The 112,307-nt window shown below is 68.4% G+C and carries 109 protein-coding genes, 3 tRNA genes and 1 pseudogene (2 of these 113 running past the window's edge); 49 read left to right on the top strand and 64 right to left on the bottom strand.

Annotation, left to right across the window (positions count from 1 at the left end):
* Positions 1-1,372, bottom strand: partial view of a 3-hydroxyacyl-CoA dehydrogenase gene (locus tag OHB13_RS18915; protein ID WP_328377884.1) — the 5' portion only. It extends 161 nt beyond the left edge of the window; the window shows 1,372 of its 1,533 coding nt (coding positions 1-1,372); the start codon lies at positions 1,370-1,372; its stop codon lies beyond the left edge, outside the window.
* A 122-nt stretch (positions 1,373-1,494) separates the two neighbouring features.
* On the opposite strand from OHB13_RS18915, the gene paaN reads away from it, so the two are divergent.
* Positions 1,495-3,168, top strand: a complete 1,674-nt coding sequence (gene paaN / locus OHB13_RS18910) for a phenylacetic acid degradation protein PaaN (RefSeq protein ID WP_328377883.1) — start codon at positions 1,495-1,497, stop codon at positions 3,166-3,168.
* 303 nt (positions 3,169-3,471) lie between these two features.
* Here the strand turns inward: paaN and OHB13_RS18905 are convergent, their stop codons facing one another.
* The 3 genes from OHB13_RS18905 to OHB13_RS18895 form a co-directional block, all read right to left on the bottom strand.
* Positions 3,472-4,152: a TrmH family RNA methyltransferase gene (locus OHB13_RS18905; protein WP_266855181.1), complete on the bottom strand. Its 681-nt coding sequence runs from the start codon at positions 4,150-4,152 to the stop codon at positions 3,472-3,474.
* A 74-nt stretch (positions 4,153-4,226) separates the two neighbouring features.
* Complete coding sequence (locus OHB13_RS18900) at positions 4,227-5,429, bottom strand: HTTM domain-containing protein (protein ID WP_328380334.1); 1,203 nt, start codon at positions 5,427-5,429, stop codon at positions 4,227-4,229.
* A 101-nt stretch (positions 5,430-5,530) separates the two neighbouring features.
* Positions 5,531-6,136, bottom strand: coding sequence for a DUF5819 family protein (locus tag OHB13_RS18895; protein WP_443062956.1), 606 nt, complete (start codon positions 6,134-6,136; stop codon positions 5,531-5,533).
* Between the two features lie 357 nt (positions 6,137-6,493).
* On the opposite strand from OHB13_RS18895, the gene paaA reads away from it, so the two are divergent.
* The 6 genes from paaA to OHB13_RS18865 all read left to right on the top strand — a co-directional run bounded on the left by paaA (position 6,494) and on the right by OHB13_RS18865 (position 11,438).
* Positions 6,494-7,543, top strand: a complete 1,050-nt coding sequence (gene paaA, locus OHB13_RS18890) for a 1,2-phenylacetyl-CoA epoxidase subunit PaaA (protein ID WP_405753107.1) — start codon at positions 6,494-6,496, stop codon at positions 7,541-7,543.
* Complete coding sequence (gene paaB, locus OHB13_RS18885; protein WP_266855183.1) at positions 7,540-7,851, top strand: 1,2-phenylacetyl-CoA epoxidase subunit PaaB; 312 nt, start codon at positions 7,540-7,542, stop codon at positions 7,849-7,851. The genes paaA and paaB overlap by 4 nt, the downstream gene beginning before the upstream one ends.
* Positions 7,848-8,549 carry a 1,2-phenylacetyl-CoA epoxidase subunit PaaC gene (gene paaC, locus OHB13_RS18880; RefSeq protein ID WP_328377881.1) on the top strand — a complete coding sequence of 234 codons (702 nt, stop codon included), beginning with the start codon at positions 7,848-7,850 and terminating at the stop codon, positions 8,547-8,549. Before paaB ends, paaC begins: the two co-directional genes overlap by 4 nt.
* Positions 8,543-9,028 (top strand): 1,2-phenylacetyl-CoA epoxidase subunit PaaD, encoded by a 486-nt coding sequence (gene paaD, locus OHB13_RS18875; protein WP_328377880.1) that lies wholly within the window; start codon positions 8,543-8,545, stop codon positions 9,026-9,028. The genes paaC and paaD overlap by 7 nt, the downstream gene beginning before the upstream one ends.
* Positions 9,029-10,105 carry a 2Fe-2S iron-sulfur cluster-binding protein gene (locus OHB13_RS18870; RefSeq protein ID WP_328377879.1) on the top strand — a complete coding sequence of 359 codons (1,077 nt, stop codon included), beginning with the start codon at positions 9,029-9,031 and terminating at the stop codon, positions 10,103-10,105.
* Positions 10,106-10,220: 115 nt separating this feature from the next.
* Entirely contained in the window at positions 10,221-11,438 is a 1,218-nt protein-coding gene (locus tag OHB13_RS18865; RefSeq protein ID WP_328377878.1) for an acyl-CoA dehydrogenase family protein, read from the top strand.
* Between the two features lie 124 nt (positions 11,439-11,562).
* Here the strand turns inward: OHB13_RS18865 and OHB13_RS18860 are convergent, their stop codons facing one another.
* The 4 genes from OHB13_RS18860 to OHB13_RS18845 all read right to left on the bottom strand — a co-directional run bounded on the left by OHB13_RS18860 (position 11,563) and on the right by OHB13_RS18845 (position 15,665).
* Positions 11,563-11,907, bottom strand: a complete 345-nt coding sequence (locus OHB13_RS18860; protein WP_328377877.1) for a rhodanese-like domain-containing protein — start codon at positions 11,905-11,907, stop codon at positions 11,563-11,565.
* Positions 11,908-11,954: 47 nt separating this feature from the next.
* A complete protein-coding gene (locus OHB13_RS18855; RefSeq protein ID WP_405753100.1) occupies positions 11,955-12,800 on the bottom strand; it encodes a hypothetical protein in 846 nt (281 codons plus the stop codon).
* Positions 12,801-12,834: 34 nt separating this feature from the next.
* On the bottom strand, positions 12,835-14,262 hold the full coding sequence (locus tag OHB13_RS18850) for a DUF2252 domain-containing protein (protein WP_328377876.1): 1,428 nt from the start codon (positions 14,260-14,262) through the stop codon (positions 12,835-12,837).
* Positions 14,263-14,507: 245 nt separating this feature from the next.
* Positions 14,508-15,665, bottom strand: a complete 1,158-nt coding sequence (locus OHB13_RS18845; RefSeq protein WP_328377875.1) for a hypothetical protein — start codon at positions 15,663-15,665, stop codon at positions 14,508-14,510.
* A gap of 92 nt (positions 15,666-15,757) precedes the next feature.
* Between OHB13_RS18845 and OHB13_RS18840 the strand changes: the two genes are divergently transcribed.
* Entirely contained in the window at positions 15,758-16,201 is a 444-nt protein-coding gene (locus tag OHB13_RS18840; protein WP_328377874.1) for a MarR family winged helix-turn-helix transcriptional regulator, read from the top strand.
* Positions 16,202-16,314: 113 nt separating this feature from the next.
* Here OHB13_RS18840 and OHB13_RS18835 read toward each other — a convergent pair whose 3' ends face one another.
* Positions 16,315-16,662 (bottom strand): winged helix-turn-helix transcriptional regulator, encoded by a 348-nt coding sequence (locus tag OHB13_RS18835; protein WP_328377873.1) that lies wholly within the window; start codon positions 16,660-16,662, stop codon positions 16,315-16,317.
* A 130-nt stretch (positions 16,663-16,792) separates the two neighbouring features.
* Between OHB13_RS18835 and OHB13_RS18830 the strand changes: the two genes are divergently transcribed.
* Complete coding sequence (locus tag OHB13_RS18830) at positions 16,793-17,407, top strand: FMN-dependent NADH-azoreductase (protein ID WP_266855194.1); 615 nt, start codon at positions 16,793-16,795, stop codon at positions 17,405-17,407.
* 215 nt (positions 17,408-17,622) lie between these two features.
* Here OHB13_RS18830 and tatA read toward each other — a convergent pair whose 3' ends face one another.
* Positions 17,623-17,955, bottom strand: a complete 333-nt coding sequence (tatA, locus tag OHB13_RS18825) for a Sec-independent protein translocase subunit TatA (RefSeq protein ID WP_328377872.1) — start codon at positions 17,953-17,955, stop codon at positions 17,623-17,625.
* A 145-nt stretch (positions 17,956-18,100) separates the two neighbouring features.
* On the opposite strand from tatA, the gene OHB13_RS18820 reads away from it, so the two are divergent.
* Positions 18,101-19,819: an LCP family protein gene (locus OHB13_RS18820; RefSeq protein WP_443062955.1), complete on the top strand. Its 1,719-nt coding sequence runs from the start codon at positions 18,101-18,103 to the stop codon at positions 19,817-19,819.
* Between the two features lie 108 nt (positions 19,820-19,927).
* Here OHB13_RS18820 and OHB13_RS18815 read toward each other — a convergent pair whose 3' ends face one another.
* Both OHB13_RS18815 and OHB13_RS18810 read right to left on the bottom strand, forming a co-directional pair.
* On the bottom strand, positions 19,928-22,789 hold the full coding sequence (locus tag OHB13_RS18815) for an HAD-IC family P-type ATPase (RefSeq protein ID WP_443062954.1): 2,862 nt from the start codon (positions 22,787-22,789) through the stop codon (positions 19,928-19,930).
* Complete coding sequence (locus OHB13_RS18810) at positions 22,773-23,135, bottom strand: ArsR/SmtB family transcription factor (protein WP_266860874.1); 363 nt, start codon at positions 23,133-23,135, stop codon at positions 22,773-22,775. Before OHB13_RS18810 ends, OHB13_RS18815 begins: the two co-directional genes overlap by 17 nt.
* Before the next feature lie 145 nt (positions 23,136-23,280).
* Here OHB13_RS18810 and OHB13_RS18805 point away from each other — a divergent pair, with 145 nt between their 5' ends.
* Together OHB13_RS18805 and OHB13_RS18800 are read left to right on the top strand one after the other, a co-directional pair.
* A complete protein-coding gene (locus tag OHB13_RS18805; protein WP_328377871.1) occupies positions 23,281-23,907 on the top strand; it encodes a TetR/AcrR family transcriptional regulator in 627 nt (208 codons plus the stop codon).
* A complete protein-coding gene (locus tag OHB13_RS18800; RefSeq protein WP_328377870.1) occupies positions 23,904-26,261 on the top strand; it encodes a DHA2 family efflux MFS transporter permease subunit in 2,358 nt (785 codons plus the stop codon). Before OHB13_RS18805 ends, OHB13_RS18800 begins: the two co-directional genes overlap by 4 nt.
* 157 nt (positions 26,262-26,418) lie before the next feature.
* On the opposite strand, the gene OHB13_RS18795 is transcribed toward OHB13_RS18800, so the two are convergent.
* Positions 26,419-26,504 (bottom strand) — tRNA-Leu (locus tag OHB13_RS18795).
* Positions 26,505-26,822: 318 nt separating this feature from the next.
* Between OHB13_RS18795 and OHB13_RS18790 the strand changes: the two genes are divergently transcribed.
* The 6 genes from OHB13_RS18790 (at position 26,823) to pknB (ending at position 34,897) form a co-directional block, all read left to right on the top strand.
* A complete protein-coding gene (locus OHB13_RS18790) occupies positions 26,823-27,650 on the top strand; it encodes an FhaA domain-containing protein (RefSeq protein ID WP_266855198.1) in 828 nt (275 codons plus the stop codon).
* A gap of 10 nt (positions 27,651-27,660) precedes the next feature.
* Positions 27,661-28,179: an FHA domain-containing protein FhaB/FipA gene (locus OHB13_RS18785; RefSeq protein WP_266855199.1), complete on the top strand. Its 519-nt coding sequence runs from the start codon at positions 27,661-27,663 to the stop codon at positions 28,177-28,179.
* Positions 28,180-28,309: 130 nt separating this feature from the next.
* Positions 28,310-29,821 (top strand): PP2C family protein-serine/threonine phosphatase, encoded by a 1,512-nt coding sequence (locus OHB13_RS18780; RefSeq protein WP_328377869.1) that lies wholly within the window; start codon positions 28,310-28,312, stop codon positions 29,819-29,821.
* A gap of 24 nt (positions 29,822-29,845) precedes the next feature.
* Complete coding sequence (locus tag OHB13_RS18775) at positions 29,846-31,255, top strand: FtsW/RodA/SpoVE family cell cycle protein (protein ID WP_266855201.1); 1,410 nt, start codon at positions 29,846-29,848, stop codon at positions 31,253-31,255.
* Positions 31,252-32,715 (top strand): peptidoglycan D,D-transpeptidase FtsI family protein, encoded by a 1,464-nt coding sequence (locus OHB13_RS18770; protein WP_328377868.1) that lies wholly within the window; start codon positions 31,252-31,254, stop codon positions 32,713-32,715. Before OHB13_RS18775 ends, OHB13_RS18770 begins: the two co-directional genes overlap by 4 nt.
* Positions 32,716-32,878: 163 nt before the next feature.
* A complete protein-coding gene (pknB, locus tag OHB13_RS18765; protein ID WP_328377867.1) occupies positions 32,879-34,897 on the top strand; it encodes a Stk1 family PASTA domain-containing Ser/Thr kinase in 2,019 nt (672 codons plus the stop codon).
* A gap of 142 nt (positions 34,898-35,039) precedes the next feature.
* Here the strand turns inward: pknB and OHB13_RS18760 are convergent, their stop codons facing one another.
* The 6 genes from OHB13_RS18760 to OHB13_RS18735 are packed head-to-tail and all read right to left on the bottom strand — an operon-like array spanning position 35,040 to position 39,534.
* Positions 35,040-35,771 (bottom strand): class E sortase, encoded by a 732-nt coding sequence (locus tag OHB13_RS18760; RefSeq protein WP_328377866.1) that lies wholly within the window; start codon positions 35,769-35,771, stop codon positions 35,040-35,042.
* 28 nt (positions 35,772-35,799) lie between these two features.
* Positions 35,800-37,155: a class E sortase gene (locus OHB13_RS18755; protein WP_443062953.1), complete on the bottom strand. Its 1,356-nt coding sequence runs from the start codon at positions 37,153-37,155 to the stop codon at positions 35,800-35,802.
* Complete coding sequence (locus OHB13_RS18750; protein ID WP_164258330.1) at positions 37,152-37,790, bottom strand: aminodeoxychorismate/anthranilate synthase component II; 639 nt, start codon at positions 37,788-37,790, stop codon at positions 37,152-37,154. The genes OHB13_RS18755 and OHB13_RS18750 overlap by 4 nt, the downstream gene beginning before the upstream one ends.
* A complete protein-coding gene (locus tag OHB13_RS18745; RefSeq protein ID WP_203598953.1) occupies positions 37,787-37,963 on the bottom strand; it encodes a hypothetical protein in 177 nt (58 codons plus the stop codon). Before OHB13_RS18745 ends, OHB13_RS18750 begins: the two co-directional genes overlap by 4 nt.
* 60 nt (positions 37,964-38,023) lie before the next feature.
* Positions 38,024-38,746 carry a class E sortase gene (locus OHB13_RS18740; RefSeq protein ID WP_328377865.1) on the bottom strand — a complete coding sequence of 241 codons (723 nt, stop codon included), beginning with the start codon at positions 38,744-38,746 and terminating at the stop codon, positions 38,024-38,026.
* Positions 38,747-38,766: 20 nt separating this feature from the next.
* Complete coding sequence (locus OHB13_RS18735) at positions 38,767-39,534, bottom strand: DUF881 domain-containing protein (RefSeq protein WP_328377864.1); 768 nt, start codon at positions 39,532-39,534, stop codon at positions 38,767-38,769.
* Positions 39,535-39,682: 148 nt separating this feature from the next.
* Between OHB13_RS18735 and crgA the strand changes: the two genes are divergently transcribed.
* A complete protein-coding gene (crgA, locus tag OHB13_RS18730) occupies positions 39,683-39,940 on the top strand; it encodes a cell division protein CrgA (RefSeq protein ID WP_266855207.1) in 258 nt (85 codons plus the stop codon).
* A gap of 276 nt (positions 39,941-40,216) precedes the next feature.
* On the opposite strand, the gene OHB13_RS18725 is transcribed toward crgA, so the two are convergent.
* Together OHB13_RS18725 and OHB13_RS18720 are read right to left on the bottom strand one after the other, a co-directional pair.
* Positions 40,217-41,110: a rhomboid family intramembrane serine protease gene (locus OHB13_RS18725; RefSeq protein WP_266855208.1), complete on the bottom strand. Its 894-nt coding sequence runs from the start codon at positions 41,108-41,110 to the stop codon at positions 40,217-40,219.
* A 165-nt stretch (positions 41,111-41,275) separates the two neighbouring features.
* Positions 41,276-41,827, bottom strand: a complete 552-nt coding sequence (locus OHB13_RS18720; RefSeq protein WP_328377863.1) for a peptidylprolyl isomerase — start codon at positions 41,825-41,827, stop codon at positions 41,276-41,278.
* A 285-nt stretch (positions 41,828-42,112) separates the two neighbouring features.
* On the opposite strand from OHB13_RS18720, the gene OHB13_RS18715 reads away from it, so the two are divergent.
* Positions 42,113-42,811: a DUF5324 family protein gene (locus tag OHB13_RS18715; RefSeq protein WP_266855210.1), complete on the top strand. Its 699-nt coding sequence runs from the start codon at positions 42,113-42,115 to the stop codon at positions 42,809-42,811.
* Between the two features lie 163 nt (positions 42,812-42,974).
* Here OHB13_RS18715 and OHB13_RS18710 read toward each other — a convergent pair whose 3' ends face one another.
* Positions 42,975-43,466 carry a MarR family winged helix-turn-helix transcriptional regulator gene (locus tag OHB13_RS18710; RefSeq protein WP_328377862.1) on the bottom strand — a complete coding sequence of 164 codons (492 nt, stop codon included), beginning with the start codon at positions 43,464-43,466 and terminating at the stop codon, positions 42,975-42,977.
* A 28-nt stretch (positions 43,467-43,494) separates the two neighbouring features.
* The gene (locus tag OHB13_RS18705) at positions 43,495-43,662 is read right to left on the bottom strand and encodes a hypothetical protein (protein ID WP_328377861.1); all 168 of its coding nucleotides are present in this window, start codon (positions 43,660-43,662) and stop codon (positions 43,495-43,497) included.
* On the opposite strand from OHB13_RS18705, the pseudogene OHB13_RS38785 reads away from it, so the two are divergent.
* A pseudogene (locus OHB13_RS38785) lies at positions 43,661-43,774 on the top strand (hypothetical protein); the annotation flags it as partial. The gene OHB13_RS18705 and the pseudogene OHB13_RS38785 sit on opposite strands and share 2 nt — an antisense overlap.
* Before the next feature lie 13 nt (positions 43,775-43,787).
* On the opposite strand, the gene OHB13_RS18700 reads toward OHB13_RS38785, so the two are convergent.
* On the bottom strand, positions 43,788-44,279 hold the full coding sequence (locus tag OHB13_RS18700) for a hypothetical protein (protein WP_328377860.1): 492 nt from the start codon (positions 44,277-44,279) through the stop codon (positions 43,788-43,790).
* A gap of 399 nt (positions 44,280-44,678) precedes the next feature.
* Positions 44,679-44,885 (bottom strand): hypothetical protein, encoded by a 207-nt coding sequence (locus tag OHB13_RS18695; protein WP_328377859.1) that lies wholly within the window; start codon positions 44,883-44,885, stop codon positions 44,679-44,681.
* Between the two features lie 105 nt (positions 44,886-44,990).
* Here OHB13_RS18695 and OHB13_RS18690 point away from each other — a divergent pair, with 105 nt between their 5' ends.
* From OHB13_RS18690 to OHB13_RS18680, 3 genes are all read left to right on the top strand, one after another.
* The gene (locus OHB13_RS18690; protein WP_266855214.1) at positions 44,991-45,503 is read left to right on the top strand and encodes a RipA family octameric membrane protein; all 513 of its coding nucleotides are present in this window, start codon (positions 44,991-44,993) and stop codon (positions 45,501-45,503) included.
* 45 nt (positions 45,504-45,548) lie between these two features.
* On the top strand, positions 45,549-46,508 hold the full coding sequence (locus tag OHB13_RS18685) for a hypothetical protein (protein ID WP_328377858.1): 960 nt from the start codon (positions 45,549-45,551) through the stop codon (positions 46,506-46,508).
* A 210-nt stretch (positions 46,509-46,718) separates the two neighbouring features.
* The gene (locus OHB13_RS18680; protein WP_328380328.1) at positions 46,719-47,183 is read left to right on the top strand and encodes a hypothetical protein; all 465 of its coding nucleotides are present in this window, start codon (positions 46,719-46,721) and stop codon (positions 47,181-47,183) included.
* 130 nt (positions 47,184-47,313) lie between these two features.
* Here the strand turns inward: OHB13_RS18680 and OHB13_RS18675 are convergent.
* Positions 47,314-47,386: transfer RNA gene (locus OHB13_RS18675), tRNA-Ala, on the bottom strand.
* A 151-nt stretch (positions 47,387-47,537) separates the two neighbouring features.
* Between OHB13_RS18675 and OHB13_RS18670 the strand changes: the two genes are divergently transcribed.
* Positions 47,538-48,086 carry a helix-turn-helix domain-containing protein gene (locus OHB13_RS18670; protein ID WP_266855216.1) on the top strand — a complete coding sequence of 183 codons (549 nt, stop codon included), beginning with the start codon at positions 47,538-47,540 and terminating at the stop codon, positions 48,084-48,086.
* A gap of 108 nt (positions 48,087-48,194) precedes the next feature.
* Positions 48,195-49,547 (top strand): serine/threonine-protein kinase, encoded by a 1,353-nt coding sequence (locus tag OHB13_RS18665; protein WP_328377857.1) that lies wholly within the window; start codon positions 48,195-48,197, stop codon positions 49,545-49,547.
* 58 nt (positions 49,548-49,605) lie between these two features.
* Here OHB13_RS18665 and OHB13_RS18660 read toward each other — a convergent pair whose 3' ends face one another.
* The 11 genes from OHB13_RS18660 to dnaA form a co-directional block, all read right to left on the bottom strand.
* On the bottom strand, positions 49,606-50,919 hold the full coding sequence (locus OHB13_RS18660) for a hypothetical protein (RefSeq protein WP_328377856.1): 1,314 nt from the start codon (positions 50,917-50,919) through the stop codon (positions 49,606-49,608).
* Between the two features lie 466 nt (positions 50,920-51,385).
* On the bottom strand, positions 51,386-51,520 hold the full coding sequence (locus tag OHB13_RS18655) for a DLW-39 family protein (RefSeq protein ID WP_003958712.1): 135 nt from the start codon (positions 51,518-51,520) through the stop codon (positions 51,386-51,388).
* A gap of 152 nt (positions 51,521-51,672) precedes the next feature.
* A tRNA-Ile gene (locus OHB13_RS18650) sits at positions 51,673-51,746 on the bottom strand.
* 59 nt (positions 51,747-51,805) lie between these two features.
* A complete protein-coding gene (locus OHB13_RS18645; protein WP_266855219.1) occupies positions 51,806-52,345 on the bottom strand; it encodes a DUF3566 domain-containing protein in 540 nt (179 codons plus the stop codon).
* Between the two features lie 93 nt (positions 52,346-52,438).
* Positions 52,439-55,069 (bottom strand): DNA gyrase subunit A, encoded by a 2,631-nt coding sequence (gene gyrA, locus OHB13_RS18640; RefSeq protein ID WP_266855220.1) that lies wholly within the window; start codon positions 55,067-55,069, stop codon positions 52,439-52,441.
* Between the two features lie 41 nt (positions 55,070-55,110).
* Positions 55,111-57,174: a DNA topoisomerase (ATP-hydrolyzing) subunit B gene (gyrB, locus tag OHB13_RS18635; RefSeq protein WP_323183766.1), complete on the bottom strand. Its 2,064-nt coding sequence runs from the start codon at positions 57,172-57,174 to the stop codon at positions 55,111-55,113.
* Positions 57,175-57,539: 365 nt separating this feature from the next.
* Entirely contained in the window at positions 57,540-58,130 is a 591-nt protein-coding gene (locus OHB13_RS18630; RefSeq protein ID WP_328377855.1) for a DUF721 domain-containing protein, read from the bottom strand.
* Positions 58,127-59,257, bottom strand: a complete 1,131-nt coding sequence (recF, locus tag OHB13_RS18625; RefSeq protein ID WP_266855222.1) for a DNA replication/repair protein RecF — start codon at positions 59,255-59,257, stop codon at positions 58,127-58,129. Before recF ends, OHB13_RS18630 begins: the two co-directional genes overlap by 4 nt.
* A gap of 30 nt (positions 59,258-59,287) precedes the next feature.
* Positions 59,288-60,166 carry a phosphogluconate dehydrogenase (NAD(+)-dependent, decarboxylating) gene (gnd, locus tag OHB13_RS18620; protein WP_266855223.1) on the bottom strand — a complete coding sequence of 293 codons (879 nt, stop codon included), beginning with the start codon at positions 60,164-60,166 and terminating at the stop codon, positions 59,288-59,290.
* A 111-nt stretch (positions 60,167-60,277) separates the two neighbouring features.
* Positions 60,278-61,408: a DNA polymerase III subunit beta gene (gene dnaN / locus OHB13_RS18615; RefSeq protein ID WP_266855224.1), complete on the bottom strand. Its 1,131-nt coding sequence runs from the start codon at positions 61,406-61,408 to the stop codon at positions 60,278-60,280.
* Between the two features lie 838 nt (positions 61,409-62,246).
* Positions 62,247-64,001 (bottom strand): chromosomal replication initiator protein DnaA, encoded by a 1,755-nt coding sequence (gene dnaA / locus OHB13_RS18610; RefSeq protein ID WP_328377854.1) that lies wholly within the window; start codon positions 63,999-64,001, stop codon positions 62,247-62,249.
* A gap of 363 nt (positions 64,002-64,364) precedes the next feature.
* On the opposite strand from dnaA, the gene rpmH reads away from it, so the two are divergent.
* From rpmH to OHB13_RS18565, 9 genes are all read left to right on the top strand, one after another.
* Positions 64,365-64,502: a 50S ribosomal protein L34 gene (rpmH, locus tag OHB13_RS18605; protein ID WP_030990579.1), complete on the top strand. Its 138-nt coding sequence runs from the start codon at positions 64,365-64,367 to the stop codon at positions 64,500-64,502.
* Between the two features lie 18 nt (positions 64,503-64,520).
* Positions 64,521-64,892, top strand: coding sequence for a ribonuclease P protein component (rnpA, locus tag OHB13_RS18600; protein WP_328377853.1), 372 nt, complete (start codon positions 64,521-64,523; stop codon positions 64,890-64,892).
* On the top strand, positions 64,889-65,218 hold the full coding sequence (yidD, locus tag OHB13_RS18595; RefSeq protein ID WP_250302354.1) for a membrane protein insertion efficiency factor YidD: 330 nt from the start codon (positions 64,889-64,891) through the stop codon (positions 65,216-65,218). Before rnpA ends, yidD begins: the two co-directional genes overlap by 4 nt.
* Positions 65,219-65,221: 3 nt before the next feature.
* Entirely contained in the window at positions 65,222-66,535 is a 1,314-nt protein-coding gene (gene yidC / locus OHB13_RS18590; protein ID WP_328377852.1) for a membrane protein insertase YidC, read from the top strand.
* A gap of 15 nt (positions 66,536-66,550) precedes the next feature.
* Positions 66,551-67,063 (top strand): Jag family protein, encoded by a 513-nt coding sequence (locus OHB13_RS18585; RefSeq protein WP_266855226.1) that lies wholly within the window; start codon positions 66,551-66,553, stop codon positions 67,061-67,063.
* A 107-nt stretch (positions 67,064-67,170) separates the two neighbouring features.
* A complete protein-coding gene (gene rsmG, locus OHB13_RS18580) occupies positions 67,171-67,887 on the top strand; it encodes a 16S rRNA (guanine(527)-N(7))-methyltransferase RsmG (protein ID WP_266855227.1) in 717 nt (238 codons plus the stop codon).
* Between the two features lie 250 nt (positions 67,888-68,137).
* Complete coding sequence (locus tag OHB13_RS18575; RefSeq protein WP_323183940.1) at positions 68,138-69,214, top strand: AAA family ATPase; 1,077 nt, start codon at positions 68,138-68,140, stop codon at positions 69,212-69,214.
* Positions 69,211-70,323 (top strand): ParB/RepB/Spo0J family partition protein, encoded by a 1,113-nt coding sequence (locus OHB13_RS18570; protein ID WP_328377851.1) that lies wholly within the window; start codon positions 69,211-69,213, stop codon positions 70,321-70,323. The genes OHB13_RS18575 and OHB13_RS18570 overlap by 4 nt, the downstream gene beginning before the upstream one ends.
* A gap of 311 nt (positions 70,324-70,634) precedes the next feature.
* Complete coding sequence (locus OHB13_RS18565) at positions 70,635-71,252, top strand: GNAT family N-acetyltransferase (RefSeq protein ID WP_266855229.1); 618 nt, start codon at positions 70,635-70,637, stop codon at positions 71,250-71,252.
* An 87-nt stretch (positions 71,253-71,339) separates the two neighbouring features.
* On the opposite strand, the gene trxA is transcribed toward OHB13_RS18565, so the two are convergent.
* The 7 genes from trxA to OHB13_RS18530 form a co-directional block, all read right to left on the bottom strand.
* Positions 71,340-71,687: a thioredoxin gene (gene trxA / locus OHB13_RS18560; protein ID WP_266855230.1), complete on the bottom strand. Its 348-nt coding sequence runs from the start codon at positions 71,685-71,687 to the stop codon at positions 71,340-71,342.
* Between the two features lie 49 nt (positions 71,688-71,736).
* Positions 71,737-72,711 carry a thioredoxin-disulfide reductase gene (gene trxB / locus OHB13_RS18555; protein WP_328377850.1) on the bottom strand — a complete coding sequence of 325 codons (975 nt, stop codon included), beginning with the start codon at positions 72,709-72,711 and terminating at the stop codon, positions 71,737-71,739.
* A gap of 106 nt (positions 72,712-72,817) precedes the next feature.
* Entirely contained in the window at positions 72,818-73,717 is a 900-nt protein-coding gene (locus tag OHB13_RS18550) for a hypothetical protein (protein ID WP_328377849.1), read from the bottom strand.
* Entirely contained in the window at positions 73,714-74,427 is a 714-nt protein-coding gene (sigM, locus tag OHB13_RS18545; protein ID WP_328377848.1) for an RNA polymerase sigma factor SigM, read from the bottom strand. Before sigM ends, OHB13_RS18550 begins: the two co-directional genes overlap by 4 nt.
* A 26-nt stretch (positions 74,428-74,453) precedes the next feature.
* Complete coding sequence (locus tag OHB13_RS18540; RefSeq protein ID WP_328377847.1) at positions 74,454-76,187, bottom strand: protein kinase family protein; 1,734 nt, start codon at positions 76,185-76,187, stop codon at positions 74,454-74,456.
* 128 nt (positions 76,188-76,315) lie between these two features.
* Positions 76,316-78,475, bottom strand: coding sequence for a murein biosynthesis integral membrane protein MurJ (gene murJ / locus OHB13_RS18535; RefSeq protein WP_328377846.1), 2,160 nt, complete (start codon positions 78,473-78,475; stop codon positions 76,316-76,318).
* A gap of 46 nt (positions 78,476-78,521) precedes the next feature.
* Complete coding sequence (locus OHB13_RS18530) at positions 78,522-80,816, bottom strand: DUF6049 family protein (protein ID WP_266855236.1); 2,295 nt, start codon at positions 80,814-80,816, stop codon at positions 78,522-78,524.
* Between the two features lie 182 nt (positions 80,817-80,998).
* On the opposite strand from OHB13_RS18530, the gene OHB13_RS18525 reads away from it, so the two are divergent.
* Entirely contained in the window at positions 80,999-82,441 is a 1,443-nt protein-coding gene (locus OHB13_RS18525) for a CCA tRNA nucleotidyltransferase (protein ID WP_328377845.1), read from the top strand.
* Between the two features lie 93 nt (positions 82,442-82,534).
* Here the strand turns inward: OHB13_RS18525 and OHB13_RS18520 are convergent, their stop codons facing one another.
* From OHB13_RS18520 to OHB13_RS18505, 4 genes are all read right to left on the bottom strand, one after another.
* Positions 82,535-83,083, bottom strand: coding sequence for an LppU/SCO3897 family protein (locus OHB13_RS18520; RefSeq protein WP_266855237.1), 549 nt, complete (start codon positions 83,081-83,083; stop codon positions 82,535-82,537).
* Between the two features lie 306 nt (positions 83,084-83,389).
* Positions 83,390-84,472, bottom strand: coding sequence for an inositol-3-phosphate synthase (locus tag OHB13_RS18515; protein ID WP_266855238.1), 1,083 nt, complete (start codon positions 84,470-84,472; stop codon positions 83,390-83,392).
* A 49-nt stretch (positions 84,473-84,521) separates the two neighbouring features.
* The gene (locus OHB13_RS18510; protein ID WP_266855239.1) at positions 84,522-85,202 is read right to left on the bottom strand and encodes a PadR family transcriptional regulator; all 681 of its coding nucleotides are present in this window, start codon (positions 85,200-85,202) and stop codon (positions 84,522-84,524) included.
* A gap of 522 nt (positions 85,203-85,724) precedes the next feature.
* On the bottom strand, positions 85,725-85,976 hold the full coding sequence (locus OHB13_RS18505; RefSeq protein ID WP_328377844.1) for a hypothetical protein: 252 nt from the start codon (positions 85,974-85,976) through the stop codon (positions 85,725-85,727).
* A gap of 3 nt (positions 85,977-85,979) precedes the next feature.
* On the opposite strand from OHB13_RS18505, the gene OHB13_RS18500 reads away from it, so the two are divergent.
* Entirely contained in the window at positions 85,980-88,310 is a 2,331-nt protein-coding gene (locus tag OHB13_RS18500) for a transglycosylase domain-containing protein (protein WP_328377843.1), read from the top strand.
* 142 nt (positions 88,311-88,452) lie between these two features.
* Positions 88,453-89,958 (top strand): glycosyltransferase family 87 protein, encoded by a 1,506-nt coding sequence (locus OHB13_RS18495; protein WP_266860889.1) that lies wholly within the window; start codon positions 88,453-88,455, stop codon positions 89,956-89,958.
* Positions 89,959-90,141: 183 nt separating this feature from the next.
* On the opposite strand, the gene OHB13_RS18490 is transcribed toward OHB13_RS18495, so the two are convergent.
* From OHB13_RS18490 to OHB13_RS18480, 3 genes are all read right to left on the bottom strand, one after another.
* Positions 90,142-91,173 (bottom strand): alanine racemase, encoded by a 1,032-nt coding sequence (locus tag OHB13_RS18490; RefSeq protein WP_266855241.1) that lies wholly within the window; start codon positions 91,171-91,173, stop codon positions 90,142-90,144.
* Positions 91,174-91,384: 211 nt separating this feature from the next.
* Positions 91,385-92,503: a lipid II:glycine glycyltransferase FemX gene (locus OHB13_RS18485; RefSeq protein ID WP_266855242.1), complete on the bottom strand. Its 1,119-nt coding sequence runs from the start codon at positions 92,501-92,503 to the stop codon at positions 91,385-91,387.
* A 120-nt stretch (positions 92,504-92,623) separates the two neighbouring features.
* Positions 92,624-92,959 carry a hypothetical protein gene (locus OHB13_RS18480; RefSeq protein ID WP_266855243.1) on the bottom strand — a complete coding sequence of 112 codons (336 nt, stop codon included), beginning with the start codon at positions 92,957-92,959 and terminating at the stop codon, positions 92,624-92,626.
* 266 nt (positions 92,960-93,225) lie between these two features.
* Between OHB13_RS18480 and rpsF the strand changes: the two genes are divergently transcribed.
* The 4 genes from rpsF to rplI all read left to right on the top strand — a co-directional run bounded on the left by rpsF (position 93,226) and on the right by rplI (position 94,935).
* Entirely contained in the window at positions 93,226-93,516 is a 291-nt protein-coding gene (gene rpsF, locus OHB13_RS18475) for a 30S ribosomal protein S6 (RefSeq protein ID WP_164258274.1), read from the top strand.
* Positions 93,517-93,588: 72 nt separating this feature from the next.
* On the top strand, positions 93,589-94,191 hold the full coding sequence (locus OHB13_RS18470) for a single-stranded DNA-binding protein (RefSeq protein WP_266855244.1): 603 nt from the start codon (positions 93,589-93,591) through the stop codon (positions 94,189-94,191).
* Between the two features lie 42 nt (positions 94,192-94,233).
* A complete protein-coding gene (rpsR, locus tag OHB13_RS18465; RefSeq protein ID WP_003967857.1) occupies positions 94,234-94,470 on the top strand; it encodes a 30S ribosomal protein S18 in 237 nt (78 codons plus the stop codon).
* A gap of 18 nt (positions 94,471-94,488) precedes the next feature.
* A complete protein-coding gene (rplI, locus tag OHB13_RS18460) occupies positions 94,489-94,935 on the top strand; it encodes a 50S ribosomal protein L9 (RefSeq protein WP_328328919.1) in 447 nt (148 codons plus the stop codon).
* Positions 94,936-95,074: 139 nt separating this feature from the next.
* Here rplI and OHB13_RS18455 read toward each other — a convergent pair whose 3' ends face one another.
* Positions 95,075-96,412: an MATE family efflux transporter gene (locus OHB13_RS18455; RefSeq protein ID WP_328377842.1), complete on the bottom strand. Its 1,338-nt coding sequence runs from the start codon at positions 96,410-96,412 to the stop codon at positions 95,075-95,077.
* Positions 96,413-96,854: 442 nt separating this feature from the next.
* On the opposite strand from OHB13_RS18455, the gene dnaB reads away from it, so the two are divergent.
* On the top strand, positions 96,855-98,315 hold the full coding sequence (gene dnaB, locus OHB13_RS18450) for a replicative DNA helicase (RefSeq protein ID WP_266860891.1): 1,461 nt from the start codon (positions 96,855-96,857) through the stop codon (positions 98,313-98,315).
* 33 nt (positions 98,316-98,348) lie between these two features.
* Here the strand turns inward: dnaB and OHB13_RS18445 are convergent, their stop codons facing one another.
* The 4 genes from OHB13_RS18445 to OHB13_RS18430 all read right to left on the bottom strand — a co-directional run bounded on the left by OHB13_RS18445 (position 98,349) and on the right by OHB13_RS18430 (position 100,415).
* Positions 98,349-98,915 carry a dihydrofolate reductase family protein gene (locus tag OHB13_RS18445; RefSeq protein WP_328377841.1) on the bottom strand — a complete coding sequence of 189 codons (567 nt, stop codon included), beginning with the start codon at positions 98,913-98,915 and terminating at the stop codon, positions 98,349-98,351.
* Positions 98,916-99,025: 110 nt separating this feature from the next.
* Positions 99,026-99,256, bottom strand: coding sequence for a winged helix-turn-helix transcriptional regulator (locus OHB13_RS18440; RefSeq protein WP_405753016.1), 231 nt, complete (start codon positions 99,254-99,256; stop codon positions 99,026-99,028).
* Positions 99,257-99,606: 350 nt separating this feature from the next.
* A complete protein-coding gene (locus OHB13_RS18435; RefSeq protein WP_328377840.1) occupies positions 99,607-99,756 on the bottom strand; it encodes a hypothetical protein in 150 nt (49 codons plus the stop codon).
* Positions 99,757-100,031: 275 nt separating this feature from the next.
* Complete coding sequence (locus tag OHB13_RS18430) at positions 100,032-100,415, bottom strand: winged helix-turn-helix transcriptional regulator (protein WP_328377839.1); 384 nt, start codon at positions 100,413-100,415, stop codon at positions 100,032-100,034.
* Between the two features lie 92 nt (positions 100,416-100,507).
* On the opposite strand from OHB13_RS18430, the gene OHB13_RS18425 reads away from it, so the two are divergent.
* A complete protein-coding gene (locus OHB13_RS18425; protein ID WP_328377838.1) occupies positions 100,508-101,347 on the top strand; it encodes an SDR family oxidoreductase in 840 nt (279 codons plus the stop codon).
* Between the two features lie 141 nt (positions 101,348-101,488).
* On the opposite strand, the gene OHB13_RS18420 is transcribed toward OHB13_RS18425, so the two are convergent.
* Positions 101,489-102,547: an NADP-dependent oxidoreductase gene (locus tag OHB13_RS18420; RefSeq protein WP_328377837.1), complete on the bottom strand. Its 1,059-nt coding sequence runs from the start codon at positions 102,545-102,547 to the stop codon at positions 101,489-101,491.
* A 116-nt stretch (positions 102,548-102,663) separates the two neighbouring features.
* On the opposite strand from OHB13_RS18420, the gene OHB13_RS18415 reads away from it, so the two are divergent.
* Both OHB13_RS18415 and OHB13_RS18410 read left to right on the top strand, forming a co-directional pair.
* Positions 102,664-103,554 carry a LysR family transcriptional regulator gene (locus OHB13_RS18415; RefSeq protein ID WP_328377836.1) on the top strand — a complete coding sequence of 297 codons (891 nt, stop codon included), beginning with the start codon at positions 102,664-102,666 and terminating at the stop codon, positions 103,552-103,554.
* Positions 103,551-103,712, top strand: coding sequence for a hypothetical protein (locus OHB13_RS18410; RefSeq protein ID WP_328377835.1), 162 nt, complete (start codon positions 103,551-103,553; stop codon positions 103,710-103,712). The genes OHB13_RS18415 and OHB13_RS18410 overlap by 4 nt, the downstream gene beginning before the upstream one ends.
* Positions 103,713-103,778: 66 nt before the next feature.
* Here the strand turns inward: OHB13_RS18410 and def are convergent, their stop codons facing one another.
* Positions 103,779-104,444, bottom strand: a complete 666-nt coding sequence (gene def / locus OHB13_RS18405) for a peptide deformylase (RefSeq protein ID WP_328377834.1) — start codon at positions 104,442-104,444, stop codon at positions 103,779-103,781.
* Between the two features lie 150 nt (positions 104,445-104,594).
* Here def and OHB13_RS18400 point away from each other — a divergent pair, with 150 nt between their 5' ends.
* Entirely contained in the window at positions 104,595-105,200 is a 606-nt protein-coding gene (locus OHB13_RS18400) for a winged helix-turn-helix domain-containing protein (protein WP_406069606.1), read from the top strand.
* A gap of 84 nt (positions 105,201-105,284) precedes the next feature.
* Here OHB13_RS18400 and OHB13_RS18395 read toward each other — a convergent pair whose 3' ends face one another.
* On the bottom strand, positions 105,285-105,701 hold the full coding sequence (locus OHB13_RS18395; RefSeq protein WP_328377833.1) for a hypothetical protein: 417 nt from the start codon (positions 105,699-105,701) through the stop codon (positions 105,285-105,287).
* A gap of 313 nt (positions 105,702-106,014) precedes the next feature.
* On the opposite strand from OHB13_RS18395, the gene OHB13_RS18390 reads away from it, so the two are divergent.
* On the top strand, positions 106,015-107,406 hold the full coding sequence (locus OHB13_RS18390; protein WP_328377832.1) for a serine hydrolase domain-containing protein: 1,392 nt from the start codon (positions 106,015-106,017) through the stop codon (positions 107,404-107,406).
* 54 nt (positions 107,407-107,460) lie between these two features.
* Here OHB13_RS18390 and OHB13_RS18385 read toward each other — a convergent pair whose 3' ends face one another.
* From OHB13_RS18385 to OHB13_RS18375, 3 genes are all read right to left on the bottom strand, one after another.
* The gene (locus OHB13_RS18385; RefSeq protein WP_328377831.1) at positions 107,461-108,624 is read right to left on the bottom strand and encodes a winged helix DNA-binding domain-containing protein; all 1,164 of its coding nucleotides are present in this window, start codon (positions 108,622-108,624) and stop codon (positions 107,461-107,463) included.
* Positions 108,625-108,739: 115 nt separating this feature from the next.
* A complete protein-coding gene (locus OHB13_RS18380; RefSeq protein WP_266855259.1) occupies positions 108,740-109,192 on the bottom strand; it encodes a GNAT family N-acetyltransferase in 453 nt (150 codons plus the stop codon).
* A gap of 48 nt (positions 109,193-109,240) precedes the next feature.
* Positions 109,241-109,699 (bottom strand): MarR family winged helix-turn-helix transcriptional regulator, encoded by a 459-nt coding sequence (locus OHB13_RS18375; protein WP_328377830.1) that lies wholly within the window; start codon positions 109,697-109,699, stop codon positions 109,241-109,243.
* 196 nt (positions 109,700-109,895) lie between these two features.
* Between OHB13_RS18375 and OHB13_RS18370 the strand changes: the two genes are divergently transcribed.
* The gene (locus tag OHB13_RS18370) at positions 109,896-111,236 is read left to right on the top strand and encodes an MFS transporter (protein WP_443062952.1); all 1,341 of its coding nucleotides are present in this window, start codon (positions 109,896-109,898) and stop codon (positions 111,234-111,236) included.
* A 39-nt stretch (positions 111,237-111,275) separates the two neighbouring features.
* On the opposite strand, the gene OHB13_RS18365 is transcribed toward OHB13_RS18370, so the two are convergent.
* Both OHB13_RS18365 and OHB13_RS18360 read right to left on the bottom strand, forming a co-directional pair.
* Positions 111,276-112,130 (bottom strand): GNAT family N-acetyltransferase, encoded by an 855-nt coding sequence (locus OHB13_RS18365; RefSeq protein WP_328377829.1) that lies wholly within the window; start codon positions 112,128-112,130, stop codon positions 111,276-111,278.
* Positions 112,131-112,135: 5 nt separating this feature from the next.
* On the bottom strand, positions 112,136-112,307 hold the 3' end of the coding sequence (locus tag OHB13_RS18360; protein WP_328377828.1) for a DUF2269 domain-containing protein. Its footprint extends 359 nt past the window's final position; the window shows 172 of its 531 coding nt (coding positions 360-531); its start codon lies off the right edge, out of view; the stop codon is at positions 112,136-112,138.

Below are 112,307 nucleotides of genomic sequence, written 5' to 3'. Positions count from 1 at the left end.
AGTTCACGCCGAGCCGCATCGCCGTGTCGATGTCCTGCGCGGATGCGACGCCCCTGGCCACGGCGTCCGCCGCGAGGTCGACCATCATCGCGACCGTACGCGCGACGATCATGCCGGGGACGTCACCGATGACGCTGACCTTCTTGCCGAGGCTCTGGAAGAGGCCGATCGACTGGCGCAGCGTCTCCCAGCCGGTGACCTCGGACGCCGACAGCGCGATGCGGGTGGCGGACCGGTAGTCGAGCGCCAGGTCGAAGTAGACGACGTCGCGGAACTCGGCGGACGTCTGCCCGTCGGCGAGCACCAGCTGTCCCCCGCTGGGCAGCACGATCCTGCACCCAGCGTCCTCCTCGTCCTCGCGCACCGCGATCCCCGCCTCGCGGGCCATCGCGATCAGTTCGGCCGCCGGCCCGAGATCGCCCTCCACCGTGATCCCGGACGGGGCCTCGGTGGCCGGGGCGGTGTGCGGCTCGGGGTGGACTGCGCCCTCCCCGTACGCGTACCAGCCGCGGCCGCTCTTCCTGCCCAGCCGCCCGGACTCGACGAGCCGCTGCTGGGCCAGCGAAGGACGGAATTTGGGGTCCTGGAAGAACGACTCCCAGACCGAGCGGGTGACCGCTTCGTTGACGTCCTGCCCGATCAGGTCGGTCAGCTCGAAGGGGCCCATCCGGAAGCCGCCGGACTCCCTGAGCACCGCGTCGATGGTGGCCGGGTCGGCGCCCCGCTCCTCGTGCACCGCGAAGGCCTCGGCGTAGAAGGGGCGGGCGATGCGGTTGACGATGAAGCCGGGGGTGTCGGTACAGCGGACCGGGGTCTTGCCCCAGGCCGCAGCCGTCGCCGACGCACGCGCGGCGCTCGATTCGTCGGTGGCGAAGCCGCTGACGACCTCGACGAGAGGGAGCAGCGGCGCCGGATTGAAGAAGTGCATCCCGACGAAACGGCCGGGGTGCCTCAGCGCGCCCGCGATGGCGGTCACGGAGAGGGATGAGGTGTTGGTCGCGAGCAGGCAGTCCTCGGCGACGATCTCCTCAAGACTGGTGAAGAGTTCCTGTTTGACCGGGAGTTGTTCGAGGATCGCCTCGATCACGAGCGCGGCGTCGGCGAGTTCGGCCGGATCCGCGGCGGGCAGCAGCCGGTCCCGCGCGGCGTCCCGCTGCGGGGCGTCCATGCGCCCCTTCTCGACCAGCCTGTCCAGCCGGGCGGTGATGGCTTCGGCGGCCTTCTCCGCGCGGCCCGGCAGTGCGTCGTAGAGGCGCACGGGGTGTCCGGCGACCAGGGCGACCTGGGCTATGCCCTGGCCCATGGTGCCGGTGCCGACGACTGCGACGGTACGGCTCGGCGCCAGGGCGGGAAGGTGTGCGGTGGCGGTCATGGGGCGATCTTCCCGTACTGAGTTATCCACAGTCTGCGCGGACCCCCTTGTCCCGACCGATCGTTCGGTTACTCTAACTCTGTCCACCTGTCCTGCGCAGCTCGACGAGGAGTTGTCCCGCGATGCAGCTGACCGAGCTGTCCCAGACCCATCGGCCCACGCTCGACCAGGCCCTCGAAGCGATTCGTACGCGTGAGTACTGGACGCCCCACCCCGAGCACCCCAAGGCATACAGCGGTGACGGCAAAGCGGCCTTCGACGCCCTGCTGGGCGGGCGTATCGAGCTGAATCAGCCAGGCACCGACGACTGGACGGGCGGCGAAGTATCGCCGTACGGAGTCGAGTTGGGCATCACCTATCCGCACCCCGACCTGGACGTCCTGCTGCCCGCGATGAGTGCGGGAACGGCGGCGTGGCGCGCGGCCGGTCCCGAGGCCAGGGCCGTGGTCTGCCTGGAGATTCTGGCGCGGATCAGCGCCCGGACACCGGAATTCGCGCACGCGGTCATGCACACCAGTGGCCAGGCGTTCATGATGGCCTTCCAGGCGGGCGGCCCGCACGCCCAGGACCGCGGCCTGGAGGCCGTGGCATACGCCTATGCCGAGCAGGTCAGGACGCCGTCGTCGGCCGACTGGTCCAAGCCGCAGGGCAAGCGCGACCCCCTGGAGCTGCGGAAGTCCTTCACTGCGGTGGGCCGCGGCATCTCCCTGCTGATCGGCTGCAACACCTTCCCCACCTGGAACGGCTATCCGGGCCTGTTCGCCTCCCTGGCCACCGGAAACCCGGTCCTGGTGAAGCCGCACCCCCGCGCGGTGCTGCCGCTCGCCCTCACCGTCCAGGTGGCCCGCGAAGTCCTCTCCGAGGCCGGGTTCGACGCCAATCTGGTCGCGCTGGCCGCCGAACGGCCCGGCGAAGGGATCGCCAAGTCCCTCGCTGTCCGCCCGGAGATCAGGATCATCGACTACACCGGTTCGACCACCTTCGGCGACTGGCTGGAGGCCAACGCCCGCCAGGCGCAGGTCTACACGGAGAAGGCCGGGGTCAACACAGTCGTCGTCGACTCCACGGACGACTACAAGGGCATGCTCTCCAACCTGGCCTTCTCGCTCTCCCTGTACAGCGGCCAGATGTGCACCACCCCGCAGAACCTGCTGATCCCGGCCGACGGCATCACCACGGACGCGGGCCACAAGACGTACGACGAGGTGGTCGCCGACCTCGCAGCCGCGGTGGGAGGGCTCCTCGGCGACGACGCCCGGGCGAACGCGCTGCTGGGCGCGCTGGTCAACCCTGATGTACGGGACCGCCTCGAAGCGGCTGCGGGTCTCGGCGAAGTGGCCCTCGCATCACGGGAGATCGCCCACCCCGACTTCCCGGACGCCGTGGTCCGTACGCCCGCGATCGTCAAGCTGGACGGCGCGCGGAAGCACTGGGACACGGCGGGCGCCGACGCGGCCTACCTCTCCGAGTGCTTCGGGCCGGTCTCGTTCGCGGTGGCCGTCGAATCGACCAGGTCCGCTCTCGACCTGCTCCGCCACACGATCCGCGACAAGGGTGCGATGACGGTGGGCGCATACACCACATCAACCGAGGTGGAGCAGGCCGTGGAGGAGGTCTGCCTGGAGGAGTGCGCCCAGCTCTCGCTGAATCTGACGGGCGGCGTCTACGTCAACCAGACGGCGGCCTTCTCGGACTTCCACGGCTCGGGCGGTAATCCGGCGGCGAACGCGGCGCTGTGTGACGGGGCGTTCGTGGCCAACAGGTTCCGGATGGTGGAGGTTCGCCGCCAGGCGTGATCCCAACGAAAGGCCTGGCCCTGCGGCCCGGGGTCTCCGACGCGGGACCCGGGCCGTGCGGGGCTTGGGCCGTGCGGGGCTTGGGCCGTGCGGGGCTTGGGCCGTGCGGGGCTTGGGCCGTGCGGGGCTTGGGCCGTGCGGGGCTTGGGCCGTGCGGGGCTTGGGCCGTGCGGGGCTTGGGCCGTGCGGGGCTTGGGCCGTGCGGGGCTTGGGCCGTGCGGGGCTTGGGCCGTGCGGGGCTTGGGCGGGCCGTAGGCAGGCGGCTCGGGGCCGCCCGCTTCACTGCGGGGTGGGCCCGCCCGGTCAGTCGATCTGTGCGTACCGCTGCACCCAGGCGTGCATGGCGATCGCCGCGGCCGCACCGGCGTTGATCGACCGCGTCGAGCCGAACTGCGCGATCGAGCACACCCGCTGCGCGTGCTTCCGTGCCTCTTCGGTGAGCCCGGGGCCCTCCTGCCCGAACAGCAGCACACACCGTCGCGGCAACTCGGTCCGCTCCAATGGCACCGCGCCCGGCAGGTTGTCGATCCCGATGATCGGCAGGCCCTCGGCCGCGGCCCACGCGGTGAGCGACTCCGTATCCGGGTGATGACGCACATGCTGGTAGCGGTCGGTCACCATGGCCCCGCGCCGGTTCCAGCGCCGCCGCCCCACGATGTGGATCTCCTTGGCGAGAAAGGCGTTGGCGGTACGAACGACGGATCCGATGTTGAAGTCGTGACCCCAGTTCTCGACGGCGACATGGAAGTCGTGGCGCCTGGTGTCCAGGTCCGCAACGATCGCCTCCCGCGTCCAGTACCGGTAGGCGTCGACCACGTTGCGGCGGTCCCCTGCGGCGAGCAGTTCCTTGTCGTACTGCGCGCCCTCCGGCCACGGCAGGGGGTGCGGCCCGACGCCGATTTCGGACGCGAAGGCATCGTCGTACTGAGCCGGCTCGCCGGAATGCGCCGACTGAGCGGGCGCATCCGGCGTTTCGGGCTCCACAGGTACTCCCGACGCTCCGGGATCGGGCTCTGAACGTGCTTCGGGTCCGTGTGCTTCGGGGGAGGGCTCGCTGGTCACCCCACGAGCGTACGGGGCTGCTCGCCCTGCTCCCCCTCGGCCGGACGCCGGCTGCCCGTCGGCCCCTTCCGCGCACCCGCTCGCGTGCGGGCGGTCAGCATCGCCGCGCGGCCGCCCAGCCAGAGCAGAAAGCCGGTCGGCAGGAAGACCGCGTCCGCCGCGACCATCGCCATCGAGAAGAACGGCAGCCCCAGCAGTACCGCGATACCGACGTGCTCCAGGATCATCGCGACCAGCAGCACGTTCTTGACGCGCCGGTTGAAGAGGGTGAAGGGGAAGGCCACCTGAACGATGACCGTGCCGTACGTCAACAGCATCACCATGACGCCGCTGGTGGCGAGCAGCGAGGACAGTCCGGGCCAGGGCGAGAAGTAGTGCAGATTGAGCGGGTAGTAGAGGGCCGTGCCGTCCTCCCAGCGGGAGCCCTGGATCTTGTACCAGCCGGCGGTCGAGTAGATCAGACAGACCTCGGCCATGATCACGACGAGGCCGGCGTTGTGCGCGAGGTTGGCGACCACGTCGAGGAAGGTGCGGGGCTCACCCGGCGCCATCCGGCACACCACCCACCACAGGCCCTGGACCAGCCACATCGCCCAGAAGATCAGTTCCCAGCCGCCACTCATCTTCCCGAGCAGGGTGATGGCGACGAGTGCGATGCCGAGCGCGGACCAGAGCAGAGGGCCGACCCGGTCCCGGGACGGCTCGGGGCCGGACGGGCTACTGGTGCCGGCAGCCTGCGCGGCGCGGGCCGCGCGGCGCGCGTCCAGCGACCAGACCTGAGAACAGCGCGTCACCAGCAGGTAGATCGCCATGATGTGGACGACATTGTCACCGCCGTCGCCCACGAAGATGGACCGGTTCTGCAGCGACAGCACGCCGATCATGAACAGCGCGGAGGCGAAGCGCGTGTGCCAGCCGAGCAGCAGCAGCACGCTGGACAGCACGGCAACGGCGTAGACCACCTCGAACCACGCCGTGGAGTCCGACCACATCAGCACCGTGAACGCGTGGTTGCCGGCGATGAGCTGCTCCGCCATGCCCCAGTCCCATGGGGCGTGCGGCCCGTACAGCTCACGTCGGTGCGGCAGCTCCCGCAGGAGGAAGAGCAGCCAGGTGGCGGAGAACCCGATCCTGACCACGGCGCTCTGGTAGCGGCCCAACGAGGCTTCGGTGATGCGCTGGATGCCACGCGCGATCATGCTGCTGACGTTGCTGAGGTTGGGGGTGTTGTTGCTGCTACCGGCGTTGCTGGTGGTGTTGCTGGCACTGGTGTTGCTGCTGGTGCTGGTGCTGGCTGAGCTCACCGGTCGGCCTCCGTACGGTCCGCGGGGACAACCGACCACCAGGGCAGGACCCGGTAGGAGGCCCGTGTGTCGATCTTCTCCTGACTCCACGGAGGAGCCTTCACCGAAGACGTCGCCGAGCGGACCTGTATCCGCTCAACCGAGGAACCGCTCGGCTGCCCCTCGCTCATCCGCATCACGACGATGCGGCGGATATACCGCTCGGACAGGTCGCCCCGCAGCCCGATCGGCTGGTTGTCGTTGTTGTGCGCGCCGGTGAAGAAGTCCCATGCACGACGCAGTTCGTTCTGGTCGACGTGGCTGGGGAGAACGTTGTGGTGGAGGGACGCCCCGTCCTCGGCCGACAGATCGGTCCAGCCGGTGGTGGTGATTCCGCCGCCCTTCGTCCGTATCTCGGCACGCGCCTGAACGTCGATGTTCTGCTGGAGCGGATTGGGGGCGAAGAGCTTCCAGTTCTGCTCGAACTCGGGATAGATCCAGTCGTCCACCGCCTTGCCGTACTGCTTGCTCACGGTGTTCGACGGCGCGACATGGAGAAAGACCATCGAGAGGTGGACGGCGGTGACCACCCCGATCAGCCCGAGCGCGATGGCTGCGGCCACCTGGTAGGGAAAGGAAAGCGCGAGGATCCCCCGGGACGCCCCGGCAGCTCCATGGGACTCGGGAGTGTCGAGGGTCTCAGGGGCCTCGTGGGTCCCAGGGGCCTCGTGGGGTTCGGGAGCCTCGTGGGGTTCGGGAGCCTCGCTGGGCCCGGGAGTGTCCAGGGGCTCTCGTGGCGGAGGTGGTGCTCCTGACCCGCTCGCTCCGGGCTCCCCACTGTCGTACGAATCCATCCCGCCCCGATCCCCTTTGGTGCCCGCCGGTCTTCAGGCCAGTTATCCACAGGGTTGACACCCTAAGGGCCCTCGCCCCACCATTGAAGTCCATGAACCGAACGATCGGTCGGTAGGGGGCACGCGATGGCGACAGTGGCGTACGGGACGGACGGGGCATCACGGCCCTCCGCAGCCTCAGGGCCTTCAAAGGCGCCCGGGGGACCCGAGGAGACGAGGCAGGCCGCCTTCGACGCCGCTGTGGCTGCGGACGAGCGGATCGAGCCGCGGGACTGGATGCCTGACGAGTACCGCGCCTCACTCGTCCGCCAGATGGCCCAGCACGCCCACTCCGAAATCATCGGAATGCAGCCCGAGGCGAACTGGATCTCCCGGGCCCCCTCTCTGCGCCGTAAAGCGATCCTGATGGCGAAGGTCCAGGACGAGGCGGGACACGGCCTCTATCTGTACAGCGCGGCCGAGACCCTCGGCACGGGCCGCGAAGAGCTGCTCGACAAGCTCCACTCCGGGCGCCAGAAATACTCGTCGATCTTCAACTACCCCACGCTGACCTGGGCCGACGTCGGCGCGGTCGGCTGGCTGGTGGACGGCGCGGCGATCACCAACCAGGTGCCGCTCTGCCGCTGCTCCTACGGCCCGTACGCCCGGGCCATGGTCCGGGTCTGCAAGGAGGAGTCCTTCCACCAGCGCCAGGGCTTCGAGCTGCTGCTCACCCTCAGCCGCGGCACACCGGAGCAGCATGCGATGGCCCAGGACGCCGTGGACCGCTGGTGGTGGCCGTCGCTGATGATGTTCGGCCCGCCGGACGACGAGTCGGCGCACTCCGCGCAGTCCATGGCCTGGAAGATCAAGCGGCACTCGAACGACGAGCTGCGCCAGCGCTTCGTGGACATCTGCGTCCCCCAGGCCGAGGCCTTGGGGCTCACCCTTCCCGACCCCGACATCCGGTGGAACGAGGAGCGGGGCCAGCACGACTTCGGCAGCATCGACTGGACCGAGTTCAAGGAAATCCTCAAGGGCAATGGTCCCTGCAACGAACAGCGGATCACCCAGCGGCGCCGGGCCCATGAGGAGGGCGCCTGGGTGAGGGAGGCGGCGACCGCGTACGCCGCGAAGACGGCAGCCGGTGCGGCGAAGAGCGCCGACGCCACAGAGCGAGGGAAGGCGCGCGCATGACCGCCACATCCGAGAACAGCCCGGCCGCCGGGGACTGGCCGCTGTGGGAAGTGTTCGTGCGCTCACGGCGCGGGCTGGCCCACACGCACTGCGGCAGCCTGCACGCTCCGGACGCGGAGATGGCCCTGCACCACGCCCGCGACCTCTACACCCGCCGGAACGAGGGCGTTTCGATCTGGGTGGTTCCCTCCACCGCGGTAACCGCCTCTTCGCCCGACGAGAAGGACTCGTTCTTCGAACCGGCCGGCGACAAGCCCTACCGGCACCCCACGTTCTACGAGATCCCGGAAGGGGTGCGGCACCTATGACAGCGGCTCTCGCCCTCGGCGACGACGCACTGGTCCTCTCGCACCGGCTGGGGGAGTGGGCGGGTCACGCGCCGGTGCTGGAGGAGGAGGTGGCCCTCGCCAACATCGCCCTCGACCTGCTGGGGCAGGCGCGGGTGCTGTTCTCCCTGGTGGGGGACGAGGACGAGCTGGCCTACCTCCGCGAGGAGCGCGCCTTCCGCAACCTTCAGCTCGTCGAGCAGGAGAACGGCGACTTCGCGCACACCATCGCCCGCCAGCTCTTCTTCTCCACCTACCAACACCTCCTGTACGACCGGCTGGCCGGCCGAAACGGGCCGCTCGCGCCGCTCGCCGCGAAGGCGGTCAAGGAAGTCGCCTACCACCAGGACCACGCCGAGCAGTGGACGCTGCGCCTCGGCGACGGGACAGCCGAGAGCCATGAACGGATGCAGCGGGGGGTGGACGCGCTGTGGCGCTTCACCGGCGAGATGTTCGAGCCGGTCGAAGGGGTGGACGTCGACTGGGCGGGCCTGGCCGACAGTTGGTCCCGCTCCGTGACGGAACTACTGTCGCGGGCCACGCTCTCCGTGCCGACCGGGGCGCAGACCGGGGCGTGGTCGGCGGGGGCTGGCAGGCAGGGCCTGCACACCGAACCCTTCGGGCGAATGCTCGCCGAGATGCAGCATCTGCACCGCAGCCATCCGGGGGCGACATGGTGACCACCACACCTCTCGAAGCGGAACTGCGCCGGCTCGCCGGAGCCGTCCCCGACCCCGAACTCCCGGTCGTGACACTGGAAGAGCTCGGAGTGCTGCGCGGCGTGGAGATCCTCGGCCCCGGCCGGGTCGCGGTCGAACTCACCCCGACCTACACGGGCTGCCCTGCCATCGAGTCGATGTCCTCCGACATCGAGCGGGTTCTCCACGAACACGGCATACCCGATGTTTCGGTGCGCACAGTGCTGTCACCGGCCTGGTCGACGGACGACATCAGCGCGGAGGGCCGGCGCAAACTGGCCGAGTTCGGGATAGCTCCCCCGCGCCCGACCGGCCCGGTCGCCCTTGCGCTGGCCATCCGCTGCCCCCACTGCGGTTCGACCGACACCGAGCTGCTGAGCCGGTTCTCCTCCACGGCCTGCAAGGCGCTGCGGCGCTGCGCCTCGTGCCATGAACCCTTCGACCACTTCAAGGAGTTGTAGATGTTCCATCCGCTCCGGGTCAGCGCGGTCGAACAGCTCACGGACGACGCCGTGGCCATCACCTTCGCCATCCCCGCTGAGCTGCGTGAGACGTTCCGGCACACACCTGGCCAGCATGTGGCCCTGCGCCGCATCGTGGGCGGCGCGGAGATCCGCCGTACGTACTCGATCTGCACCCCGGCGACCGAAGCCCCCGACGAACCGGTCGTGCGGGTGGGGGTGCGGCTGGTGGAGGGCGGCGAGTTCTCCACGTACGCGCTCAAGGAGCTGAGCGTCGGGGACACCGTCGAAGTCATGGAGCCGATGGGCCGCTTCTCCTTCGAACCGCGCGCGGGCAGGTTCGCGGCGATCGTGGGGGGCAGCGGGATCACACCGGTGTTCTCCATCGCTGCGACGCTGCTGGCCCGCGAACCGGATGCCCGGTTCTGTCTGATACGCGGCGACCGCACGGCGGCCTCCACGATGTTCCTCGACGAGGTCGCCGATCTGAAGGACCGCTGGCCGGACCGCTTCCAGCTGGTGACCGTGCTCTCCCGGGAGGAGCAGCAGTCCGGTCTGCCCTCGGGCAGGCTCGACCAGGAGCGGCTGACGGGACTGCTGCCGGAGCTTCTGCCGGTCGCGGATGTGGACGGCTGGTTCCTGTGCGGCCCGTTCGGTCTGGTGCAGGGCGCGGAACGGGCGCTGCACGGGCTCGGGGTGGCCAGGTCCCGTATCCATCAGGAGATCTTCCATGTCGACGACGGGAACCCCACCACCGCGGCACCCGCCGGGCCCGGACCTGCGTCGGCGGCTGTTCCCGCGCACAGCACGCTGACCGCCACCTTGGACGGCCGCTCGGGTACCTGGCCGGTGCGAGACGGGGATTCGCTTCTCGAAACGGTCCTGCGGAGCCGTTCCGACGCCCCGTATGCGTGCAAGGGCGGAGTGTGCGGGACGTGCAGGGCGTTCCTGGTCTCGGGTGAGGTGCGGATGGACCGCAACTACGCGCTGGAGCCGGAGGAGACCGAAGCGGGTTATGTGCTGGCCTGCCAGTCCCACCCGCTGACGCCGGAGGTGGAGCTGGATTTCGACCGCTGAGAGCAATCCCGATCCCTGCGTCGCCGGTGTTCCGCATCGCGGCCCGTTGCCCTAATCTGACGCCGCATCAGAAATGCGGGACAGGCTGAGCAGGTCGGCGCGGGAGGACAGGGCTGTGGACTTCACCTTCACCGAGGAGCAGCAGGCGGCCGTAGAGGCGGCAAAGGCGGTCTTCTCGGGCGTCGCGCCCGACGGAGTACCCAGCCCGGCACTCACCGCGGGCGCGGTGGCCGAGGACTTCGACCGGGCCCTGTGGGGCAAGCTGGCGGATGCGGATCTGCTGAGCCTGGTCCTGGCACCCGAGCACGGTGGGGCCGGGCTCGGGCCGATCGCGCTCTGTCTGGTCCTGCGCGAGTCGGCCCGCGTGCTAGCCCGGGTGCCGCTGCTGGAGACCAGCGCGGTGGCGATGGCCGTGCAGCGTTACGGCAGCGCGGAGTTGAGCGAAGCGATCCTGCCGGCTGTGGGCCGCGGCGAGCTGGTCCTCACCGTCGGCGCCAACGGGCGTACCGGCCACGATCCCGCCGAACTCGCTGTCACCGCACGGCGGGACGGGGACGGCGGCTGGGTGCTCGCCGGGATGCAGACCGGAGTGCCCTGGGCCCAGACCGCGGACCGGATCGCGGTACCGGCCCACACGCCCACGGGGAGTTCCGTACTCGCACTGATCCCCCGCGAGCAGCAGGAGCGCGCTGGGATGGGTGACAGTGGGAGTAGTAGCAGTGGGGGCAGTGGCAGTGGGACCGCCGGCGCTGCTGGAACCGCTGGGGTCACCCTGGCCGAGCAGATCTCCACCAGCGGAGAGCGCTTCGCGGAGGTACGTCTCGACTCCGTCCGCCTCGCCGACCACGATGTCATCGAGGCTGACGGCGCCTGGGAGTTCCTGCGTGATCTGCTGACCACCGGGACCTGCGCGCTCGCGCTGGGCCTGGGCGAGGGGGTGTTGACCATGACCAGCGCCTACACGAGCAAGCGGGAGCAGTTCGGCTTCCCGGTCGCCACCTTCCAGTCGGTCGCCGTCCAGGCTGCCGACCGCTATATCGACCTACGCGCCATGGAAGTGACGCTCTGGCAGGCGGCCTGGCGCCTCTCCACCAGCGCGGGGGGCCCGCTTCCCGCTGCCGGGGACATCGCCGTGGCCAAGATCTGGGCCTCCGAGGGCGTACGCCGGGTCGTCCAGACCGCACAGCATCTGCACGGCGGCTTCGGGGCGGACACCGACTACCCGCTGCACCGATACCACGCCTGGGCCAAGCAGTTGGAGCTCTCACTCGGCCCGGCCGCAGCCCACGAGGAGGCACTGGGCGACCTGCTGGCCACCCACCCACTGGGCTGAACCGGCACCTGTCGGCTCGCCCGGGGGCGTGGCCAGGGAGAGATTCAGGACAGATCCCCAGCGGCAGGCCCAGGGGAGGAGCAGCGGGGACCCAGGGGCCCAGGGGGAACCAGCGGGGTGTCAGTCAGACGACGTGCGCCGGGTGGTCGCCGTCCGTCACCATCGGGCGCCCCGCGCCTTCCCAGGCGAGCATGCCGCCGTCGACGTTCACCGCGTCGATGCCCTGCTGCACCAGGTACTGGGTGACCTGGGCGGAACGGCCGCCGACCCGGCAGATCACGAACGCCCGCCCGCCCTCGGCCACCGCCTCGGTCACCTCACCGAAGCGCGCCACGAACTCGCTCATCGGAATGTGCAGCGCCCCCTCGGCATGTCCGGCCTCCCATTCGTTGTCCTCCCGGACGTCGAGCAGCAGACCGTCGGCCGGTACCGCCGCGATATCCACCTGGGGCAGCGGGGCGAAATTCATGGATCATGCCTTCTCTCGTACATACACGGTGGGGGCCACCGGGAACGCTACTGCACCATCTCCGTCAGCTCGGCCTCACGCTCGGAGACCTGGGCGAGCAGCTGCTCCGCGATCTCCTCCAGCAGCCGGTCGGGGTCGTCGGGTGCCATCCGGAGCATCGCGCCGATCGCGCTCTCCTCCAGCTCGTGAGCGACCAGGGACAGCAGCTCCTTGCGCTGGGAGAGCCACTCCAGCCTGGCGTAGAGCTCGTCGCTCTCGCTGGGCTCGGCGGCCTCCTGGACCGGGCCGGCGGCCCACTCCTCGCCCAGCTCCCGCAGCCCGGCCTCGTCCCCACGCGCATAGGCGGCGTTGACGCGCGTGATGAACTCGTCACGCCGGTCCCGTTCCGCATCGTCCTGCGCCAGGTCGGGATGCGCCTCCCGGACCAGCTCGCGGTAGAGCTTGCGGGCCTCCTCGCTGGGACGTACCCGCTTCGGCGGCTGCACCGGCTGCTCGTTCAGCATGGCCTGCGCCTCTGGCGGCAGCCCCTCCGAGTCGATCCAGTCGTGGAACAGCTCGTCGACACCGGGCATGGGCAGCACCATGGCCCGTGCCTCCTGGGCCTTGGCCAGGTCCTCCGGGTCTCCACTGCGTGCGGCCCTGGCCTCGGCGAGCTGCGCGTCGAGCTCGTCCAGGCGCGCGTACATCGGGCCGAGTCTCTGGTGGTGCAGCCGGGAGAAGTTCTCCACCTCCACCCGGAAGGTCTCCACCGCGATCTCGAACTCGATCAGTGCCTGCTCGGCGGCGCGTACAGCTTTCTCCAGCCGCGCCTCCGGCCGCTGCTCGCCCATGGGCTGCCCGCTCTGGTCGTCGTCGTTCCGGGTGGTCGTGCCCCCGGTGGCATCCTCCGTCACCCGTCCAGCCTACGGGCGCCCCGGACCTCCCTGGTCACACTCCCGGCTCGGCGGCCATCCGCCCGCACCGCACCGCTGCCACCAGATCCGCGTGATCCGCCTCCGTACGGTCCGCGTAGGCCACGGCGAACGCGGCCACCGCCTCGTCCAGCTCCTCGTTCCTTCCGCAGTACCCGGCTATCAGCCGCGGATCCGCGCTGTGCGCATGGGCCCGCGCAAGCAGCGCGCCGGTCATCCGGCCGTAGTCGTCCACCTGGTCGGCCGCGAGAGCAGCCGGGTCCACGCTGCCCTTGCGGTTCCTGAACTGCCGCACCTGGTACGGCCTCCCCTCCACCGTCGTCCACCCCAGCAGGCTGTCGCTGACCACCTGCATCCGCTGCTGTCCGAGCACCACCCGGCGCCCGTGGTGCTCCGGCCGCCCGGACGGAAAACCGGCTGCGGGCAGGTACGGCAGCAGCGCCGAGGCCCGAGCCTCCTTCACCTGGAGCACCAGCGGCTCGTCCCGGTGATCGAGCAGCAGCACCACATACGAGCGGGTGCCCACGCTGCCGGTGCCCACCACCCGGAAAGCCACGTCATGGATCGCGTACCGCGCAAGCAGCGGAAGCCGGTCGTGCGGCAAGGTTCCGAGGTACTCAGCGAGCGACCCGGCCACCGTTGCCGCCTCCACGTCCGGAACCCGGCGCAGCACCGGGGGAGCGTCCACGAAGCGCCGGCTGCCGTCGCCGCACTCCTCCGTCGCCTTGGCGGCGAAACGCGCACTGGTGTTGCTGCGGGCCTTTTCGGAGACCCGCTCCAGCGTTCCGGCAAGATCGTGCGCGTCCGCGTGCGAGACCAGTTCCTCGTCGGCTATCGCGTTCCATGCGTCGTGCACCGGCAGCTTCGCCAGCAGCCGCATGGTGCGCCGGTAGGCCCCCACCGTGTCGAAAGCCGCCGCCCGGCAGGTGTCCTCATCGGCTCCGGCCTGCCGTCCGGCCAGCACCAGGGAGGCCGCCAGCCTCTTGAGGTCCCACTCCCACGGGCCGGTCTCGGTCTCGTCGAAATCGTTCAGGTCGATGACGAGGCGCCCCCGCGCATCGCCGTAAAGGCCGAAGTTGGCCGCGTGCGCGTCACCGCATATCTGCGCGGCCACCCCCGTGACCGGCGTACCCGCGAGGTCGTACGCCATCAGCCCCGCCGCACCGCGCAGAAAGGCGAAGGGGGTGGCGGACATCCGGGCCACCCGTATCGGCACCAGATCGGGCACCCGGCCCCGGTTCGACTCCTCGACCGCCTGGACCGCGTCAGGGCGTCTCCTGCCCGGGGCCAGTGCACCGTGGGAGGACCGGGGGACGCGGGCCCGCAACTCCTTGCCCACACCTTTCGGTGAACGCGGCTGCGGCGGCGGATGCGGGCCGGGCTGAGCACCGGCCGCGCGCCGCGCGAATCCGGCCACCGCCGGGATACGTACCTGGTCGTCCATGGAGCCCCCGCTCTCGATCAGCACCGGCGCTTTCGATCAACACCGACTGCCGACGACCGTACCGCCGTCAGCCAGAACCCGTTCAAGCCTGTGGACAACTGCCCGGTTGTGGACAACTCAGCTGTACAGCAGTGCGGTTCAGCGCGGGAGGGGGGCAGTTCGGTGCGGGAGGGGATGCGGTTCAGCGCGGGCAGAGGCGCGGTTCAGCGTGGACGAGGCGCGGGCGGAGGTGCTCCCCAGTCGACTCACACTCCCACCGCTTCTTCCAACTCCTCCTCCTCGGCTTCCTCCTCGACTTCCTCCTCGGCTCCCGCTTCGACTCCCACTTCGGCCTTCTCTTCGGCCGCCTCTGCTGCTGCCCCCTGCGGGGTCTCCACTGCCGGGACCGTCCACGCGACGTTCCGCGCGGCCGACCTCCGGCGGCCTGCCTCGACCAGCCCCGCAACACCCATCACGACCAGCCCCGCCAGCAGCCAGAAGGCCAGGACCAGCACGTTGCCGCCGAGGCCGTGGCCACCGAAGTACACATGGCTGCGCACACCCTCCACAAAGCCCGCGCCGTTCCAGAAGGCGTGCAGCGCACCGAAGAATCCGGGCTGCAGCTCGGGCCGGAAGATCCCGCCGGAACTCGTGAAGTTGAGCATCACGAACAGCACCATCACACCGAGCGTCGTCCACCGCTTCAGGAAGGTGTGCAGACCCACACCGACGAGCAGGATGCCTGCCGAGTAGATCCACGCCATGGCCCAGACCCCGAGGAGTCCGTGGTCGACCAGATGGAACACCGGCCCGGCGAAGGCGGCACCGATCGCGCTGACCACCAGTGAAGTCCCGAGTGCCAGCAGCGCCCTGATCCGCAGCGGAAGCACCCCTCCGGCTCCGCCGATCACCGCGACCGAGGCGTACGAGCCGATGCTCAGCGCGACCAGCAGGAAGAAGATGCCCTGTCCCGTAGGGTCACCGCTCGCTGTCGGCGCCACGTCGGTCACCTTGAGCGGTTCACCCTGCTGGGCCGCGACCTGCGTGAACACCTTCTCCACCGCCGTGGCCGTGGTGTCGGACGACGCCGAGGCGACGACCAGTTCGGGGCTCGTGCGGTTCGGCACGAAGGCGCCGTACACGTCCTGGTCCTTCAGCTGCTGGACCGCACTGCCGCGGTCCGGGACGGTACGGACATCCAGCGCACCATCACCCTTGTCGTGCAGCGTCTGCGCCAGCACCTGGGCGCTCGGCCCGGAGCCGACGACAGCGACCCGCAGTTCATGCGGCTGCGGAGAGTGGAACGCCCCCAGATACGCCAGGCCCATCCCGATGCACATCAGCAGGGGCGTGACGAGATGGCCGAGGACATGGCGCAGAGCAGCCCCCGTACTGACGGCACCGTTCGTGGGGCCTGCGGACATCGGACACCTCTCCTGCTGCGTGAGGACACTAGTTGGCTTTTACAACTTCTATTTGAGTTGTACTATACAACTAATACCTAGGAGGGCAAAACATGACCGGCAAAGACCCCCGGGACCACGACGCGTCCGTCGACACGATCCAACGCGAGCTGACGGCGTTCGCCCGGCGCGCCCGCGCTACGGCCGCCCGCCTCCACCCCGAGCTGCCCCTGGTCTCGTACACCCTGCTCGCGCACATCGACGACAGCCAGGGCTGCCGCGCGACCGATCTCGCGGCGCATTACATGCTGGACAAATCCACGGTCAGCCGCCAGCTCGCGGTGCTGGAGAAACTCGGCCTGGTCGAGCGGCGCCCCGCCGCCGACGACCAGCGGGTGCAGGTACTCCACCCCACCGAAGCCGGTACGAGAAAACTCGCCTCGTCCCAGGGCAGCCGGCGCGCGGCCGTTCGCGACCGGCTGGCGGACTGGACTGAAGAGGACCTCGACCGCTTCGCGACCTATCTACTGCGGTACAACTCGGCGGAGTTGAGCTGAGGACCGTCCCGCGCCTCCTGCCCGCGCCGAGCCACACCAGGTTGGAGCGGTCGACAGGTTGGGGTGGGGTGGGGTGGGGTGGGCCTGGTCAGAACTTGATCAGAAGGGCCTGATCAGCAGGGGCCGCCCGCACCCGGGAGGTGCGCCTCCGCCCACAGCCCGAGCTCCTTGAGAGCGGGCTCCAGCGCCTTGCCCGCCTCGGTCAGCCGGTAGGAGACGCGCAGCGGGGGGCCTTCGTCCACCTCGCGCACGAGCAGTCCTGCCGCCGCGAGCTCGGTCAGCCGGTCGGAGAGCATCCGCTCGCTGATACCGGGAATGGCCCGCCGGAGATCCGCGAAGTACACCGGCTGCTGCATCAGTACGGCCACGATCAGCCCGGTCCAGCGCTTGCCCAGCAGCTCGAAGACGCGCGTGATCGCTCCGCCGACCTGCTTGCACGCCCGCTCGCTGTGTTCCGCCATGCCCCCAGAGTACTGAGTACGGACCACTCCCGTGAGTAACTGCGGAAAAGTAAGGGACTATGCTTATGATAGGTACGCATGGATTTCAGGATCACGCCCCACTCACGCTTCACGCTTACTGGAGAACGACATGGCCACCCTTCTGCACATCGACTCCGCCGTCTTCCCGCAGGGCTCCGCGTCACGTGACGTCACCGCCGTCTTCGTGAACGCCTGGCGGGAACAGCACCCCGAGGGCGTGGTCGTCTACCGCGATCTCGCCGCTCACCCGCTGCCGCACCTGGACGCCGCCGCCGCGGCCGCGGGCGCCGATTCCCCCCTCCGCGCCGAACTCGCCAACGAGCTCGCCGAGGCGGACGCCGTGCTGATCGGCGCCCCGATGTACAACTTCTCGATCCCCTCGACCCTCAAGGCCTGGCTCGATCACGCGATCATCGCCGGCCACAACGGCGGCGGCGCGGACAGCCCGCTGGCCGGTACCCCGTTCACGGTCGTAGCCAGCCGCGGTGGCTCCTACGCTCCCGGAACTCCCCGGGAGGGCTTCGAGTTCGTCCAGAACTACCTGGAGAAGCTCCTCACGGCGATGTTCGGTGCCGAGGTCGACTTCATAGTCCCCGAGCTGACCCTGGCCGCTTCGCAGCCCGCCATGGCCGAACTCGTCCCGCTCGCCGAGACCTCTCGCGCCAGGGCACTCGACGAGGCGGCGTCGAAGGCCAAGGCACTTGCCGCGCGTTTCGCGGCCTGACGGACGGCACCGCCGGTCCGGCATGCACAGAGGCGGTACCCCACAGAAGCGGTGCCCCACAAAAGCAGTACGTACAGAGGCCGTACGCACCGGAACGGCAGACTCAGAACCCCCGCGCAGCTCACATCAGCCGCGCGGGGGTTTCACGTGAAACCCGAAGCCCCCCTGAGCCCCCGAGCCCCGAGCCCCTGAGCCCCCGACTCCGCGGAGTCGACTCAGATCACCTTCGGCGCCTGCTGAACGGAAGTCGCCGACTCCGACGCCAGAGTCACACCCGAAGGCTCCACCGACTCCACCAAATGTGCCGCACCCGCGGCCGCTTCCGGCTCGGAGGCGGGAGCGGTGCGAGCAGCCGGAGAAGCCGGCGAGGCCGTCCCGCCGCTCCCGTCGCTCCCGTCCTCCTTCATCGCCTTCGCCTCGCTCTTGAGAATGCGCATCGACTTGCCCAGCGCGCGGGCGGTGTCGGGCAGCTTCTTCGAGCCGAACATCACCATGACCACGATCGCCACGATGAGCAGGTGCCAGGGCTCCAGACCATTGCGGAGCATGTCCACCCCACCCTTCTTCTCGTCGGTCGACGGTTCGTACCGCCGGAAGCATCTTCAGGAAAGCTTGCTACATTGCGCAACTGTACAACCATGGGATGGGGCCGTTCGTCCCCTCTTGTACGGACGGACGAATGAAAGCGCGCAGATGAAAACGAGCGATCGGACCACACGCGGCAACGAGCGGATCCCCCGGCCCACACGCAGAGGGGCGAGGAACGGCGAGAAGAACACTGCCAACGACCACGCGAACCACGGGACGACGGGCCACGGAACAACGGGTCATGGGACAACAGGCCACGGACCGCCCCACCGAGGTGGCGCCCACGGCACAGTCCGGGGAACCAAGCGCCGGAAGCGCCAGAAGCGCAGTCGCGCACGGCTCCTGATCGCCATAGCCGTGGCCCTTCTGGTGCTGGCCACCGCGGGCGCCGGGTGGGTCTACCTCCGGCTGAACGGAAACATCAACTCCTTCAGCTCGGACGGAATCTCCGCCGACCGCCCCGCATCCTCGACCAAGGGCCAGAACGTGCTGGTCATCGGCTCGGACTCGCGCACCGGCGGCAACAGCGCCCTGGGCGGCGGCGACAAGAACGACGTGGGCCGCTCCGACACGGCGTTCGTGCTGCACGTCTACGCCGACCACAAACACGCGATCGCCGTCTCCATCCCCCGCGACACCCTCGTCACCATCCCGTCCTGCAAGCTGCCCGACGGCACTTGGACCAAGCCGCAGCCCAACACGATGTTCAACGCGGCCTACTCCGTCGGCCAGACCCTCAAGGGCAACCCCGCCTGCACCCAGAACACGGTGGAGAAGCTCACCGGTCTGCGCATCGACCACACCGTCGTCGTCGACTTCGAGGGCTTCTCGAAACTGACCGGCGTCGTCGGCGGCGTCCAGGTGTGCCTGCCGCAGAACATCTACCAGGGGGATCTCGACCCGAACCGCACCACCCGCGGCAAGCTCCTCTTCGCCAAGGGCGAGCAGAGCGTGTCCGGGCAGAAGGCGCTCGACTACGTACGGATCAGGCACGGAATCGGTGACGGCTCCGACATCGGACGGATCAAACGCCAGCAGGCCTTCGTCTCCTCCTTGATCAAGAAGGTGAAGGACGACGGGTTCACGCCCACCAAGCTGCTGCCCCTCGCCGATGCTGCCACCCATTCGCTGACCGTCGACCCGGGACTCTCGACAGCCGACAAGCTGCTCTCGTTCGTGATGTCGCTGAAGAGCATCGATCTGCACAACACCAAGTTCGTCACCATCCCCTGGCGGTACCAGGGTGCGCGCGTCGCGATGGTCGAACCGGCCGCGAGCGTCCTCTGGTCCGATCTGCGGGCCGACCGGACGATCGACGGCAAGGACGCCAGCGGCAAGGACCACAAGAACGGCAAGAACCCCTCCCCCGCCCCCTCGACGACACCGAGCCCCGCAGGGCCCGTCTCCGGCGCCGGAATCGCCGTCACCGTCCAGAACGGCACCACCGTCACCGGCCTCGCGGCCCGCGCCGCCCAGACCCTCAGGGACCACGGCTTCACCATCGACGGGACGGCGACGGCCGGCACCCAGGACCACACATCCACCGTCATCACCTACGGGCCCGGCCGGCGGAGCGGAGCCGAGACCGTGGCGAGGCTCTTCGTGGGAGCGACGGTCCAGGAGGCGGACGCCGCCGCCGGTACGCAGAGCGCCGGGATCACCGTGACGCTGGGCCAGGTCTACGCCGACAACCCCTCAGCAACGCCGAGCAGCGACCCCGCAGCGGCGTCCGGAGCGTCCTCCCCCTCTTCGCTGCCCTCCTCCGTGGCATCCGGCGCCCGCTCCGCGGCCGACGGACCGTGCAGCAACGTGTCCTACGGATGAGACACGGCCTGCGGATGAAACACGTCCCGCGGACGAGCGGCCCAGGCCGCCGGCACGGGGCCCAGCCGGTGACGGGCAGCCGACCAGCACCGTGAACCGTCAACTCGCTTACGTGCGGCGGCTGTCCTGCCGGCAGCCGTCGTACCGCCGGCCGTCGTACCGGCGCCTGGCCGTCCCGAGCCCCCACGCGTACAGGCCGAGCACCACCACGAGCAGCGGATAGTAGAGCGCGGGCAGCGCCGCCATGCCCAGCAGCGGCCCCAGCGGCGAGAGCGGGAGCAGCAGTCCGGCGGTGGCGAGAGCGGCCGCCGCCCAGCGGACCGGACTGGTCCCGCCGCGTTCGGCGGCCCGGCGCCCCGTACGCAGCAGGAGCATCACCAGCGACTGGGTCAGCAGGTTCTCCACGAACCAGCCGGAGTGGAACACCGTCTCGCTGTCCGGGCCTCCGGGGCCGTGCACAGCCAGCGCCAGCACACCGAACGTCGCGAGGTCGGCGACCGCGTTGAGCGCGCCGAACCCGGTGATGAAGCGGAGGAAGTCCCGGGAGCGCAGGGTGGCGGGGCGGCTCAGCACCCCGGGGGCCGGCCGGTCGTAGGCGAACGCGAGCTGCGCCGCGTCGAAGCAGAGGTTCTGCACCAGCACCTGCGCCGGAAGCATCGGCAGGAACGGCAGCAGCAGACCGGCGGCGAGCATCGCGATGACGTTGCCGAGGTTGGACGAGAGCGTGATGCGCAGATACGTCGCGATGTTGCCGCTGCTGTGGCGTCCGGCCGTCAGCGCGTGTTCGACGGCCGAGAGGTCCTTCGCGTGCTCGGCGAGCACCACATCCGCGCCCTCCCGCGCCACGTCGACCGCATCGCGCGGGCAGATCCCGACATCCGCCGCGTGCAGGGCGGGCAGATCGTTGACCCCGTCACCGAGGAATCCGCAGACGCGGCCGTCGGCCCGGAGCGCGCGGACGATCCGCGCCTTGTGCTCGGGGGTGCAGCGGGCGAAGACGGCCGTGTCACGTACCGCCGAGGCCAGTTGGCCGTCCGTGAGCGCGTCCACGTCCCTGGCGGTGAGCACGGTCCCCGGTTCGAGCCCCAGCTCCTGGCAGGCACGGGCAGCGGTACCGGGGTGGTCGCCCGTGACAACCTTCACCGTCACGCCCATCCCGGCGAGCGCGGGCAGCGCGTCAGCGGCGCTCGGCACCAGCGCGTCGCGCAGGGTCACAAAGCCGCGGAAGCTGAGGCCACGCTCGTCGGCAGCGGTGTACGCCCGCTTGCGCGCCGGGCGCTCGGCGGTCGCGACGGCCAGCAGCCGGGCCCCGTTCCGTACGTGCTCGCCGGCCGCCGCGAGCAGCCGCTCCCGCTCCGCCGCGTCGAGCGCGCACCGCTCCAATACGTTCTCGACAGCGCCCTTCACCACGAGGGTGTCGACGCCGAGCCGGCCGGGACGGCGTACGACGGCGGTCGCCATGCGCCGCACCGGATCGAACGGCAGCGCGGCGATCCCCTCGTACGGCAGGAACTCCTCGCCTCCGGAACCGCCGAAGCCTCCGGAACCACTGGAGCCACCTGAACCACCGAAGCCACCTGAATCGCCGGAACCACCGGACGCATCGAGCAGCGCCTCGTCGAGCGGGTCGGGGGCGGGCAGGTCGGCCAGTTGGAGGGTCCACCAGGCATTGACCGCGGCCCAGTGCAGCACGTCGCGGTCGTCCGCGCCGTCCGCGTCCAGCGCCCGGTCGACAACGGGCAGGTCCTGGGTGAGCGTTCCCGTCTTGTCCAGGCACAGCACATCCACCGCGCCCAGATCGTGCAGCGCCGGCAGCCGTTTGACGATCACCCCGTGGTCGCGGGCGAGCAGGGAGGCGCCGCGCGCCAGACAGCTCGTGACGATCACCGGGAGCATCTCGGGCGTCAGCCCGACCGCCACAGCGACCGCGAACGGCAGCGTCTCCAGCCCCCGCCCGCGCAGCGCCGCGTTCGCCATCAGCACCAGCGGCGGAGTGAGCAGCATGAACCGGATCAGGATCCACGAAATACCGTGCACCGACCGGTCGAAGGCGCTCGGCCCGCGCGGCCCGGCCGCCCCGTGCCCGGCGGCGAACCTCGTCAGCGCCCCCGTCGCCACCACGACGCCGCTGCCGCTGCCCGAGACGACGCTGCTGCCCTGGAAGCAGAGATGCGCACGGTCGAACCCGGTGTCGCCGGACGCCTGCACGGGGACAGACACGGGGACAGATGCGGGGACAGATACAGACACGGGGCCGGACACCGGGACAGACACGGGGCCGGGCGGGGGGACAGACAGGCGACCGGATACCGGAACATCGGCGGCCGACTTGGCGACCGCGGCCGACTCCCCCGTGAGCACCGCCTGGTTCACGCTCAGACCGACGGCCCGCAGCAGCCGCAGATCGGCGGGCACCAGATCGCCGGGGCCCAGCCGGACCACGTCGCCTGGCACCAGCTGGTCGACCGGAACCTCACGGGCCACCGGAGCCGCGTCGTCCGATGAGCGCCGCAGCACCGTCGCCGTACTGGCCACCAGCTCCCGCAGCGCAGCCATCGAACGGTCGGCGCGGTGCTCCCCCGCGGAGCGCAGCGCACAGCTCACCACCACGAGCGCGGTGATCACACAGGCGGTACCCCACGCCGCGACCAGCGACGACACCACACCGAGGCAGAGCAGCACAGCCGTGAAGGGGTCCCGGACGCTGCGCAGGAACCGTACGAACCACGGAACCGGCCGCCGGGCCGGCAGGGTGTTCTCGCCGAACTGCCGCAGCCGTGCGTCGGCCACCGCGTCCGTCAGCCCGCGCGGGCCGCTGTCCAGGGCGCGCAGCACCTGGAGCGAGGTCAGCGCGCCCAGATCCGGTACAGCGCCGTCGGCCGCCGGAACGCCGTCCGCCACCCGCACGGCCCGGACGGAGACCCCGGAACCGGGCTCCGGGGCCGCGGCGGCCTCAGGTGCCTGTCCCACGGAGGTGACCCACCCCGGGAATCCCGCCACCGGCACGGTCGGCCAGCTGGCCGACCACGAGCCGTACGACGGTCACGACGTCGGGGTCGTCGACGAAGTACACCTGCCGCCGCCCCTCCCGCCGGGAACGCACCAGACCGGCCAGTTTCAGTTTCGTCAGATGCTGGCTCACCGCGGGGAGCGCACCGCCCACCCGCTCGGCCAGGCCGCTCACATCGCTCTCGCCCTGTGCCAGCGCCCAGACGATGTGCAGCCGCGCCGACGAGGCGAGCAGACCGAACGCGGCGGCCGCTTCCGCGAGTACCTCGGCGGAAGGATCCGGGAACCTCTCGACGCCTGCCGCCACTTCGCCTTCCCCCACCGCTGGACCACCTTGCGTACCGCACCAGTCTAGGTCGCGGGGAACCACAGCATTTGCGTCCGGGCCCCGGCACCACTTAGCTTATCGGTACGAAACTGTTTCGTTTTACTAGAGCTTTGCTGGAGTGGGTATGCCGCAGCCCGAATCCCGAAGAACACGGCTGTCGCCCGAGCGGGAGGCAGAGATCTTCACCGCCACCCTCGACCTGATCCGCGAAGTCGGCTACGAAGCCGCCCGCCTCGACACCGTGGCGCAGCGCTCCCAGTGCAGCAAGGCCACGCTCTACCGGCGCTGGCAGGGAAAGCCCCGGCTGGTGTCGGAAGCGCTCCGGCACGGCAAGCCGTTCACCCTGGCCGGGCTGGACACCGGATCCCTGCGGGGGGATCTGTACGAGATGACCTCCCGCATCGGGAAGGCCAGAAAGGACCACGCCCTGATGCGCGGCATCGCCCTGGCCGTCCGGCAGGACTCCGCCCTGGCGGACGCGATGCACGAGACGCTGGTGCGGCCCGACCTGGAGGCCGCCCGGGGGATCGTGGACCGCGCCATCGCCCGCGGAGAGGTCGATCCGGCGAATCCGGCCCTCGCCTTCTTCCCCCACCTCATCCAGGGTGCGGGCTTCGCCCGGCTGGTCTTCGACCAGCGCGAGCCCGACGCCGACTACCTGCGCCGCTACGTCGACGCCGTCGCCCTCCCCGTGCTGCTCCGGGAGATCGACAGCAGCGCCACAGATACCTCTTTGAGGAGTACCACATGAGTTCCGCACCCGCCGACGTGGCCGTCGGCACCATATCCCCACCGGCCGCGCCACCAGCCCCATCGGCGTCGCCACCCCCGGCGCACCGCTGGTGGGCCCTCGTGGTCATCGGCCTCGCGCAGCTGATGGTGGTGCTGGACGCCACCATCGTGAACATCGCACTGCCCTCGGCCCAGCAGGACCTGGGATTCTCCAACGACGACCGCCAGTGGGTCGTCACCGCCTACTCGCTGGCCTTCGGCAGTCTGCTGCTGCTCGGCGGACGGCTGGCCGACCTCTTCGGCCGCAAGACCACCCTGCTGATCGGGCTGATCGGCTTCGCCGCCTCCTCCGCGCTGGCCGGAGCCGCGGGCGGCTTCACCATGCTGGTAGTGGGGCGTGCGCTCCAGGGCGCGTTCGGCGCGATGCTCGCGCCGTCGGCGCTGTCACTGCTGACGACGACCTTCACCGATCCGAAGGAACGCGGCCGCGCCTTCGGGGTGTTCGGGGCGATCGCCGGATCCGGCGGCGCGGTGGGACTGCTGCTCGGCGGGGTGCTCACCGAGCACCTGAACTGGCGCTGGACGCTGTACGTCAACCTCGCCATCGCCGTACTCGCGGTGGCCGGGGCGCTGCTGTTCATCCGGCGGCCCGCACCCGCCCAGCGCCCCAAGCTGGACCTGCTGGGCACCCTGCTGGTCTCCAGCGGGCTCTTCTGCATCGTCTACGGCTTCTCGAACGCGGAGACGTACACCTGGAGCGACCCGATGTGCTGGGGCTTCCTGGCGGGCGGTGTCGTCCTGCTGCTGGGCTTCATCGGCTGGCAGACCAAGGCCGTACACCCGTTGCTGCCGCTGCGGGTCTTCGCCGACCGCAACCGCAGCGCGTCGTATCTGATGGTGTTCGCCACCGGCGCCGGAATGTTCGGGATCTTCCTCTTCCTGACCTACTACCTCCAGCAGATCCTGCATTACACACCGGTGAAGACCGGGCTCGCCTTCCTGCCGATGATCCTGATGCTCATGCTGCTGGCGCAGCTGTCCATCAACCTGCTCATGCCGAAGATCGGCCCCAAGATCATGGTGCCGATCGGCACCCTGTTCGCCGCGGGCGGCCTGGCCTGGCTGACCAGGATCGACCTGTCCAGCAGTTACAGCGCGGACATCCTGCCGCCGCTGCTGCTGATCGGCGCCGGTATCGGCATGGTGATGCCCCCGGCCATGTCGCTGGCGACACTCGGCATCGCACCCGCCGACCAGGGGGTCGCGTCCGCGACCGTCAACACCATGCAGCAGGTGGGCGGTTCCATCGGCACCGCGCTGTTCTCCACCATGGCGACGACCGCGGCCGGCGACTATGTGAAGGACCACGGCACCTCCAAGCCGGCCCTCGCCGAAGCCGCCGTGCACAGCTACGCCACCGTCTACTGGTGGGCCGCCGGCCTGTTCGCGATCGCCTTCCTGATCGCGATCTTCCTCTACCGCAAGGGCCGTCCGATGGCGGCCGCACCGGCACCGGCAGGCGCGAAGGCCCCCGGGTCCCCGCACTCCCTCGAAAAGGCCGCCGTGACGCCGCAGGACCGGCCGACCGCGGAAATCCCGGTCGCCGACGTGCCCGCGGGCCCCGCGCAGACGAGCGTGCGGGGACGGGTACTGGGTGAGCACGGCGCTCCGGTGGCGTCGGCGGTGACGCTCATCGACCAGACCGGCCGCCAGGTCGCACGGGCCGTACCGGCCCCGGACGGCTCGTACGCCCTGTCCGCCCCGCCCGGCAGGTACGTCCTGGTCGCATCGGCGCCGGACTGCCGGCCCAGGATCAGCGAACTCGTCGTGGGCACGGAGCCCGTCGACCACAACGTCCAGCTCGCCGGGACCGGCGGACTCTTCGGCACGGTCAGCGGGGCGTCCGGGCCCATCGGCGGCGCACTGCTCGTCGTGACGGACGCGGAAGGCAGTGTGGTCGACTCCACCATCTCGGCCCCGGACGGCGGCTACCGGCTGCCCGCGCTGCCCCCGGCCGCGTACACCCTCACCGCAGGGGCGGAGGGCCACCAGCCCTACGCCGCCCTGATCACGGTGACCGGCTCCGCGCCCACCCGCCACGACGCGGTCCTCACGGCCGCCGCGACGGTACGGGGCACGGTGCTCGGGCCGCAGGGTGCGCCGGTGAACGACGCCCTGGTCACCCTGCTCGACGCGGCGGGCAACGTCGTCGGACGGCACACCACGGGCCCGGACGGCGTCTACACGTTCACGGGTCTCACCGGCCTCGACTACACCGTGATCGCCGCGGGCTACCCGCCCGCCGCGTCCCAGATCACCGTCCCCTCCGAGCCCCAGGACGGCTTCGACGTTCTGCTGGGGCACTCGGACTGACCCGGAATCCGGGGCGGCGGCACGGCCTCCGAGCCGCCGCCCCATCGGCCGTCATTCCTGAGACATATGACATGCGAAAAGCGGAACGGCCCGCATCATGATCATGATGCGGGCCGTTCCGTTGGTGATACTGAACACCTTCACCGGTGTCCGATGATGGTGCGCGAGGGGGGATTTGAACCCCCACGTCCCTAAGGACACTGGCACCTGAAGCCAGCGCGTCTGCCGTTCCGCCACTCGCGCAAGTGGTGTATCCGAGGCTCTCTCACTGGTTTGTGCGAGCGCCTGGCGACATCCGGAAGATTAGCACGCTGGACAGGGTGGATTCACATCCGTTCTCCGGGGGAGACGACCGGCGCCCCACCCGTGGAACGAGTCCCCTCTCCCCCCACTCCTCCTCAGTGCGCGCCGAGTGCGGGACACTGTTCGGGGGCCACCTCTACGATCCGTGTGAGAGGTGACACTTATCCACAGGGGAGACAAGGGGAACCAGCCGATTTCCCCGTGCGTGGATACGATCAGTAAGCAGTACCAGGACGACAACGTCGGAGGAGGTGCCTCATGGGAGTCATGAAGAAGTTCGAGCAGCGTCTCGAAGGTCTGGTCAACGGCACCTTCGCGAAGGTGTTCAAGTCCGAGGTCCAGCCCGTCGAGATCGCCGGTGCGCTCCAGCGCGAATGCGACAACAACGCGACGATCTGGAACCGCGAGCGGACGGTCGTCCCCAACGACTTCATCGTCGAACTGAGCACACCGGACTACGAGCGCCTCAGCCCGTACTCGGGGCAGCTGGGCGACGAACTCTCCGGTCTGGTCCGGGACTACGCCAAGCAGCAGCGGTACGCCTTCATGGGCCCGATCAAGGTCCATCTGGAGAAGGCCGAGGACCTGGACACCGGTCTCTACCGCGTCCGCAGCCGCACCCTCGCGTCGAGCACCAGCCAGCAGGGCGCAGACCACGGACCCGCCGCACCGGCTCCCCAGCGGAACGCCGGCGGTTACGGCTACCCGCCGGCCGCGGCCCCGCCCATGCCCGCCGCACCTCCGCCCGGAGGCCACCGCCCGGCAGCCGGCCGGGCGCCCTCTCCCGGGCCCATGCCGAGCACCCAGATCCGGCGCTGGATCGAGGTCAACGGCACCCGCCATCAGATCTCGCGCGCCACTCTGGTCCTCGGCCGCAGCACCGAAGCCGACGTGCGTATCGACGACCCCGGCGTATCCCGCCGGCACTGTGAGATCCGCGCCGGTTCCCCCTCGACGATCCAGGATCTCGGTTCCACCAACGGCATCGTGGTAGACGGACAGCACACCACCCGCGCTACGCTCCGCGACGGCTCGCGGATCGTCGTGGGCAATTCCACCATCGTTTACCGGCAAGCCGAAGGGTGAAGCGGGGGCAATGTCAGAGCTGACCCTGACGGTCATGCGGCTAGGTTTCCTAGCTGTTCTGTGGCTGTTCGTGATCGTGGCCGTCCAGGTCATCCGTAGCGATCTGTTCGGAACGCGCGTCACGCAACGCGGCTCACGCCGCAACGCGGACGCCCGTCCTCCGCAGACCGCGCGGCAGGCCGCCGCGCCGCCGCAACAGCGTCAGCAGCCGGCCGCCGGCCGCCAGCGCCGGGGCGCACCCACCAAACTCGTCGTCTCCGAGGGGTCCCTCACGGGCACCACGGTCGCCCTCCAGGGCCAGACCGTCACCCTCGGCCGGGCACATGATTCAACGATCGTGCTGGACGACGACTACGCGTCGAGCAGGCATGCCAGGATCTACCCCGACCGTGACGGCCAGTGGATCGTCGAGGATCTCGGGTCCACCAACGGCACGTATCTCGACCGGACCCGGCTGACCACCCCGACGCCGATCCCGCTGGGCGCACCGATCCGCATCGGCAAGACCGTCATCGAACTGCGGAAGTAGTCACGACAATGAGCGAGCGGAGCGAGCGAGCCGCAGCGGTTCCGGCAACGGACCGGGGCGCGCTCCCGACCGGAGGGTGGGCAGTGTGGCTCGAGACCGGTTGTACCCGGAGCCGACAGGCGAGGTGCGCATGAGTCTGTCCCTGCGCTTCGCCGCCGGATCGCACAAGGGCATGATCCGCGAGGGGAACGAGGACTCCGGCTATGCCGGCCCCCGGCTCCTCGCCATCGCCGACGGAATGGGCGGCCAGGCCGCCGGCGAGGTCGCCAGCTCCGAGGTCATCTCCACGCTCGTCACCCTCGACGACGACGTCCCCGGTTCTGACATCCTGACCTCGCTCGGCACGGCCGTACAGCGGGCCAACGACCAACTCCGCATGATGGTCGAGGAAGACCCCCAGCTCGAAGGCATGGGCACCACGCTCACCGCCCTCCTCTGGACCGGTCAGCGCCTCGGCCTCGTGCATGTCGGCGACTCCCGCGCCTACCTCCTGCGGGACGGCGTCCTGACGCAGATCACCCAGGACCACACCTGGGTGCAGCGCCTCGTCGACGAGGGCCGCATCACCGAGGAGGAAGCCACCACCCACCCGCAGCGCTCCCTGCTGATGCGCGCGCTGGGCAGTGGTGAACACGTCGAGCCCGACCTCTCCATCCGGGAGGTACGGGCAGGCGACCGCTACATGATCTGTTCCGACGGGCTCTCCGGCGTCGTCTCCCACCAGACGATGGAAGAGACGCTCGCCAGCTACCAGGGCCCCACGGAGACGATCCAGGAGCTGATCCAGCTCGCCCTGCGCGGCGGCGGCCCCGACAACATCACCTGCATCGTGGCCGACGTCCTCGACGTCGACTCCAACGACTCCCTGGCCGAGCAGCTCAACGACACCCCGGTCGTGGTCGGCGCGGTCGCCGAGAACCAGGCGGCCCAGCACGACGGCGGGGCCATGCAGACCCCGGCGGGCCGGGCGTCCGGCCTCGGCCGCCAGGTGCCGCCGCCCGCGCCGGGCGGCTTCGGCCCGCCCGGAAGCGGCGACGGATACGGCGCGGCCCCCGAAGGCACGTTCGGCGCGTACAGCGACGAGGACTTCACCAAGCCGTCCGGCGGTCGCAAGTGGATCAAGCGGTCGCTGTTCATCGTGCTCGCCCTCGCCGTCATCGGCGGCGGCCTCTACGGCGGTTACCGCTGGACCCAGACCCAGTACTACGTCGGGTCCAACAACCAGAACGTCGCGCTCTACCAGGGCATCAGCCAGGACCTCGCCTGGGTCAAGCTCTCGAAGGTCGAGACGGACCACCCCGAGATCGAACTCAAGTACCTCCCGCCGTACCAGCGCAAGCAGGTCGACGCGACGATCACCGAAGGCAGCCTCAGCGAGGCGAAGGTCAAGATCGGCGAACTCGCCCAGCAGGCCGACGTCTGCAAGAAGGACGCGGAGCGCCGCAAGATCGCGGACGAGAAGAAGCCGTCGAAGACGGACACCGGCAAGACGACCGGCACCTCAAGCACACTCTCCTCCAAGAGCAGTACGACCTCCCAGAGCGGTACGACAGGGAAACCCAAGCCCAGCGCCAAACCCACGCCCGGCCCCAGCCTCTCGGAGGACGAGCAGAAGCTGGTCCCGCTGTGCGGTCAGCAGTAGAGCCGTAGGGGGCCTTTCACCACCATGAGCGTTGTCACCAACACGACCACCATTGGCGCGATCGAAGCACCGAGCCGTCGCAATACCGAACTGATGATGCTGGTATTCGCCGTCGCCATCTCGGTGTTCGCGTACGCCAATGTCGGCCTCGCGATCAACGGTTCGCTGCCGGCGGGCATCCTCGGCTACGGAACGGGCCTCACGCTGCTCGCGGCCGTCGGCCACATCGTGGTGCGCAAGTTCGCGCCGTACGCCGATCCGCTGCTGCTGCCCGTGGCGACCCTCCTGAACGGCATCGGGCTGGCTCTCGTCTGGCGCCTGGACCAGTCACCGCGGCTGATCCAGCTCCAGAAGCTCTCCTACGGCGCCTTCCACCCCGCCGCACCGAAGCAGTTGCTCTACTCGGCGATGGGCGTCGCGCTCTTCGTCGTCGTCCTGATGTTCCTCAAGGACCACCGAATCCTTCAGCGCTACACCTATATCTCCATGGTGGTGGCGCTGGTTCTGCTGATCCTGCCGGTGTTCTTCCACCCGGTGAACGGCGCCAAGATCTGGGTCAACCTCGCAGGCTTCACCATCCAGCCCGGTGAGTTCGCCAAGATCGTCATCGCGATCTTCTTCTCCGGCTATCTCATGGTGAAACGCGACGCGCTGGCCCTGGCCAGCCGCCGCTTCATGGGGCTGTACCTGCCGCGCGGCCGTGACCTCGGGCCGATCCTCGTCATCTGGGCCATGTCGATCCTCATCCTGGTCTTCGAGACGGACCTCGGGACCTCGTTGCTGTTCTTCGGCCTCTTCGTCGTCATGCTGTACGTCGCGACCGAGCGCACCAGCTGGATCGTCTTCGGACTGATCATGTCCGGCGCGGGCGCGGTCGGCGTGGCCACGTTCGAACCCCATGTCCAGCAGCGTGTGGACGCCTGGCTCGCGCCCTTCTCCAAGGCGACGCTGGCGCAGAGCGACCAGGTCGCCCAGTCCCTGATGGCCTTCGGATCGGGCGGCACTCTCGGCACCGGGCTCGGTCAGGGTCACTCCGACCTCATCGGCTTCGCGGCGAACTCCGACTTCATCTTCGCCACCGTCGGCGAAGAGTTCGGTCTGGCCGGAATGATGGCCGTCCTGCTGCTCTACGGTCTGATCGTCGAGCGTGGCGTGCGTACCGCACTGGCAGCCCGTGACCCGTTCGGCAAGCTCCTCGCCGTCGGCCTCTCCAGCGCCTTCGCCATCCAGGTCTTCGTCGTAGCCGGCGGTGTGATGGGCCTCATCCCGCTGACCGGTATGACCATGCCGTTCATCGCGTACGGCGGATCCTCCGTACTGGCCAACTGGGCCCTGATCGGCATCCTGATCCGGATCAGCGACACCGCACGGCGCCCCGCCCCGGCCCCCGCCCCGTCACCCGACGCCGAGATGACCCAGGTGGTCCGACCGTGAACAAGCCCCTGCGCCGAATCGCGATCTTCTGCGGTCTGCTCGTCCTCGCCCTGCTGCTGCGGGACAACTGGATCCAGTACATCAAGGCGGACAGCCTCAACGCCCGCAAGGAGAACCGCCGCGTCGAGATCGAGCGCTACGCCCACGAGCGCGGCGACATCATCGTCGACGGCAAAGCGGTCACCGGCTCGACCGTGACCCAGGGCAGCATGTACAAGTACAAGCGCACCTGGAAGGACGGCCCCATGTGGGCGCCCGTCACCGGATACGCCTCGCAGGCCTTCGGCGCGACACAGCTGGAGAACCTGAACGACTCCATCCTGACCGGCAACGACGACCGGCTCTTCTTCGACCGGACGCTCTCCATGTTCACCGGCGAGAAGAAGCAGGGCGGCAACGTCGTCACCACGCTGAACGCCGACGCCCAGAAGGCCGCGTACAAGGGGCTCGGCGACAAGAAGGGCGCCGTGGCCGCCCTCGACCCGAAGACCGGCGCGATCCTCGCCATGGCGTCGACGCCCTCGTACGACCCCTCGACGTTCGCGGGCAACTCCACGAGCACCGACTCGAAGAACTACACCGCGCTCAAGAACGACAAGAACGAGCCGCTGCTCAACCGGGCGCTGCGCCAGACGTATCCGCCCGGCTCCGCCTTCAAGGTGGTCACCGCGTCGGCCGCCCTGGAGAACGGCCTGTACGACAGCGTCGACACCCCGACCAGGTCCCCGCTGCCCTGGCGACTGCCGCTCTCCTCCAAGGACCTGCCCAACGAGGGCAATCTGCCCTGCAAGAACGCCACGCTGGTTGAAGCCCTGCGGGTGTCCTGCAACACGGTCTTCGGCAAGATCGGCGCCGACCTCGGTGAGGACAAGATGCGCGCCGAGGCCGAGAAGTTCGGCTTCAACAGCGAGCAGTTCACGCCCACCCGCTCCAACGCCAGTGTCTTCTCCAAGGACATGGACAAGGCGCAGACCGCGCTCTCCTCGATCGGCCAGTTCAACACCTCGGCAACTCCGCTGCAGATGGCCATGGTCGCTTCCGCGGTCGCCAACGACGGCACGCTGATGAAGCCGTACATGGTCGACCGTCTCACCGCTCCCAACCTGGACACCGTCGCCAAGACCGACCCGGAGAAGCAGAGCGAGCCCCTGACGAAGGAGCACGCGCAGATGGTCCAGAAGATGATGGAAGCGGTGGTCGAGAGGGGCACCGGCGGGAATGCGCGGATCCCCGGCGTCACCGTCGGCGGTAAGACCGGTACCGCACAGAACGGCATCAACAACAGCGGCAACCCGTACGCCTGGTTCATCTCGTACGCCAAGACCGACCAGGGTTCGCCGGTCGCCGTGGCCGTCGTCGTCGAGGACTCCAACGCCTCCCGCCAGGACATCTCCGGTGGCGGTCTCGCCGCTCCGATCGCCAAGGACGTCATGTCCGCCGTCATCAACAGCAAGAAGTGACGACCGTGACGGAAGGCACACGGCACCTGCGCGATACCGGTCCGATATCAGCTGACGGTTGCGGGCTGATCATCCATCCGTGGCCGGTAGCGTATCCGCGAACAGCACACCGCCGGACCACCCCAGGGTGCGGTCGGGACATACGGAGAGGGCTGGATTAGCTATGGAAGAGCCGCGTCGCCTCGGCGGCCGGTACGAGCTGGGCTCGGTGCTCGGCCGTGGTGGCATGGCCGAGGTCTACCTCGCGCATGACACCCGGCTCGGCCGCACCGTCGCCGTGAAGACGCTGCGGGCGGATCTCGCCCGCGACCCGTCCTTCCAGGCCCGGTTCCGCCGTGAGGCCCAGTCGGCCGCCTCGCTCAACCACCCCGCGATCGTCGCTGTCTACGACACCGGCGAGGACTATGTGGACAACATCTCCATCCCGTACATCGTGATGGAGTACGTCGACGGGTCCACGCTCAGGGAGCTCCTGCACTCCGGCCGGAAGCTGCTGCCCGAGCGCACCCTGGAGATGACCATCGGCATCCTCCAGGCGCTGGAGTACTCGCACCGCAACGGCATCGTCCACCGTGACATCAAACCGGCCAACGTCATGCTGACGCGCACCGGCCAGGTCAAGGTCATGGACTTCGGCATCGCCCGTGCCATGGGCGACTCCGGGATGACGATGACGCAGACGTCCGCGGTGATCGGCACGGCCCAGTACCTCTCCCCCGAGCAGGCCAAGGGGGAGCAGGTCGACGCCCGCTCCGACCTGTACTCGACGGGCTGTCTGCTCTACGAGCTGCTGACGGTCCGGCCGCCGTTCATCGGGGACTCCCCGGTCGCGGTGGCCTATCAGCACGTACGCGAAGAGCCGCAGTCGCCCAGCAACTTCGACGCCGAGATCACGCCCGAGATGGACGCCATCGTCCTCAAGGCCCTGGTCAAGGACCCCGACTACCGTTACCAGTCGGCCGACGAGATGCGCGCCGACATCGAGGCGTGCCTCGACGGCCAGCCGGTCGCCGCGACCGCGGCGATGGGCATGCCCGGCTACGGCGGTTACGACGCGGAGCAGCCCACCACCGCCATACGGCAGCAGGACCAGGGCGACGGCCAGACGTCCATGATGCCCCCGGTCCCCCCGGACGAAGGTGGCTACGACGACCGACCCGACCGGCGGCGGGGCCGCCCCCAGAAGAAGTCCAACACATCGACGATCCTGCTCATCGTCGCGGGCGTTCTGGTGCTGGTCGGCGCGATCCTCATCGGGAAGTCGCTGTTCACCAGCAACGACAGCAACTCCGGCAAGGTCGCCGTGCCGCAGCTCGTCGGCCAGTCCCTGGACAGGGCGAAGGAATCGGTCGCCAACTCGAAGCTGAAGCTGACGGTGGCGCAGCGGAAGCCCTGCGACAACGCGGCCAAGGGCGATGTCTGCAGCCAGGACCCGAAGTTCGGCGGCGCCACGCTCCAGCAGGGCGAGACCATCTCGGTCGTCGTGTCCACCGGCGCCCCCAAGATCGATGTGCCCAACGTCAACGGAGACACCGAGGACGAAGCCACGCAGCTCCTTGAGGGCAAGGGCTTCAAGGTGAACCCGCAGCAGGTCGAGTCCAACCAGGAGGAGGGCAAGGTCTTCGACCAGTCCCCGAAGGGCAACACCACGGCCCAGAAGGGTTCCGAGGTCACGATCAAGATCGCGAAGTCGACCAAGATCCCGGTACCGGACGTCAAGGGCCGCACCTTCGAGGACGCCTCCAAGCAGCTGACCGACGCGGGCTTCCAGGTCTCCCGGGCCGCCGACCAGGAGTCGGAGCAGCCGGTCGGCACGGTGATCAGCCAGGACCCGGGCGGCGGCGAGGCCGCGAAGGGCGCGACGATCACGCTGACGGTCGCCAAGGCCAAGGCGACGCCTTCGCAGACGGCGGTCCCCGAGATCAGGGGCAAGAAGCTGTCCGAGGCGAAGCAGATCCTCAACGGGGCCGGCTTCACCAACATCCAGATCGCGGGCGGCAGTAACGGCGGCGACAACGCGATCGTCACCGGCTCCGACCCCGCGGTGGGTACCCAGGAGGCCGACCCGGGCAGCACCACCGTCACGCTCACGACGATGGGCGGCGGTGGTGGTGGCGGCGGCGGTCACAACAACGGTGGTGGCAACGGCGGCGACGGCGGCATCTTCGACGGCTGGAACTAGCCACCAGCCACCGCAGTACCAGGCACGGGCGAAGCCCCGGCCCCCGGCAGGACTCCTGAGGAGTCCAGCCGCTGGGGGGCCGGGGCTTCGCCCGTGGTTCAGGTCTGTACGTGGCCGGTTGTGAGGCCGGTCCGGCCGGGTGTCAGCGCAGCTCGGCCGGCGGGGTGCGCTTCGCGTCGACCTTCACCGTGCGCTCCAGCTCGCCCCACACGATGTACCGGTAGCGCGACGTGTAGACGGGTGTGCAGGTCGTCAGCGTGATGTAGCGGCCCGGCTTCTTCTTGCCCGACTCCTTGGGCACCGACTGGAGAACGTCGACGTTGTACTTCGACGTCTGCCGGAGCTCCTTGAACACCTTGTACACGTACCAGGTGTCCTTGGTCTCGAAGACGACCGGATCGCCGGTCTTCACCTTGTCGATGTTGTGGAACTTCGCGCCGTGCCCGTCGCGGTGCGCGGCCAGCGCGAAGTTGCCCGTCTTGTCGGACGGGAGTCCCGCCTTGACCGGCTTCACGTAGTAGCCGGCGACGCCCTCGTTCAGGACGCTGGTGCTGGTGCCCCGCCTGACCAGGACCTCACCGTTCTTCATCGACGGCACATGCAGGAAGCCGATGCCGTCCTTGGTGTCGAGGGCGCCCGGACCGGTGCTGGGGTGCGACCAGTTGTCGCGGATCTTGTCGCCCTGTTTCGCCGCGTGCCGGTCGGCCACGACGTTCGTCCACCACAGCGAGTAGACGACGAAGAGTCCGAGCACAAGCCCCGCTGTGATGAGCAGTTCGCCGAATACGCTGACCGCGGTCGCGATCGGGCCCCGTCGGCCGCGGCGGGCGCGGGGCGTGATTGTCTGCTCGTCCTGCTCGGTCGTCGATGCCACCGCACCTGTCCCCTGTAGTCCGTAACCGTCAGCCTGCGGTCAGGGCTTCAGGCATCCCCTTGCTCCGTGGCCGTTCATCAACCATCTTGCCCCAGACGACCATTCGGTACGTACTGGTGAACTCGGGGGTGCACGTCGTCAGGGTGATGTAGCGGCCCGGCCGGGTGAAGCCGGACCCCACCGGCACCGGCTGGATCACCGATACGTTCGACGGAGACGTCTGAGCCAGACGGCTCGTCACCTCGTAGGTGTAGTAGTCGTCCTGCGTCTCCACGACGACCTTGTCGCCGTCCTTGAGCTTGTTGATGTAGCGGAACGGCTCACCGTGGGTGTTGCGGTGGCCCGCCAGCGCGAAGTTGCCCGTCTTCGCCGACGGCATCGCCGTCTTGAGCTTGCCCTCGCTGTAGTGGCCGACCATCCCGCGGTCGAGCACCTTGGTCTTGCTGACGCCCTCCGCGATCGGCACGACCACGTCCAGCTTGGGGATGTGGATGATCGCGAACCCCTGTCCGGGCTCGAAAGCACCGGGCGCGCTGTTCTTGCCGCCCTTCGCCCAGTTGTCCTGGAGGCTGTGGGCCGTACCGCTGGCCTCCTGGTGGGCGCGTACGTTCGTCCACCAGAGCTGGTACGTGACGAACAGCAGCATCAGCACACCCAGGCTGATGAAGATCTCACCGATCGCCCGGCTGGCGATGACGGCGGGGCTGTCCTTGAGGGCACGTGCCGCGAGGCGCGCCTCCATCCGGGTGCGGGGGATGGCCGGGATGACGGGTTCGGCGGGCGTGGCGCTCTTGCGCCCCCGCCCCCTGGCGGCCTTACGGCGCTCGGCACGGCCGCCGAGCGGCGCGGGTGCCCGGTCCGCGTCCGTGGGCGCGGACGAGGCGGGTGAGGACGGAGCGGTTGCGGACGAGGCGGGTGCGGCCTCGGCGATGCGGAGGCCCACGGTCTCGTCGTCCCGTACGACGGGAAAAACGGCCGTGCTCCGCTCCGGGTCCGGGCCTGGTTCCGGGAACGGCTCCGCGATCGGCTCGGGGATCGGCCCCGTGATCGGCTCGGGGATCGGCTCCCGGGCCGTGGCCGTATCCGGTGGCACGGCGGGCGTGACTATGGGCTCGTACACCGCCTCCCGCCCGTACCAGTCCCGCGGCGGATCCTGCACGGCCGGCTGCGGCGCCGTGCTCCCCGAGTGCTCCGCCCGGAACCACGGCGAACTGTGGCTGCCCGTCGGCAGCGGGTCCGTCAGCGGGTCGTACTCCCGGTCGGCGCGACCGGGGCCGGCGGCCCCGGCAGGCTGTCCGGCAGGCGGCCCCGCGGGCCCGGACCCTCTCGGTGGTTCCGGTGCCGCCGCCCCCGAGCCGTCCTGTTCGGGGCGCAGTGCCGTCACGCCGCGGCCTTGCCCACCACCGGCGCGAGCCCCGCCGACCGTCCGACCGCGCCCGCGTCGCCGCACTGGACGAGCCAGTTGGCGAGCATCAGATGGCCGTGCTCGGTGAGCACCGACTCGGGGTGGAACTGCACGCCCTCGACCGGCAGTTCCCGGTGGCGCAGGCCCATGATGATGCCGTCGGCGGTCCACGCGGTGACGGCGAGCTCGGGCGGCACCGTCCGGGGCTCGGCGGCCAGCGAGTGGTAGCGGGTCGCGGTGAAGGGCGAGGGCAGCCCGGCGAAGACACCGGCCCCCTCGTGCGTCACCGGGGACGTCTTGCCGTGCAGCAGCTCGGGCGCCCGGTCCACCACACCGCCGTACGCCACTGCCATCGACTGCATGCCAAGACAGACCCCGAAGACGGGGACCCCGGTGTCGGCGCAGTGCCGCACCATGTCCACGCAGACACCGGCGTGTTCGGGCGTTCCGGGCCCGGGGGAGAGCAGTACGCCGTCGAAGCCGTCCTGCGCGTGCGCGAGGGTGACCTCGTCGTTCCGCACGACTTCGCACTCGGCGCCGAGCTGGTACAGGTACTGGACCAGGTTGAACACGAAGCTGTCGTAGTTGTCGACGACGAGGATGCGGGCACTCATCGCACGGCCCCCATCCCCTGGTCGACCGTCACGTCATTGAACGGAAGCAGCGGCTCCGCCCACGGGAAGACGTACTGGAAGAGCAGGTAGACGAGAGCGAGCACGAGCACGAGCGAGATGACCGCCCGGAGCCATACGTTGCCCGGCAGATGCCGCCAGATCCAGCCGTACATGCTGTCCCTTCCGTTCGTGGTACGGCACCAGAGTAGAGGGCTGTGGCAGGCGCCCGTGGGTCACCCGCGCAAAGCGGCCGGCTTGCCCTGCGTCACAGGCTGCGTGGAGTCGAGATGTCCCCAGGCGATGAGCCGGTGGCTGCTGCCCCATTCCGGGTCGCACGTGGTGAGCGTCAGATAGCGTCCGGCCCCCTGAAAACCCGACTTCACCGGCACCGGATCGATGACCCCGGTGTCGGACGGCACGGTCAGATAGGGCTTCTTGTCGATGCGGTACGTGAACCAGGTCGTCCCGTCCGTGAGCACCACCGCGTCGCCGGGCCGGAGCTTCGGGAAGTCCTTGAACGGGTCGCCGTACGTACGCCGGTGGCCCGCGACCGCGAAGTTTCCCGTGGCGCCGAGGCGTGCGGTCCCCGCGTAGTGGCCCAGGCCCCGCTGGAGCGTCCCGACGGCTGTGTTCTGCAGCACGGGCCTGCTCCAGTCCCGGCCGAGGCGCGGGACGTACATCACGGCGAAGGCCTTGCCCGCGTGGTAAGCGACGGGGGCGGGGGTGGCGGCCGGCTTCGGTTTCGACGGTGACGAGGCGCTGGAACCGGCTGCGGGGCCGGGGGTGGCGGCCGCGCTGCGGGCCCACTGGTGGTGGAGGTCGTCGATCTGGTGATCCGCGGCGTTGTCCGCCTTCACGCCCGTCCAGAACAGCAGATACGCGACGAACAGCACGATCAACGCACCTACGGTGATACAGAGTTCGCTGAAGCTCCTGACGATCAGTCGCACCGTCACAGCCGTCCGCCTCCCTGGAACTACCCCACAGGTCCTGCGTAATGGAGATCCACTGTGCCCGAGTAACCGGGAAGAGTCACCGCCTGGTCGTCATCTACTTTCCAGCCGAGCCCGTACGCCTTCACGTACTGCAGGTAGTTCTGGATCGCCGGGGAGGCCGTGAGCGCCTTCTTCAGCTTGTCGGGGTTGCCGACGGCCGTCACCTTGTACGGGGGCGAGTAGACGCGGCCCTGGAGGAGCAGGGTGTTGCCCACGCAGCGCACAGCGCTGGTGGTGATCAGCCGCTGGTCCATGACTTTGATGCCCTTGGCACCGCCCTGCCACAGGGCGTTCACCACCGCTTGCAGGTCCTGCTGGTGGATGACCAGGTCGTTGGGCTGCGGTTCGGGGTAGCCGGGGTTCGCGGTGGTGTTCGGCGGGGCGTCGTCGAGCGTGACCGAGACGGCGGAGCCGCTGAGCTTCTGCGTACCGGCGGACTTCTCCAGCTCCTTGAGGCCGGCGTCCTCCTTCTTCGTGACGCCTCCGTCACGCTGGGCGAGCGCGTCGACATCGCGGCGGACGGCGGCGGTGGAGTCGCCGAGTTCCTTGTTCTTGCCGTTGCGCTCCTGGATGAGGTCCGAGAGTTTCAGCATCGACGCATCGCTGCGGATATCGGTGCCCTTGGCGGTGTTGAAGCTGGTCACGAAGATGAGTCCGGCGAGCGCGAAAACGGCGGCGGTGAGGACCCGGACCGGCCTCCAGTCGCGGCGGCGGGCGGCCCCTGTGGGAGAGTCGTCAGAATTGCTCAACGTACCCTTATCTCCTTCCCAACCCCGGAAGCACTACGCTAACGGACGCCCGGGGGAGGCAATGCGCCCCGTCGCATCCCGCGCTCCCGGCACTTCCTCAACAGTTCCCCCTGCGCGGTCACGCAGCGCATCGACAGGAGAGCCCCTCGTGCCGAAGTCACGTATCCGCAAGAAGGCCGATTTCACGCCGCCGCCCGCGACGAAGCAGGCGACTGCCATAAAGCTGACCAATCGCAGCTGGGTGGCCCCCGTGATGCTGGCCTTCTTCTTGATCGGTCTCGCCTGGATCGTTGTCTTTTACGTCACGGACGGCAGTATGCCCATCAAGCCGCTCGGGAACTGGAACATCGTGGTCGGCTTCGGCTTCATCGCGGGTGGCTTCGGCGTCTCGACCCAGTGGAAGTAGCCCTGCGGGCTCTCACATGTCCAGGTGACCGTCAAGCCCTGCCCTGAGTTATCCACAGCGCTATCCACAGCCGGGGAAAACTCAGAAGATCTGTGGATAACTTTCGGGCGTTGACGCCGGTGTGACTACTCGGCGCCATACCACAACAGTGGCCGGCCCCTTGCCCTTCCTGGGGAAACCCAGGTCAGCGGCAAGGGGCACTGCTGTTCCCCACAGGATGCACAAGATCCGCCACTCGCTGTGGACAACTGGGTCCTGCCGTTCGGATCAGGCCCCTCAAGTCAGCATCGCGGTTCTGGCCAGCACCATGCCGATGGTCGCCACCAGGACGAGCGCACAGGTCCCGAACTGCAGCAGCGTCCGCCGCTCGCGCGGGGCGTGCACCATCCCGATCGCGATGACGATCCCGGCGACGAAGCCGCCCAGATGCGCCTGCCAGGCGATGCCACCGGTGAAGGTGAAGATCACGTTGACCACGAGCAGGCCGAGGAGCGGCCGCATGTCGTAGTTCATGCGCTTCATCAGGACACCGGTGGCACCCAGCAGCCCGAAGATGGCGCCGGACGCCCCGAGCGACGCCTCGGTCGGCGAGGCGATGAGATAGGTGAGCGCGCTGCCGGCCAGCCCGGAGAGCAGATACAGCGCGATGTAGCGGGCCCGGCCGAGCGCCGCCTCCAGCGGCCCGCCGATCCACCAGAGGCTCAGCATGTTGAACCCGATGTGCGCGTAGTTGGCGTGCATGAACATCGCGGTGAACAGCCGGTACCACTGCCCCTGGGCGACGCCCACCAGCGGCCCGAACGGCGTGGTCTGCGCCTGGCCCACCAGCTCGAAACTGGAGTCGAAGCTGTTGTTGTTCGCCACCTGCATGATGAACACCAGGACGTTGATCCCGATGAGGATCTTGGTGAGCAGGCGCGGGTCGGCGGTGACCGCACCGCCCGCCACGGTGCGCGGCCGGCTCGCCGCGGCCGGGGTGCTGCCCGTACCCGACCCGCGTACGCACTCCGGGCACTGGAAGCCGACGGAGGCGCTGATCATGCACTGCGGACAGATCGGCCGCTCGCAGCGGACACAGCTGATGCCCGTCTCCACGCCGGGGTGGCGGTAGCAGTGGGGCAGACCGCCCGCTCCGGACTGCCGCTCCGGGCCTCCTGGCAACTCTTCCATCGGGTTCCCTCGTCTCGTACGGGTCGCGTACGCACTGCACCCGCCCCGCTCGTCATACGGACGAACGGGGCGGGTGGTTCCCGTACCGGATGAGGCAACGGGCTCTCTGCTCCCACCGCTCCCGCGCCCGCGGGATCGGGCGGCCTCCACCGGCCGCCGCGCGGTTCAGCTCTTCCGGGTCGCGACGCCGTCGCGGGTCTCGACGACCACCGTCTCGATGACGACGTCCTGCACCGGCCGGTCGGTGCGCGGGTTGGTCGGGGTGGTGATGATCTCGTCGATGACCTTCTGGCTCGCCGCGTCGGTGACCTCGCCGAAGATGCTGTGCTTACGCGTCAGCCAGGTCGTCGGCTGCACCGTGATGAAGAACTGCGAGCCGTTGGTGCCCGGTCCCGCGTTGGCCATGGCGAGCAGGTACGGCCTGTCGAAGGACAGGTCCGGGTGGAACTCGTCACCGAACTCGTAGCCGGGGCCACCCGTGCCGTTGCCCAGCGGGTCGCCGCCCTGGATCATGAAGCCACTGATCACGCGGTGGAAGACGGTGCCGTCGTAGAGCCGGTCCGTGGACTTCTTGCCGGTGGCCGGGTGGGTCCACTCCCGCTCTCCCTGAGCGAGCTCGACAAAGTTCCTGACCGTCTTCGGCGCGTGGTTCGGCAGCAGCCGAATCTCGATGTCGCCGTGGTTGGTCTTCAGGGTGGCGTAAAGCTGCTCGGCCACGGTGTGCCTTCCGTAAGTCTTCTCTGACGTTCACCGATCCTCGCACGGACGCGGAGCGCCGAGCCGCCACGCAGGGGAAAAGCACTCAGGTGACTGCCGAACCGGCGCGCACCGGGCCGAACCATGGCATTGTCGGCCGCAGAACTCCCCCTTGCACCACAATGACGCATTACGCCTTTCCTGACCCGGATGCCTGATCTCGCGTGCCGCGAAGGTCCCGGACAGGCATGATTTCGAAAAGGGTGGACAGGCGAATGACAGAACGCCACCGATGAGGAGGAACCCGTGACCCGCATGGACAGCGTGCGCGCCGCGACCGGTACGGCGAAGGAGAACGTGCTGCACGCCGCGGAAGTGGTGGCGCCCTACGCCGGAACGGCCAAGGAACAGGCCACGCATTACGCCAACGAAGCTCGTGTACGGCTGGCCCCGAAGGTCTCGCTGGCAGCACAGCAGGCCCGCACTCAGTACGACGCGCGGCTCGCACCCCACGTCGACCAGGCCCTCACTCATGTACCGCCGAAGGTCGACGCGGCGGCGCAGCGTGCGGCCAAGGCGGCCCGGCAGGCGCAGTGCCAGCTCGCACCGAGGGTGGAACAGGCCGTGGCAGCGGCCCAGCCCGTCCGCGAGGAGGCCGCGGCCCGCAGTGCGGCCGCCGTGGCGGCGCTGCGCGGTCAGGTCTCGGCGAAGCAGATCCAGAAGCTGGTCAGAAAGCAGCAGCGGTGCGCGAAGGCGAGCCGGCTGGCCAAGGGCGTCATCGTGCTCGGCGTCGTCGCCGGAGGCGCGTTCGCAGCCTGGAAGTGGTGGGACAAGCAGGCGAACCCCGACTGGCTGGTCGAGCCGCCCGCGCCCACCGAGGTCGGGGACCGGCGGCCGCCGCTCACCTCGGTCGACGGCAGCCCCGACGCACTGGACCCCGAGGTCAAGGCCAAGCAGGCCGAGGCCGAAGAGGCAGACCAGGAGCGTGACGACCCCCGGGGCTGATCCCGTGGACTGATCCGGCGGACTGGTCCGCGGGACCGATCCGCCGGGCGGCGCCGTCATCGGGCCGGCAGACGCGAAGGGCGTCAGGAGACTCAGCTCTCCTGGCGCCCTTCCATGCTGAGCAGGCCGGTGCTGAGAGGCGGCTCCGCAGTGCTCCCGCTGGTCAGTCGGGCAGCGTGGAGGCGCCCTTCTCGTACGCCTCCATGGTGCGTACGAACATCGCGCGCTCCTGTGGGGTCAGCGGTTCGAGTGCCTTCTCCCAGGCCCCGGCGCCCCGGGCCAGCCAGCCGTTGATCGCGTCGCGGGTCGCCGGGTCCTCCGTGATGGTGACGACCGTGCGCCTGCGGTCGGCGGGGTCGGACTTCCGCTCCACGACTCCCTGGCGGCTGAGGTCGGCGACCATCAGGCTCACCGTCGTCGGGGCGACCTCAAGACGCGCGGCGAGTTCACTGACGAGGGCCGGCCCGTCGAAGACGAGGTGGGACAGGAGCGAGAGGTGCCGGGGGGCCAGATTCATTGACCGGAGCTGCTCCGGAACGGTGGTGCGCTTGATCCGCTGGGCCACCCGGGGCATCAGCACGAGCATCGCCCTGATCGCGTCGTCCCTGGTCAGGCCGGTCGCCTGCGACGTCTCCAGCTCGTGCTCCGTTGACATCCGCGCCAACCTCCTCATGGCTTTGCTTTCAAAGCAAACCCTCTCTTGGCTCGTCCACGATGCCCGACACGTGTGCCTCGGGCCGTTCACGAAGGGGACGACCCATGTCATCAGCCTCGGCCTCCCCCAGCGCCACCGACGGGTTCAACCCGAGGCGGTGGGCGGCGTTCGTCGTCACGCTGTCCGCGACCTTCATGGACCTGGTCGACACCACCGTCATCAATGTGGCGTTACCCTCCCTGCGGCGCGAACTGCACGCTTCGAGCACCCAGTTGGAGTGGTCGATCGCCGGTTATGTACTCGCCTTCGCCTCCGGCATGATCACCGCATCCCGCCTGGGCGACCGGTTCGGCCGGCTCCGCGTCTTCCAGCTCGCTGCTCGCCTTCACCATCACCTCGGCACTGACCGGCCTCGCCGTCGATCCGGAGATGCTGATCGCCGCCCGCATCGCACAGGGCGCCTCCGCCGCCCTCATGGTGCCGCAGGTGCTGTCCATGCTCCGGGTGGAGTTCCCGCCGGGCGAGCAGTCGAAAGCCGCAGCCCCGGGGATCGAACCGGACGAAGCGGGCGGCGCCGTCCGCGCCGAACCCGACCGCGCCACGGTACGGAAGGACCCGCGCCCGGCGCTCGGACAGCGGCGGATACCCGGGCAGCGGCGCGGTGAGCCACCCCTCGCGCAGCATCTCCGTCGAGAGCTGCGCGTAGGCCTCCGCACCGTGCGGGATCAGCGGGAGGAGCCGCTGCCGTGGGACCCGGGTCAGTGCCTGCTCCAGTTCCCGGCGCAGCCCGGCCCCGCCACCGCCGGTCGACATCAGGATCAGCGTCTCCTCCCCCCATCAACCGCAGGACCGGACCGTGCCGGTCGTCCGCGGGCATGGTGGCGCGCCACGCACCCGCGTGGTGCAGCCGGGCGCCGGGACGGCCCGAGGCGACGAGCGGGCCGATGAAACGGACGGCTCTGGCGAGTTGCTCCTCCTCGCTGAGGGGGGAGCGGCCCGGGCCACCGAGCGCCGTACGTACCGCGGGTGCGAGCCTGGCCCGGACGGGGTCCTCGGTGAACTCCCGCAGGTAGAGCACATACGGGCGGCCGGGCGGCTCCGTGTCCGCGGGGGCGGGCCACTCGGCGGCGCCCGGCGCGGCGTACCGCGGCGGCGAGGTAGTACATCGGGACAGGCAGCAGGAAGGAGGCGACGAGCACCACGACTACCCATTCACCATTCACCGTGCTGCATAAGGCGGTTGTGCAGATTCCGGGCGAGACGGAAGGCCAAGAGCGACAGCCGCAACGGTGCGCTCGCCAGCACGGCCACACCGCCCAGCAGCCACGACATCCGGGGCCCGATGACCCGTAACTGTGCTTCCTGGGCGGCCTCTTCGGCTCCTGACCCTGCGCGGCCGGTACCGTCGTCCGCCGTCATCCCGTCAGCGTGCCGGAGCAGCGTGCCAAAGCAGCGCGCCGGAGCAGGTGGCCGGTTGACAAGGAACCGCTGACAAGGGACACACGCCTTCGTCATGCTGAAGGCATGAGTGACATCGGGGATGCACTGTGGAACACCGACATCGACGCCTCTCACTACTCCAGGTCAGGGGACCGGTATCAGCTGGCGATACTCGAACAGTACAAACTCTGCGTGGAGATGGCAGACCGCGTCAGCGCCCGGCGCAACCTCACCAACACCTTCTTCCTGTCACTCAACAGCGCCGTCGTGGCCGTGGTGGCCGCGCTCTCGGGCCACGCACTGACCGGCACCTCCGTCTGGATACTGACGTCGGGGCTGCTGATCCTGTTCGCGCAGTGCGCGGCGTGGTGGATGATGGTGCGCTCGTACCGCCAGCTCAACACAGCCAAGTACGAGGTGATCGGGGCCCTGGAAGCGAGGCTGCCGGCTTTCGCCTACTCCCGGGCTGAGTGGGGAGCGCTGGGCCAGGGGCTGGACTGGCGCAGATATCTGCCGCTGACGCATGTCGAGCAGTGGGTGCCGGTCATCTTCGCGGTCTCCTACCTCATGGCCTTCGTGGCCGGTATCGCGATGTGACATGTTCATGGACTGTAGTCGCGCGAGTGCACTACGTTCGTCTCCATGCGGGGGCACAAGTTATGGCGCGGCGTGCGCGGTGGCGGGGTGGTCATCCTCCTGGGTGTCGGCGTCCTCATGGCCCTCGGTCTGAAACTGCTGTCCCTGCACCGGCAGTACGGCGGCTACTTCGATCCGCTGACGTTCGTGCGGCCCCTGGTCTACGTCGCTGTGATCGCCCTTCCCATCGCCCTCACCTGGGGGCGCTACCGGCGGACCACGCGGACGCGGATGTATCAGGAGGTACTCGGCCCGCTGGTCGGGTCCCAGGAGGAGTACTGCCTGATCCTGCGGCCGTTCGGCAGTGACGGCGAAGTCGCCCTGTCCCACGCCTGGTTCGGCGCCTCCACCATGGAACAGGCGATCGCCCGAAGCGCCCGGAAGGCTCTCGGGCTGAAGACCTACGCGCTGGTCGACCAGGACCGCAGGCTCGCGCCACCGGGGCCGGTCTGGATGCGCTCGCCCCACGACCAGTGGCAGGGGGCCGTCCGGACCCTGATCCGCCGCGCCCATTCCATCGTCCTGATCCTGCCGCCGGGACAGGGGATCCGCGATGCCCTGAAATGGGAGATCGACCAGATCACCCAGCACGGGCTCCAGACGCGGCTGGTACTGGTCCTGCCACCGGCCCAGGTGTACAGGGCGGAGTACCCGCGGGCATTCCTTGACGCCTGCGTGATCACGGCTGCTCTGGAAGGTTTCGCGGGCTCCGTCGACAACGTCAGCACCCTCCTCGTCCACCAGTTGGAGCTGACGCTCCACGAGCGGACCCAGGTGGTGAAGTACTGCCGGCCGCGCCCGGGGGAGACTCCGGTGCTGCGCTGGTGGTACGTCAAGCGCAAACTGGGCCGGAAAGGCTCCGCGCGCTTCTTCCACGGAGCGCTCACCGCCGCCCTCCGCACAACCGAACAGGAACTCGCGGGCCACAGCTTCCCGGCACGCTACCCCTGGCCGCTGCCACCGTGACGCGGCCGCGGCCGAGCGGCTTACCGGACGGGGTGGCCGCGCTGGAGGGCCGGGGGGCCGGGGGCCGTCCGGGACAGGACCCGCCGCCTGCTGTCGAATACACGGGGACGGGTAGGCGTACGAACACGGGCATGGCACGGCACGGCACGGCACGGTTAGGCGTACGGGAGTGAAGCTGTGGCAGTAACGGTGATCGCGGTGACCGGGCACATGGACTTGACCGAGGACACCGTGCCCCTGGTCCGTACCGCTCTGAAGGAACTGCTCCACTCCTACACCGCGGACGGCCCACTCATCGGGGTCTCCTGCATCGCGGAGGGCTCCGACGCCCTGTTCGCCGAGGCCGTACTGGCCACCGGCGGCCGGTTGACCGTCGTCATCCCCTCCAGGGACTACCGCCGGAAAACCGTCCGTCCCGGCCATGCCGCCCTCTTCGACCGCCTCGTGGACGCGTCCGACGACGTCGTCGTCATCCCCGTGGATTCCGCCGGCCGAGCGGCCTACGCCGCCGCCAACGCACTGCTCCTGGAACGCGCCGACCGCCTCGTAGCCGTCTGGAACGGCGAACCCCCGAGCGGCAAGGGCGGCGGCACCGCCGACGTGGTCCTCGCGGCACGGACGAGGGGAATCCCGGTGGACATCGTCTGGCCCGACGGGGCCCGACGAAAGGGCTGAGCCGTAGCCGTACGTCCGGACTCCGACGACCACCGCAACGCCCGTATCCACGGCAACACCGCAACGGCAACACCTACAAGCAAAGCCCCTCTGACCAGCAGTTTCGCAGGTCAGAGGGGCTTTCAGGATGTGGAGCCTAGGGGAGTCGAACCCCTGACATCTGCCATGCAAAGACAGCGCTCTACCAACTGAGCTAAGGCCCCGTAACGGGTTGGTGCGAGAACAAGAGTACCGGGTCACAGGGGTGATCTCACAAAAGGATTGGGACTCCCGGTCAGTGACCACTCTCCGTAGGATGCACCAGGAGGTTCGCGGCAGCGAAGCCGCCGCCTGGGGAAGCGATGGGGAGACGCAATGGACGCAGCACAACAAGAGGCAACCGCGAGAGCGAGAGAGCTCCAGCGCAGTTGGTACGGGGAGCCGCTGGGGGCGCTCTTCCGTCGCCTCATCGATGACCTGGGCCTCAATCAGGCCCGTCTCGCGGCAGTGCTCGGGCTGTCCGCGCCCATGCTCTCCCAGCTGATGAGCGGCCAGCGCGCCAAGATCGGAAACCCGGCCGTGGTCCAGCGGGTCCAGGCACTTCAGGAGCTTTCGGGCCTGGTCGCCGACGGGAGCGTCAGCGCGGGCGAGGCAACGGATCGGATGGAAGAGATCAAGAAGTCCCAGGGCGGCTCCGTCCTCTCCACCACGGGTCAGACCACATCCACCACGGGCGCGCCGACCGTGCGCCGGGTGGTGCGTGAGATCCAGTCTCTGCTGCGCTCCGTATCAGCTGCCGGCGACATCATCGACGCGGCGAACGCCCTCGCCCCGACCCACCCCGAACTGGCAGAGTTCCTCAGGGTGTACGGCGCCGGGCGCACCGCGGAAGCGGTCTCGCACTACGAGGCACACCAGAGCTGAAGCCGGGGCGCGGCTGACTGAGCCCCGGCCGACTGGACGCGGCTGGCTCAGCGCGGCTGGCTGAGGCGCAGCTGACAGGGGGGCGGGTGCAGAGCATGGGTACAGCGCATGGGTGAGGTCTTCGCCGGGCGGTACGAACTGGTCGACCCGATCGGGCGCGGGGGCGTCGGAGCGGTCTGGCGTGCGTGGGACCACCGCAGGCGTCGTTATGTGGCGGCCAAGGTGCTCCAGCAGAGCGATGCACACACCCTGCTGCGCTTCGTGCGCGAACAGGCACTGCGCATAGACCACCCTCATGTGCTCGCCCCCGCCAGCTGGGCCGCGGACGACGACCAGGTGTTGTTCACCATGGAACTCGTGAGCGGAGGTTCGCTCGTCCAAGTCATCAGTGACTACGGCCCGCTGCCACCACGGTTCGTCTGTACGCTGCTCGATCAACTGCTGGCCGGGCTTGCCGCCGTCCACGCGGAAGGCGTCGTACACCGCGACATCAAGCCGGCGAACATCCTGATGGAAGCCACCGGGGCCGGACGGCCGCATCTGCGGCTGTCCGACTTCGGCATCTCGATGCGCAAGGGCGAGCCCCGCCTCACCGAGAACAACTATGTGGTGGGGACGCCCGGCTACTTCGCACCGGAGCAGATGCTGGGTGCCGAACCGGACTTCACAGCCGACCTGTTCGCGGTCGGCCTGGTCGCGCTCTATCTGCTCCAGGGCGCCCGGCCCGACTCCAGAGCCCTCGTGGAGTACTTCGCGGCCCACGGCACGCCCGGCGCACCCCAGGGCATCCCCGAGCCGCTGTGGCAGGTGCTCGCCGGACTGCTTCAGCCGGACCCCCAGGCGCGGTTCCGTACGGCGAACGGCACCCGCAAGGCGCTGGCCACGGCAGCGGAACTGCTTGCCGAACCACGCCCCGGCGAGGAGCCCGTCGAGGTCTCCGACCAGATCGGCCCACTGCCCACCGGATTCGGCCCCGAAGGCCCTGTCCGGGAACAGAACAGCTTGGCTCACCGGCTCGGGGCTCAGCAAGCACCCGGGCCGCAGCCCGGAACCGCGCCCCAGTCCCCCGTACGGCAGACGCCAACGCAGCAAGGGATACCGGCCCACCCCCCGACCGAACAGCAGCCTGCACCCCACCAGCAGCAACCACAGCAGCCTGCGATGTCCGAAACAGGCAGCTTCCACCTGGCCCCGCCTCCCGGGTCGGCAGCCGCCCCAGCACCGGCACCGCCGCCCGCAGCCCAACCCGCGGTCCCGCATACGACCTCCCCCCTCCTCGGTCGGGCCCTGCACGAACAACCCCACACTGATAGGTACACCGCTCCGCCCTCGCAGGTTCCCACCCAGTCGGTGCCGGTCCCTCGCACACGTCCGGGACCGCCCCCGAAGGTGACGGTCCCGGTCCTGGTGATCGCGCTGATCTGCTTCGCCGTGGGCATCTGGGCGCTGACACAGAGCTGACCCGGAGCCGACGGGACCGGCCCCGGGCCCATGCCGCCCGCAGCACCGCATTGTCGAATTACCAGGCGGAAGGCGGCCCGTACTGCGGCGGGGACTGCCGTCCCTGCTGCTGGACCGGCACCGTTCCCGCGCGCCGCCTCGCGAGCAGCGTCCACACACCGAGTCCCAGTACCAGCACCGTGCCCGCACTGATCCCGGCGATCCCCACCAGCCTCATGGCGCCGTGGCCCGCGCTCTCACCGGCCGATGTTCCGTAGTGGGGCACCGCGCCCGCGTACGCCGGTGGCGGCCCCTCCGTGCCCTTGACGCTCATCCTCAGCGTCAGCCCGTACCCCTTCTCCCCGAAGCTCTTCGCGACGTCCGGGCTGAGGGTGACCGCGAGATAGTAGTCACCGGCCATCCGTGCCCCGCTGACCTCGTCACGCACGCTGTACCGGTTCCGGTACGCCACCGGTGGCAGCGGGTCCGGTGCTGCCGACTTCGGCTTCCCGTCGTACAGCGTGTAGCCCGTGGAGACCGCGGACCGGACCGGGTTGTACAGCTGCACGCTGAGGGCGCTGGCGACGAAGCCGCTGCCCGTGGAGCTACCGAGATCGGTGCTGGCGAAGAGCTGCTGCCCCCAGCCGACCGGCACCCGGTAGAAACGGGTCTGACCGGGCTTGATCCGGTCGTCCCACACACCGGGCTTCAGCGCGGCAGCATCATTGAACCCTGTACCACCCTCGGCCCGCTGTGCCGTGCCCGCCGGCGGAACGGGCGATGCGGACGGCCAGCTGGACGGTGCCTCCGTCGGGCCCGCCGAGCCGGACTTCAGTCCGGGCTCCGAATCGACGCGGATCTCCAGCCCCCACTCGTCCTGGGCGGAGGTGGCCTTGGTGGTCCTCTCGATCAGCACGTAGTACGGCCCTGCCGACTGGCAGAAGATGCCGTCCTTCTTGACTGTGCGCGTGGCATGAGCCGCGATCGGCCGCGGGTAGCCGGCGGAGCCGAACACCGCATCGTTGTCATTCCCGCAGGAGTTCCCCTTGAGGTCCTGGAGGGACACCTTGATGCCGTCGGCGTAGTCGACCTTCTCCTGCGGCCCGAGCCTGGGCACGGCCACAGCGGAGACATAGGCGTCGGAGGCAGCGTCCAGCTCGACCTGGTAGTAGAGCTGGCCGCCCGGTTCGATCGAGGAGCGGTAGGTCGAACCTGCCTTGAGCTGCTTCGCGTCGGTGCTGGCCACAGCCCCCGCCACCGTCGTCGCATGGTGGTCGAAGGCGTACGGCCCGGGCTCACCCACAGCCGCCGCCTGCCCCGGAAACGCCCCCACCGAGCACACCGCCGCCACTGCGGCCAGCGCGACCCGGCCCAAGCTGCGCTGCCTCTTCACCTGATTCCCCCCGTTGTCCGCCCGGCAGCCGGGCGCCGCCCCGCCCAAAGACCAACCCCGAGATCACCAGATCACGTGGGTCGCACCAGTGACCGCGGCAACGAACGCGGTCCCGGCCCATCCTGCCCGGTTCGTCATCACGTTGTCTGCGTGCACAGCTGGATGGTCCCTACCGTTCCCGTCCGGCAGTCCGTAATCGGCGGAAGGATGTTCCACGTGAAACATCAGCGCCAGGAGCCGGCACCCGAGCCCGGGCCAGCACCTCCGCAGGAGCCAGGAAAAGGGCACCTGGCGGCGTGCCCCGCAAGGAGCCGCCACAAGGCCGAGAGAGGGCCCACCTCGGCTCACACGGCCCGCACAGCGCCCCTGATTGCGAGGGTGAACCCGAATCCGGAGTCACAGCGCGAACGTCACAGGGCCCCGGCCGCAAAAAGCGACCGGGGCCCTGCATTCAAGACGCTGTGTCTCACACACCCGAACCTGCGGGCACGGAGTCAGTCGCCTCCGTCCACAGATCCTGCTCGGCGCGATCCGCCTGGATCTGGCGGTACACGAGGAGCCCGCCAATGGCGGCCAGTGCGACCAGGAGAAGCTTCTTCACCGCGCGACCTCGTCTTTCCTTGACGTAAGGGACTTCTGGCGCCCGACTATACACACCGGCCGATACCGATCGGTGACCTAGTTCCCGTCCAACTATCGGGCCCGGTAATGCAGTCGGCCCGGACAGAAAACTGTCCGGGCCGACGTTCGCGGTGGGGCTAACAGGATTTGAACCTGTGGCCTCATCCTTATCAGGGATGCGCTCTAACCAACTGAGCTATAGCCCCGCGCTGCCCCTGAAGATTAGCGCACTCCAGGGCCAGTCCCAAAATCGATAGCTGAGCCTCTACTCGTCCTCGGCGAGGGTCAGCTCGACACCGCCGACAAACCCGGCCGACAGGTTATAGATGAAGGCACCCAGCGTCGCCAGTGCTGTGGCCAGCACCACATCGATCACCGCGATGACCGATGTGAACAGCAGCACCCGCGGCAGCGAGAGGAACGACTGAAGATCGAAGCCGCTGCCGTCAGTTGAGCCGGTGGCCTCGCTGATGGTCCCGCCCACTGTCGAGAAGACGCCCATGGCGTCCATGACCATCCACAGCACCGCGGCCGCCACAATGGTGCAGACGCCCAGCGCGATGGACAGCAGGAAGCTGACCTTCATCACCGACCACGGATCGGCCTTGGCCACCCGCAGCCGGGCCTTCCGCGTGCGGGGAGTCGTTCGCGCCCCGGTACGCGGCCGGCGCACTCCTGCCTGCGTACCGCCACCGCCCGTACGCTGACCACCCTGCGCACCGCCGGCCGACGGCGACGGGTAGGCCTGCGGCGGCTGGTACGGCTGCGACTCGTACTGCGGCTGCGCCCCACGCGTGTCCGTCACCGTTCCCCCTTGAGAGTCCGCGGCAGGGCCACGGGCACTGCGTGCTCCGGCTCCGGAAGCGGCCGCTCCGTCGCCCGTGGCTCCACTCACGTTCTACTCCTCGTGCTCCCCTGCCGAAGGCTCGGTGCCTTCGACTACCGCTTCGACCGTGTCAGCGTCGACCGAACCACTGTCGACCGCATCCGCATCGCCGTCGACCGCGTCAATCTCTTCGGCCTCTCGGCCGGCCTCGGCGTTGCGAGCGATACCGACCACGGCATCGCGCTTGCCCAGGTTGATCAGTTGGACGCCCATGGTGTCACGGCCCGTCTCCCTGACTTCATTGACTCGCGTACGAATCACACCACCGCCGAGCGTGATGGCGAGGATTTCATCCGTACTCTCGACCACCAGCGCGCCGACCAGCGAGCCCCGGTCCTCCACGATCTTGGCAGCCTTGATACCCAGACCGCCGCGGCCCTGGACGCGGTACTCATCGACGGGGGTCCGCTTGGCGTACCCGCCGTCAGTGGCAGTGAACACGAAAGTACCCGGCCTGACGACATTCATCGAGAGCAGCTCGTCGCCCTCGCGGAAACTCATGCCCTTCACACCGGATGTCGCGCGTCCCATAGGCCGCAGGGCGTCGTCCGTCGCCGTGAACCGGATCGACTGAGCCTTCCTGCTGACCAGCAGCAGATCGTCCTCGGCCGACACCAGCTCGGCGCCGATCAGCTCGTCGTCGCTGCCGTCCGGAGTCTCCCGCAGGTTGATCGCGATAACGCCGCCCGAACGAGGCGAGTCATAGTCCTTGAGCGGTGTCTTCTTCACCAGGCCACCCTTGGTGGCGAGGATCAGATACGGCGCCGCGTCGTAGTCACGGATCGCCAGGATCTGTGCGATCTGCTCGTCCGGCTGGAACGCCAGCAGGTTGGCGACGTGCTGGCCGCGCGCGTCGCGGCCCGCGTCCGGGAGTTCGTAGGCCTTCGCCCGGTACACCCGGCCCTTGTTCGTGAAGAACAGCAGCCAGTGGTGGGTCGTGGAGACGAAGAAGTGGTCGACGATGTCGTCCTGCTTCAGCTTGGTGCCCCGCACGCCCTTACCGCCGCGCTTCTGCGAGCGGTAGTCCTCGGTCTTGGTGCGCTTGACGTAACCACCGTTCGTGATGGTGACGACAATGTCCTCCTCGGCGATCAGGTCCTCGATGGACATGTCACCGTCGAAGGGCACCAGCTTCGAGCGCCGGTCGTCGCCGAACTTGTCGACGATGACCGCCAGCTCCTCGCTGACGATCTGCCGCTGGCGCTCGGGCGAGACCAGGATCGCGTTGTACTCGTTGATCTTCGCCTGGAGCTCGTTGAACTCGGCCGTGATCTTCTGGTGCTCCAGCGCGGCCAGTCGGCGCAGCTGCATCTCCAGGATCGCGTTCGCCTGGATCTCGTCGATCTCCAGCAGGCCCATCAGGCCCTCGCGCGCGACATCGACCGTCTGGCTGCGCCGGATCAGCGCGATGACCTCGTCGATCGCGTCCAGCGCCTTGAGCAGACCACGCAGAATGTGGGCGCGCTCCTCGGCCTTGCGCAACCGGAACTTGGTGCGCCGGACGATGACCTCGATCTGGTGCGTCACCCAGTGCCGGATGAACGCGTCGATCGACAGGGTGCGCGGTACACCGTCGACCAGCGCCAGCATGTTGGCGCTGAAGTTCGACTGGAGATCGGTGTGCTTGTAGAGGTTGTTCAGCACGACCTTGGCAACCGCGTCCCGCTTCAGCACGACGACAAGTCGCTGCCCCGTGCGCGACGAGGTCTCGTCCCGCACGTCGGCGATCCCGCCGACCTTGCCGTCCTTCACCAGGTCGGCGATCTTCTGCGCGAGGTTGTCGGGGTTGGTCTGGTACGGAAGCTCCGTGACCACCAGGCACTGGCGGTTCTGGATCTCCTCGACCGCGACCACAGCACGCATCGTGATGGAGCCGCGCCCGGTGCGGTACGCCTCCTCGATGCCCTTGCGCCCCACGACCAGTGCGCCGGTCGGGAAGTCCGGGCCCTTGATGCGCTCCAGCAGGGCGTCCAGAAGATCCTCGTGCGAGGCCTCCGGGTTCTCCAGATACCACTGGGCTCCGGCCGCCACCTCGCGCAGGTTGTGCGGAGGAATGTTGGTGGCCATGCCGACCGCGATGCCGGCGGAGCCGTTGACCAGCAGGTTCGGGAACCTGGCCGGGAGAACCACGGGCTCCTGGTTACGGCCGTCGTAGTTGTCCTGGAGGTCGACGGTCTCCTCGTCGATGTCCCTGACCATCTCCATGGACAGGGGCATCATCTTGCACTCGGTGTACCGCATCGCGGCGGCCGGGTCGTTGCCGGGAGAGCCGAAGTTCCCGTTCGAGTCCACCAGCGGCATACGCATCGACCAGTGCTGGGCCAGCCGGACCAGGGCGTCGTAAATCGAGGAGTCGCCGTGCGGGTGGTAGGTGCCCATGACGTCACCGACGACACGGGCGCACTTGTAGAAGCCCTTCTCGGGCCGGTAGCCGCCGTCGTACATCGCGTACAGCACCCGGCGATGGACGGGCTTCAGACCGTCCCGCACGTCCGGCAGCGCACGAGACACGATGACGGACATCGCGTAGTCGAGATACGAACGCTGCATCTCCGTTTCGAGCCCCACCGGCTCGACACGCATACCGATGCCGGGGACAGCAGGCGGCTGTTCGGGCATCACAGGGGAATTCTCGTCGGCCATTGCTGGTCAAAGTCCTTTCAGTGCGGTCAGCCGAGACCGACTCAGATGTCGAGGAACCGAACGTCCTTGGCGTTGCGCTGAATGAACGAGCGCCGCGCTTCGACGTCCTCGCCCATCAGCACCGAGAACAGATCGTCGGCCTGCGCCGCGTCGTCGAGCGTGACCTGGCCGAGCACACGGTGGTCCACGTCCATCGTGGTGATGCGCAGTTCCTCGGCGTTCATCTCACCGAGACCCTTGAAGCGCTGGATCGAGTCGTCCCTGACGCGCTTGCCGCTCTGCTTGCCGAGCTCGACCAGAGCGTCCCGCTCCGTGTCCGAGTACGCGTACTCGAAGTCGTCCCGACCCCACTTGATCTTGAACAGCGGCGGGCGCGACAGATACACGTGCCCGGCCTCGACCAGCGGCCGCATGAACCGGAAGAGGAACGTCAGAAGCAGCGTGTTGATGTGCTGACCGTCGACGTCGGCGTCCGCCATCAGAATGATCTTGTGATAGCGGAGCTTCTCGATGTCGAAGTCCTCGTGGACCCCGGTACCGAACGCTGAGATCAGGGCCTGGACCTCGGTGTTCTGGAGGATCTTGTCGATCCGCGCCTTCTCGACGTTCAGGATCTTGCCTCGGATCGGCAGGATCGCCTGGTACATCGGGTTACGCCCGGACTTCGCCGAACCACCGGCGGAGTCACCCTCGACGATGAAGATCTCGCACTTCGTCGGGTCGTTCGACTGGCAGTCGCTGAGCTTGCCCGGCAACGAGGCACTCTCCAGCAGGCCCTTCCGCCGGGTCAGGTCACGTGCCTTACGCGCTGCCACCCGTGCCGTCTGCGCCTGGATGGCCTTGCGGATGATGTCGACGGCCTCGTTCGGGTTCCGGTCGAACCAGTCCGTGAGGTGCTCGTAGACGACCTTCTGCACGAAGGTCTTCGCCTCCGTGTTGCCCAGCTTGGTCTTCGTCTGGCCCTCGAACTGCGGCTCGCCCAGCTTCACCGAGATGATCGCCGTCAGACCCTCACGGATGTCCTCACCGGAGAGGTTGTCGTCCTTCTCGCGCAGCAGCTTCTTCTCGCGCGCGTACCGGTTGACCAGGCCCGTCAGAGCGGCCCGGAAGCCCTCCTCGTGGGTGCCGCCCTCATGCGTGTGGATCGTGTTCGCGAAGGAGTACACGCCCTCGCTGTACTGCGAGTTCCACTGCATCGCGATCTCGGCCGAGAGGAGGCGCTCCTTGTCCTCGGCCTCGACGTCGATCACGGTCGGGTGGATGAGCTCACCCTTGCGCGAGTTGAGGTACTTCACGAAGTCGACGATGCCGCCCTCGTAGTGGTACGTGACAGTCCGGACCTGCTCTTCCTCCGCGACCTCGCCCACCGTGTCCGCACCCGCGGTGGCCTTCGCCGACTCGCGCTCGTCGGTCAGCGTCAGGGTGAGGCCCTTGTTGAGGAACGCCATCTCCTGGAAACGCCTCGACAGCGTCTCGAAGGAGTAGTCGGTCGTCTCGAAGATGTCCCCGTCGGCCCAGAAGGTGACGGTGGTGCCGCTCTCCTCGGTTGCCCCGTTACGGGCCAGCGGCGCCGTCGGGACACCGAGCTTGTAGTCCTGCGTCCAGCGGTAGCCGTCACGCTTGACATCCACCGCGACCTTGGCGGAGAGGGCGTTGACGACGGACACACCCACACCGTGCAGACCACCGGAGACGGCGTAACCGCCGCCGCCGAACTTGCCACCGGCGTGCAGCACGGTCAGGACGACCTCGACGGCCGGCTTGTTCTCCGAGGGCACGATGTCGACCGGGATACCGCGGCCGTTGTCGACCACGCGCACCCCGCCATCGGCGAGGATCGTGACATCGATGGTGTCCGCGTGCCCGGCCAGGGCCTCGTCGACCGAGTTGTCGACGACCTCGTACACCAGATGATGGAGTCCGCGCTCACCGGTCGAGCCGATGTACATGCCGGGCCGCTTGCGGACCGCGTCCAGCCCCTCAAGGACAGTGATCGCGCTGGCGTCGTACGAGGCGGTTACCTCGCCGTGCTCACCGACAGTGGACGGGGGGATCTCATTGGGGTTGCCGGAATCGGCCACGAAGCGCCCTTTCTGGCACAGCACAGGCCTCTCCAGGGCAGGCAGGAGCGGCTGCGTCGTTCGACATGTTCCGCGAGTGGCGGGATTGTCTCTCAGTCTACCGGTAGCGCAGACATCAATGGGGGTTTGCCGGTACCTGAGTCCACATGTGCCGCCCTGAACCGGCGCCGAACGACTCCCCATATCAAGGAAGGGGCTCCAAGAGGCTCACACGGGCTTTCAGCGCCTCGGGCTGTCAACCTCCCGCTACGGTGAGGGACACCCTCCGAGTAGTGCTCCATCCTGCGCAGTCCCACTGTGTGCTGTTTCACGTGAAACAGCACACATTTCGGACGAGATCACAGAGGCCGCCCGTGCGGAAACGACACCAGGGGCAGGCATCGCCGGCCTCAGCCGTACGTATCGCCCGGGCCCTTGCTCCCAGGTGCCCGCAGTGGTCCGAACCGCCGTGGCGGCCCGCCCGGGCCAAGAACCTTCAGCAGCTTCACCGTGCCATGGCCCAGATCCGCGTTCAGCCGGGCCACCAGTTGCGGCGCCAGCAGCCTCAGCTGCGTCGCCCAGGCAGTCGAATCGCACTGCACGGTCAGCACCCGGGCATCCTCGTCGTAGCGCTGGGGGACACAGTGGTTCGCGACGTCCTCGCCCACGATCTGCGGCCAGCGGCCCATCACCCCGCCCACCGCGGCCGGTGTCTCCCAGCCACGCTCAGTGATCAGCCGGTTGATGGCGGCACCCAGCGGCAGAGGGTCGCGCCCGTCAGCCCGTGCGCCCGAGCGCAGTCCACCGCGCTTGGCCTGCTTCTTCTGCTGCGCGGCCGCCCCCCGCGCTTTCGCCTGTTCCTTAGCCGCCCGCAACGCGACCCGTGCCAGGTCGATCCCCGAGGACTCCGGAACCTTCGCCGCCTCAGGTCCGGGTGGAAGGGCGGAGCCGGAACCGCGCGGTTCCCCGCCATCCTCGCCCGGAAGGGAGGATCCGCTCATACCCGGTCCACCGCCCCGTCCGAGACCGCGAACCGCACACCCGCCAGGACACCCGGCACATCGTCGTCCACCGCAGCCGTCACCAGCACCTGTTCCCCCGGCGCCACCAGCTCGGCAAGTCTCTCCCTGCGCCGTACGTCCAGCTCCGCGAAGACATCGTCGAGCACCAGCACCGGCTCATTGCCCTCGGTCCGCAGCAAGTCGTACGAGGCCAGCCGCAGCGCCAGCGCATACGACCAGGACTCACCGTGGCTCGCGTACCCCTTGGCCGGCAGCCTGCCGAGCTTCAGCACCAGGTCGTCACGGTGCGGACCGACCAGCGTCACCCCGCGCTCGATCTCCTGCTTACGGACCCCCACCAGCGCGGCGATCAGCTGCTCGTACAGCTCGTCCTTCGACTGAGCTGCCTCGATCCCCTCACCCAGCGAGCTCCGGTACTCCAGCACAACCGGCCCGCCACCGGGCGCCACCTGCTCGTACGCCTTGTCGGCCAGCGGCTGCAACGTGGCGATCAGGTCCAGCCGCTGCGCCAGCAACTCGGCGCCCACCCGCCCCAGATGCTGGTCCCAGACGTCGAGTGTGGACATGTCCATGGACTTGCCGCCGTGTCTGCGGGCCATCGCCGCGGACTTCAGCAGCGTGTTGCGCTGTTTCAGCACCCGCTCGTAGTCGGAGCGCACACCGGCCATCCGCGGCGAACGCGCCGTGATCAGTTCATCCAGGAACCGGCGGCGCTCACCCGGATCGCCCTTGATCAGGGCCAGATCCTCGGGTGCGAAGAGCACAGTCCGGACGATTCCCAGGACATCGCGCGGCCTGACTTGCGAAGACCGGTTGATCCGGGCCCTGTTGGCCCGTCCCGGGTTGAGTTCCAGCTCGACCAGCTGGGACCGCTCGCCCTGGGTCACCGCAGCCCGGATCACCGCACGGTCGGCCCCCATCCGCACCAGCGGCGCATCGGAGGAGACCCGGTGGCTGCCGAGCGTAGCCAGATAGCCGACCGCCTCGACGAGGTTCGTCTTGCCCTGGCCGTTGGCACCCACGAACGCAGTGACGCCCGGATCGAGAGGCACCTCGACCCGGGCGTACGAGCGGAAGTCGGCCAGCGACAGATGCGTGACGTGCATGACCGTGCGCCGACCTTCCCTGCTGCTGGCTTACTTCTTGTTCTCGACCGCGTGGCCACCGAACTGGTTGCGCAGTGCGGCGATCATCTTCATCTGCGGAGAGTCGTCCTGGCGCGAGGCGAAGCGGGCGAAGAGCGACGCGGTGATCGCGGGCAGCGGCACCGCGTTGTCGATCGCGGCCTCGACCGTCCAGCGTCCTTCGCCCGAATCAGCGGCGAAACCACGGAGCTGGTCGAGGTGCTCGTCGTCGTCCAGTGCATTGACCGCGAGGTCGAGCAGCCAGGAACGGATGACCGTGCCCTCCTGCCAGGAGCGGAAGACCTCGCGCACGTCGGTGACGGAGTCGACCTTCTCCAGGAGCTCCCAGCCCTCGGCGTACGCCTGCATCATGGCGTACTCGATGCCGTTGTGGACCATCTTGGCGAAGTGGCCGGCGCCGACCTTGCCCGCGTGGACGGAGCCGAACTCCCCTTCGGGCTTGAGCGCGTCGAAGACCGGCTGGACCTTCGCGACGTTCTCGGCGTCGCCGCCGTACATCAGCGCGTAGCCGTTCTCCAGGCCCCAGACGCCACCGGAGACACCGCAGTCGACGAAGCCGATGCCCTTGATGCCCAGCTCGACCGCGTGCTTCTCGTCGTCCGTCCAGCGTGAGTTGCCGCCGTCCACCACAACATCGCCCGGGGAGAGCAGGTCGGCCAGCTCGTCGACTGTGGACTGGGTCGCGGCGCCTGCCGGGACCATGACCCACACGACGCGGGGGCCCTTGAGCTTGCCCACAAGCTCTTCCAGGCTGTGGACATCGGCTACGTCCGGGTTGCGGTCGTAACCGATGACGGTGTGACCAGCGCGGCGGATGCGCTCGCGCATGTTCCCGCCCATCTTGCCGAGGCCGACGAGACCGAGCTCCATCAGAAGATCCTTAGTGACGTGGTGGCGTTTCGTACCCGCGTCCGAGCGTACGCCGGGACACGGGTACACACCTGCGGGGTAAGCCGCTCAGACGTACGGCCTCGAACCGGCTCAGCCCGACAGCCGCACAGGCATGATCAGGTACTTGTAGGCGTCGTCCGCCTCGGCATCGAGAGCGGGCCGGCCGCTGAGCAGTGCGGGCTTGGTCGACGTCGTGAAGGAGAGCTGGGCGACGGGGGAGTCGATCGCACTGAGACCGTCCAGCAGGAAGGTCGGGTTGAAGGCGATCGAGATGTCGTCGCCGTCGAGCTTGGCGTCCACCCGCTCCACAGCCTGTGCGTCGTCGCTCGACCCGGCCTCCAGGATCAGCACACCCTGCTCGAAGCTGAGCCGCACCGGAGTGTTCCGCTCGGCGACGAGGGAGACACGCTTGACGGCCTCGACGAACGCGGGCGTCTCGATCACGGCGATCGAGTTGAACTCGGTCGGGAAGAGCGTCCGGTACTTCGGCAGGTCGCCTTCGAGAAGCCGAGTGGTCGTACGCCGGCCGGCACCCTCGAAACCGATCAGGCCCTCGCCTGCGCCGGACCCGGACAGCGCGAGCGTCACGGTGTCACCGCTGGTCAGCGACTTAGCGGTGTCCAGGAGCGTCTTGGCGGGCACCAGCGCGACCGCGGATGCCTCCGGGTCCTCCGGCTTCCACAGGAACTCACGGACCGCGAAGCGGTAGCGGTCGGTGGACGCCAGGGTGACCCGGTCACCCTCGATCTCGATCCGTACGCCGGTGAGAACGGGCAGCGTGTCGTCACGGCCCGCGGCGATGGCCACCTGGGCCGCGGCGGAGGCGAAGACCTCACCGGGGACGGTGCCCGTCGCGGTCGGCATCTGCGGCAGCGCCGGGTACTCCTCCACAGGAAGGGTGTGGAGGGTGAACCGGGAGGAGCCGCAGACCACGGTCGCCCTGACCCCGTCGGTGGAGATCTCCACCGGGCGGTTGGGGAGTGCACGGCAGATGTCGGCGAGCAGCCGGCCGGAGACGAGCACGGTGCCGTGCTCCTCGATCTCCGCGTCGACCGAGACCCGCGCCGAGACCTCGTAGTCGAAGCCGGAGAGGCTCAGCGTGCCTTCCTCGGCCTTGAGCAGCAGGCCCGCAAGAACGGGCACCGGCGGACGGGCCGGAAGGCTGCGGGCCGCCCAGGCCACCGCCTCCGCGAGTACATCGCGCTCCACCCGGATCTTCACCGGAACCGCCTCCTGCTGTTGCTCGCTCGCCCTGCTGGCCTTCGTCGTCGGCTTCTCGCCGGGGACCAGTCTGACGTACGCCGCCGACAGTCGGTGCGCGTCGGGGTCAAGTCGTGCCGAGAGGCACCAGGGGCTCCGGCGGCAAGTTGTGCACAGCGCCCACTTCGAAGCCAATTCCCCGGTAACTCCAGGGGGTAGTAGTAGTAGGTGCTGTGGAAACCGTGGATAACCGCGTTTGCGCAGCTCAGAGGCGGTTTTTTGTCCACCGTGCCTGTGGGTGGAGCCGGTGGAAAAGTGCCCGGCTCTGTGGACGGCGAAAAGTTCTGCACACTCGGTACACAGGGGAGGGGGACTTCTCCCCAGCTCCGTCCCCAGCTTTACCCACCTTGCCCACAGCCCAACCAACCACCTTGGTGTGACGGCTTTCACTCGACCCGGTGACCACGGGTGTTTCGTTGCCGAACAGTGGACAAGGGTGTGGAGAAGCTGGGGACAACAGGGCCCTGCCTGTGGGCCGCCGGTGGACAACGAATGCCCGGGGCTGTGGAAGAAAAATCCGTCCACAGGCTGTGGACAGGGGTTGGCCACAAATCCACAACCGCCTGACCTGGCCTGATGGAGTCTCAGGCGCTGTCCCTGTGGACACAATCTGGACAACTGATCAGTCCCCAGGGTGTGGACGGCCCATCGCCCCCAATGCTGTGGAGAACATACGCGTGCAGCCCCGTATTCGAACACCGTCGGTGCGAGGAACATGCGGAGAACGGCGGGGAACAGCGAAGGGCGCCCCCGGACTCAAGTCCCGGGGCGCCCTTCGGAGGTTCTGGAAGCCGCTCGGTCAGCCGTTCTTGATGCGGTTGGTGAGCTCCGTGACCTGGTTGTAGATGGAACGCCGCTCGGCCATCAGCGCACGGATCTTCCGGTCCGCGTGCATCACGGTCGTGTGGTCACGGCCGCCGAACTGCGCCCCGATCTTGGGCAGTGAGAGGTCCGTGAGCTCACGGCAGAGGTACATCGCGATCTGCCGGGCCGTCACCAGCACGCGGCTGCGCGAGGATCCGCAGAGGTCCTCGATGGTCAGACCGAAGTAATCGGCCGTCGCCGCCATGATGGCGCTCGCGGTGATCTCCGGGGCCGCGTCCTCCCCACCGGGGATCAGATCCTTCAGAACGATCTCGGTGAGCCCGAGATCCACCGGCTGGCGGTTGAGCGAGGCGAACGCCGTCACCCGGATCAGCGCCCCCTCCAGCTCGCGGATGTTGCGCGAGATACGGGAGGCGATGAACTCCAGTACCTCCGGCGGGGCGTTGAGCTGCTCCTGGACCGCCTTCTTGCGGAGGATTGCGATCCGCGTCTCCAGCTCCGGCGGTTGCACGTCGGTGGTGAGGCCCCACTCGAACCGGTTGCGCAGCCGGTCCTCCAGGGTCACCAGCTGCTTGGGCGGCCGGTCGGAGGAGAGCACGATCTGCTTGTTCGCGTTGTGCAGCGTGTTGAAGGTGTGGAAGAACTCCTCCTGCGTCGACTCCTTGCTCGCCAGGAACTGGATGTCGTCGACGAGGAGGATGTCGACATCGCGGTAGCGCTTGCGGAAGGTGTCGCCCTTGCCGTCGCGGATCGAGTTGATGAACTCGTTGGTGAACTCCTCGGAGCTCACGTAGCGCACCCGGGTTCCCGGATAGAGGCTCCGGGCGTAGTGGCCGATGGCATGGAGCAGGTGCGTCTTGCCGAGCCCGGACTCCCCGTAGATGAACAGCGGGTTGTACGCCTTGGCCGGCGCCTCGGCGACAGCGACTGCGGCCGCGTGCGCGAAGCGGTTGGACGCGCCGATGACGAACGTGTCGAAGAGGTACTTGGGGTTCAGCCGTGCCTGCGGCTCCCCCGGGCCGGGCGCCGGAGCGGGCTGTGCGGCCAGCGGCCCGGGAGCTCCGCTGGGGGCGGGCAGGTGACGCTGTGAGGACTGCGGGTCGCGGAGGTCGTGGCGCTCGGGCCGCTGCTGCTCGTACTGCTGGCGGTCCGGCTGCTGCCTGTAGTCGTGCTGTGACTGGGAGCGCGGACCGGTGTAGGGGTCGCGCTCCTGGAAGCCGCCGAGCCTGGGCTGCTGCCAGGAGAGGTCCTCCTGGGTGCGCGGCCAGGCTCCGGGGTCGGGCCGCTGCTGCTGGTAGTCCGGGTATGCCGGCCGGGCCGTCGGCATACCGTCGTCCGACGGGCGGTGGCCGTATCCGTCATACGTGTCGCTGTGCCGGGGCTCGTCGTGCTGCGGGTGCTGGTAGCGGGGCTGCTGGGACTGCTGCATCGGCGGGGCCGGCGGGGAGGGATCACCGATGGTGTCGTCCACCGTGATGGCGATCCGGATCGGGCGGCCGCATTCGTGACTCAGCGTCTCGCTGATGAGGGGGGCCAGCCGTCCTTCGAGGACCCGCTTGCCCCATTCATTGGGGACGGCGAGAAGAGCGGTGTCCGCCACGAGAGCCAGAGGCTGGCAGCGCTCGATCCACTGCTTGTCCTTCGGCTCGATATTTTGCTGGCCCTCGCCGAGGAGACGTTCGAGGACTCGTGGCCACACTGCGGCAAGATCGGCAGGTACGTCAGCCACAGGGCACGCTCTCTCGCAGGTCCCACGAATGTGTGGTTCTCGGGACGGGGGGTGAAGACAGGCAGGAAAAAGACTTGGGAGTTCCGCCAAGGTAGTCAGGGCGACCCGCACGGTTCAAGTTGTTGTCCACAGCCTGTGCACAGTGGGGCCAGCCTAAGGGCCGGTTTGACCGGATGGCGTAGCCGCGCGTACCGTGACCAGGTCGAGTTGTCGATGGCTGCTGCCGCCTGCCTCCGATGGGCAATGATCACGATCTGTGGTCGTGAAGCGGTGCACACGGGCGTATTCGCGAGCTACTCGTGGGCGCACGGTGACAGCCAGGCGATGTCCCGCCATCACCCGATTCATTTCTGGAGCCCCCGAGTGAGCAAGCGCACCTTCCAGCCGAACAACCGTCGTCGCGCGAAGACCCACGGTTTCCGTCTCCGTATGCGTACGCGCGCCGGTCGCGCCATTCTGGCGACCCGCCGTGGCAAGGGTCGCTCCCGCCTGTCCGCCTGATCTCGTACAGGTCATGACGTGCTGCCTACCGAGAATCGGCTGAGGCGGCGCGAGGACTTCGCAGCCGCAGTACGACGAGGGCGCCGAGCCGGTCGCCCGTTGCTCGTCGTCCATCTACGCAGCGGTACAACGGACCCGCATGTGCCTGGGGAGAGCACTCCCCCGACACGTGCGGGTTTCGTCGTGAGCAAGGCAGTGGGCGGAGCGGTCGTCCGCACCGCCGTGAAGCGGAAGCTTCGCCATCTGGCGCGCGATCGGCTCCCCCAGCTGCCCCCCGGTAGCCTGGTTGTCGTACGGGCGCTGCCCGGCGCGGGCACCGCCGACCATGCACAGCTGGCCCGAGACCTGGACGCCGCCCTGGCGCGGCTACTGGGAGGGGGCGCGCGATGAAATACCCGCTGCTGGCGCTCATCAAGTTGTACCAGTGGACGATCAGCCCGCTTCTGGGGCCTGTCTGCAGGTACTACCCGTCGTGTTCCCACTACGGATATACGGCTATCGACCGGCACGGTGCGGTGAAGGGAACGGCACTGACGGCCTGGCGCATCCTGCGATGCAACCCCTGGTCGCCGGGTGGCGTGGACCACGTTCCGCCGCGCAAACGTCCGCGTTGGCACGAACTGCTGCGCAATGCGTGGCGGACAAGCAAGGGCGGGCACTCCGGCCAGGAGACCGGCCCGGCCGCAGAGACCTCGCCCAATGCTCAAGGAGCCTGATTAGTGGACACGATTGCCAGTCTGTTCAGTTTTATCACCACCCCAGTTTCGTGGGTCATCGTCCAGTTCCACTCGCTGTACGGAGCCATCTTCGGCCCTGACACCGGCTGGGCCTGGGGCCTGTCCATCGTGTCCCTGGTGGTTCTGATCCGGATCTGCCTGATCCCGCTCTTCGTGAAGCAGATCAAGTCGACCCGTGGCATGCAGGCGCTCCAGCCGAAGATGAAGGCGATCCAGGAGCGCTACAAGAGCGACAAGCAGCGTCAGTCCGAAGAGATGATGAAGCTGTACAAGGAGACGGGTACCAACCCGCTCTCCTCGTGCCTGCCGATCATCGCGCAGTCGCCGTTCTTCTTTGCGCTGTACCACGTGCTTTCTGCCATCGCCAATGGGCAGACGAAGGGGTACATCGACAAGCCGCTCCTGGAGAGCGCGCAGAAGGCGCACATCTTCGGTGCCCCGCTGGCCGCGAAGTTCTTGGACAGCTCGGACAAGGTGGCGGCGCTCGGCGCCTCGCTGACCGACGTCCGGATCGTCACCGCGGTCATGATCGTCATGATGTCGGCGTCGCAGTTCTACACGCAGCGCCAGCTGATGACGAAGAACGTCGACATGTCCGTCAAGACGCCGTTCATGCAGCAGCAGAAGATGCTGATGTACGTCTTCCCGGTGATGTTCGCCGTGATGGGTGTCAACTTCCCCGTCGGTGTCCTCGTGTACTGGCTCACCACCAACGTGTGGACCATGGGACAGCAGATGTTCGTGATCCACCGGAACCCGACGCCGGGCAGCCAGGCACAGTCCGGCCTGCTGGAGCGGATGCAGAAGCACCTGGTCGCGCACGGTGCGACGCGGACGCGTCACCAGCGCAACATCATCAAGGGCATCGCGTCCAAGGAGACGAAGGACCGGAACGACGCCGAGCGTAAGTTCATCACCACGCTGAGCAAGGCCGGCCTCGTGGCCCAGGCCGATGGCACGGTCGAGAAGAGTGACGCGGCCGTGGCTGCCGAGGCCGAAGGCATCACCCTGGCTGAGGCCGCGCCGAAGCGTCAGCAGCCCAAGCGCCAGACCAAGGCGAAGCGCCAGACGGGTGCTGCCCCGGCAGGCCAGGCGCAGACCGGTGGGGCGAAGGCCTCGGAGAAGCCCGCCGACGCCAAGACGGCCGATGCTTCCTCCGAGAAGACCTCGCTGGACAAGGACGAGCCGAAGGCTGAATCCGAGCCGGACTCCAAGCCCGCTTCTCGTAATGCACGCCAAGCCAAGTCCGGGCAGCGCAAGGGCCAGCAGCGCCCCAAGCACCCGTCCAAGAAGTAAGAAGGAGTCCATCCCGTGACGGAAGGCACCACCACCTCCGCCGCCGCTGAGGGCGACACGCTGAGCAGGCTGGAGCAGGAAGGCGAGATCGCGGCTGACTACCTCGAGGGCCTGCTCGACATCGCTGACCTCGACGGTGACATCGATATGGACGTCGAGGCCGACCGTGCTGCGGTCTCGATCATCAGTGATGCGAGCAGTCGCGATCTTCAGAAGCTCGTGGGACGCGACGGTGAGGTGCTGGAGGCCCTCCAGGAGCTCACCAGGCTCGCGGTGCACCGGGAGACCGGGGACCGCAGTCGGCTGATGCTGGACATCGCGGGTTTCCGGGCCAAGAAGCGTGAGGAGCTCGCCGCGCTGGGCGCCAAGGCCGCCGACGAGGTGAAGAGCTCCGGCGAGCCGGTCAAGCTCGACCCGATGACGCCGTTCGAGCGCAAGGTAGTGCACGACGCGATCGCTGCAGCCGGGCTGCGCAGTGAGTCCGAGGGCGAGGAGCCGCAGCGCTTCGTCGTTGTGCTTCCGGCCTGACCGGTGCATTGTTCTGTCGGCCCCGTCTGTTCGCAGGCGGGGCCGATCTTTGTCAGCCTGTTGTCAGCCATCCATGCGGTATCGCGCGGTAAGGAAGGACGGTCCCCGTGACCGAGTCAGCGGAGCTCCCCCAGGCGCCGGAAGTGGCGCATGAGGTTTTCGGCGAGTTCTTCCCGGAAGTCGTTCGGTACGCGGAGCTGCTGGCGGACGCGGGGGTCAAGCGCGGGCTGATCGGACCGCGTGAGGTGCCCAGGCTCTGGGAGCGGCACCTGCTGAACTGCGCGGTGCTGTCCGAGGTGGTTCCTCAGGGAGTGACCATCTGCGATGTGGGCTCCGGTGCCGGGCTGCCGGGTATCCCACTGGCTCTGGTGCGCAGGGATCTGAAGATCACGTTGCTGGAACCCTTGCTGCGGCGAACCAACTTCCTGCAAGAGGTGGTGGAGCTGCTGGGGCTCGACCATGTGACGGTTGTTCGCGGCCGGGCAGAAGAGGTTCTGGGCAAGCTGCCGCCGGTCCATGTGGTGACGGCCCGCGCGGTGGCTCCGCTGGACCGGCTAGCCGGGTGGGGCGTGCCGCTGCTGCGTCCGTACGGGGAGATGCTGGCCCTCAAGGGCGATACCGCTGAAGAGGAGATTCAGGGCGCGCGGGCAGCACTGAGCAAGCTGGGCGTAGTCGAGACTTCGGTGCTTCAGGTCGGCGAGGGGATCGTCGATCCGCTATCCACGGTGGTGCGAGTCGAGGTGGGGGAGAGCCCCGGGGGCGTGCGCTTCGCCGCGAAGCGGGCGAAGGCGGCTCGGGTGAGCCGGACCCGGCGACGCCGTTAGGCGAGCGTGATGCCACGAACGCCGTAAAAGCTGCCAAATAGACTCAATTCGGAGTGTCGTGACGTTGTGACGTGGCGGCGAGGGCATCTTGTTTCACGTGAAACGTCGCTCTCTGCTGCATGGGATCATCAGTCGCAGTCGCGCGGCCTCTACGCCGCGGGATCGTAGACCCTTCGGGGTTACAGAGTTGTCCACAAAGGTGGATTCATCCACAGAAGAACATGCCTCGCTGGTTCACAACCCCGAAAGCATGGCAGGCTCTGTGCATTGTGAGCCTGAAGTCGAGGAGAGTGAATCCTTGCGGTCCGACGCCAACATCGCGGGACCGATGACCGATCCGGTCCCCGGTCCCCGTACCGAGTCGGCGGCAGAAGATGTTTCACGTGAAACACCGCCGCCGATGGACGACACCCCTATTGGTCGCGCTGCCCAACTGGCTGTAGAAGCTCTCGGCCGTGCCGGAGAGGGCCTGCCCCGGCCCGAGCAGACGCGCGTCATGGTGGTCGCCAACCAGAAGGGCGGCGTCGGTAAGACCACAACAACGGTCAACCTCGCCGCCTCGCTCGCGCTGCATGGCGCGCGTGTGCTGGTGATTGACCTGGATCCTCAGGGAAACGCCTCCACGGCACTGGGGATTGACCATCACTCCGAAGTTCCATCGATCTACGACGTCCTGGTAGAGAGCCGGCCGCTCTCCGAAGTGGTCCAGCCCGTTCCTGACGTCGAGGGTCTCTTCTGCGCCCCGGCCACCATCGATCTCGCAGGTGCTGAGATCGAGTTGGTGTCCCTCGTGGCTCGGGAGAGCCGCCTCCAGCGAGCGCTCCAAGCGTATGAACAGCCACTGGACTACATCCTCATCGACTGTCCACCCTCCTTGGGCCTGCTGACCGTCAACGCGATGGTGGCGGGCGCTGAGGTGCTGATCCCGATTCAGTGTGAGTACTACGCACTTGAGGGCCTGGGGCAGTTGCTGCGGAATGTCGACCTGGTCCGCGGGCATCTCAACCCCGAGCTTCATGTGTCGACGATTCTGCTCACCATGTACGACGGCAGAACTCGCCTTGCCTCGCAAGTGGCAGATGAGGTGCGCAGCCACTTCGTCCGCGAGGTCCTGAAGACCAGTATTCCGCGGTCGGTTCGTATCTCTGAGGCCCCGAGCTATGGGCAGACAGTCCTCACCTATGACCCCGGATCCAGCGGTTCGCTGTCGTACCTTGAAGCGGCCCGTGAGATCGCGCTTCGCGGCGTTGACGTGCACTACGACGGCCGGCACGCACAAACAGGCAGTCACAACAGTCAGCAGAGCATCTCGGAGGGGATCCAGTGAGTGAGCGACGCAGGGGGTTGGGACGTGGACTCGGTGCGCTGATCCCTGCCGCACCACAGGAGAAGGTGGGTCTCGCAGGCGCCGAGGCATCGTCCACTCCCGGGGCTGCACCAGTGATGACAGCAGAGCGGGGTGTGGCGGCAGCGAAGCTGGCGGCGCTGCCTACCGGAGCTGTTTCACGGGAATCGATTGTTCCTGCGCAGGAGTCGGCACCCGTAGCTGTGGCAGAGCAAGTGGAGCCTGCGGGCGCCTACTTCGCCGAGCTGCCGATCGACGCGATCACCCCCAACCCGCGCCAGCCGCGTGAGGTGTTCGACGACGACGCTCTCGCTGAGCTTGTCTCCTCCATCAAGGAGGTAGGCCTCCTGCAGCCTGTCGTGGTACGTCAGGCAGGCCCCGAACGCTTCGAGCTCATCATGGGCGAGCGGCGTTGGCGGGCCTGCCGTGCGGCAGACCTGGAGCGCATCCCGGCGATCGTCCGGGCCACGGACGACGAGAAGCTCCTCCTGGACGCGCTGCTGGAGAACCTTCACCGTTCTCAGCTGAACCCGCTTGAAGAGGCCGCGGCTTACGATCAGTTGCTCAAGGACTTCAATTGCACACACGATCAGCTCGCTGACCGGATCGGTCGCTCGCGGCCGCAGGTGTCCAATACCTTGCGGCTGTTGAGGCTCTCGCCCCCGGTGCAGCGCAGGGTTGCTGCCGGAGTCCTGTCCGCAGGACATGCGCGGGCGCTCCTGTCGGTGGACGACTCCGAGGAGCAGGACCGGTTGGCGCACCGCATTGTGGCGGAGGGGCTCTCGGTACGTGCGGTCGAGGAGATCGTCACGCTGATGCAGTCGCGTCCGCAGAGCGCTCCGAAGGCCAAGGGGCCGCGTGCTGGAGGGCGGGTGTCGCCGGCGCTCTCCGACCTTGCCTCACGGCTCTCGGATCGCTTCGAGACGCGGGTGAAGGTCGATCTGGGACAGAAGAAGGGGAAGATCGTCGTCGAGTTCGCTTCGATGGATGATCTGGACCGGATTCTTGGTTCGCTCGCTCCCGGCGAAGGACGAGTCCTGGAGAAGCGGCTCGCAGCCGAAGCCGAAGCCGTCGAGGAAGACGAGAACTGAGTCTGCGGCTGGCATCTGTTCAGAGGGCGGGGCGTGTCCGGTAGGCCGGAACACGCCCCGCCCTTTGCTTTCTCACGGTATCCGTCCGATCGCCGGGATGGATACGATGCGTTTTGGTATGGCGCATCCACCTTGATCCATCGCGGTGAGGGAGGGCAGGGGCCCATGCGAACGGTGAACCGCAGCCGACTGGTGACTGCTGGACTGGGGCTGGGGGTGGTCGGCGGATTCGTCGGCAGCCTGCTCAGGGAGTGGAGCGAGCTGAGCGCCGCTTGCGAAGCAGCGGGTGAGAGAAGTGAGGAACACCGTTCATGGGGCGTCGGCTTGTACCGCTCACGCTGGACAACCTTCCGGACCTTCCCAAGCGTTGCCGTTCATGTGTCTTCTGGGAACTCGACCCGGTCAGCGGGGAAGCCGCGATAGAGGCTGGTACGCCGGAGCTGGAGAAGGAAGCATGGATCTCGGCCGTGCTACTGGAGTGGGGTTCCTGCGGCCGGGTCGTCTACGTCGATGACGTGCCGGTGGGCTTCGTTCTCTATGCTCCGCCTGCGTATGTACCACGCTCGCTGGCTTTTCCCACGAGTCCCGTCTCTCCCGACGCCGTGCAGCTGATAACGGCGTGGATCACGCCGGGGTACCAGGGGCAGGGACTGGGGCGGGTGCTGGTGCAGACAGTAGCGAAGGATCTGCTCCGGAGGAACTTCAAGGCGATCGAGGTATTCGGCGATGCTCGGTGGAAGGAACCCGCCTGTCTGCTCCCCGCGGATCATCTGCTGGCGGTCGGGTTCAAGACGGTACGGCCGCATCCGAACTACCCCAGGCTACGGCTTGAGTTGCGTACAACTCTGTCCTGGAAGGAAGACGTGGAGCTTGCGCTGGACCGACTCTTGGGCGCAGTGAAGAAGGACCCAGTGCTGCGTCCGTTGTGAGGATCGCTCCCACAGAAGCCACCCGGAGCATCAAAACAGGGGCCGCCCTCAAGGGCGGCCCCTGTTTCACGTGAAACATAGGTGACGTCAGGCCTTGGTGGCCTCGTCGCCGATGAAGCCCTCAAGGTCGCGAATGATCGCGGCCTTCGGCTTGGCGCCGACGATGGTCTTGGCGACCTCGCCGCCCTGGTAGACGTTGAGCGTCGGAATGGACATCACGCCGTACTTTGCGGCAGTGCCCGGGTTCTCGTCGATGTTGAGCTTGACGACCTCGATCTGCTCACCGTACTCGGCTGCGATGGCCTCGAGAGACGGAGCGATCTGGCGGCACGGACCGCACCAGGCGGCCCAGAAGTCGACCAGTACGGGCTTGCCGCTCTTGAGGACATCCTGTTCGAAGGAGTCATCAGTTACGTTCTTCAGGGTGCCGGCCACGGCGGGCTCCTCTTTCTTCACGGGGTGTTCGGGATGGGGAATGCGGTGATCAGATGCTGGCGATCTTCTCGGGCTCTGCGGCCTTCTCGCTGTCGGCCAGGGCCGACAGGAAGCGCTCGGCGTCGAGGGCGGCGGAGCAGCCCGTCCCAGCAGCCGTGATGGCCTGCCGGTAGGTGTGGTCAACGACGTCACCAGCGCCGAAGACACCAGTGAGGTTGGTCCGGGTGGAAGGTGCGTCGACCTTCAGATAGCCCTCGTCGTCCAGGTCCAGCTGGCCCTTGAACAGTTCGGTGCGCGGATCGTGGCCGACGGCGATGAACAGGCCCGTCACCGGCAGCTCGGAGGTCTCCCCGGTCTTGGTGTTGCGCAGCGTCAGGCTGGAGAGCTTCTGCTCGCCGTGGATCACAGCCACCTCGCTGTCCCAGGCGAACTTGATCTTCGGGTCGGCGACGGCACGCTCCTGCATGGCCTTGGAGGCGCGCAGGGTGTCCCGGCGGTGCACGATGGTGACGGACTTGGCGAACCGGGAGAGGAAGGTGGCTTCCTCCATTGCGGTGTCGCCACCGCCGACGACGGCGATGTCCTGGTCCTTGAAGAAGAAGCCGTCGCAGGTGGCACACCAGGAGACGCCGCGTCCGGAGAGGGCATCCTCGTTCGGCAGGCCGAGCTTGCGGTGCTGCGAGCCAGTCGTGACGATGACCGCCTTGGCCTGGTGCACAGTGCCGGCCGTGTCGGTGACGGTCTTGATCTCGCCGGTCAGATCGACGGCCACGATGTCGTCGGGAACCAACTCGGCACCGAAGCGCTCCGCCTGGGCACGCATGCTGTCCATCAGGTCGGGTCCCATGATGCCGTCCTGGAATCCGGGGAAGTTCTCCACCTCGGTGGTGTTCATAAGCGCACCACCGGCGGTGACTGCACCTTCGAAGACCAGCGGCTGCAGCGACGCGCGCGCGGTATAGAGCGCGGCGGTGTAGCCGGCGGGCCCGGAGCCGATAATGATCACGTTACGGACGTCGCTCACGGGTTTCTTCCTCGTCTCTGCGGACTGCTTGCTGCCTACTGGGGCCAGGTCCAGCGGACTCTCACCCCACCCAACGGATCCTACGGGGCGTGCATTCCCGTGAGGGTCAGCCGCGGGGGTAGACGTGGGTCAGGAGCACCTTGCCGCGAGTGGACGGCGTGGCGTGGACGCATGCCGCGTCCACGACATACACCTGGACGCGGGTGCTGTCAGTGGGATGCGGCAGCACGACGAGGAAGGCATCGGAACCCTTGTAGATGCCCTTCTGCGCGGCGATCGGACCTTCCTCGCGTCCTATGCCCTTCTCGACACAGGGCGGCACGGCCACGTCGGGCCCGTTCTTGAGCGTTGTCGGGCCGGAGTCCATATGGACCGATGGAGCCTTCTTCTCCTGTGGGGAGACTGTGCTCGCCGTGGTGTCCGAGGCGAGCAGGGAGTGCACCTGGTCCTGCAGAGCGGCATCAATGAATACGGGTGTCCCCGCGCGCTTCGATGTCTTTCCCGCAGCGCTGGTGTCACCGCTCGACGCGGTGGGCGACGACTGCAGAAAGAACACACCGATACCGATGACCGCTGCCCCCAAGACCGCGCTAAGAGCAGCGACGTGACGTCGTCGCCGCGCCGTACGGCTTCTGCCGGGGCCTGTAGTGGCACGAGGACGCCCTGACGGGCGCTTGCCGTGAACGGGTTCCGCGCTGCGGGGCGGGAGTGATGTTTCACGTGAAACATGAGCCGCGCCTTCGCGCGGGGTGGCTTCGAGCAGGGACTCCGCAGCCAGAGCTACGTCCATACGCTCAGCGATATCGGCCGGCATGAGAACCGGCCCGGGCGCGGTTGCGAGCAGCTCCTGAATCTCCTGGAGGGAGCCTCTGACATCGGAACAGAGTGAGCAGGCGTCGATATGCTGCTGCATTTCCACTGCGCGGGATGGCGCAAGGAGACCTTCAGCGAGATCGGCGATCTCCGAGACATCGGGATGCTGAGACGTATCAGCCGTCGATGTCATGCGCGTCCACCTCCGCCCTTCACTGCAGCAGGATTCTGTGGTCCCGCGTCCTTCGGCCTCGACGCAGGTGGGACGGATGCTCCCGGCATCCGGTTCCTTGCTGCGTCGGCCGGGGTGTCGTTTCCTGTCTCCGCCGACTGCGGGCGCAGGTGCTTGAGGAGTGGGAGGAGTCTCGCCCGGCCGCGTGCACAGCGACTCTTCACGGTGCCTGTAGGCACATCAAGGATCTGCGCGGCCTCCGCCACGGGGTAGCCCTGCATGTCGACGAGGACGAGGGCGGCGCGCTGTTCCGCAGGGAGGGAGCTCATGGCTTTGATCAGTTCGCGGTGCAGGTCCTGGCGCTCTGCTGGCGCCTCGGCGGACTCATGAGGTTCGAGGAGCTGATCGAGGCGCTCCGCGTCGTCGACGGGCGAGGTCTTCCGTGTCGCTGCCTTACGGGCTCGATCGAGGCAGGCGTTGACCGTGATGCGATGCAGCCAGGTGGTGACGGCGGACTGGCCGCGAAAGGTGTGGGCGGCGCGGTAGGCGGAGACCAGTGCATCCTGGACGGCGTCGGCAGCCTCCTCGCGGTCGCCGAGCGTGCGCAGGGCGACGGCCCAGAGCCGGTCTCGGTGGCGCCGTACCAGCTCACCGAAGGCATCGGCGTCGCCGGCGACGTGGGCAGCCAGCAGCTCCTGGTCGCCGGCGGTACCGAGCGCGGTGTCGTCCAACGGTGAGCCCCCTCCCCTGTCCCTGATCAGCCGGAGAACTTCACATCCGTTATGGCCTGCTTGTAACCCGCTTCGCTGTACTGATCTCCGGGTGAATCCGGCATGGCCGTGATCCAGACCAGTACATAGCGCGTGTTCACCGGTTTGTCTGCCTTGAAACGCGCTGTGGTGCCGTTGGTGCTCGTAGAAGTGATCTTCTTCATCGAGCTCAGCGACGCCGAGGAGGACATTGAATCGGCTGCGTACAGGGAGATCGCGGTCTCGTTGCCCGAGTAGCGCAGCCCTATGGAAGCAGCCGATACGTCCTTCGCGGAACCCAGGTCGTAGACGATCCCCACCCCTCGCTTGAAGGGGGCCAGCTGGGGGCCGTCCTTGAAGGAGTAGGTACGCCAGTACGTCGAGCTGTCACCGTCGTAGGTCTTCCCGACATCGGCGGGGTGCTGGGGCTTGCCGTCCGGGTAGTACTCGGCTGCGTCCTTTACCGGGAGCGGCTGAAGAGCCTTCTGCTCGGCGGTGCCATTGTTGTTGCCGTTGTTGGTCTGGTTGGTGCCCGTACCGGTGGAGTCCTTGCCCCGGTCCAGAAGCGTGTCGGCGAGCTGCCAGCTGCCCAGACCCAGCGCGGCGATCAGCAGTGCGGAGACGGCCCACTTGAGCACCTTGCCGGTGCGGCCCTGGAGCGGCGGTGGAGGAGCGGCCACCGGCTGGGTGGGTGCCACCCTGGCGCCGGTCGCCGGACGGCCGTAGGTGCCCTGCTGGTAGTTCGTGCGCTGGTACTCGGGCGGCGGGGTGTAGGCGGGCTCCGGTGGTCGGATCCGAGGCATGGCGGCGACGGCCTTGGCGAGCTCGTCGGGGGTGGTGCAGGGCGGTTCCTGACGGGATGCGGTGGCGCCGTCATTGGCCAGGGCACGCATCGCGATCTCTGCGAGATCGCGGTTGACGCCGGCCCGTACCTGGTCCGGGGGGATCAGACCGACACCCTTGGGCAGGCCGGAGAGACCGTAGGCATCGGTTTCGTAGGGCCAGCGCTGCGTCAGCGCGGCATACAGCAGGGCGCCGACGGCCTCTGTGTCGGTCCGCTGCGGAGTGTCAGAGGTGATGCCGCGCAGGGCTGCGTTCACCGCGAGCCCGCGGATGCGGTACTGGCCGGAAGAGGTCCGCAGGACCGCGCTGGGCGTGAGCCTGAGGTGGGACAGGCCCTCGCGGTGCGCGGCGGCCATGGCTTGCGAGACCTGGCTGACGAGCTGGTAGGCGTCGTGGGCCTCCAGGGGGCCGGAAGCGAGCAGCGCGGTGATTTCAGTCGCGTCGGGCAGCCATTCGTGCACGACATAGACGAGATCGTTCTCCTCGACGGCATCCAGGACCTGCACGAAGCGCGGGTCGCCGAGAAGGGCCGAGGACCGGGCGGCCGCGAGGACGGCACGTGCCCGGGCGTGATCAGCGGGAAGCAGATGCACACCGACAGCGCGCCTGAGCTTCTCGTCGACCGCACGCCAACTGCTGAAACCGTCCAGACGGGTGACGCACTCCTCCAGCCGGTAGCGTCTGGCGAGTTTGTGCCCGCTGTGGAGCTCGGGCGCTGCTGCGGGCTCCGTCGGCTTCTTCTCGCTCTCCTCGTCCCGGGTGCCTTCACCGGCCGTGGTATCAGCCGTTTCCTGAGGTTCCACCGTGCCGTCGGCCGTGGCCTTGTCCGCCTTGGCGGCCAGCGGCTTGTCGCCACTGTTGTCGGCCACGTCGACGGCAGCCGTGCTACGTTCCGCCACCGTCGTTCCTGCCTCCCCATCCGTTGCGCGCTGTCGGCCAGTCTGCAAAGCCATGCCAATTGTGCCCACAGTCCGGCGCTATGCACGACACACGGCGTCGGACGATGGTTGTGCGATCCCGTCGGCGCCTAGCGGCCGAGGCGACCGCGCACCATGGCAACCATTGAGTTGAGCTCGGCGATCCGCATGCGCTTCGCCGCGATGAAGAACACACCGAGAAGTACGGCGCCGCCGACGACCAGCGCTGCCAGCGAGCCCAGTACTCCCTCTCCGAGTACCCGGATGATGCCGAATCCGACAGCTCCGCCGACAACGGCTCCCGGGATGGAAGCCAGCGCCAGGCGGGCGTACGTCCGGAGGATGTGCGTCCCGTCCAGGTCCCCGCCCAGCCGCTTGCGCAGCCTTCGCCAGGCGATCCCGACACCGACCGCGTAGGCCAGACCGTAGGAGGCGGCCATACCGACCACCGCCCACTGTGAGGGGAGGACGACGTAGCAGAGTGCGGAGGCCGCAGCGTTCACTGCGGCGACGATGACCGTGTTGTAGAAGGGGGTGCGGGTGTCCTCGTACGCATAGAAGCCACGCAGGACGACGTACTGCACCGAGTAGGGGATCAGGCCGAGGGCGAAGGCCATCAGGACATAGCCCATGGACTCCGATGCCTGTACGCCGCTGGAGGCGAACAGCAGGGTGCAGACCGGTACGCCCAGGGCGAGGAATGCGAAGGAGACCGGAACGATCGCCACAGCGGAGTTCCGCAGTCCCTGTGAGATGTCGTCGCGGACCGCGCCGACATCTCCGTCATTGGCGGCGCGGGAGATCCGCGGCAGCAGGGCGGCCATGACCGAGACGGTGATGATGGCCTGGGGCATCCCCCAGATCAGCTGCGCGTTCGAGTAGGCCATGATCCCCGCGCCGGACCGTCCGGAGGCCTTGCCCGCGGCGGTGGCGAGCTGGGTGACCACCAGGACACCCGCCTGGTTGGCGAGGACGAACAGGACCGTCCATTTGGCGAGCTTCACGGCCTTGCCGAGACCGTGTCCGCGCCAGTCGAAGCGCGGGCGGAAGCGGAAACCGGCTTCGCGCAGGTACGGGATCATCGACAGGGCCTGGACCGTCAGACCCAGCAGGGTGCCGATTCCGAGCAGCCGCACCCCGTCCGCAGGGATGGTCGTCACCTTCATGTGGGAGTCGGCGGAGGTGCCGTAGACCCAGATGAACAGTCCGAAGGTGAAGATCATGACGATGTTGTTGAGGACCGGAGTCCACATCATCGCGCCGAACTTTCCGCGGGCGTTCAGGATCTGCCCCATCACGACGTGCACACCCATGAAGAAGATGGTGGGCAGGCAGTAGCGCGCGAAGGTGACAGCGACGTTGTTGGCTGCCGGATCGTCGGCGATCGGCAGGGACATCAGCCGGATCAGCAGCGGCGCCGCGAAGACCGCGATACCGACGATGACGCCGAGGGCCACCATGACGACGGTGAGCAGACGGTTGGCGTAGGCCTCTCCACCGTCGTCGTCCTCCTTCATCGAGCGCACGAGCTGCGGCACGAACACGGAGTTGAGCCCGCCGCCCACGGTCAGGATGTAGATCATGGTGGGGAGCGTGTAGGCCACGGTGAAGGAGTCGCCGAGCGTCGCCGCACCCAGCGCGGCAGTGATCACCATGGTGCGTACAAAGCCGGTGAGGCGGGAGACCAGGGTCCCTGCGGCCATCACCGCGCTCGACTTCAGCAGGCCGGATGCCCCGCCCGACTTCTCGGGGGGAGGGGCGGGAGCGGGCTCCTGCGGGCCACCGGGCGGCGGAACGGGCGCGGCGCCCTGCTGGTCCCGGAAGAGATGGGCGAACGCGTCCTGCTGTTCCGGTTCGCCGGCTGCCTGGGTCACCAGGTCGTCGACCCCGACGAACTGGGTCGTCGCGTCATCCCCGTACGGAAGGTAGCGGGACGGGCCCTCCGGCTCGGGTGCTGGGGTCTGTGCCCAGACCCGGGGGTCCGGTGGGTACTGCGCCGCAGGCGGCTGCTGGTACATCGGCTGCGGCTCGGTGTAGGTGCCCGGGGGAGGCGGGGGGTGAGACGCACGGTCGTAGAGCGCATCCGCCACCGGGTCCTGGGCACCGAGATCATGTGCCCCGTACGGGTCGTAGCTGTAGGCATCCTGGACATACGGATCCGGGGCAGGCTGATTCTGGCCCGCCGCGGGGTGCTCGGGGGGCGTCCCACCGGAATACGCAGCCCCGCCCCCAGAACCCTGGTCACGGTCACCGTCGTACGGCGCGTTCATTGGTTACCCCACCTCATCGTCCCCGGCCGGCCGGCCACGACATCGCTCAACGGTCCACTTTCTCACCCGTGCCCGGCGGGTTGCCGTTTTCCGCTCCGGTGTCCGCCCCCGGGTCACTCGGCTGCTCCGGGTCCTCGCCCCCGGCAGCGGCCGCACGAGCGGCGGCCCGCTTGCGATGCGTGTACATCCTGATTCCGGCGAGTACCAGGAGCAGAAGACCTCCGGCGATCACCAGCATGACCGTCAGCGTCATCTCCGAGACTGTCACTGTGAAGGGCATTGCCTTCGCGCTGCCGTACGGCGTGCCGTCCTCGGTGAAGAGCTGGGCGTACACCCTGACGGGCCCGTTGGCGTTGATCGACGTCGTGAACTTCACCGTCTGGCTGTGCCCGCCCGCGATCTCCAGGGGCTGCTCGGCGACGGCCGCCTTGTCGTCTCCGAGCTGCAGACGGTTGGGGCTGGTCGAGCGCAGCTTCAGCACCAGGTGCTTGACGGGCTGAAGCAACTTGTTCTGCACGGTCACCGGGATCGTCGCACTGCGTCCGGACAGCGTCATGTCGGACTTCTGGACGATCTGCACCTCGCCGGTGAGGCTCTGCAGATATGACTGGACCCCGCTCCGGTAGGCGCTTGCCCCCTTGGCATCGCCACGCCACGAGGTCGCCATGGACCGGTCCATGGCGTTGCTGAACGGCGTCACCACCCGGTCCGGCTGGCTCAGGATGATCTTGAAGTTGTCGAGCGTCGACTGCGTGGTCCTGACGTCCTGGAACGCCTTGACAGGCAGCTCCTGGCGGCGCAGGGACGACGGGTACGCCGATGAGCTCGGCACCGTCGTCGTCGCGTTGGGATCCGCCTTGGCCTTGGCCGCGTCGATGAGGTTGAGGGGCTCGGTCCAGCGGTTCTCGTCCAGAGTGCGTAGCGCGCTCGCCATCGACTGTGCCTGGCTGACGGAGGGCATCCGCTGGGGGGCGACGACGATGCTGCGCTGCTTGGACGGCTCCTGCAGGTTCAGAGCCAGGGTCTGGGCGAGGTAGTTCTGCACTGCGAGAGTGGAGGCACCTGCCTGGGCCATGTCGCCCTGGAAGGCATTGGAGAGCCGGGAGTCGGAAACCACTGCCGTGGTGCCGCCGCCGATGGGCCGGGCCGCTGTGGGGGTGTACGGCAGTCCGGCCGTCTCTTGCAGACTGTCGCTGCTGGCGATCACATTGTGGGCCCCGGCAGAGGTGGCCACATCAACGATCGAAGGGTCGATCGCGCCACTGGCCGGCCAGGCGAAATCGGTGGACGCCTTCACATGCAGGATCGTCTGCACGGTCTTGCCGGCGATCTCGGTGGCCGACTGCAGATGGCTCAGCGCGCCGGGAACGTTCTTGCCGTGGTGGGCCAGAGAGGCAAGATCGGGATCCGCGAACGGTAGAGCGACGACCTTCTGGCCCTTTACCGCGTCTTCCAGGTCACTCAGCCATTTCTTGGCGACGGCCTGGTTCTTGCCGGCGACCTGGGTGTCTCCGACCTGGATCTGATAGTTCCGGGTCATCGCGTCGACGCTCGCCAGCAGATCCGGGTCGATGACCCAGGTGACCGGCAGGGAGCGGCCCAGCGAGACCATCTGCTCCAGGCGGCCGCCGGGCGCGAGCTCCTCCGCCAGGTCGTCGTTCTCGAAGACCGGCGTCTGCTGAGCGTCGGCGCTGGTCTCGGCTCGCAGATGGATCTTCGAGATGAGGGGCCACACCGAGGTGATCTGTGTCTTCTTGCTCTGCGCAGTGGGCTGCCAGGGCAGGAAGGTCCGCTGGATGCCGAGCACCTGCTCGTACGGGGCACCGGCTGTCTGTCCGGAGAGGGAGACGCCGAGCTGGTACACGCCGTCCGCACCGAGATTCATCTTGCTCACCGGGACCGAGATCGAGAAGTTCTCGCTGATCCCCGAGGGCAGCTTCGCGAATTTCGCCGTGTACTTGCCGCCGACCTCCTGAGGGTCTGCACCCGTGAGGTCGGAGGAGTGCTTTGCCGCGTCATCGATGGCGGATCTGCCGGCAAGGCGCGGCCCCACGCGAACACCGACGTGGGCGTCAGTGACGGTCTCCTTGCGCTTGTTCGTCACCGTGCCCGTGATGGTGACGCTGTCGCCCTTCACCGGTGCGCTGGGTGACAACGCATCGAGACTGACGGCTACGGCGCCGGTGTTCCGTGCGGTGACGGCGGCCTGTGCAGGGGCCGCTGCCGGGCCGTAGAAAAGGCCCGCCATGAGCGTTCCACCGGCGAGCAGCGACGCAGTGCGCCGCAGCCACCGGCGGGCAGGAGAAGGAGTCATCTCCTGGAAGTGTGCCGCCTCGGCCACGCGCTTGCCCGTCCCTCGTCTTCGTCAGCTGATTCGGTGGTTCTCGGTTGCTGCGTCCACGCATGGTAACGATGTGCCCTGGGCCTAAGTGCCGCGGACTGGTCCACATGATCAGAAGGGTGGGCACAGCTGCCGGGAAATCGGGACGCTCCGGTCGGCACGGGCACGTACCCTTTTCTGTTGTGCCGAACGCCAATGATGACAATCCCAGTGCACTGAGTCAGGTGCAGCACCGCGCGGTCACAGAACTGCTGCGGGTTTCCCCGGTCGCCGACGACCTAGCCCGCCGTTTCCAGGATGCCGGGCACCGCCTCGCGCTGGTCGGAGGTTCGGTCAGGGACGCGCTGCTCGGCCGGCTCGGCAACGATCTGGACTTCACCACCGACGCTCGACCCGACGACGTACTGAAGATTGTCCGGCCCTGGGCCGATGCGGTGTGGGAAGTCGGAATTGCCTTCGGGACGGTCGGCTGCCAGAAGGACGGCTACCTGATCGAGGTCACGACGTACCGCTCCGAGGCGTACGACAGGACCTCGCGCAAGCCTGAGGTGTCCTACGGCGACTCCATCGAGGAAGACCTCCTGCGTCGCGATTTCACAGTCAATGCGATGGCAGTCGCTCTTCCCGAGAAGGCATTCATCGATCCGCACGGCGGTCTTGAGGATCTTGCCGGACGGATGCTGCGTACCCCTGGTAGGCCGGAGGATTCGTTCTCCGACGATCCGCTGCGCATGATGCGGGCCGCCCGGTTCGCGGCTCAGCTGGACTTCGAGGTTGCGCCTGAGGTTGTCGCCGCGATGACGGCCATGTCCGAGCGCATCGGGATCGTCTCGGCGGAGCGCGTACGTGACGAGCTCAACAAACTGCTGTTGTCCGCGAGCCCGCGTAAGGGCCTCGCTCTCCTTGTCGACACCGGTCTTGCCGAATGGGTGCTCCCTGAACTTCCCGCGCTGCGTCTGGAGAGTGATGAGCACCACCGGCACAAGGATGTGTACGAGCACTCGCTGACCGTGCTGGAGCAGGCCATCGATCTGGAGCAGGACGGTCCTGATCTGGTGCTCCGGCTGGCGGCCCTGCTCCATGACATCGGTAAGCCCAAGACGAGGCGCTTCGAGAAGGACGGTGGCGTCTCCTTCCATCACCACGAGGTGGTGGGCGCGAAGCTGACGAAGAAGCGTCTGACCGCGCTCAAGTACTCCAATGACATGGTGAAGGACGTCACGAAGCTGGTGGAGCTCCACCTGCGCTTCCACGGCTACGGGACCGGGGAGTGGACCGACTCGGCTGTGCGGCGCTATGTGCGTGATGCCGGACCACTGCTGGAGCGGCTGCACAAGCTCACGCGATCGGACTGCACCACACGTAACAAGCGCAAGGCCAACGCCCTTTCGCGTGCGTACGACGGCCTGGAAGAGCGCATTGCGCATCTGCAGGAGCAGGAAGAACTCGACTCCCTCCGTCCAGACCTGGATGGCAACCAGATCATGGAGATCCTGGGTGTCGGTCCGGGTCCTGTGATCGGTAACGCCTACAAGTTCCTGCTTGAGCTGCGGCTGGAGAACGGGCCGATGGAGCACGGCGCCGCGGTGGCAGCGCTCAAGGAGTGGTGGGCCGCGCAGAACTGAGGTCGATGTTTCACGTGAAACATGACGGCCGGCACGGCAAAGGGGCGGTGTTTCACGTGAAACACCGCCCCTTCGTGACTCAACTGCAGCGGGCTACTTCTTGTAGTCCGTCAGGCAGAGAGTGAAGTCCTTGCTGCCACCGGTCTCGGTGTACGAGTTGTACTTGGTGCGGTCGCAGGTCTCGTCGCCATCCTTCTTCTCTGCGACCTTGTACTGGGCCTTCGCGTCATTGCAGTCCACGACCTCGAGTTTCGGGTCGGTGTCGCTGGAGCTGCCTCGGTGCATGCAGTCGCCGACCTTGGCCGTATCGGCGTCGTCCTGGCTGGAGTACCAGGTGAAGGCCGCCACGCCGATAACGACCACGGCGATGACGATCCGGAGGATCTTCTTGCCGTTGCCGGGACGCGGCGCCACCGGGGCCATCGGTATCTGGCCGCCGCCCTGGTTGAAGTACGGAGATGGCTGCTGCGGGACGCCCGGCTGCCCCGGCTGTCCATACGGGCCCGGCTGCTGCGGCTGCTGTCCGTACGGGCCGGGCTGCTGCGGCGGCTGACCGTACGGATTGCCGCCCTGGGGCTGTCCATAGGGAGTATTGGGCTGCTGGGCGTATGGGTTCTGGCCCTGGGGCGGCGGAGTAGACATGGTTGGGATCCCCCTTGAAGCGGTACGCGTATGCGCGGTTGTCAACGCCCGTAAAATAGCGGGCCGCTCCGAGATTTCTGTCACTGAGATGGAGTCTGTGGCTCTGATGTGACACATACGTGCGTCGATAACGGGCCATAGGCGCAGTAAATGCTGCTCAGCCGAAGGTGACTGTGCCAAAGGGCGGCTCGGGGGCGAGCTCCGCACGGTGCATCACGGGCCCCCGGCGGCCGGACATGGGAAGAGCCCCGGACAGGCTGTCCGGGGCTCTCAACGGTCAGCGGTCGACCGTTCTCAGACCGAGCTTCAGCGCTCGACCTCGCCCTTGATGAACTTCTCGACGTTCTCGTAGGCCTCGTCGTCGAAGTACTGCACCGGCGGCGACTTCATGAAGTACGAGGAGGCGGAGAGGATCGGGCCGCCGATACCGCGGTCCTTGGCGATCTTCGCGGCACGCACGGCGTCGATGATGACACCGGCGGAGTTCGGGGAGTCCCACACCTCGAGCTTGTACTCAAGGTTCAGCGGGACGTCACCGAAGGCACGGCCCTCAAGGCGCACGTACGCCCACTTGCGGTCGTCCAGCCAGGCCACGTAGTCCGAGGGGCCGATGTGGACGTTGTCGGCGCCCAGGTCACGGTCGCGGATCTGCGAGGTGACCGACTGCGTCTTGGAGATCTTCTTGGACTCCAGGCGGTCGCGCTCCAGCATGTTCTTGAAGTCCATGTTGCCGCCGACGTTCAGCTGCATGGTGCGCTCGAGGCGCACACCGCGGTCTTCGAAGAGCTTGGCCATGACGCGGTGCGTGATGGTGGCGCCCACCTGCGACTTGATGTCGTCGCCGACGATCGGCACGCCCGCCTCGGTGAACTTGTCCGCCCACTCCTTGGTGCCGGCGATGAAGACCGGGAGAGCGTTGACGAACGCGACCTTGGCGTCGATGGCGCACTGCGCGTAGAACTTCGCGGCGACCTCGGAACCGACGGGCAGGTAGCAGACGAGGACGTCCACCTGCTTGTCCTTGAGGACCTGGACGATGTCGACCGGAGCCTCGTCCGACTCCTCGATGGTCTCGCGGTAGTACTTGCCGAGACCGTCGTGGGTGTGGCCGCGCTGGACCTTCACACCGGTGTTCGGTACATCGGCGATCTTGATGGTGTTGTTCTCACTGGCGCCGATGGCATCCGCGAGGTCGAGGCCGACCTTCTTCGCATCGACATCGAAGGCGGCGACGAACTCGACGTCACCTACGTGGTAGTCGCCGAACTGGACGTGCATCAGACCGGGCACCTTGCCGGCCGGATCTGCGTCCTTGTAGTACTCGACGCCCTGCACCAGCGAGGCGGCGCAGTTGCCCACGCCGACGATGGCTACGCGAACCGAACCCATTCCGGTTGCTCCCTGTGTGTTCTCGACGAAACCCTGCGGACGCAGAGCTTCACTTAGCGATGTCCTCGGACGGATCCGGCGGGGTGGTACCCCGATGCCGGGGCAGGCCGCCCGTATCTCCTGATATGTCCTGCTGAGCGGCGTCGGCGTCGGGGGATCGTCGCTGATCCCGGCCCGCACGCTCGCTCTCGATGAGCTCGTTCAGCCAGCGCACTTCGCGCTCCACGGACTCCATGCCGTGCCGCTGCAGCTCAAGCGTGTAGTCGTCCAGCCGCTCGCGCGTCCGGACCAGAGAGGCGCGCATCTTCTCCAGGCGCTCCTCCAGCCGGCTGCGGCGGCCTTCCAGCACCCGCATCCGCACCTCGCGCTCCGTCTGCCCGAAGAAGGCGAAACGGGCAGCGAAATGCTCGTCCTCCCAGGTGTCGGGTCCGGTGTGCGAGAGGAGCTCTTCGAAGTGCTCCTTACCGTCCGCAGTCAACCTGTAGACGATCTTGGCGCGGCGTCCTGCGAGTGAAGCCGCTACTGCGTCCTCCGGGGCGCTGCCCGGCTCCTCGATCAACCAGCCGCTGGCGACCAGCGTCTTGAGGCAGGGGTAGAGGGTCCCGTAACTGAAGGCCCTGAAGATCCCCAGTGAGGTGTTCAGACGTTTGCGCAGCTCATAGCCGTGCATTGGAGACTCTCGGAGCAGACCGAGTACGGCGAATTCGAGGATGCCGGAGCGCCTGCTCAACCTTCGCCTCCTCTGTAGTCCGGGTCACTTATGCCGTGCTGATGTATCGACTCGATACATCAGCACGATAGAACGACCTTGCGTTTGCGACAAGTGGAGTCATCGTGAGCGGCGTCACATCATCGATTCACAGGCATCAACTTGCCTGATTTGAGCGGAACCTCGGCACTGAGAAGGTTTTGCGCGTGCGTAGTCTGTGCGGCATGCAGACCGCCGGGGACCGAGTGACACCAGGGGACGTCAGCCGTCTCGGTCCACGGAATGCAACGTGTACGAGCCCGGCCGAGGGCCTGTGCACACTGCGGATGCGCCCTTCCGAGGGGCTGTCCGCGGATCGGGGGGACCGGAACTCAACTGCCGTTTCCAGGCGTTAGTGCCTGCCCGAGGAGTAGTCGTTCGATGAGCGAGCACCGTCGCAAACCGCCACAGCCGCAGAGTGGTGGACGTGCCGCGGCCAGGCGAGACGCCCAGCAGCCTTCCGGCCGCCGCGCAGCTCCCCCGCGAACCACCACCGGGTCGCCTTCAGGTTCCCAGGACGAGGAGGATCGCCCCTACGGCGGCCGTGCCGAAGCCAGACGGGCTGCCCAGCGCAGCGGGGGCGGGCGCCGTCGTGCTGCTGAAGCAGGCGGCCGCGGCGGTCGGCGCGGTGCCGGCGGCGGTGGCCGAGGAGGGCGCGGCGGCCGCGGCAGCGGCCCGGAAGGCGGCGGTGGCCGGGGTCCGAACAAGAAGAGGTTCATCGACTACCCGCGGGCGAACCAGTACGGCTGGCGTCACTGGGTGCCGTCCTGGCGGCTCGTGACCGGGCTCTTCGTCGGCTTCGTCGGCAGCATCCTGGCCGCGGGCACCATCGCGTACGCCATGGTCGGCATCCCGGACGCCAACAAGACCTCGCAGGCGCAGAACAACGTCTACTACTGGTCCGACGGCAGCCAGATGGTCGCCACGGGTGGCGAGATCAACCGGCAGATCGTGCCGCTCTCGCAGATTCCCAGCGCGATGCAGAACTCGGTGGTCTCGGCCGAGAACAAGTCCTTCTACAAGGACAAGGGCGTCGACCCCATGGGTATCGCGCGCGCCGTGTTCAACATGGCCAAGGGCGGTGAGACCCAGGGCGGCTCGACGATCACCCAGCAGTACGTGAAGAACTCGCGGCTCGGCCAGGAGCAGACGCTCAGCCGTAAGTTCAAGGAGCTGTTCATCTCCATCAAGGTCGGCGCCAAGATGCACAAGAGTGACATCATGAGCGACTACCTCAACACGTCGTACTACGGGCGGGGTGCCTACGGGATCCAGGCCGCGGCCCGTACGTACTTCGGGGTGGACTCCGAAAAGCTCAACCCGAGCCAGTGCGCGTTCCTCGCCACGCTGCTCAAGGGCGCCAGCTACTTCGACCCGGCGGGCGCCGTCGAGATCGACCCCGCGGCGACGCCGAAGGCCAACCTTCAGCGGGCCACCAACCGCTGGAGGTGGATCCTCGACGAGATGGTCAAGGACGGTCGCCTTCCCGCAGCGGAGCGGGCGAAGTACAAGACGTTCCCGAAGGTCGACCCGCCGAAGAAGGACGCCCAGCTGGGCGGTCAGACCGGCTACCTCGTCGACCTCGCGAAGTCGTATTTCGTCAACAACAACAAGCAGGGCATCACGTCCGAGGACCTCGCCAAGGGCGGCTACCAGATCCACACGACCTTCGACAAGAAGAAGGTCAAGGCGCTGGAGACGTCCGTCGAGAAGGTCCGCAAGGCGAAGATCAAGCCCGGCCAGCGGCCGAAGACGGACACCCACGTCCAGTTCGGCGGAGCGTCGGTGAACGCGCAGACCGGCGCCATCGCCGCCATCTACGGTGGTGAGGACGCGACGAAGCACTACACGAACAACGCCGACTACACCGGCGCGCAGGTCGGGTCGACCTTCAAGCCCTTCGTGCTGGCAGCCGCCCTGGAGTACGGCAAGCGCAATCCGACCCTCGGCAAGGACCAGCCCGATTCGGACCGCACGCTCGTCTCGCCCAAGAGTCTCTACAGCGGCCAGAACGACCTGAAGATCAGGAACTTCGACGGCAGTGTGTGGAAGAACAAGGCGGACAAGGAGTGGCTCCAGCAGAACGACGGAAAGGAATCCGTCGGTAAGGCTCCGGACTACGCCATCGATCTGCGGGAGGCCATGCGGGAGTCCGTGAACTCCGCATATGTCCAGCTCGGCATGGATGTCGGCACTGACAAGGTGCGTCAGGCGGCCATCGATGCCGGTCTGCGCGACGACAAGCAGAGCATGGCCAGCTCCGACTACCCCTCCTTCTCCATCGGTACCTCCAGCCCCAGCGCGATCCGGATGGCCGGTGCGTACGCTACCTTCGCCAACAACGGCCGGCAGAACGAGCCGTTCTCGGTCACCAAGGTCACCAGCGAGGGCAGGACGGTCTACCAGCACAGTCAGGTGGAGAAGTCGGCGTTCTCGACGGCCATCGCCAGCAATGTCACCGATGTGCTGAAGACCGTGGTCGACAAGGGCACCGGTACCGCCGCCCGGATTCCCGGCCGGCAGGTCGCGGGCAAGACCGGAACCACTGACGGCAACAAGTCCGCCTGGTTCATCGGCTACACCCCGCAGCTCTCCACGGCCATCGACATGTACCGCTTCGACGACAACGCGAAGGGGCAGAACCGCCAGTTCGAGGAGATGTACGGCACCGGCGGCGAGGAGAAGATCCACGGTGCCTCGTTCCCGGCCCAGATCTGGCACAGCTACATGACGCAGGCGCTCAACAACACGCCTTCCACGGACTTCCCGGCGCCCGAGCCGATCGGGAAGGTCGTCTACGGCGGCGGCGTCGCGAGCCCGAAGCCGACGCCGGTCAATACGCCTTCGCCCACTCCGTCGCCGTCCAGCCCGTCGCCCTCTCCGTCCGACACGCCCTCCCCGACGCCCTCCCCGACCGAGTCCTGCAACAAGTGGAAGGACTGGACCTGCGGAAACGACGGCGGGACCGACGCGGGAACGGACAGCGGAACCGACGGCGGCCCCACTCCCAGTCCCTCCGACACCTCCGACACCGGCGGACAACAGGGTGGCGGCGGAGGTGGTGGCGGTCTGTTCGGCGGCGGGGGCTGATGACCGCCCCATGAGCCCGGTCACCTGATCCGGGCCCCGTCCGTACCCGAGGGCCGTCACAGCTCGTCTGCTGTGGCGGCCTCGGGCTGTGGGCCTCCCGGCTGTGGCGGTCCTCCTCGCGGGCACAGCCGCGTACGGCAGGATGTGCGCCATGACGAGCGCGCACGAGGACCGGCCCGCACTGAAGACCGCAGAGCCCGTGGTGCGGCCCACTCAGCAGGACGAGACCGCCGCGGTGGGCAGTGAGGTGATCGGGGGCCCAGCCGGGCGCTGGGCCCGCGGTGGCGCCGGCAGGCTCACACCTGTCCGCGTCATCGCCCTGGTCGCGATCGGCATGTTCGCTCTCGGCATGGTGCAGAAGATGCCGTGCTACGACTGGGCGTGGTTCCAGGGGGCAACATCCCAGTACGACCACGCCTGCTACTCGGACATCCCCCACCTCTACGTCGGGCGCGGTTTCGCCGACGACCTCGTCCCGTACTTCGACCGCATCAACGGCGACATGCCGTACCTCGAATACCCCGTGCTCACCGGCCTGTTCATGGAGGTCGCCTCCTGGCTCACCCCGCACGGGGGCGCCATCCAGCACCGCGAGCAGATCTACTGGATGGTCAACGCGGGCATGCTGATGGTCTGCACTGCCGTCATCGCGGTCTGTGTCACCCGCACCCATCGGCGTCGCCCCTGGGACGGCCTGCTGGTGGCCCTCGCACCCGCCTTCGCGCTCACCGCCACCATCAACTGGGACCTGTTCGCGGTCGCTCTCACCGCTGCGGCGATGCTGATGTGGTCGCGGGGGCGCGCGCTCGCCTTCGGTGTCCTGATCGGCCTCGCGACCGCCGCCAAGCTCTATCCGGTGCTGATCCTCGGCCCGCTCCTCGTCCTGTGCTGGCGTGCCGGAAAGTGGCGTGAGTACGGATGGGCCGTGTTCGGGGCAGTGGCGTCCTGGCTGGTCGTGAACCTGCCCGTCATGCTGCTCGCTCCCGAGGGGTGGAAGAAGTTCTACACGTTCAGCCAGGAACGGAACGTCGACTTCGGTTCCTTCTGGCTGATCATCACCCAGCGCACCGGCAAGCCTCTCGACGTGGCCAACGTCAACACCTGGGCGATACTGCTGGTGCTCTTGGCGTGCGGCGGGATCGCGGCCCTCACCCTGACCGCCCCGCGCCGTCCTCGGTTCGCGCAGCTCGCCTTCCTGGTCATCGCGGCTTTCATCCTCACCAACAAGGTCTACTCGCCGCAGTACGTCCTGTGGCTGATCCCGCTCGCGGCCCTGGCCCGGCCGCGCTGGCGTGACTTCCTCATCTGGCAGGCCTGCGAAGTCATGTACTTCCTGGGTATCTGGCTGTACCTCGCGTACACGATGGGCGGCGACAAACCCAAGGGGCTGCCGCCCGAGGGCTACCAGTTGGCCATCGCCCTGCACCTGATCGGAACGCTCTACATCTGCGCGGTGATCGTGCGGGACATCCTGATGCCGGAGCGCGACGGTGTACGCACGGACGGCTCGGACGATCCGTCGGGAGGTGTGCTGGACGGCGCGGCGGACGTGTTCGTGCTCGGCGCGGCCGCCCATCCGGCGCGGCATGCCGCGCACCACTACGAAGGCCCGCAGGTCGAGTGGGGCAGCGGCTCGGTACGCGAATAGCCGGCCGCCCGGCCGCCGTCGGCCGGGCGTACAGCGGAGGGCGGGTACCGGTGTGCTGGTACCCGCCCTCCGCTGTACTGCCGTGCTGCTCCCGCCAGGCCTGCTGCTGCGGCCCGGGGGGTGGAGTGGTGCTGGTCGGTTGCCCGTCCGTTGCTGCTCCGTTGCTGGTCCGGACCGAGTGGGTCAGTGATCGACGAGACGGTCGAACTGTGTCGTCGTGTGCCGCAGATGGGCCACCAGCTCGTCTCCCACCCTCGGTTCCTGTGCGTCGGAGGGGACGAAAAGGATCGACACCTGCATGTGTGGCGGCTCCGCGAACCAGCGCTGCTTGCCCGCCCACACGAACGGCGACAGGTTCCGGTTCACCGTGGCCAGGCCCGCACGCGCGACGCCCTTCGCCCGCGGCATCATCCCGTGCAGCGCCTTCGGCGCTTCCAGGCCCACCCCGTGCGACGTACCGCCGGCGACCACGACCAGCCAGCCGTCCGAAGCGGTCTTCTGCTGCCGATAGCCGAAACGGTCACCCTTCACGACCTGGGTGACGTCCAGGACGGAGCCGCGATACTGCGTCGCCTCGTGGTCGCCCAGCCACAGCCGCGTACCGATCCTGGCGCGGAAGCGGGTCTGCGGGAACTGCTGCTGCAGCCGCGCCAGTTCCTCCGCCTTCAGATGGCTCACGAACATGGTGTGGAGAGGCAGCCGCGCGTTGCGCAGCCTGTCCATCCAGGCGATGACTTCCTCGACCGCGTCGGAACCGTCCATGCGGTCCAGCGGGAGGTGGAGTGCGAACCCTTCCAGGCGTACATCGTCTATGGCCGCGTGGAGCCGGCCGAGGTCCGCCTCGGAGACGCCGTGGCGCTTCATCGAGCTCATGCACTCGATGACCACACGGGCGCCTACCAGGGCGTGTACGCCGTCGACCGATGAGACGGAGCGGATCACCCGGTCCGGCAGGGGTACGGGTTCCTCGCCGCGGCGGAACGGTGTGAGGACGAGCAGATCACCGCCGAAGGAGTCCTTCATCCGGGCGGCTTCATACGTGGTGCCGACCGCGATGATCTCGGAACCGAAGCGCGTCACCTCGTCCGCGAGCCGGCCGTGGCCGAAGCCGTAGCCGTTGCCCTTGCAGACCGGAACGATCCCCGGGAACTGGTCGAGCACGGACTTCTGGTGCGCCCGCCAGCGCGCGGTGTCGACATAGAGGGTCAGCGCCATGGCCGGACCGGAACCTTTCTCGGAGCTGCGGTGTATCAGAGGTATGAACGGAACGAGCGGAACGATCGGATCTAACGGGGCTAACGGATCTCACGGATTTAGCGGGACCGACTTGCCGGACAACGGCTCTGTACGAAGCCCCGCGATCCCACCGGACGGAATGCCCCCGGACGGTACGGCGCCGAACGGGATGACGGAACCATCATCACCCTTAACGGCGCGACATATAGATGTCGAGCGCCTTGTGCAGCAGCTTGTTGAGCGGGAAGTCCCACTCACCGATGTACTCCACGGCCTCGCCGCCGGTGCCCACCTTGAACTGGATCAGACCGAAGAGGTGGTCTGTCTCGTCCAGCGAGTCGGAGATGCCTCGCAGGTCGTAGACGGTGGCTCCCATGGCGTAGGCGTCCCGCAGCATCCGCCACTGCATGGCGTTCGACGGCCGTACTTCCCGCTTGTGGTTGGCAGAGGCGCCATAGGAGTACCAGACATGTCCGCCGACGATCAGCATGGTGGCCGCGGCGACGTTCTCACCGTCGTGGCGGGCGAAGTACAGCCGCATCCGGTTCGGGTCCTCGGTGTTGAGGACCGACCACATGCGCTGGAAGTACGAGAGCGGGCGCGGCCGGAAGTGATCGCGCTCAGCGGTGATCTCGTACAGCCGCTGCCACTCCGCCAGGTCCTCGTAGGAGCCCTGGACGACCTCGACGCCGGCCTTCTCGGCCTTCTTGATGTTGCGCCGCCACAGCTGGTTGAAGCCCTTGAGGACGTCGTCGAGCGAGCGGTTGGCCAGCGGGACCTGGAAGACGTAGCGGGGCTGCACGTCACCGAAACCGGCGCCGCCGTCCTCACCCTGCTGCCAGCCCATCTTCCGCAGCCGGTCGGACACCTCGAACGCGCGCGGCTCGATATGTGTGGCCTCGACGTCGCGCAGCCGCTTCACGTCCGGGTCCTGGATACCCGACTTGATCGCCGCCGCGTTCCACCGGCGGATGACCACCGGCGGCCCCATCTTCACCGAGAACGCGCCCTGCTCCTTGAGATGGGCCAGCATCGGCTGGAGCCACTCGTTGAGATTCGGGGCGTACCAGTTGAGGACCGGCCCCTCCGGGAGGTAGGCCAGATAACGCTTGATCTTGGGGAGCTGCCGGTAGAGCACCAGGCCCGCTCCGACCATCTGGCCGTCCTTATCGAACCAGCCGAGGCTCTCCGAGCGCCACTCCGTCTTCACTTCCGCCCATGCGGGGACCTGGCAGTGACTCGCCGCCGGCAGGCTCTGGATGTACGCCAGATGCTGCTCGCGGCTGATGGTCCTCAGGGTCAGGCTCATGCGGGGCGCTCCTCGGCAGGCGTGTCCCCATGGGTACAGGGGCGTCGGCTCTCCCGCCGAAGCCTACTGCTGCCGTGGAGCGCCCCGACTGGCCGTATCGGACAAGTAGCGCGGCGGCCCTCAGCCGCCCAGCACCCCACCGAAGAGGCCGCCGTGCGCCATGCCGATGTAGAAGCCCACCGCAGAGGCGCCGATCCCGAGGATCACGATGAACCGCTCACGCGTCGTGATCGAGATGAACATTCCGTAGGCGCCGACCAGGATCCCCACCAGCCCTGCCCAGGAGCTCAGCAGATGCAGATTGTTGAACCCGGCCGCGACGAGCGCCAGCACACCGAGTACGAGTGCCACCACGCCCAGGCTGTCTTCCAGCGGGTGCGGCTTGCCGTCCGAGGCGAAGAGAGAGGTGACGGCGTTGTGTCGCGTAGAAGGGTTGTGTCGCGCTGCCTGAGACATCAGGCACCTCCTGGCATCAGGCGGCGTACTGTAACGCCGCTCACATCCCACACATAGAGAGTCTGCCCTGTGACCGCCGGATTTCAACCGGAAGCGGGTGTGCAGGTAGTCTGTACGGTCTGCACCGGTGTCTGCCCAGTCCAGTGAACAATCCCTTTCTCCGCGAAAGTGGATTGTCAGTGGCTGTCGATACCGTTGCGTACGCATCACGACCCTCCTGCCACGGAACGACCGTGGCCGCTGAGTCCAAAGGAGGTGGGTTCCACATGCGTCACTACGAAGTGATGGTCATCCTCGACCCCGAACTCGAGGAGCGCGCTGTCTCCCCGCTGATCGAGACTTTCCTCTCCGTCGTCCGTGAGGGCGAAGGAAAGGTTGAGAAGGTCGACACCTGGGGCCGTCGTCGTCTCGCTTACGAGATCAAGAAGAAGCCCGAGGGCATCTACTCGGTCATCGACCTGCAGGCCGAGCCTGCGGTCGTCAAGGAGCTCGACCGGCAGATGAACCTGAACGAGTCGGTCCTCCGGACCAAGGTCCTCCGCCCCGAGACCCACTGAGCATCTAGCTCAGCAGTCATCGGGTCCGAGTAGCACCAAGCAGCCAAGCAATACCCGCCGAGAGGTTCACCCATGGCAGGCGAGACCGTCATCACGGTCGTCGGCAATCTCGTCGACGACCCCGAGCTGCGCTTCACCCCGTCCGGTGCGGCGGTCGCGAAGTTCCGTGTCGCGTCCACCCCCCGCATCTTCGACAAGCAGACCAATGAGTGGAAGGACGGCGAAGGCCTTTTCCTCACCTGCTCGGTCTGGCGTCAGGCGGCGGAGAACGTCGCGGAATCGCTTCAGCGAGGCATGCGCGTCGTCGTGCAGGGCCGGCTGAAGCAGCGGTCCTACGAGGACCGTGAGGGCGTCAAGCGCACGGTCTACGAGCTGGACGTCGAGGAAGTCGGCCCCAGCCTCAAGACGGCCACGGCCAAGGTCACCAAGACCACCGGTCGAGGCGGTCAGGGCGGCCAGGGTGGTTACGGCGGCGGTGGCCAGCAGCAGGGCGGCGGCAACTGGGGCGGAGCCCCCAGCGGAGGCCAGCAGGGCGGTGGCGGTGCGCCCGCCGACGACCCGTGGGCCTCCAACGCGCCGGCCGGCGGTGGCCAGCAGCAGGGCGGGGGCAGCTGGGGCGGAAGCTCCGGCGGTTCCGGCTCCGGCGGTGGCTACTCGGACGAGCCGCCCTTCTAGGGCAGCCCGTACCCCACTTCTTGATCACACAGGAGAAACACCATGGCGAAGCCGCCTGTGCGCAAGCCTAAGAAGAAGGTCTGCGCTTTCTGCAAGGACAAGACCCAGTACGTGGACTACAAGGACACGAACATGCTGCGGAAGTTCATTTCCGACCGTGGCAAGATCCGTGCCCGCCGCGTTACCGGCAACTGCACGCAGCACCAGCGTGACGTCGCCACGGCTGTCAAGAACAGCCGTGAGATGGCGCTGCTGCCCTACACGTCCACTGCGCGATAAGGGAAGGGTGACCGAAAAATGAAGATCATCCTCACCCACGAGGTCGCTGGCCTCGGTTCCGCCGGCGACGTCGTTGACGTCAAGGACGGCTACGCCCGCAACTACCTGGTCCCGCGTGGTTTCGCGATCCGCTGGACCAAGGGTGGCGAGCAGGACGTGGCGCAGATTCGCCGCGCCCGCAAGATCCACGAGATCGCGACCATCGAGCAGGCCAATGAGGTCAAGGCCAAGCTCGAGGGCGTGAAGGTCCGTCTGGCCGTTCGCTCCGGCGACGCCGGCCGCCTCTTCGGTTCCGTCACCCCGGCCGACATCGCCTCGGCGATCAAGGCTGCCGGTGGCCCCGTGGTCGACAAGCGTCGCGTCGAGCTCGGTTCGCCGATCAAGACCCTGGGTGCCCACCAGGTGTCCGTGCGTCTGCACGCCGACGTTGCCGCACAGCTCGGCATCGAGGTCGTCGCCGCGTAACTGCTGCGCTCGGCAGAGCATGGAAAGGGCCGTCTCCTTCGGGAGGCGGCCCTTTCGCCGTTTCACGTGAAACCCCCGGCGGCCGAAACCCCCGGCGGCCGCTCTGTTGCGCAAGGCCTGCCGTTGGGTTTGACCGGGGTCAGCGGGTGGCGCCCGTTACGATCCAGCGGCCGGAGCGGGCCCGGAGCCAGAGAGTCACCGTCCGGACCGCCATCATCAGGGCCATCGCCCACCACAGCGCGGTCAGTCCGCCGCCCAGTGTCGGCACCAGGAGGGCCACGGGGGTGAAGACGGCCAGGGTGACGACCATGGCCCAGGCCAGATATCGGCCGTCGCCCGCGCCCATCAGCACACCGTCCAGGACGAAGACGATGCCGCAGATCGGCTGGGCGACCGCCACGACCAGCAGGGCCGGCAGCAGTACATCCCGTACCGCCTGGTCGCCGGTGAACAGCGGGACGAACAGTGGGCGGGTCACCACGACCAGCGCGCCGAGTACCACTCCTGAGGCGATGCCCCACTGCACCATGCGGCGGCAGGCCTCCCTCGCTCCTTCGGCGTCGCCTGCCCCCAGGTAGCGGCCGATGATTGCCTGACCAGCGATGGCAATGGCGTCCAGGGCGAACGCCAGCAGGCTCCAGAGGGAGAGCACGATCTGGTGTGCGGCCACATCGGTGTCGCCCAGATGGGCCGCTACGGCGGTCGCTGTCATCAGAACGGCCCGCAGCGAGAGCGTACGGATCAGCAGGGGGACCCCGGCCTGGGCACAGGCCCGTACCCCGGCGGCGTCCGGGAGCAGGGAGGCGCCGTGCTTCCTCGCCCCTCGTATGACCACCACCAGATAGACGGCGACCATCGCGAACTGGGCGATCACCGTGCCCCAGGCAGATCCGGCGATGCCGAGTCCGGCTGCGTAGACGAGCGTCACGTTGAGTGCGGCGTTGGCTGCGAAGCCTCCGATCGCGACGTACAGCGGAGTCCTGGTGTCCTGGAGTCCACGCAGCACCCCGGTGGCCGCCAGCACCACCAGCATCGCGGGGATGCCGATGCTGGAGATCCGCAGATAGGTGACCGCGTAGGGGGAGGCGTCCGCCGAGGCTCCGAAGAGGCCGACCAGCCAGGGGGCGGTGGGAAGGACGACAGCGATGACGAGAGCGCCGAGCATCAGTGCGAGCCAGATCCCGTCCATGCCCTGGCGGATGGCGGCCTGCAGATCTCCCGCGCCCACCCGTCGCGCCACAGCGGCCGTCGTGGCGTACGCGAGGAAGACGAAGATGCTCACGGCTGTGCTCAGCAGGGCTGCCGCAACCCCCAGCCCCGCCAGCTGACGGGTTCCGAGATGGCCGACGATGGCGCTGTCGGCCATGACGAAGAGCGGCTCGGCGACCAGGGCCCCGAAGGCGGGCACGGCGAGCGCGATGATCTCCCGGTCGTGTCGTCGGCGGCTGGGGTTCGGTGCCAGGGAGGCCTGTGTCATGCGGGACAATCTAATCTTCCACAGGTAAGAGATGCAATAGGTCTGAGACCCTTACGGGCCACGTCATTCCGGCTTGGGCTGTGCGCTGTTTTTCGTGATCTTGGTCCAGTCGGAAAAGTTTTTCTCCCCCACAGCCAGTGGATGGCGAACGTGCAGGTCAGGTGGGTGGTTGGGGTGGCGCTATGAGTTTGTCCACAGCACTGTCCCCCGACCCGTGCACAGGTTTTGGCGAGTTACCCACAGGCTGCGGTCCGTCACCCACAGGGCCTGTGGATAACAAGATTGGCTGACGGTGTCTGCGGGCCTACCGTGGACCGGCGCCCGACGCGCCGTTCGCGGAGTCGGGCCCCTTGTTTGTCGGTGCCGTGCCGTAAGAAAGAGTCGCACGGCTAGGTCCGCGGAGCGGACGGGAGGAGGTGGCCCGGTGAGCATTCCCGAGCCCTTGGACGACCCCTGGACCGAGAGCAGTCCGGGTGACCGTCTGCCCGTCTCCCGCCAGCGCCGCGGTGACGGTGCCGGGGGCCGGGAACAGCACGACCGGGGCCGGGAGAGCGGTTCCTGGGAGGGTGGATCGCCTGCGTTCGAGCGCGTACCCCCGCAGGACATCGATGCGGAGCAGTCCGTCCTGGGCGGCATGCTGCTCTCCAAGGACGCCATCGCCGACGTTGTCGAGGTCATCAAGGGCCAGGACTTCTACCGCCCCGCACACGAGACCGTCTACCAGGCCATTCTCGACCTCTACGCGAAGGGCGAGCCGGCCGACCCGATCACGGTTGCCGCCGAGCTGGTCAAGCGCGGTGAGATCAAGAAGGTCGGTGGGGCGCCCTACCTGCACACACTCGTCCAGTCGGTCCCGACAGCCGCCAACGCCGAGTACTACGCCGAGATCGTCCATGAGCGGGCGGTGCTGCGCAGGCTCGTCGAGGCCGGCACGAAGATCACGCAGATGGGATACGCGGCCGACGGCGACGTCGACGAGATCGTCAACTCGGCCCAGGCCGAGATCTACGCCGTCACCGAGCAGCGCACCTCGGAGGACTATCTGCCGCTGGGCGACATCATGGAGGGCGCCCTCGACGAGATCGAGGCGATCGGCTCGCGCAGCGGCCAGATGTCCGGGGTGCCGACCGGCTTCACGGACCTGGACGCGCTGACGAACGGGCTGCACCCGGGACAGATGATCGTCATCGCGGCCCGTCCGGCCATGGGTAAGTCGACGCTGGCGCTGGACTTCGCACGGGCCTGTTCCATCAAGGCCGCGCTGCCGAGCGTGATCTTCTCGCTCGAAATGGGCCGCAACGAGATCGCGATGCGTCTGCTGTCGGCGGAAGCGCGGGTGGCGCTGCACCACATGCGGTCGGGCTCCATGACCGACGAGGACTGGACGCGGCTGGCACGGCGGATGCCGGATGTCACCGCCGCGCCGCTCTTCATCGACGACTCCCCGAACCTGTCGATGATGGAGATCCGGGCGAAGTGCCGGCGGCTCAAGCAGCGCCAGGACCTGAAGCTGGTCGTGATCGACTATCTGCAGCTGATGCAGTCCGGTGGTTCCCGGCGCCCCGAGAGCCGCCAGCAGGAGGTCTCGGACATGTCGCGAAACCTCAAGCTGCTGGCGAAGGAGCTCGAAGTCCCGGTTATCGCGCTCTCGCAGCTGAACCGTGGCCCCGAGCAGCGTACGGACAAGAAGCCGATGGTGTCCGACCTGCGTGAATCGGGCTCGATCGAGCAGGACGCGGACATGGTGATCCTGCTCCACCGAGAGGACGCGTACGAGAAGGAGTCCCCGCGTGCCGGCGAGGCCGACCTGATCGTGGCCAAGCACCGTAACGGTCCGACGGCGACGATCACCGTCGCGTTCCAAGGCCACTACTCGCGGTTTGTGGACATGGCGCAGACCTGATCCCGTCCAAGCCGTGAGACAGCGGGAAGCTGCTCAGCGCCTCGTCTCGTACCTGGTCAGGACCACGCCGCCGGGAATCGTCCGCGTCTCCAGCAGGTTCAGGTTCACCCAGCTGTCCAGCGCGGTGAAGAACGGCGTGCCGCCGCCCACCAGGACCGGATGGGCGGCGATCACGTACTCGTCGATCAGCCCGGCGCGCATGGCCGCCCCGGCAAGGGTTGCGCCGCCGATGTTCATGGGGCCGCCGTCCTCGGCCTTGAGCCGGGTGATCTCGGCGATCGCGTCGCCGGTGACCAGGCGGGTGTTCCAGTCGACCTTGTCGATCGTCGAGGAGAACACCACCTTCGGCGTGTCCCGCCAGTTCCGCGCGAACTCGATCTCCGCCGGGGTGGCGTTGGGCTGCTGGTCGCCGGTCGGCCAGTAGGAGCTCATCGTCTCCCATAGCTTGCGCCCGTACAGCGACAGGCCACTAGCCTGCTCGTGGTCGAGCCACCACTGGAACAGCTCCTGGCTCGGCGGTCCGCTCCAGCCGATGTCGTCGCCGGCCGCGGCGATGTAGCCGTCCAGGGTCAGGTTCATGCCGTAGATCAGTTTCCGCATGGCGCAGCCTTCCGTGGGTGTCCGGCGGTGATTCCGGTCCGGCCCCGCGCCGATCAGCCAGTCATTCGTCGCCGACTGTCGCCCGCATCCCACGCCAAGCAGGTCTGCGCTCAAACGGCGGTGGCGGGACGTGAGGGGGAGGCCGAGTCGACTTGGTCCGTTTTGGACTCTTGGAATTCCACCACGGCCGCGCCGTGCCCGTGAGCCCATCCAGTCAGCGCGGCGATCGGCTTCACCAGTGTCCGGCCCAGGTCTGTCAGCACGTACTCGACCTTCCCGGCCTCGGCGTAGCGGTCGACCAGGCCGTATCCCTGCAATGGCCGCAGCGTCCGGGGCAGCATTTTCCGCGAGATTCCGCCGATCAGGTCGACCAGCTCGCCGTGCCTGGAGCTGTGGTCACCAGGGCACTGGCCCCGCCTACGCGCCGATGGCCGCGGCGTGGCCGCTGCCCGGCATCGACGACACGCACAGCACCTCCTGGGCGGACTACGGCGTCACCACCGGTATCTGGCGGCTGCTCGACGTCCTCGCCGAGGCCGGCTACCGCTGGACCGGCGACCACAGCGACCACGACCTCCCGCAGCTCCTGTCCACCGCTCACGGCCTTCTGGTCTCCCTCATGCACAGCGACTACTCCGACGTCCGCGACGCTGCGGCCGGCCCGTACGCCTACCGCGACCTGCACCGTGAGCTACTGGACCAGATGCTCGCGGCCCCCGGCCCAGGCGTCTTCCGCCTGACCATCCGCGCCCACGTCGGAGGCCGACTGCTCCTCGCGGGCATGGCCGGCCAGATCCTCGACCACATCCGTGAGTCCGGCGACGTCTGGGTTGCCACCCACGCCCAGGGGGCCGACGGCGTCGCCCGCTACGCACGCCCTCGAACCCGACAGGGCCGAGCGCCTGTGGACCCTCTCCGAGAACCTCCTCACCACTGGTGGGTGATCCCGGCAGCGCGGCAGTGTCCCGGCGGCGCGGCCTTGCTGTCGCCGGTCCGTGCTGGGGGTACGAATGAACCCTTCCGCCGCCACGGTCAGTGTTCGTCCAGTGTTCGGCGTCGAGATGGTGGAGATGCTGGGGTCTGGGGCGGCCGGTTGCTTCGCTTGAGCTGTTGGGCTCAGTGCCTCGTGGCGGACGTTCCGCCGGGCGCAAGCCGCTGTGTGATCCGGTCGAACAAGTCGGTCAGTGGCTCACCGAGGTCCTGACCGAACTCGGTCAGCCCGTAGGTGACTTGGGGCGGAGTCGTCGGCTCGACCTCCCGCCGGACCAGCCCGTCCTGGACCAGTGCGCGCAGTGTCTGAGCGAGCATCTTCTCGCTGATGCCCCGGATACTGTCGCGCAGCTCGAAAAACCGGAGGTCGTTGCTCCGCAAGGAGATCAGCACCCAGATGCCCCACCTGCTGGTCACGTGGTCGACCACGTCCCGCGCAGGGCAGTCGGTGTGAAACACGTCATACCGAGCGCCCTCATCGGCCTGCGTCACCTGCGCGCCTTCCTTCATGTTCGGAGCTTACCCTTAGGTATGTACTTACGAAAAATAAGTTTGCCTCCTAGCGTCAACAGCCGCAGTGCACAACGGACTAGGAGCTGAACATGATCGTGGTGACCGGAGCTACCGGAAATGTGGGCCGGCCTTTGACGCAGGCCCTGGCCGAGGCGGGCGAGCAGGTGACGGCGGTGTCACGGCACGCGGCGGCGATGCCGTACGGAGTCCGGCATGTGGCGGCCGACCTGGCCGAGCCGGCAAGCCTCACCCCCGCGTTGGACGGGGCGAAGGCGCTGTTCTTCCTGCTCTCCGGCGACCTGCACGCGCCCGAGGCCAGGCCGACCGACATCATCGACCTGGCTGCGGCCAGTGGGGTCCGCCGGGTCGTCCTGCTGTCTTCGCAGGGCGTGGCGACCAGGCCGCTCGGCCCGTCGCGGATCGCGGTGCGCGCGGTGGAGGACGCGTTGAGAGAGTCCGGCCTGGACTGGGCCGTCCTGCGACCGGGCGGCTTCGCCTCCAACGCTTTGGCCTGGGCGGAGTCCGTCCGCACACAAGGGACGGTCGCCGCACCCTTCGGCGACGTCGGGGTTCCGGTCGTCGACCCGGTGGACATCGCCGAGGTCGCGGCGGCCGGCCTGCTGGACGACCGGCACACCGGGGGAGTCTTCGAGCTGACCGGGCCCGAGGTGATCACGCCGCGTCAGCAGGCGGAGGCCATCGCCGCCGCGCTCGGCTCGCCGGTGCGGTTCCATGAACTCACCCGCGAGGAGGCCAAGGCCGCGATGACCCGGTTCGTGCCGCCGGAGCTCGCCGACGACACCCTGGACATCATCGCCGCCCCGAACCCGGCCGAACTGCGGATCAGCCCGGACGTGGAGCGCGTACTCGGCCGCGCCCCGAGCCCCTTCAACGACTGGGTCGCCCGGAACATCGCTGCTTTTCGCTAGAACCCGCGGGCGGGAGGCGTGCGTCGGTCGAGTGGCGCCCGTTGCCGATCCGAGGCGCACGGGAACAGGTCGGGGCCCGATGTCCCCGCGCGGCAGGTCGGCTTGGCGGCGCGCCAAGGGGGAAGCCAGGGCGCCAAGGCGTCAGAGCTCCACCAGGACCGCGCCCACGTGGCGGCCCTCGACCAGTTCGCGCAGGGCCCGTGGGGCGTTGTCGAGGCCGTGCAGCCTGGAGTTCGGGAAGGTCAGCGTGCCGTTGCGCAGTCCGGCGCCGAACCGGTGGTGCCACTCGGGGATCAGGTCGAGGTGGTCCGCGTGGAGGACGGTGCCGCGCAGGGTGATGCCCCGGGTCAGCAGGGAGAAGGTGTCGATGGCTGTCGTCGGGGCGCCGGAGCCCGTGAGCTGGGCGCCCAGCGCGCCGACGAGGGCGATGCGTGCGCCTCGGTTGGCGACGGCGATGGACGCCTGCAGTTGTTCGCCGCCGACGGTGTCGATCACCGCGTCGACGCCTTCCGGAGCCGCGGTGCGCAGCTGCTCCTCGATCGGTCCCGCGCCGCGGAGCACGACGGTGTCGTAGCCGAGTTCCTCGCGGAGGATGTCCGCCTTCCGTTGCGAGCCGACGCTGCCGATGACCCGCCGGGCCCCGCGGAGTCGGGCCGCCTGCCCTGCGAGGGAGCCCACGCCGCCCCCCGCACCGGTCACGAAGACCGTGTCCCCTGGGCGCACCTCGGCTCCCCGGGTGACGGCCATCCAGGCCGTGGGCCCTTGTGACAGGTAGGCCGCCGGGTCAGGCAGCAGGCCGGGGTCGACGCGCTGGGCGTCGGAGGGGCCCAGCACGGCGAACTCGCGCCAGCCAAGATCGTGCCGGACGAGGTCACCGGGGGTGAAGCCGGTGCCGGGAGCGGCCACGACCTCGCCGATCGCCGGGCCGTACAGCGGATCACCGAGTGCGAAGGGGCGCATCGGTACGTCCGTGGCCTCGTCCATGAGCGTCCGCATGACGGCGGCCACGCTCATCACCTTGGTGCGGACGAGGAGTCGGCCGGGCTCGGGAGACGGAGTCCGCACCTCGGCGAGCTCGAAGAGATCCTCCGTCAGCGGTGTTCCCGGCGCGGGACGGGCGGCCAGCCGGACCTCGCGGTGGGTGCACGGACCATGGTGGTCGCGGGGAGCGTGGCGGCTGTCGGAGGGTGCAGCGGTCATGGCGGTCGTCTCCCGGGAAAGTGCGCTTCGTGTGCCATCCACGCTCCGCCCCTCCGGTCGATCATGTCCAACGAATGGTTTTGCTCGCAGCCATCGTCCAACGAGATGCTTGGGGGATGGAGTTGCGTCAGCTGGAGTGCTTTGTCGCCGTGGCGGAGGAGTCGAGTTTCACCCGCGCCGCGGCCCGGTTGCATGTCGTGCAGTCGGCTGTGTCGGCGACGATCGCCTCCCTGGAGCGGGAGTTGCACGTCAGATTGCTGGAGCGCACCTCCAGACACGTCGAACTGTCGGACGCCGGTCACGTGCTGCTGCCGAAGGCCCGGGCGGCCCTCGACGCCGCGCGGGACGCGCGTGACGCGGTCGACGACGTCAACGGTGGCGTCCGGGGAACACTGCGCATAGGAACGATGAGTTCACTCGGGCTGATCGATCTCCCCGCCCTGCTCGGCCGCTTCCACCACGAGCACCCCGCTGTCTCCGTGCGCCTGGCCACTGCGGCGTCGTGCGGCGGTTCGCCCGGGCTCGTCGATGCGCTCACGGAGGGGAGGCTCGACCTCGCGTTCGTCTCGGTTCCCGGTCCGCCGCCGGTCGGCGTGCAGTGGAAAGACATCACCACGACGCCGTTGGACCTCGTCGTTCCCCGGGGCCACCGGCTTGCCGACCGGAGCCGGGTGGCACTGGGGGAACTGGCCGGTGAGGCGTTCATCGACTTCCCGGCCGGTTACGGCAACCGCGCTGTCACGGATCGCGCGTTCACCACGGCCGGGCTTCAGCGCCACGTCACCATCGAGATCACCGCCATTGCGGCCGGGGCGGACTACATCCGTCACGGCTTGGGCGTCGCTCTGCTGCCCCGGGGCACCGCAGAGCCCGACGAGGACCTCGTCCTGCTGCCTGTCACCGGCGCGGACCTCGACTGGCCCATATCCCTGGCCACGCCCAGGGACCGGACCCCGAGCGCGGCGGCCCGTGCTTTCCAGCGCCTGATCGACAAGCACCTGCGGTGATTCGGCGGGCGCGTACGGTACCGCGTGGGGCCGGGCCAGGACAGCTGGACGATCTCGGCGCCGGTCCGGTGCTGCTCAGAGACAGCGTCATCGAGCCGGCAGGCCCGCGCTACCGCACGAACGACGAACTCCTGAACCTCGACTCTCGCCTCGACTGACGTGGGTCCACGGGGCTTGTCCGGCCCCTCCCGTGGAGTGGCCACGGCGGGGTAGCCAGGGCTGTGTCAACGGCAGCCCAGGCCGGCGGCCTTGAGCGCGCGGCGGGCGAAGACATCTTCGCTTCCGTCCGCCATCTGCCGCAGGGCGTCCTTGCGGTCCCGGCTGGAGAGCCGGTCGACATACGTGTGGCCGAGGAGGTGGTCGGTCTCGTGCTGCAGGCACCGCGCGAAGTACCCCGTTCCCTCGATGACGAGGGGGTTTCCGTCCTTGTCCTGCCCGCGGGCGACGGTGCGGTCGGTACGGGGTACGGCCATGGCGGCGCCGGGCACGGACAGACAGCCCTCGAAGTCGTCGACGAGCCGGCGGCCGCCCGGATCGGGCAGGTCCAGAACCGGGTTGACGATGTGGCCGACATGCCGGACCCCGTGGTCGTCCGGGCAGTCGTACACGAACAACCGCAGATCGACACCCACCTGGTTCGCGGCGAGACCGGCGCCGTCGGCCACGTACATCGTCAGGAACATGTCGTCGATCAGGCGCGAGAGCCCGGGGGAGCCGAACCGGGTCACGTCGTGGCACGGGCGGCTCAGGATCTCTTCGCCCACCACCGTGATCCGGCGCACCGAACCCCGTTCCGCCTCCCTCGGCAGAGCCGGATACGAGTCGACCGGGCGGCCTTGCACACGGACCCGCCGGTCGACGGGGTGGGACCGCTCGTGACGGACTGACATCGCTGACTCCCCTTCTGCCGTTCTGCCCATCTGCGTACGCCACAGAGGCCACAGAGGCCACGGACGCACGGAGGCCACGGACGCACCGGAGGCCACGGACGCACTGCGGGCCGCTTGCCAAGTGCTTTGCAAACTAGCAGACTTTGCAAAGTGACTGAAGATGACCTCCGCTCTCCACGCAGCTCTCCGCACGGCTCTCCGCACAGTTCTCCGCGCAGCGCGGGGCCGGCAGCGCTGCGCCCGCACGAGGTCCGCACCGCCCTGCTGGCCCTGCTCGCCGAAGTCGGCGCCGTCACGGCCACCGAAGCGGCCGCCCGGCTCGGGTACAGCTCAGGTCTCTGCTCGTTCCATCTGCGGCAGCTCGCTCGCCACGGATATATCGAGGAGGCCCCGCACAGCGGGGGCCGCGTCCGTCCCTGGCGTCTGAGGCAGCCCGCTTCCGGGGCCGGCGGGTCCGCGGACGAGCAGTTCACCGACCTGGCCCGGGGGCTGGAGGACGAGAGCTGGCAGCGATGGCTGACCCAGCGGGACGAGGCGCCGCCCGCCTGGCGCCACGACGATGCCTTCAGTGCCGTCGCCTACCTGACGCCCGAGGAGATGACCCGCGTGGCGGACGCGATCCGGCAGGCGTTCGCGCCCTACCGGGACCGCGAGCAGCGGCCCCTGGCCCGGCCCGACGGCGCGCTGCCGGTGGCCCTCATCACCCGGCTGTTCCCCCTGCTCCCCCACCCGGCGGGCGAAGGAGACCAGGACTGACGTGGAACCGATGCGGCCTGCGGACGCGACAGTGCCCCGGAGCCCATGGGGCACCGGGGCACTGCAGGAGGGGAGGCTCGCTGATCAGCGCACGGTCACGTTGAAGACCGGGGAGGCCGTGCTTCCGCTGACGATGCGCAGCTGGTTCTTGCCCTTGATGCCGAGCTTGACGCCCAGCGAGTAGGAACCGTTGTGGTTCACGGGCGCGGAGGCGGGGAGCGTGACCCACTTGCTGCCCTGCTTCTGCTGCAGGGTCACCTTGGCGCCCGCCTTGAGGCCGGTCGTGGTGCCGGTGACCCGGAAGAGCTGCCAGGCCTTCACCGTGCTCACCGACGGCTTCGCCGTGATGGAGGCCTTGGCGGCGACGACCGTCTGCGCGACGGGGGTGCTGGGTGCGGTCGGGGCATCGGCCATCGCGGCGGTACCTGCCAGCGCAACGGTCGCGGCGGCGAGCGTGCTGACGGCGGCGAGACGCAGGGAGCGGCGCTTGGTGACGATCATGAGTGTCCCTTTCGGTGAGGATCTCTGATTTCACACAAAGGTGAGACAAATACTGTTGGTGTCGGTCTCACATGAAAAGACGACGGGTTGCCCGGATGCGTTGTTGGCTCTGTGTCACCGTCCTGTAACAGGCTCACTCGCACTCGCACTCGCCCTCCCCCGCCTTCGCCCCTCCCCGCCCACGTCCTCTCCCTTCTCACTCTGCTCCCTGTGCTGCCCGCCCGCCCCCTCGGAACTGCCCGCCCCCTCGGAGCAGTGGCCCGCTCCCGGAATCCCATCGACGGGCCGGGGTCCGTCTGGTAGGTCTCGGGCCATGACTTCTTCAGACCCCGTGCCGGATTCCTTCGCGGAACTCCTCCCCGCCACCAGGCGGGCGCTGCTGCACCGCATCGCCGTCGCGCAGTCCGACGGCCGAGTGCCGTCGCTGGTTGCGGCGGTGATGCGGGACGGGCGGATGGTGTGGTCCGGGGCGCGCAGCTGCGTCGACGGCCATGCGCCGGACGCGAACACGCAGTACCGGATCGGCTCGATCACCAAGCCCTTCACCGCGGTTGCGGTGCTGCGCCTGCGGGACGAGGGCCTGCTCGATCTGGCGGACCCGCTGGAGAAGTACGTTCCGGGCACCGGGGTCGGCGAGGTGACGATCGCTCAACTGCTCAGCCACACCGCGGGTCTGGCGGCGGAGACTCCCGGCGCATGGTGGGAGCGGTCGTCGGCCGCGCTGCGTCCCGGTCTTCCGGATCTGCTCGGTGAGCGGCCGCAGCTGCATCCGGCCGGGCGGCGCCACCACTACTCCAACCCCGGATACGCCCTGCTCGGCGCGGTGGTGGAGGCGCTGCGCGGGGCCGCGTGGGCGGACGTGGTGCAGCGCGAGATCTGCGTACCGCTGGGAATGGACCGTACGAGCGCCCAGCCGCAGGCACCGTATGCCGGTGCGTGGGCGGCTCATCCGTGGGCGGACGCGCTGCTGCCGGAGCCCGCCGAGGACCTGGGGCTGATGGCGCCCGCGGGACAACTCTGGTCGACGGCCGCCGATCTGTGCCGCTTCGCCGCCTTCCTGGCGGAGGGCGACGACCGGGTGCTCGGCGCGGAGACCGTACGGGAGATGCGCGCGCCCGCGGCCGCGCCGGAAGCGGGTGAGTGGGACGGCGGCTACGGCCTCGGCATCCAGCTCGCACAGCGCGACGGCCGGACGCTGGCGGGGCACACCGGATCGCTGCCGGGATTCGTGGCCGGACTGTGGGTGAGCGTGGCGGACGGGGTGGCCGCGGTGGCGCTCTCGAACAGCACGTCGGGGGTGGGTCCGCGGGTGGCCGCCGATCTGATCCGGATCGTGGCGGACGCGGAACCCGCCATTCCGAAGCCCTGGCGCCCGCTGCCGGAGGTCGATCCCGGGCTGCTCGAACTGGCGGGCCCCTGGTACTGGGGGACGTCGGTGAGTGGTCTGCGTCTTACGGCGGACGGCGGGATGGAGTTCGGTCCGCTGTCCGGCGGCGGGCGGAGTTCCCGGTTCCGCGCGGAACGGGACGGCAGTTGGACCGGGCTCGACGGCTACTTCGCGGGGGAGACACTGCGGGTCGTACGGCAGGCCGGCGAGGTGAGCCATCTGGATCTGGGCTCGTTCGTCTTCACCCGGCAGCCGTACGACCCGGGGGCGCCGGTGCCGGGAGGCGTGGACGAGGGCGGCTGGCGCGGGCTGCCGTAGCGGGCGAGGGGCCGGCGTACGGAGGACCGCACGGACCGCCGGCCTTCCGCTTCCTCAGCCCGACAGTTCCCGCTCCAGCGGGGTCCGGAACCGTGGTGTGATCCGCGCGTCCCCCACCCACTCCGCGAGCCGCGCGGCCTCCGCCCCGACCGCCTCGGCGGCGGCCCGCCCCGGATCTGTCAGCAGGCGCCACACCACCTCGCCGTCCGCGCGCTGTGCCCAGCCGCCGACGATCCGTCCGTTCCACCACACGGTCGGGCCGATGTTGCCCGCGCGGTCGAAGAGCGCCGGGCGGTGGCCGGCGTCGAGGTGGAAGGTGCGGTCGGCCCAGCCCATGGCGCTGGGGTCGAGGGAGGGGAGCAGGGCCGCCCACGGTTCGGTGCGCGGCTCGGGAGCGGTGTCGCCCGGCGCGACGAATCCGCGTGCCCCGTCGTCCATGCACACCTCCTCCGCGCCGACCGCCGTGAGTGCCCTGCGGGTGTCCGTCAGGGTCCACCCCGTCCACCACTTGAGGTCGGCCTCGGTCGCGGGACCGTAGGAGAGCAGCCAGCGGCGGGCCAGCTCGGCCTTGGCCTCGGGGACCGGCAGGGCGGGCCAGGACGTCCCGGCAGTCCAGCGGAACTGGCTCGACGTCCAGGAGCCGCGCGGCCGGTCGCGGCGGATGCGGCCGTCGGCGGCCAGCAGCCGGATGACCCGGGTGGCGACGCCCTGGACGGCCTCCCACTTCTTTCCCGGGAAGACCGTGATCTTCGTACGGAGAGCGGGAACCGCGGCGGAGAGTTCGCTGCCGGTGCAGGCGCCGCGTTCGGCGAGCGTGGCCAGGGTGGCGGCCTCGGTCTCGGCCAGCCAGCGTTCGTCCAGGCCGCCGCCGTCCTCCGCGAGGTGTTTGAGGAACGTCCTGCGCTCCTTGACCGCGATGGCGCGGGCGGTGGACGCGTCGACGCAGGGGGCCACCTCCCGCGACATCGCGAAGAGCGTGTTGCGCAGGGAGAGCAGCCGGACCAGGGAGACGTCGTCGTACAGGGCGTGTTCGACGGCGGCGGTGCTCGCCTCGGCCAGCCGTGCGCAGACGGAGAGACTGAGGGTCGCCGCGTCGGTGGCGTGGAGGGCGACGACGGCGTCGGACGCCTCGACGGGGTCGGCGGCCCGGACGGAGGGCGCGAGGCGGTGGCGCCGGCCGAGGCGGATACGGCGCTGCTCGTTGCTGATCCGGTGCATGGCCGGGGCCTTCCCGTTCCGTGGGTCTCCCGCTGGGTGCTGTCTCCCGCTGGGTACTGGCTTCTCTCGCGGTGCCGGTCTTCTGCTGCTGTCGTGTCCGTCCGGCGCTGCCGGGTCAGAGCTGGAGCTTGAAGCCGAGGTGGCTCGCGGTGAAACCGAGCCTCTCGTAGAAGCGGTGGGCATCGGTCCGGGTGGCGTCCGATGTCAGCTGGACCAACTGGCAGCCCTGGCTGCGGGATGTGTCGACGGCCCACTCGATGAGCCGGGTGCCGAGACCGCTGCCGCGCTCGTCGCTGTGGATGCGTACACCCTCGATGATGGAGCGGGTGCTGCCCCGCCGGGAGAGCCCTGGGACGACGGTGAGCTGGAGGGTGCCGACGACCCGGTCCTCGCGCACCGCGACGACCAGGTGCTGCTGCGGGTCGGCGGCGATCCGCCGGTGCGCCGCGGTGTACGGATCGAGGTCGTCCGGCGACTCACGCCGGGCGCCGAGCGGGTCGTCGGCCAGCATCGCCACGATGGCGGGGATGTCGGTCTCGTGCGCGGGGCGGATCTCCAGGTCGCTCATGGTGCGCAGAGTACGCGGGCCCGGGTGGTGGCAGAGCGCCCGGCCGGATCAGGCCGGCCGGCTGAGTTCTTCGACCGCGCGCACGAGCGGGGCCAGCTCCGGGTCGGTAGCGGCTTCGTCGAGAGCCTCGCGCAGTGCGGCGGCGTTGGTGGGACGGGCCTCCGCCAGGAGCGCGAGGCCGGCTTCGGTGACATCGGTGTAGATGCCGCGGCGGTCGGTGTCGCAGAGGTAGCGCGTGAGCAGTCCGCGGTCCTCCTGGCGGGTGACGAGGCGGGTGGTGGCGCTCTGGCTGAGGACCACGGCGTCGGCGACCTGCTTCATCTGGAGATGGCCGCCGGGGCCGTCGTGCTGACGGCTGAGGGTGTCGAGGAGTGAGTACTCGCGCACGCTGAGCCCGTGGCCCCGCTGGAGGGCCTTTTCCACCTGGGCCTCGATGCGGCCGTGCAGCAGGGAGAGCGCGCACCAGCCCTGCGAGAGAGCGGTGAGCGCGGGATCGGTCGCTGCCATGAGTGGTCTCCTCCGTCGTCGCACCGCCGTCTGCTGCTGCACCGGGCACCAGGATAGGGCACGATCCGAGATAGTCCGCGCTTGCAATTAACCCGCGTGCGCAATTATTGTCTTCGTTTGTAAGGCGCTCATGCAAGCAAATGACCTCATGCAAGCAAAGGGAAATCTCTTGCTTCGTCCCGGAAGGTGAAACCTCATGCCACTCGCGCTCCTCGCCCTGGCCATTGGGGCGTTCGGCATCGGAACAACCGAGTTCGTGATCATGGGGCTGCTGCCGCAGGTCGCGGACTCCTTCCAGGTCTCGATCCCCACGGCCGGGTTCCTGGTCACCGGTTACGCGCTGGGGGTGGTCGCCGGAGCCCCGCTCATGACCGTCCTCGGCACCCGCGTGCCTCGCAAGAAGATGCTGATGGTGCTGATGGGGCTGTTCATCATCGGCAATGTGGTCTCCGCGACCGCCCCGGTGTTCGGCGTGATGCTCGCCGGGCGGATCGTCGCCTCGTTCGCACACGGCGCGTTCTTCGGCATCGGCTCGGTCGTGGCCGCAGGTCTGGTGGCACCGCAGAAGAAGGCGGGCGCCATCGCGATGATGTTCACCGGGCTGACCCTGGCCAATGTCATCGGTGTGCCGCTGGGCACTCTCATCGGCCAGGACATCGGCTGGCGGCTGACGTTCCTGCTCGTCGCCGGGCTCGGCATCGTCGGACTGCTGGGCGTCGCCAAGCTCGTACCGGAGCAGCCCAGGCCTGCGGGTGTCCGGCTGCGGCATGAGGTCGCCGCCTTCCGCAATGTGCAGGTACTGCTCGCGATGGCGATGACGGTTCTCGGCTTCGGCGGGGTTTTCGCCGCGATCACCTACATCTCGCCGATGATGACCTCCGTCGCCGGATTCTCCGAGGCCGGTGTCACCTGGCTGCTGGTGCTCTTCGGCCTCGGTATGGTCAGCGGCAACCTGATCGGCGGCCGCTTCGCCGACCGCGCGCTGATGCCGATGTTGTACGTGTCGCTGGGCGGGCTGGCCCTGGTTCTGGCGCTGTTCACGCTCACCGCGCACGACCGGATCGCCGCGGCGGTCACGATCTTCCTGATCGGCGGGCTCGGGTTCGCGACCGTTCCGCCGCTGCAGAAGAGGGTGCTCGACCATGCGTCGGGGGCGCCGACGCTGGCCTCCGCCGTCAACATCGGAGCCTTCAACCTCGGTAACGCGCTCTCCGCGTGGCTCGGCGGGATCGTCATCGCCGCGGGGCTCGGCTACACCGCCCCCAACTGGGTGGGAGCTGTCCTTGCCGCGTCCGCGCTGGTCCTCGCTCTGGTCTCCAGCGCGCTGGAGCGGCGCAGCGGGTCGACGGGCCCGGCCGGGCCGGTGGGCCGGATCGTGACGGGGACGCCGTCAGCCGAACCGGTGCCGCAGGCCGAACCGGTGCCGCAGGCCGAACCGGTGCCGCAGGCTGAATCGATGCCGTCAGCCGAACCGACGCCGTCAGCCGCAGAGGCACCGCGGGCCGGTCGGGCCCCGGAAGTGCCTGCGATCCGCTGAACGGCGCCCCTATCTGCCCGGCGCAACCGCTGCCGGCGGTCAGCCCGCCGCGACCGTCAGGGGCGTGAAGCGGCGGGTCCAGTCGCCCGGCAGGTCCGGGATCTCCCGCGTCATCACGGTGTTGAAGCTCGCCGACTCCATCCCGCCGGCCTTGGCCCAGTCCAGGAGTTCCGCATGGCGTACGTCGATGTCGGCGCGCAGCGGGCGGTCGGTGCCCGCCGCGAGTGAGGCGATCAGGGCCTGCGCGGACGCGGTGTCACGGGCGATCAGCGGTCCGACCACCTGGCTGTCCGTGCTGGGCCAGGCTGCCGCATAACCGGTGATGCCATCGGTGTCCTCCACGACGCGCAGTTGGTCGGCGAAGGCGGGCAACCGCGTGATCATGTGGGTGCGGTCCTCGCCGAACACCTCGTGGTCGATGCGCAGCATCGCGGGCAGATCACCGGCCGTGGCCGGACGGGTGGCCACCGCGGGTGCCGGGCCCCGGGGGCGGAAGCGGCCGCGGACCATCTCGGCCCGGCCCACGGCACGGAAGCCGAGCTTCTCGTAGAGCGGCCGGCCGAGTTCGGTGGCGTGCAGAGTCAGCGGCGTGCCGTCGAACTCGGCGATGACATGGCGCATCATCCGCGCCCCGGCACCCTGCCGCGCGTACTCGTCGGCGACCAGGAGCATGCCGATGGCGGCCAGCCCCGATCCGTACGCGGTGACGACACACGCGGTCGCCAGCCCCTTGCCTCCGGGGGCGTCGATTCCGTACCCCGTCCCGGCTGCGAGCAGCAGCCCCCACTTGTGATCGTCGCGCGGCCAGCCGCGGTTCTCCGAGAGATCGGCGCAGGAGGTGAGGTCACCGATGGTCAGGCGGCGGATGGGCAGCTCGTCGAGGGGTGAGGGCATGGTGGTCAGGCTCGCTGATGGGTGCGTACGCCGTCCACCGGTTTCCGGGATGTTTGCCGCTTGTTCCGGTACGCCCGGCCGCGTGCGGTCAGGCCCCACGGTTTCAGTACCGAGATGGCTGTCATGAAGAAGTACGCCGAGGAGGCGACAGTGGGGGCGGCGACCAGACTCAGATCG

Source organism: Streptomyces sp. NBC_00440 (genome assembly GCF_036014215.1).
Classification (GTDB): Bacteria; Actinomycetota; Actinomycetes; order Streptomycetales; family Streptomycetaceae; genus Streptomyces.
Note: the sequence above shows the minus strand (reverse complement) of the source record. Positions and strands in the feature narration are given on the sequence as shown.

Bases quoted from the DNA above. Each gene is read 5' to 3' on its own strand.
- OHB13_RS18800 (WP_328377870.1), top strand. From the start codon at position 23,904: ATGAGTTCCGCACCCGCCGACGTGGCCGTCGGCACCATATCCCCACCG.
- gnd (WP_266855223.1), bottom strand. From the start codon at position 60,166: ATGGAGCTCGGTCTCGTCGGCCTCGGCAAGATGGGCGGGAACATGCGC.
- def (WP_328377834.1), bottom strand. From the start codon at position 104,444: ATGTCAGTCCGTCACGAGCGGTCCCACCCCGTCGACCGGCGGGTCCGT.
- OHB13_RS18375 (WP_328377830.1), bottom strand. From the start codon at position 109,699: ATGGCAGCGACCGATCCCGCGCTCACCGCTCTCTCGCAGGGCTGGTGC.
- rpsR (WP_003967857.1), top strand. From the start codon at position 94,234: ATGGCGAAGCCGCCTGTGCGCAAGCCTAAGAAGAAGGTCTGCGCTTTC.
- OHB13_RS18565 (WP_266855229.1), top strand. From the start codon at position 70,635: ATGGGGCGTCGGCTTGTACCGCTCACGCTGGACAACCTTCCGGACCTT.
- OHB13_RS18750 (WP_164258330.1), bottom strand. From the start codon at position 37,790: ATGAGTGCCCGCATCCTCGTCGTCGACAACTACGACAGCTTCGTGTTC.
- OHB13_RS18710 (WP_328377862.1), bottom strand. From the start codon at position 43,466: ATGTCAACGGAGCACGAGCTGGAGACGTCGCAGGCGACCGGCCTGACC.
- OHB13_RS18745 (WP_203598953.1), bottom strand. From the start codon at position 37,963: ATGTACGGCTGGATCTGGCGGCATCTGCCGGGCAACGTATGGCTCCGG.
- OHB13_RS18455 (WP_328377842.1), bottom strand. From the start codon at position 96,412: ATGACACAGGCCTCCCTGGCACCGAACCCCAGCCGCCGACGACACGAC.
- OHB13_RS18520 (WP_266855237.1), bottom strand. From the start codon at position 83,083: ATGTCTACTCCGCCGCCCCAGGGCCAGAACCCATACGCCCAGCAGCCC.
- pknB (WP_328377867.1), top strand. From the start codon at position 32,879: ATGGAAGAGCCGCGTCGCCTCGGCGGCCGGTACGAGCTGGGCTCGGTG.
- OHB13_RS18835 (WP_328377873.1), bottom strand. From the start codon at position 16,662: ATGGCGGAACACAGCGAGCGGGCGTGCAAGCAGGTCGGCGGAGCGATC.
- OHB13_RS18845 (WP_328377875.1), bottom strand. From the start codon at position 15,665: ATGTCCGCAGGCCCCACGAACGGTGCCGTCAGTACGGGGGCTGCTCTG.
- OHB13_RS18860 (WP_328377877.1), bottom strand. From the start codon at position 11,907: ATGAATTTCGCCCCGCTGCCCCAGGTGGATATCGCGGCGGTACCGGCC.
- OHB13_RS18870 (WP_328377879.1), top strand. From the start codon at position 9,029: ATGTTCCATCCGCTCCGGGTCAGCGCGGTCGAACAGCTCACGGACGAC.
- yidD (WP_250302354.1), top strand. From the start codon at position 64,889: ATGAAATACCCGCTGCTGGCGCTCATCAAGTTGTACCAGTGGACGATC.
- OHB13_RS18775 (WP_266855201.1), top strand. From the start codon at position 29,846: ATGAGCGTTGTCACCAACACGACCACCATTGGCGCGATCGAAGCACCG.
- OHB13_RS18395 (WP_328377833.1), bottom strand. From the start codon at position 105,701: ATGATCGTCACCAAGCGCCGCTCCCTGCGTCTCGCCGCCGTCAGCACG.
- OHB13_RS18480 (WP_266855243.1), bottom strand. From the start codon at position 92,959: ATGTCTCAGGCAGCGCGACACAACCCTTCTACGCGACACAACGCCGTC.
- paaN (WP_328377883.1), top strand. From the start codon at position 1,495: ATGCAGCTGACCGAGCTGTCCCAGACCCATCGGCCCACGCTCGACCAG.
- OHB13_RS18725 (WP_266855208.1), bottom strand. From the start codon at position 41,110: ATGGAAGAGTTGCCAGGAGGCCCGGAGCGGCAGTCCGGAGCGGGCGGT.
- OHB13_RS18900 (WP_328380334.1), bottom strand. From the start codon at position 5,429: ATGATCGCGCGTGGCATCCAGCGCATCACCGAAGCCTCGTTGGGCCGC.
- OHB13_RS18680 (WP_328380328.1), top strand. From the start codon at position 46,719: ATGGACTTGACCGAGGACACCGTGCCCCTGGTCCGTACCGCTCTGAAG.
- paaA (WP_405753107.1), top strand. From the start codon at position 6,494: ATGGCGACAGTGGCGTACGGGACGGACGGGGCATCACGGCCCTCCGCA.
- OHB13_RS18440 (WP_405753016.1), bottom strand. From the start codon at position 99,256: ATGCTGCCCCGGACGCTGCGGCCATTGCAGGGATACGGCCTGGTCGAC.
- OHB13_RS18470 (WP_266855244.1), top strand. From the start codon at position 93,589: ATGGCAGGCGAGACCGTCATCACGGTCGTCGGCAATCTCGTCGACGAC.
- OHB13_RS18630 (WP_328377855.1), bottom strand. From the start codon at position 58,130: ATGAGCGGATCCTCCCTTCCGGGCGAGGATGGCGGGGAACCGCGCGGT.
- OHB13_RS18550 (WP_328377849.1), bottom strand. From the start codon at position 73,717: ATGACATCGACGGCTGATACGTCTCAGCATCCCGATGTCTCGGAGATC.
- OHB13_RS18685 (WP_328377858.1), top strand. From the start codon at position 45,549: ATGCGGGGGCACAAGTTATGGCGCGGCGTGCGCGGTGGCGGGGTGGTC.
- OHB13_RS18490 (WP_266855241.1), bottom strand. From the start codon at position 91,173: ATGGCGCTGACCCTCTATGTCGACACCGCGCGCTGGCGGGCGCACCAG.
- OHB13_RS18820 (WP_443062955.1), top strand. From the start codon at position 18,101: ATGAAAACGAGCGATCGGACCACACGCGGCAACGAGCGGATCCCCCGG.
- OHB13_RS18780 (WP_328377869.1), top strand. From the start codon at position 28,310: ATGAGTCTGTCCCTGCGCTTCGCCGCCGGATCGCACAAGGGCATGATC.
- OHB13_RS18830 (WP_266855194.1), top strand. From the start codon at position 16,793: ATGGCCACCCTTCTGCACATCGACTCCGCCGTCTTCCCGCAGGGCTCC.
- OHB13_RS18380 (WP_266855259.1), bottom strand. From the start codon at position 109,192: ATGAGCGACCTGGAGATCCGCCCCGCGCACGAGACCGACATCCCCGCC.
- OHB13_RS18805 (WP_328377871.1), top strand. From the start codon at position 23,281: ATGCCGCAGCCCGAATCCCGAAGAACACGGCTGTCGCCCGAGCGGGAG.
- OHB13_RS18695 (WP_328377859.1), bottom strand. From the start codon at position 44,885: ATGACGGCGGACGACGGTACCGGCCGCGCAGGGTCAGGAGCCGAAGAG.
- OHB13_RS18670 (WP_266855216.1), top strand. From the start codon at position 47,538: ATGGACGCAGCACAACAAGAGGCAACCGCGAGAGCGAGAGAGCTCCAG.
- murJ (WP_328377846.1), bottom strand. From the start codon at position 78,475: ATGAACGCGCCGTACGACGGTGACCGTGACCAGGGTTCTGGGGGCGGG.
- OHB13_RS18690 (WP_266855214.1), top strand. From the start codon at position 44,991: ATGAGTGACATCGGGGATGCACTGTGGAACACCGACATCGACGCCTCT.
- gyrA (WP_266855220.1), bottom strand. From the start codon at position 55,069: ATGGCCGACGAGAATTCCCCTGTGATGCCCGAACAGCCGCCTGCTGTC.
- recF (WP_266855222.1), bottom strand. From the start codon at position 59,257: ATGCACGTCACGCATCTGTCGCTGGCCGACTTCCGCTCGTACGCCCGG.
- rplI (WP_328328919.1), top strand. From the start codon at position 94,489: ATGAAGATCATCCTCACCCACGAGGTCGCTGGCCTCGGTTCCGCCGGC.
- paaB (WP_266855183.1), top strand. From the start codon at position 7,540: ATGACCGCCACATCCGAGAACAGCCCGGCCGCCGGGGACTGGCCGCTG.
- rpsF (WP_164258274.1), top strand. From the start codon at position 93,226: ATGCGTCACTACGAAGTGATGGTCATCCTCGACCCCGAACTCGAGGAG.
- OHB13_RS18485 (WP_266855242.1), bottom strand. From the start codon at position 92,503: ATGAGCCTGACCCTGAGGACCATCAGCCGCGAGCAGCATCTGGCGTAC.
- OHB13_RS18515 (WP_266855238.1), bottom strand. From the start codon at position 84,472: ATGGGTTCGGTTCGCGTAGCCATCGTCGGCGTGGGCAACTGCGCCGCC.
- OHB13_RS18785 (WP_266855199.1), top strand. From the start codon at position 27,661: ATGTCAGAGCTGACCCTGACGGTCATGCGGCTAGGTTTCCTAGCTGTT.
- OHB13_RS18385 (WP_328377831.1), bottom strand. From the start codon at position 108,624: ATGCACCGGATCAGCAACGAGCAGCGCCGTATCCGCCTCGGCCGGCGC.
- paaC (WP_328377881.1), top strand. From the start codon at position 7,848: ATGACAGCGGCTCTCGCCCTCGGCGACGACGCACTGGTCCTCTCGCAC.
- OHB13_RS18425 (WP_328377838.1), top strand. From the start codon at position 100,508: ATGATCGTGGTGACCGGAGCTACCGGAAATGTGGGCCGGCCTTTGACG.
- OHB13_RS18430 (WP_328377839.1), bottom strand. From the start codon at position 100,415: ATGAAGGAAGGCGCGCAGGTGACGCAGGCCGATGAGGGCGCTCGGTAT.
- OHB13_RS18390 (WP_328377832.1), top strand. From the start codon at position 106,015: ATGACTTCTTCAGACCCCGTGCCGGATTCCTTCGCGGAACTCCTCCCC.
- OHB13_RS18840 (WP_328377874.1), top strand. From the start codon at position 15,758: ATGACCGGCAAAGACCCCCGGGACCACGACGCGTCCGTCGACACGATC.
- OHB13_RS18445 (WP_328377841.1), bottom strand. From the start codon at position 98,915: ATGCGGAAACTGATCTACGGCATGAACCTGACCCTGGACGGCTACATC.
- OHB13_RS18370 (WP_443062952.1), top strand. From the start codon at position 109,896: ATGCCACTCGCGCTCCTCGCCCTGGCCATTGGGGCGTTCGGCATCGGA.
- paaD (WP_328377880.1), top strand. From the start codon at position 8,543: ATGGTGACCACCACACCTCTCGAAGCGGAACTGCGCCGGCTCGCCGGA.
- OHB13_RS18495 (WP_266860889.1), top strand. From the start codon at position 88,453: ATGTGCGCCATGACGAGCGCGCACGAGGACCGGCCCGCACTGAAGACC.
- OHB13_RS18415 (WP_328377836.1), top strand. From the start codon at position 102,664: ATGGAGTTGCGTCAGCTGGAGTGCTTTGTCGCCGTGGCGGAGGAGTCG.
- tatA (WP_328377872.1), bottom strand. From the start codon at position 17,955: ATGCTCCGCAATGGTCTGGAGCCCTGGCACCTGCTCATCGTGGCGATC.
- OHB13_RS18850 (WP_328377876.1), bottom strand. From the start codon at position 14,262: ATGGACGACCAGGTACGTATCCCGGCGGTGGCCGGATTCGCGCGGCGC.
- OHB13_RS18420 (WP_328377837.1), bottom strand. From the start codon at position 102,547: ATGACCGCTGCACCCTCCGACAGCCGCCACGCTCCCCGCGACCACCAT.
- OHB13_RS18365 (WP_328377829.1), bottom strand. From the start codon at position 112,130: ATGCCCTCACCCCTCGACGAGCTGCCCATCCGCCGCCTGACCATCGGT.
- OHB13_RS18665 (WP_328377857.1), top strand. From the start codon at position 48,195: ATGGGTGAGGTCTTCGCCGGGCGGTACGAACTGGTCGACCCGATCGGG.
- OHB13_RS18700 (WP_328377860.1), bottom strand. From the start codon at position 44,279: ATGTCGACCGGCGGTGGCGGGGCCGGGCTGCGCCGGGAACTGGAGCAG.
- OHB13_RS18790 (WP_266855198.1), top strand. From the start codon at position 26,823: ATGGGAGTCATGAAGAAGTTCGAGCAGCGTCTCGAAGGTCTGGTCAAC.
- OHB13_RS18575 (WP_323183940.1), top strand. From the start codon at position 68,138: ATGGCAGGCTCTGTGCATTGTGAGCCTGAAGTCGAGGAGAGTGAATCC.
- OHB13_RS18705 (WP_328377861.1), bottom strand. From the start codon at position 43,662: ATGAAGGTCGCGGACAGCGTGACGACGAACGCCGCCCACCGCCTCGGG.